Below are 107,851 nucleotides of genomic sequence, written 5' to 3' on the forward strand. Positions count from 1 at the left end.
TGCTGCGCAGCCGCACACTAGAAAAAGCCCTGGCCCCGGCTTTTCGCCTGGTGCAATCGACCGAAGGCTTCCGCTACAAGACCGGTTTTGACCTGACCGATTACGAAGACGGCACCGAAAACCCCCATGACGATGCCGCCGTGACAGCCGCCTTGACCGATAGCGGCGCCAGCTTCGCCGCGATCCAGCAATGGCAGCACGACCTCGACGGTTTCGCCGCATTGCCGGCCCAGGAGCGTGACCACATCATCGGCCGCCGCCATGGCGACAACGAAGAGCTGGATGACGCTCCCGAGTCCGCCCATACCAAGCGCACGGCCCAGGAAAGTTTCACCCCGGAGGCCTTCGTGGTCCGCCGTTCCATGCCCTGGGCCGAGAACGGCCAGGCGGGTTTGATGTTTCTTGCTTTCGGGCATTCCTTCGATGCGTTCGAGGCGCAGCTTCGACGTATGATCGGGTTGGAGGATGGGATTGTTGATGGTCTGTATCGCATCAGTAAGCCACTGACCGGTGGTTACTACTGGTGCCCGCCGGTCAGGGAAGGGCGCCTGGACCTGAGTTTGGTTTTTTAACGCTTCTGCACCTGCGTCCTTGAAAAACACATGGCGGCAACGCTAGTGTGGCGGTCTGAATATTTCTGAATGTTTCAGCTTTATGCCCAGCCTCACTCAACGCACTGCCGATAGCACCTCGCGCCGCGCCGCCTTGACCCTGGGGTTTTGCCTGCCCAGCGATGTGTTGCTCTATCTGTTGCTGCCAATGGAGTCCGAGGCGTTCGGCGTCACCCTGGCCCAGGCCGGCGTGCTGTTGGCCGCCAACCGCCTGGTACGGATCTTTGGCTACCGGCATGTACTGAATTTCTATGCGCGTAACGGCGACCGCCTGACCTGCATGATCGCCGCCGGTGCCGCAGCGCTGTGCGCGCTGGGCAATTCGGTGCTGTCCGGGTTCGCTGCGCTGCTGGGCCTGCGGTTGGTCTGGGGCCTGTGTTTTGCCGCGTTGAACCTGTCGACCCAAGTACTGGCGACTTCCGAGCCGGAGGGCGCGGCCCGCAGGGCAGGGCGTTCGCGGGCATTGATCGCCTTCGGGCCGATGCTGGCCTTGCCCCTGGGCGGGCTGTTGACGTTATGGGCAGGGCCGCGCCCGATCTTTCTGATGCTCGCCGGTTGCTGCCTGGTGGGGCTGTGGCTCGCCCGCGGCTTGCCCACCAGCGGTCATGATTTGCACAGCACTCCGGGGCGCCGCTTCAAGTGGCCGGACAGTGTGGCGCTGTGGTCGTTTATCGAAGGCGTGGCGCTGGACGGCTTGTTTATCTTTGGCCTGTCACTCCAGGCACAGAAAATCATGGGCGGTGATGCGGTGCTGATCGCCGGTGGCTTGATGGGCCTGCGCTACCTGTCGGAATTGCTGTTGAGCCCATTGGGCGGGCGTGCGGCCCAGCGCTTCGGGGCCACGTCGATGTTACTGCTGTTTTCGTTCTTGAGCGCCCTGGCCCTGGCCGCGTTCGGCAGTCATTGGGTGATCGTCGGCGCGGCGGCGGTGCTGGTGCTGCGTGCCCTGCAACTGCCACTGGTGACCACGCTGGTGGCCGAGCGCAACCCAGGTGCCATGCGCGTATCGGCATTAGCGTCCAACGCCGTATGGCGCGATATCGGCGCAGGCCTCGGGCCGCTGCTGGCGGGCCTGTTGCTGCCGGTGGCCGCTGCGCCTTGGGTGTTTGGCCTGGCTGGCGCAGCAATTGTCGTGAGCGCGCTGTTCTGCTGGCGGGCCAAGGTCGCCCACTGACGTTACGTTAAGCGCTTTTCAGGCTTTGCAGCCATGTGGGATCGAGCCGGGTTTGGTCGGTATCGATCCCCAGAGCCTCCATCTTTGTCTTATGAGCCTCGATCTCGCCGACCAGTTGCGCCTGGGCGCTGGAGTTGGCGTCCAGCTCATGCATCTGCGTCAGCCCCAAGTGATAGAAGCGCAATAACTTGATGGCCGCCGGGTCGTTGGCCTGGACCCGCTCGGTGACCTTGTGCATTACATTGGTCACACTCATCAGGCTGCGTTTGAGCTGCCAACCGTATACAGCCGGCGCCAGCCAGGGCTGGGTCCAGAACGGGCCACGCACCAGCGCGACAGTAATCAACACCCCGGCAAATACGCCGCCGACATTGAAGCGAAAGTTGTCGCCTCCGGGCTCGCCGAACAGCATCACCGCCAGGCTCGACAGCAGCATGGCCAGGGCCAGGAACAGCACGGCGACGATCAGCGTGCTGCGGCGGGTCTGTTGACGGTAGGTGACGGGGTCGCAGGGTTTGAGCTCGAACATCCGAGGAAGGTCTCCAGAAAGGGCTGCCATCTTCTCATGCTTGCAGCAATGAAGTTGAACGATAGCCACGGGCAGTTTCTCTAAATTTGTGAAGCCCCCATGAGGTAAGCCGTCATGTCCGAACACAAACAGCCACCACCTGGTACACCCGACCCGAACCGCACGCCCGGTGAAGAAGAGCGCGACAACGATGCGTTGCGCCCCAATGACCCGAAAGAGCGTGGCCCGGACGATGATGTCGAGCGCGTCGAAGAAGACCTGGAAAACCTCCACGACAAAGCTCGCCCGCTTTAACAGGAGAACCTGATGAACAAGCGTACCGATGGCCCCCACTCCAATGAACATGCCAGCGGCAAGGATGAGCTGGGCTTTGACCCGGACTCGCCGGATGTGGCAGACCCGCAGGTCGATCCGATAGGCCCGGCCATCGCGCCGTTGGACAAAGACAAAAAGGCTAAGGAAGAGGCGAAAAAAAAGCCGCCCTACGATCCGTTGGGCGACTTGAAAAAGTGAACCGAGCCCCGCCGTCGTGCGGGGCTTTGTTTATTTGGGCGGGGTCCAGCTGACGTCGGTGATGCCATACTTTTCCGCCCAGGGCCGGGTGGTTTTTTTCACCTGCTCGTGACCCACGCGGCCGATGCGGCTGACATGTGCAATGTCGGCATCAACGGCCGCCCAATGCCATGCCTCGGCGTTGTTCATCACTTCGGCGCGCACCACGAAAGACTTGGGTTTACCGTGTAGCTGATAGTGGATGGTGTAGATTTTTGCGGTACTCATGTTGCCTCCCTGTCTTGTTATAGATGGATAGGCCAGTGTTCAAAAAGGTTCATTCAAAATGACAACGTGTGCGGGGGCGCGGCATAGTGACGCTCCGCCTCGTGCCAAGGACCGCGCCATGCCTGAACTCACTCATAGTCATCTCTATTTGAAACGCCTGGGCTACGATTCGCCGCCACCCCCCACCTTGCAAACCCTGCAGGACTTGCAACTGCGCCATGTGTGCACCTTTGCCTTTGAAAATCTGTCGACGCTGATGTACGCGCCGGTGCCGATCGACCTGCCCAGCGTCGAGCACAAGGTGCTGCACCAGGGCCGCGGTGGTTATTGCTACGAGTTGAACCAGTTGTTCCTGGCCCTGCTGCAGGAACTGGGCTTCGAAGCCCGCGGCATCACCGGTCGCGTGGTAATTGGCGGGCCACCGGACGCCCACACCGGGCGCACCCACCGCCTGAGCCTGGTGACGCTTGAAGGGGTGCGCTACATCACCGACGTCGGCTTTGGCGGCATGGTACCCAGCAGCCCGTTGCAACTGGACACCGACGCACCCCAGGCCACTGCCCACGAGCCCTATCGCCTGACCTTCAATCAGGGCAGCTACACGCTCTGGGCCCAGGTCGGCGAAGAGTGGCGCGGCCTGTATGTGTTCGATCTGCAAGTCCAGGCAGACATCGACTACGAAATCGGCAATTGGTACGTCTCCACGCACCCGGGGTCGCCGTTTGTGGGGCAGTTGAAGGCCGCACTGCTGGCACCCGGTAAACGTCATACCTTAGCCAACGCCCACTATGCGCTCCATTACCTGGATCGGCCCAGTGAAAAGCGCACGCTTCGGACTGCCGATGAATTGCTGGGGCTATTGCGCGACACCTTCGGCATTCGGCTGCCGGATCAGCCTCAACTTAGCGAAGCCGTGGAGCGCCTTATCTGTATGAATCCTGAAGAATATTGAGATAGAGCCTTCGCTGAACCGTTTTTTCTCCTTTTTGGTGCAAATCAGTTCGAACTTTTTGCAAACGCCAAGGTTCGAACCGATTCCTGAATACTTTGCCCACCTTAAAATGGAGATGTAAAACGATGTCCAAACTATTCGGAAAATTCCTCAAGAACACCTCGTTGCTGGCCCTGGTGGCTGCGCCTGGCGTGGTGTTCGCTGCACCTTCCACCGACCCGATTTCCACCTTCGGGATCCTCGGCAGCTACAACGACTTCAAACTCGAAGGCGGTAGCCAAAGCGACAAAGACCACATGCCTGAAGCCGGCCTGTTCTATAACTTCGGCAACAAGCTCACTGCCGAGTCCGGTTTTATCTACCAGGCCGGTATCGAAGCCAAGTACGGCGAAAAGAGCGATAACAAGCTCAAGGAAGGCCAGGCCGACCTCGACCTCGGCTGGCGTGCCGCGCTGGATGCGCGCAACTTTGTCGACGTGATCGTGGGCGGTGGCTACACCTGGACCCGCTATGAGCCGGACACCAATGGCTACGACATGAAACTGACCAACAAGTCGCCGTTTGCCAAGGCTGCGCTGGGCTACAACCACCAGTTCGATGACATGACCCTGCGCGTTGAAGCCGGCGCCCGTCACACCATCGATGGCCGTGCCAAACTCAAGGTAGACGGCGTTGGCAGCGACAGCGTGGACCTCAAGGACCGCACCAACCCCTATGCCGAAGTCAGCCTGCTGATGAACCAGAAGGGCGACCTGCCAGTGATGGCGGGCCTGTACTACACCCGCACCGAGTACAAGCTCGACGACGACTCCTATGTGGCCGACAACACCAAGCTCAAGCGTGACGAATACGGCTTCAAGGTCGGTATTGCATTCTGACGCTGTTGTACTGCAAAAAACGCCTCGATAATCGGGGCGTTTTTTTTGGCTTTCGCAGGTCAGCCCAATGCGGCAAGTTGCGCCACGGTTTCAGGAAAACGCGCTACCAGACGGATCAGGGTGACGGCCTGGGCGTTGGGCTTGGCCCGGCCTTGTTCCCAGTTCTCCAGGGTGCGGGTGTTGGTACGCAGGTACATGGCGAATACCGACCGGGAAAGGTTGAGTTGCTGGCGCACGGCGATCACCTCATCAGCGGTGAGCGGCGCCAGCTTGTTGAGGTGGACCTTGTGGTTGCGCAGGGTGATTTTACCCTGGCGCTCATCGGCCAGGGCGTCGAAGCCTTCGACCAGTTCGGAAAAGATGTCACGTTTCATGATGTGTTCTCGCTTTGATTTCCCTGTCCAGCATGTGTTTAAGAGCTTTCTTGTGGTGGGGTGTCAGGTCGCTATGTTCGTGCTTGCCGTACAAGGTGAATAACCAGAATTGCGTGCCGCCTGACCACCAGTAGTAAATGACTCGCAGGCCACCACGCTTGCCTTTGTTTCGCCGTTCATCAACGAAGCGAACCTTTCTCAACCCGCCCGTTCCTTCGATCACATCTCCTGCTTCGGGGTTTTTCATTAACTCCTGTTGAAAACCCTGGAAAAGCTCCTCACTCAGATAGTCCTTGCGATGCCGCTCGAATGCCGGCAGTTCGATAAATAGAGCATCCATGTTCTGTACGTAGCCTGCGTAGAGTTTGGTGGCCCACCCGCGTTAGGTCAAGTGACCGCGCTGTGGGAACTTTCTTAAAACGCAAACACCATACGGCCGGCTTCATCGGGTAGATGCCGGATGAAGAGGCAGATCGAGGAGGAAAATTCAGCGAGCAGGGGAGGGGAAAAGCAGATCCTGGGAAACGCAAAACGGCGCCCAAAGGCGCCGTTCTGTTGACTGCATCAACCTAAGCGATCAAACCCCCAGCACCGCATGCTGCACCAAGGTGAGCAACGGTTGTGGGTACACGCCCAGGAAGAACGCGAGCAGGGCGATGGCCAGCAGCATCACGCCGCCTGCCTTCTGTTCCCAATGCAACTCGGCATCCACACGGCGCAGGTTGGGCTCGATCAGGTAGAGGGTGACCATCACGCGCAGGTAGTAGAACACGCCGATGGCGCTGCCCAATACCAGGGATGCTACCAGCCACCACTCGTGGGCTTCGACACCCGTGGCGACAATGTAGAACTTGCCGATAAAGCCCGCAGTCAGCGGGATACCGGCCAGGGACAGCATCATTACGGTCAGCACGGCAGTCAGGTACGGACGGCGCCAGAACAGGCCGCGGTATTCGTACAGGGCGTCGGCGTCACGGCCTTTGTAAGGCGAAGACATTAGCGTGATCACACCGAAGGCGCCGAGGCTGGTGATCACGTAGGTGACCAGGTACACGCCAATGGCTTCCACGGCCAGGCCCTTGCTCGCCACCAGGGCGATCAGCAGGTAGCCGAAGTGGGCGATGGACGAGTAACCCAGCAGACGCTTGAGGTTGTTTTGAGTCAGGGCCAGCAGGTTACCGAACAGGATCGACGCAATGGCGATTACGGTCAGCACGTTGCTCAGCACGCCGGTGTTGGCGGCAGGCGAGATCTGGAACAGACGCACCATCACCGCAAACACCGCCACCTTCGACGCAGTCGCCAGGAACGCGGCCACCGGCGCCGGGGCGCCTTCGTACACGTCCGGGGTCCACAGGTGGAAGGGTACCAGCGACAGCTTGAACGCCAGGCCAATCAGCATCATCGCCAGGCCCAGCTGGGCAATCGGCGCCGGGCTGTTGGTGGCGGCCAGGGCCTGGCCGATACCGGTGAAGCTCAGGCTGCCGGCTTCGGCGTAGAGCAGGGCCATGCCGAACAACAGGAACGCGGAACCAGCGGCCGACAGCACCATGTACTTGATGCCGGCTTCCAGGGAGCGCTTGTTGAAGAAGGCGTAGGCCACCAGGCCGTAGGTCGGGATCGACAGCAGTTCCAGGCCGATGAACAAGCCGGCCAGGTGCTGCGCGCTGACCAGCACGATACCACCGGCCGCAGCCAGCAGGATCAGCAGGTACAACTCTTCCTTGTTACCTGGGTAACCGGTGCCGCCTTCGCCGAGGTAGGCGTGGGCGAGGGTCACGCACGCCAGGGTCGCCACCAGGATCAGGGCGATATACAGCAGCGCGAAGTCATCGACCATCATCAAAGGCGTGACCGCCAATGGCGCGACCTTGAGGGCCGGGATGATCGACAGCAGGGCCAGGTTCAAACCGGCACAGGACAGCAGGAACGTTTGCGAGTGATTGCGGCGCCAGGCGATCGCCAGCATCACCACCACAATGGTGAGGCTGGTGATCAACAGCGGCGCAAGCGCGATAAAGTGTTGGATCGTGAATTCCATAGCGCTCTTACCGGGCCGAAGCGAGTTGGGAGAAGGCGGTGCCGAACCACTGCTGCACGCCATGCATCGTTGCGGCAGAAGTGTCCAGGAACGGTTGCGGGTACACGCCAATGAAGATCAGCAATACCGCAAGGCCGAGCACCATGATCAGTTCGCGGGCATCCATACCGTGCAAAACGGTGTCCGACTTGGCCGGGCCGAAGTACGCGCGGTGGATCATGATCAGCGAGTAGACCGAACCGAACACCAGGCCGGACGTGGCGATGGCGCTGATCCATGGCGTCTGCACGAAGGCCCCCATCAGGATCAGGAACTCGCCGATGAAGTTACCGGTACCCGGCAAGCCCAGAGACGCCGCGGCGAAGAACAGGCTGATCGCCGGCAGGTATGCGATGCGCGACCACACGCCACCCATCTCACGCATGTCACGGGTGTGCAGGCGTTCGTACAGCTGACCACTGAGGATAAACAGGGCAGCCGCCGAAACACCGTGGGCCAACATCTGGATCACCGCGCCTTGCAGCGCCAGCTGGCTGCCGGAGTAGATGCCGATCAGTACGAAACCCATGTGGGAAACGGACGAGAAGGCAATCAGGCGCTTGATGTCGGTTTGCGCGAAGGCCAGGAACGCACCGTAGAAGATCCCGATCAGACCCAGGGTCATGGCGATCGGCGCAAACTCGGCCGAGGCATTCGGGAACAGCGGCAGGGCGAAACGTAACAGGCCGTAGGCCGCCGTCTTCAGCAGGATACCAGCCAGGTCCACGGAACCGGCAGTCGGCGCCTGGGCGTGGGCGTCAGGCAACCAGGAGTGGAACGGCACCACCGGCAGCTTCACCGCGAAGGCGATGAAGAAGCCGAGCATCAGGATGTACTCGGTGGTCAGCGACATCTTGGTTTTCAACAGGTCGGCGTAGTTGAACGTAATCACGCCGGTGCTGTTGAAGTTGACCAGGACCAGGCCCAGGATCGCCACCAACATGATCAGGCCGGAAGCCTGGGTGAAGATGAAGAACTTGGTCGCCGCGTAGATCCGGGTTTTCTTGCCGTCCGAAGAACTGTGACCCCAGAGCGCGATGAGGAAGTACATCGGCACCAGCATCATTTCCCAGAAGAAGAAGAACATGAACAGGTCCAGCGCCAGGAACACGCCGACAACGCCGCCCAGGATCCACATCAGGTTCAGGTGGAAGAAGCCCACGTGACGCTGGATCTCTTTCCAGGAGCAGAGTACCGAGAGGATACCCAGCAGGCCGGTCAGCAGGATCATCAACAGCGACAAGCCGTCGAGAGCCAGGTGCACGTTGATGCCGAAGCGCTGGATCCACACGTGCTTGAATTCAAGCGCGAAGGTCGGATCGACACCCGGTGCCGGAGCAAATGAATAGTCGCCATGGGCCCACAGCCAGAGGCCGAGTGCGAGTTCCAGGGACATGGTCAGCAACGCAATCCAGCGGGGCAGGGTGGCGCCGAAGCGTTCACCCATCCAGCAGAGCAGGCCGCCGATAAAGGGGATCAGGATTAGCCAGGGCAGAATCATGACGGGCTCGTTTCCTTTCGCAAGTTCGCAAAGTACGCAGTGCACTTAAACATAGTCAGACCGCTACCACGACGATGGCGCCGATCACCAGCACGGCACCCGCCGCCATGGATGCTGCATACCAACGCAGTTGGCCAGTCTCGCTGCGGCTCAGGGCTGTGTGACCAGCCTTGGCGGCGCGCGGGATCAAACCGATGGTCTGGTCGAGCGGGTCTTTGCGCAGTACATGGCTGATGGCGAGGTATGGCTTGACGAACAGTTTGTCGTAGATCCAATCGAAGCCCCAGGCAGCGAACCACCAGGCCGACAGGAAGCGCCCGATGCCACTGTTGGCCACGGCGGTCACGAAGCGACGCTTGCCGAGGAACAGCAGGGCGGCCAGCAGGATACCAGCGATGGCGATGGCGCCCGAGGCGATTTCCAGGCTGTGCTTGTCTGCGCCGCCGGCATGGCCGACGCTTTCTGGCAATACACCGGCCAGTGGTGGAGTGATCATGGCGCCGATGAAGGTCGACAGGATGATCAGCACCGACAGTGGCAGCCAGTGGGAGATGCCGTGGCCTGCGTGCGCTTCGGTCTTGGCTTCACCGTGGAAGGTGATGAAGATCAGGCGGAAGGTGTACAGCGAGGTCATGAATGCACCCACCAGGCCTGCGTACAGCAGGTTCTGGTTACCGCTGGCAAAGGCTTCCCAGAGGATTTCATCCTTGGAGTAGAAACCGGCGGTCACCAGCGGCAGGGCGGCCAGGGCTGCACCACCGACGATGAAGCTGGCGTAGGCTAGTGGCAGTTTCTTCCACAGGCCGCCCATCTTGAAGATGTTCTGCTCGTGGTGGCAGGCCACGATCACCGCACCGGAGGCAAGGAACAGCAGGGCCTTGAAGAACGCGTGGGTCATCAGGTGGAAGATCGCCGCGTCCCAGGCACCAACGCCCAGGGCCAGGAACATGTAGCCGATCTGGCTCATGGTCGAGTAGGCGAGGATACGCTTGATGTCGGTCTGCACCAGCGCGGCGAAGCCGGCCAGTACCAGGGTCACCCCGCCGACGATGCCGACAAGATGCAGGATATCCGGCGCCAGGGTGAACAGGCCGTGGGTACGGGCGATCAGGTAGACACCGGCGGTCACCATGGTTGCGGCGTGGATCAGTGCCGAAACCGGGGTCGGGCCGGCCATCGCATCCGCGAGCCAGGTTTGCAGCGGCAGTTGCGCGGATTTACCCACGGCGCCGCCCAGCAGCATCAGGGTCGCCAGGGTGATCCAGAAGTCGCCGACCTGGAATTTCTGCGGTGCCAGCACCAGCAGCTCCTGGATGTTCAGCGTGCCCACCTGTTGGAACAGGATGAACAGGCCGATGGCCATGAACACGTCGCCGATGCGGGTGACGATAAAGGCCTTGAGTGCCGCGTTACCGTTGTTGCGGTTGCTGTAGTAGAAACCGATCAGCAGGTACGAGCACAGGCCCACGCCTTCCCAGCCGAAGTACAGGAACAACAGGTTATCGCCCAGCACCAGGAACAGCATGCTGGCGATAAACAGGTTGGTGTACGAGAAGAAGCGCGAGTAACCGGCTTCACCGCGCATGTACCAGGACGCGAACAGGTGGATCAGGAAGCCTACACCCACCACCACGCCGAGCATGGTGATCGACAGTCCGTCGACGTAGAGGGCGAAGTTGGGCTTGAAGCCCTCCACCGACATCCACTGCCACAGTACCAGGGTGTAGTGACCGCCTTCGGGCGGTGCAACGTTGAATTGCCAGATGACGTAGGCAGCCACGATGGCCGACAGGCCAATGGAGCCCACGCCGATCAGGGCCGAGAGGTTTTCCGACCAGCGGCCGCGAGAGAACGACAGCAGCAGGAAACCGATCAGGGGGAATACGAAAGTCAGAAAGATCATGTTCATCCGCGCATCTCACTGGCAGCGTCGATATCAAGCGTGTGGAAGCGACGATACAGTTGCAGCAGGATCGCCAGGCCGATACTGGCCTCGGCGGCTGCCAGGCTGATCACCAAGATGAACATCACTTGTCCATCCGGCTGGCCCCAACGTGCACCGGCAACGATGAACGCCAGTGCCGCGGCGTTCATCATGATTTCCAGGCTCATCAACACGAACAGAATGTTACGGCGCACCATCAGGCCGACCAGGCCAAGGCAGAACAGGATGCCGGCGACCGCCAGACCATGCTCCAAAGGGATAGCAGGCATCGTCATTGCTCCTTGGCTTCGTTGCGGCCCAAGTGGAAGGCGGTGATGGCTGCGGCGAGCAGCAGCATCGAAGCCAGTTCGACCACCAGCAGGTACGGGCCGAACAGGCTGATGCCCACGGCTTTCGCGTCTACGGTGGTGTGGCCGATGGCCTGGCCGCTCTGGTGAGCGAACAGCACATACAGCAGTTCACCCAGCAGCAGCGCTGCGAGGACAACCGGGCCGAGCCAGATGCCGGGCTTGAGCCAGACGCGTTCCTGGGCGACCGAAGCCGGCCCGAGGTTGAGCATCATCACCACAAACACGAACAGCACCATGATGGCGCCGGCGTAGGCGATCACTTCCAGTACACCGGCGAACGGTGCGCCGAGGCTGAAAAAGGTCATGGCCACGGCGATCAGCGAAATGATCAGGTAGAGCAGGGCGTGCACGGGGTTGGTGTTGGTGATCACGCGAAGCGTGGACACCACTGCAATACCCGATGCGAAATAGAAAGCGAATTCCATCTTTCTTCCTTAAGGCAGCAAGCTCTTCACGTTGATCGGCTCGGCTTCGTTTTGTGCGGCGCCCTTCGGCTTACCGGCAACGGCCATACCTGCAACACGATAGAAGTTGTAATCAGGGTTTTTACCGGGACCAGAGATCAAAAGATCTTCTTTCTCGTACACCAGGTCCTGACGTTTGAACTCGGCCATCTCGAAATCCGGTGTGAGCTGGATCGCGGTGGTCGGGCAAGCTTCCTCGCAGAGGCCGCAGAAAATGCAGCGCGAGAAGTTGATACGGAAGAAGTCCGGGTACCAGCGACCGTCTTCGGTTTCAGCTTTCTGCAGGGAGATGCAACCCACCGGGCACGCCACGGCGCACAGGTTGCAGGCTACGCAACGCTCTTCGCCGTCGGGGTCGCGGGTCAGTACGATGCGGCCGCGATAGCGCGGCGGCAGGTACACCGCTTCTTCGGGGTATTGCAGGGTGTCGCGTTTGCGAAAGCCGTGACCGAACACCATCACCAGGCTTCGCAACTGGGTACCGGTACCCTTAACGATGTCGCCAATATATTTGAACATGGGTCAAATCCTCACTGAACCGCGGCAGCTGGCGTGTTCAACAACACGACGGCAGCCGTCACCAGCAAATTGATCAGGGTCAGCGGCAGGCAGAATCTCCAGCTGAAATCCATCACCTGGTCATAGCGCGGGCGCGGAATCGAGGCGCGCAGCAGGATGAACAGCATGATGAAGAACGCGGTCTTCAAGAAGAACCAGAAGAAGGCCAACTGCGGCAAGATGCCGAACGGACCGTGCCAGCCGCCAAAGAACAGCGTGACCAGCAGGGCCGAGATCAAGATGATGCCGATGTATTCGCCAACGAAGAACATGCCCCATTTCATACCGGCATATTCAATGTGGTAACCGTCGGCCAGTTCCTGTTCCGCTTCCGGCTGGTCGAACGGGTGACGGTGAGTCACGGCCACGCCAGCGATGAAGAAGGTACAGAAGCCAAAGAACTGCGGAATGATGAACCACAGGTTCTGTGCCTGGTACTCGACGATATCGCGCATGTTGAACGAGCCAACCTGCACCACGATGCCCATCAGCGCCAGGCCCATGAACACTTCGTAGGACACGGTCTGGGCCGAGGCACGCAAGCTGCCCAGCAGGGCGAACTTGTTGTTACTGGCCCAACCGGCGAACAGCACCGCATACACCGACAGACCGGCCATGGCGAAGAAGAACAGCAGGCCGATGTTCAGGTCCGCCACGCCCCAGGTCGGGGTGATCGGGATGATCGCGAAGGCGACCAGCAAGGCGCTCATGGCCACCACCGGTGCCAGGGTGAAGATCACCTTGTCGGCGAACGGCGGGGTCCAGTCTTCCTTGAAGAACATTTTCAGCATGTCGGCGGCGATCTGGAACATGCCGAACGGGCCAACGCGGTTCGGACCGTAGCGGTCCTGCCACCAGCCCAGCAGGCGACGCTCGACGAAGCTGAGCAGGGCGCCCGCCACGACCACGGCCAACAGGATCACGATGGCCTTGACCACCGAAATGATCACGTCAATTACTTCCGGCGTGAACCAGGTCATTGCGCTGCCTCCTGCAGACCGTCAACGGTTTGGCCAAAGATAGCGGGCGGAATGCCGGCAAGGCCTTTAGGCAGTGCAACCAGGCCAGCGCCCAACTCCTCGTTGATACGCAGCGGCAGGCGCAGGGTCTGGCCGGCCACGTTAAGGCTGAGCAGGGCACCGTCGTTGACGCCCAGGCGGTCGGCTTCGGACTTGGCCAGCGACACGTAGGCCGCAGGGATACGTTCCTGCACCGGCGCGGCCTTGGAAGAGGTCTCTTCGCTGCCGAACAGGTGGAAGAACGGCACGACCTGCCAGGTGCCCGGGGCCGGGTTGAACGGACGCGGTACCGCAGCGAACCAGTTCAGCGAGTCACCGGTGCTTTCGATCAGGCGAGTACCCGGGTCGCCAGCACGGATGTGACCACCGACTTCGTCCTGGAACTTGTTCCAGGCCTGCGGCGAGTTCCAGCCCGGCGACCAGGCAAACGGCACCTGCTGACGCGGCTCGGCCGACCCCGAATAACCTTCCATGGAGAAGGCGAACGCGGTGTCGATGTCTTGCGGGGTACGCGGTTCGTGCACGCTGATATCAGCACGCATGGCGGTACGCCCGGAGTAGCGCAGCGGTTCACGGGCCAGTTTCAAGCCCTTGATACGGAACGCGGCGGACGGTGCAGCGTCGACGATGCGGGCCAACTGCGGCGCGCTCGCAGCGGTGGCTGCGGTGACGTGGTCGAGCTGGGTCCAGTCAATCGGCTGGTTCAGCAGGGTGGCGCGCAGGGCATGCAGCCAGCGCCAGCCTTCGTGCACCAGGATGCTGGCATCCATGTACTTCGGATCGAACACCTGGAAGAAGCGCTGGGCGCGGCCTTCCTGGCTGACCAGGGTACCGTCGCCTTCGGCGAAGGTGGCGGCTGGCAGCACCAGGTCGGCACGCTCGCTGGTAGCGGTCTTCTGGTGGTCGGCGACGATCAGCACCTTGGCGGCGTTGAGTGCAGCGTCAACCTTGGCGGCGTCGGTGCGGGTGTACAGGTCGTTTTCCAGCACCACGATGGCGTCGGCGCTGCCGTCGGTCACCGCTTGCAGGGCGGCGTCCAGGGACTCGCCACCGAGCATGGCCAGGCCGAGGCTGTTGGCTTCCGGCACCACCAGGCTGATGGAGCCGTTCTTATCGCGCAGCTTCAGGGCTTTGGCGATGTTGGCAGCCGCTTCGATCAGCGCCTTGGAACCCAGGGAGGTGCCGGCGATGATCAATGGGCGCTTGGCCGCCAGCAGTGCGTCGGCGATGCGCTGGGCCAGTTCGACCGCTTCGGTGTCCAGGCCATCGACGGCAGGCGCGCTGGCGTCGAGGGCGTGGGCCACGGCGAAACCGATCCGGGCCAGGTCGTCCGGTGCGGCATGGACGCATTCTTCGGCGATGTCGTCGAGCTTGGTTTCAGCCAGGGAGGCGATAAACAGCGGGTTCAGCGCGTGCTGGCCGATGTTTTTCACCGCGGCGTCGAGCCACGGTTGCACGCGCATGGCATCGGCCATCTCTTCGGCCTTGCCCTTGACCGACTGGCGCAGCGACAGGGCGATGCGGGCAGCGGTCTGGGTCAGGTCTTCACCGAGCACAAAGATGGCATCGTGGTCTTCGATGTCGCGCATGTTCGGCACTGGCAGTGGGCTGTCATTCAGCACTTGCAGGACCAGGCGGATACGCTCCAGCTCACCAGCTTCGATACCGCAATAGAAGTGCTCGGCGCCGACCAGCTCGCGCAAGGCGAAGTTGCTTTCGAGGCTGGCACGCGGCGAACCGATACCGACGATGTTGCGCCCGCGCAGCAGGTCGGCGGCTTTATCCAGCGCCGCGTCCAGGCTCAGCTTGGCGCCATCGGCCAGCAGTGGCTGGCGTGGGCGGTCTTCGCGGTTGACGTAGCCATAGCCGAAACGGCCACGGTCGCACAGGAAGTACTGGTTGACCGAACCGTTGAAGCGGTTTTCGATGCGACGCAATTCACCGTAGCGCTCGCCCGGGGAGATGTTGCACCCGCTGGAGCAGCCATGGCAGATGCTCGGTGCGAACTGCATGTCCCACTTACGGTTGTAGCGCTCGGAGTGGGTCTTGTCGGTGAACACGCCGGTCGGGCAGACCTCGGTGAGGTTGCCGGAGAATTCGCTCTCGAGCACGCCGTCTTCAACGCGACCGAAGTACACGTTGTCGTGGGCGCCGAATACACCAAGGTCGGTGCCGCCGGCGTAGTCTTTATAGAAGCGCACGCAGCGGTAGCAGGCGATGCAGCGGTTCATCTCGTGGGAAATGAACGGGCCGAGGTCCTGGTTCTGGTGGGTACGCTTGGTGAAGCGATAACGGCGCTCGTTGTGGCCGGTCATCACCGTCATGTCTTGCAGGTGGCAGTGACCGCCTTCCTCACAGACCGGGCAGTCGTGGGGGTGGTTGGTCATCAGCCATTCGACAACGCTGGCGCGGAACGCCTTGGATTCTTCATCGTCGATGGAGATCCAGGTGTTGTCGGTGGCTGGGGTCATACAGGACATGACGATACGACCACGGGTGTCGTTCTCGTCGGTGTATTGCTTGACCGCGCACTGGCGACAGGCACCGACGCTACCGAGCGCGGGGTGCCAGCAGAAATACGGGATATCAAGGCCGAGTGACAGACACGCCTGTAACAGGTTGTCCGCCCCATCGACTTCGAGCGCTTTGCCGTCTACGTGGATAGTGGCCATGGTTCAAAGTTCTTCGTTGGCCCGTTGTCAGCGGGCGTGGCTAATGGAATCTTGTTATTCATGTGCATCTACACAGCCTTTACGGCGTCAGCACATGAGCAGGCGAAGGGCACGGACCCTTCGCCTGTTTAAGCGTTACGCGCCGACTACGATCGGCTTCGCCAGAGGCGGGACGGCGGCGCTGGTGGGCGCGATACCGGCTTCGAACTCCGAGCGGAAGTATTTGATTGCGCTGCCCAATGGCTCTACGGCGCCCGGTGCGTGAGCACAGAAGGTCTTGCCTGGGCCGAGGAAGCCGACCAGGCCCAGCAGGGTTTCGATATCACCCTCGCGACCTTCGCCATTTTCCAGGGCCATCAGCAGCTTGACGCTCCACGGCAGGCCGTCACGGCATGGGGTGCAGAAGCCGCACGATTCACGGGCAAAGAACTGCTCCATGTTGCGCAGCAGCGACACCATGTTCACCGTGTTGTCCACCGCCATCGCCAGGCCGGTGCCCATGCGGGTGCCGACCTTGCCGATGCCGCCGGCATACATCTGGGCGTCCAGGTGTTCGGGCAACAGGAAACCGGTACCGGCACCGCCTGGCTGCCAGGCTTTCAAGGTGTAGCCGTCGCGCATGCCGCCGGCGTAGTCCTCGAACAGCTCGCGGGCGGTCACGCCGAACGGCAGCTCCCACAGGCCAGGGTTCTTGACCTTGCCGGAGAAACCCATGAGCTTGGTGCCCATGTCTTCGCTGCCTTCACGGGCCAGGGATTTGTACCAGTCCACGCCGTCGGCGATGATCGCCGGCACGTTGCACAGGGTCTCGACGTTGTTCACGCAGGTCGGCTTGCCCCACACGCCGACGGCGGCAGGGAAGGGCGGCTTGGAGCGCGGATTGGCGCGGCGACCTTCGAGGGAGTTGATCAGTGCGGTTTCTTCACCACAGATATAACGCCCGGCGCCGGTGTGCACGAACAGTTCGAAGTCGAAGCCGGAACCGAGGATGTTCTTGCCCAGCAGGCCCGCAGCCTTGGCTTCTGCCACTGCACGGTTGAGGTGCTTGGCGGCGGTGGTGTACTCGCCACGCAGGAAGATGTAGCCACGGTAGGTCTTGAGCGCACGGGCGCTGATCAGCATGCCTTCGATCAGCAGATGGGGCAGTTGCTCCATCAGCATGCGGTCTTTCCAGGTGTTGGGCTCCATCTCATCCGCGTTGCACAGCAGGTAGCGGATATTGATGGATTCGTCTTTGGGCATCAGCCCCCATTTCACGCCCGTGGGGAAGCCAGCACCGCCGCGGCCCTTGAGGCCCGCGTCTTTCACGGTCTGGACGATATCTTCCTGGGCCATGTCGGCGAAGGCTTTGCGCGCAGCGGCGTAACCGTTCTTGGCCTGGTATTCGTCGAGCCATACCGGCTCGCCATCGTCACGCAGGCGCCAGGTCAGCGGGTGGGTCTCGGCCGAACGCTTGATCAGGTTGGCCGGGCCGAAAGAGGTCAGGGTCATGGGTAGCCCTCGAGCAATTGGGTCACGCCAGCAGGCTGTACGTCACCGAATGTGTCGTCGTCGATCATCAACGCCGGCGCCTTGTCGCAGTTGCCCAGGCAGCACACCGGCAGCAGCGTGAAGCGGCCGTCGGCGGTGGTCTGGCCGAGGCCGATGCCGAGCTTGGCCTGGATTTCGCTGACCACGGACTCATGGCCGCCGATGTAGCAGACCATGCTGTCGCACACGCGAATGATGTGACGGCCGACTGGCTGACGGAAGATCTGGCTGTAGAACGTCGCCACCCCTTCAACATCGCTGGCCGGGATGCCGAGGATCTCGCCAATGGCGTAGAGAGCGCCGTCGGGCACCCAGCCACGTTCCTTCTGGACGATCTTCAAGGCTTCGATCGACGCCGCGCGCGGGTCTTCATAGTGATGCAACTCGTGCTCGATGGCCGAGCGCTCGGTTTCACTCAAGGTGAAACGGTCTGTCTGGATAAGCGTGCTGTTCATGCTTAGCGGTCCACGTCGGCCATAACGAAATCGATACTACCCAGGTACGCAATCAAGTCCGCGACCATCTCGCCTTTGATCACCGAAGGGATCTGCTGCAAGTGGGCAAAACTTGGGGTACGAATCCGGGTGCGGTAGCTCATGGTGCCGCCATCGCTCGTCAGGTAATAACTGTTGATACCCTTGGTCGCTTCGATCATCTGGAAGGATTCGTTGGCCGGCATGACCGGGCCCCACGAAACCTGCAGGAAGTGCGTGATCAGGGTTTCGATGTGTTGCAGCGTGCGCTCTTTGGGCGGCGGCGTGGTCAGCGGGTGATCCGCCTTGTACGGACCTGCCGGCATGTTGCGCATGCACTGCTCGATGATCTTCAGGCTCTGGCGCATTTCTTCGACACGCACGATGCAACGGTCGTAGGCATCACCATTGGCCGCCAGCGGTACTTCGAACTCGAAGTTCTCGTAGCCGGAGTACGGGCGGGCTTTACGCAGGTCGAAGTCGCAACCGGTGGAACGCAGGCCGGCACCAGTGACGCCCCATTCCAGGGCTTCCTTGGTGTTGTACTGCGCAACGCCGATGGTGCGGCCCTTGAGGATGCTGTTGTCCAGCGCGGCTTTCTGGTACTCGTCCAGACGCTTGGGCATCCAGTCGATGAATTCCTTGACCAGGCGCTCCCAGCCGTTGGGCAGGTCGTGGGCCACGCCGCCGATGCGGTACCAGGCCGGGTGCAGGCGGAAACCGGTGATGGCTTCGATAACCTTATAGGCGCGTTGACGGTCGGTGAAGGTGAAGAACACCGGGGTCATGGCGCCGACGTCCTGGATATAGGTACCCAGGAACAGCAGGTGGCTGGTAATGCGGAAGAACTCGGCCATCATGATGCGGATGGTATCGACGCGGTCCGGCACCTTGATACCGGCCAGCTTCTCCACCGAGAGCACGTACGGCAGGTTGTTCATCACGCCGCCGAGGTAGTCGATACGGTCGGTGTAGGGGATGAAGCTGTGCCAGGACTGACGCTCGGCCATCTTCTCGGCGCCACGGTGGTGGTAGCCGATGTCCGGCACGCAGTCGACGATTTCTTCGCCGTCCAGTTGCAGGATGATACGGAACGCACCGTGGGCCGAAGGGTGGTTCGGGCCCAGGTTGAGGAACATGTAGTCCTCGTTGGTGCCGGAACGCTTCATGCCCCAGTCTTCCGGACGGAAGCGCGCAGCCTCTTCTTCAAGCTGCTGCTTGGCCAGGGTCAGGCTGAACGGGTCGAATTCGGTTGCGCGGGCAGGGTAGTCCTTGCGCAGCGGGTGACCTTCCCAGGTCGGCGGCATCATGATGCGCGTCAGGTGCGGGTGGCCGGGGAAGTCGATGCCGAACATGTCCCAGACTTCGCGCTCGTACCAGCTGGCGTTGGGCCAGATACCGGTCACGGTCGGAACGCTGAGATCGTTTTCGCTCAGGGCGACCTTGATCATCACGTCACTGTTACGTTCCAGCGACATCAAGTGGTAGAACACGGTGAAATCGGCGCCGCTCGGCAGCCCCTGGCGCTTGGTGCGCAGACGCTCGTCCACGCCATGCAGGTCATAGAGCATGACGTACGGCTTGGGCAGGTTGCGCAGGAAGGTCAGGACTTCGACAAGCCTGGCACGTGCCACCCACAGCACCGGCATGCCGGTGCGTGTGGCCTGGGCGGTGAAGGCGTCAGGGCCAAAACGGTTATTGAGTTCGACAACCACGTCCTGGTCGTCTGCCTTATAAGGCGGGATGTACAGAGCACTGCCTGTAGTCATGGTTTTTTATCGCTTTCGGTCAACGTAAAGAATGAAGCCAGGTTTTCGTTCTATAAAAGAAGCGGGTCTGGATCAGACTTCGTCGGGGCTGCGCAGGTTAGTGACTGCGATTCGCTGTTCGCGGCGCTGTTCTTTTTGGGACGGCATCTCGGCGCGGTACACGCCTTGATCGCCGACGACCCAGGACAGCGGGCGACGCTCCTTGCCAATCGATTCCTGCAACAGCATCAAGCCTTGAAGGAATGCTTCGGGGCGGGGCGGGCAGCCAGGCACGTAGACGTCCACGGGTAGGAACTTGTCCACCCCTTGAACGACGGAGTAGATGTCGTACATGCCACCGGAGTTGGCGCACGAACCCATGGAGATTACCCATTTCGGCTCGAGCATTTGCTCATAGAGACGCTGGATGATCGGCGCCATCTTGATAAAGCAGGTACCGGCGATAACCATGAAATCCGCCTGGCGCGGTGATGCCCGGATCACTTCGGCGCCAAAACGCGCGATGTCGTGGGGCGCCGTGAAGGCGGTGGTCATTTCCACGTAGCAGCACGAAAGGCCGAAGTTGTACGGCCACAGGGAGTTTTTACGCCCCCAGTTGACCGCGCCACTCAGCACGTCTTCCAGCTTGCCCATGTAGATGTTCTTGTGGACTTGGTCTTCTAACGGGTCGGAAACGGTTTCCCGTTCGCCGATGGGGTACTGCTCGTTAGGAGCATCCGGGTCGATCCTGGTGAGATTGTATTGCATTGCCAAAGCCTCATTGTTTCAGCTTCGCCTGCCGCTTGCGACGAGCTTCCGGAGCCCAGTCAAGGGCGCCCACTCGGAACAGGTAGACAAGACCTGCCAACAGAATTGCTATGAAAACGAGAGCTTCGACGAATCCGGTCCAGCCGCTTTCGCGGACGGACACAGACCAGGCAAAGAGAAAGAGGGCTTCGATATCGAAGATCACGAACAGCATCGCGACCAGATAGAATTTGGCTGAGAGCCGCAAGCGGGCGCCACCTGTAGGTAGCATGCCGGACTCGAACGGTTCGTTTTTGCTGCGGCCCCAGGCTTTTGACCCAAGGAGGCTGGAGACGCCGAGCATGAAGGCGCAAAGGCCGACAACACCGAGGAGGAAAATGGCAAAGCCCCAGTTGTGGGCCATGAGTCCTGTCGCTTCGGTCATGCTGGAAATCCTTAACAGAGAGCAAAGGTCTCTGAGCTCGAAAAAGTAACGATGCAGTGACGATATGTCGCACTGCAATCAATCGCGGTGATTTTATGGCTAAACACCGGGCAAGTAAAATTCCTGGGGTGAAATTATTCGGTGGAATAAGCACATAGTGCACCTTCTTGGGGCTGTAGCCCTTGTGGTGTGGGCATTAGCGAGCTTTTCATCAATTATGTTTTGTTTAAGCTGTAACGAATTTTTTAAGCGCTAAATGATAATGAATATTGTTTGCGTGGGGTTTAAGCGATTGTTTCTCATGTGGCGGGGGAAGTTGCCGTTACTTGGTTGAGTGCCGCTTAGTTGCCGCGACGGTTCTTTTAACCGATTTGATGTGCGCGAGTACCGCTCTGGATCAATGTTTTGCGCAAAATTACTTGTGGGAGGGGGCTTGCTCCCGATAGCTGAGTATCAGCCAACCCAGCTGTTGCTGATCCACCGCTATCGGGAGCAAGCCCCCTCCCACATTTGGTCCGCAGTGCATCGGTAGGTTTTGTGCAGGCAAAAAAACGCCCCGAACCAGTCGGGGCGTGATTGTTGTGCGGCACTGCGGTTAGGTCTTCCGTGGGGCCGCGGTGGCCGGGTACTCAGTTGATCAGTGGAACTGATCTTCTTCGGTCGAACCGGTCAGCGCGGTAACCGACGAAGTGCCGCCCTGGATCACGGTGGTCATGTCGTCGAAGTAACCGGTGCCCACTTCCTGCTGGTGCGCCACGAAGGTGTAGCCTTTGGCGGCGTCCGCGAACTCCTGCTCTTGCAGCTTCACGTAGGCAGTCATGTCGTTACGGGCGTAGTCGTGCGCCAGGTTGAACATGCTGTGCCACATGTTGTGAATGCCGGCCAGGGTAATGAACTGGTGCTTGTAGCCCATTGCCGACAGTTCACGCTGGAACTTGGCGATGGTCGCGTCGTCCAGGTTCTTCTTCCAGTTGAAAGAAGGCGAGCAGTTGTAGGACAGCAGTTGGTCCGGGTATTCCTTCTTGATCGCTTCGGCGAAGCGACGAGCTTCGTCCAGGTCCGGCTTGGCGGTCTCGCACCAGATCAGGTCGGCGTACGGCGCGTAGGCCAGGCCGCGGGCAATGGCCTGGTCGAGGCCGGCGCGGACTTTATAGAAGCCTTCCTGAGTACGCTCGCCAGTCACGAACGGCTGGTCGTATGGGTCGCAGTCCGAAGTCAGCAGGTCAGCGGCGTTGGCATCGGTACGGGCCAGGATGATGGTCGGTGTACCGGCAACGTCAGCGGCCAAACGCGCAGCGGTCAGCTTCTGTACGGCTTCCTGGGTCGGTACCAGTACCTTGCCGCCCATGTGGCCGCATTTCTTCACTGACGCAAGCTGGTCTTCGAAGTGCACGCCGGCAGCGCCAGCCTCGATCATGCTCTTCATCAGTTCGTAAGCGTTCAGTACGCCGCCGAAGCCGGCTTCGGCGTCAGCCACGATGGGGGCAAAGTAGTCGATGTAGCCTTCATCGCCTGGGTTCTTGCCGGCTTTCCACTGGATCTGGTCGGCACGACGGAACGAGTTGTTGATGCGCTTGACCACGGTCGGTACGGAGTCCACCGGGTACAGCGATTGGTCGGGGTACATGGATTCAGCGGAGTTGTTGTCCGCTGCCACTTGCCAGCCGGACAGGTAGATCGCCTGGATACCGGCTTTTACCTGTTGTACTGCCTGGCCGCCAGTGAGGGCGCCCATGCAGTTGACGAAATCTTTGTCGGGACGGAAGGACGGCTTGGCACCTTGGGTGACCAGGTTCCACAGCTTCTCGGCGCCGAGTTTTGCAAAGGTGTGCTCAGGTTGGACCGAGCCACGCAGGCGGACGACGTCAGCAGCGGAATAAGCGCGGGTCACGCCTTTCCAGCGTGGGTTTTCAGCCCAGTCTTTTTCAAGGGCTGCAATTTGCTGTTCGCGTGTCAGTGCCATGGGGAAAAACCTCGTCGCATAGGTCTAGGTGGAAAATTCCATTTGCCAGCCACGGATTGAATGCGTGGTGATGGCTGCTCGCTGACCAGAAGCTCAGGTGGTCAAGCCGGGCTTGGCGGGGAAGGCGACGGGATGAACGAGTGGCTCAAGGCGGAGTTGAGCAGGTAAAGGCGAACTGCGAACGGTCTTCGGGCGTCGTGGGCCTTTGTACGATCCATCAGTGCGTAGCCGGGTTACCTGGTTAGCTTCCGTCCCTCGGGACAACTTCGTTCCAGTCGCAACCTCGTCAAACACGCCTTATGGGCGGTACAGACACGAATCGGCTCGGGTGGGTAGCTTGGAGCGGCGATCCGAAGGCCCTTACCAGGGCCCCTGATTAGCGGGAGCGAGGCCATCATGCCCATGCTTTTTTGGATCGTCAAATGTTTTGTAGTGCTTTTTTTCAGGCACTACATCTTTAGTCTTATACGACTCGTCAGTCAGTTTTCGGTGCTTCAGTTCAGGGTATCGACCTTGACCCGCAAAGTCAGGTCATCGCGGCCTTGAGTAGAGTAGCTGCGGGTTGTAGAGGATTTATCGGCCTGGGTCTCGCGATTTATCCCTGCTAGGGTGATCCATTCGCCCAGGCGCCCGCTGACGGTTGTGTCGGTACTCTGCACATTCACTACATCGGGACGTTCCTGGCTCATGCGGTCACGGTTGGTACTGATAGCCAGGTGTACGGTCTCGCCGGTGACGCTGGCGGTGACGTAAAAGCCCTGGGTGACGTTGCGATACTGGGTCTGGTTCTGCAGGCGGCCATAGCCATCCTGGTGCGTGGTGGTCAGCGGTACGCTCTGGCCGACCTGAATCAGCGCAGGCACGCCTTCGCTGGCCTGGATCTGCTGGATGCCGCCATCGCGGCTGACGGTGCCATAGCTGATGATGCGGGTCTGGCTGTCGCCGCTGTTCTGCTGGTTGGTTTCGTTGGTGTCGACGGTGATCAGCAGGCGCTTGGCCGGCGTGTCCAGTTGGGAGAGCAGGGTACGCAAGCCCTCTATCTTCGCAGGGTCGGCGTTAACGATAAGCTGGTTGCCGTAGGCGCTGACGGTGCCGTCCTTGCCGATGAAGTTCTGCGCCACGGGCAGCAGGTCGGCGCTGGTGCGGTTGCTCAGGTTGACGACCTCGGTGGCAGCCATGGCCGAAACACTGGCGGTCAGGAGTAGGGCGGTGAGCAAGGTGCGTAGCGACATGTCCGTTATCTCTGCGAGTCATTTTGCTTGATAGTGCCAGTTTGTCGGCCTGGCGGGGCGCAAGTTGAATCGTAGACGGCAAAATGCCCTGGCAAGCAGGGCATTTTGTGGTGTTGCTGATAGGGCTTGCTCCCGATATAGGCGACGCGGTCGTGAGTCAGCCCTCGCGCACCATATCCACATGCGGAATCCCGACTTCAAGAAACTCATCACTGACGATCTTGAAACCCAGTCGTTCATAAAACGGCGCCGCATACACCTGCGCACTGAGGAACTGCCGGGTCTGGCCGCGCTGTTCAGCCACCCCAATCACCGCTTCCATCAGCTTGTCGCCTACCTTCAGCCCGCGCCAGTCCTTGAGCACCGACACGCGACCAATCTCGCCGCTGGGCAGCAGGCGTGCGGTACCAATCGGAAAGTCGCCTTCGAATGCGAGGAAATGCATGGCGCCAGCGTCGTCCGCATCCCACTCGAGCTCGGCTGGAACCGATTGTTCGGCGATAAATACCGCTTCACGAATGCGCCGAATCTCGTCGATATCCTTTCGCCAGTCCGCGACACTTACGTGAATCTTATTCATCCGCGAACCCCAGGCTGCCTTGCTTGACCAGTTCGCACAGCAGGTCGCGGCCGTCTTCGTCGGCCAGCCATACGCTGAGGTTTTCGCTGTGCAGTGCGTCGGCCGAGCACACCAGCTTCAACAGTTCACGCAGTTTGCCCGGCAGGTAACGGCTCTGGCCGCTGGCGAACAGCAGCACGTCGTCGTCCACTTCGGACCAGGCCAGGCGCGCGCTTGGGTTGCGCACCAGGATCGCGCCGTCTTGCAGGCTGCTGATGAAGTCTTCTTCGCCCAGCTCTTCGCCGGCTACCAGTTCGGGGTAGCGCGGTTCGGTCATGAACTGGCCGAACCAGGTCAGCAGCATGCGCTCGTCGCTCATGTGCTCGGCCAAAAGGCTCTTGAGTCGATCGAGGGCGTCGCCCTGGATCTGGTGCGGGTCGCTGACCGGTTGGGCATCGGCGTCGGTGTAGCGCTCTTCGTCGGTCAGGTACTGGCTGAGGAAGTCGGTGAAGTGGGTCAGCACTTCGGCGGCGCTCGGGGCACGGAAACCCACCGAGTAGGTCATACAATCGTCTTCGGCGATGCCGAAGTGCGCCAGGCGCGGTGGCAGGTAGAGCATGTCGCCTGGTTCCAGCACCCATTCGGCGCTTTCTTCGAATTCGGCGAGGATGCGCAGGTCGGCGTGTTGCAGCAGCGGGCTTTCGGAGCTGCACATCTGGCCGATCTTCCAGTTGCGCTTGCCTTGGGCTTGCAGCAGGAACACGTCATAGTTGTCGAAGTGCGGGCCGACGCTGCCGCCGGGCGCGGCGAAGCTGATCATCACATCGTCGATGCGCCAGCTTGGCAGGAAACGGAAGTGCTCCAGCAGTTCGGCGACTTCCGGCACGAACTGGTCGACCGCCTGCACCAGCAGGGTCCACTCACGCTCTGGCAGGGCGCTGAAGGCATCTTCGGCGAATGGGCCGCGACGCAGTTCCCACGGGCGCTCGCCGTGTTCGATCACCAGGCGCGATTCGACTTCTTCTTCCAGAGCCAGGCCTGCCAGTTCGTCGGCGTCGATCGGGCTTTCGAAGTCAGGGATGGCCTGACGGATCAGCAGGGGTTTCTTCTGCCAGTAGTCGCGCAGGAATTCCCGTGCCGTGATGCCGCCCAGAAGTTGAAGAGGAATATCAGGATTCATGTGTAACCTATTGAAAAAAAGCACTTTTCAGACTGGAATAAAAACGCCCGGCGCGGCCGGGCGTCTCAAGGGGGCTTGCTTGAATCAGATGCGCTTGGCTTGCTCTACAGCGTTGCCGATGTAATTGGCCGGGGTGAGCAGTTTCAGCTCAGCCTTGGCCGCGGCTGGCATGTCCAGGCCGTCAATGAAAGTTTGCAGCGCTTCGGGGCTGATGCCCTTGCCGCGTGTCAACTCTTTGAGTTTCTCGTAGGGGTTTTCGATGTTGTAGCGGCGCATCACGGTCTGGATCGGCTCGGCCAAAACTTCCCAGCAGGCGTCCAGGTCAGCGGCGATCTTCTGCTCGTTGAGTTCAAGCTTGCTGATGCCCTTGAGGCTGGCTTCGTAGGCGATCACGCTATGAGCGAAGCCCACGCCGAGGTTGCGCAATACGGTGGAGTCGGTCAGGTCGCGCTGCCAGCGGGAGATCGGCAACTTGCTGGCCAGGTGCTGGAACAGGGCGTTGGCGATGCCGAGGTTGCCTTCGGAGTTTTCGAAGTCGATCGGGTTGACCTTGTGCGGCATGGTCGACGATCCGATTTCACCGGCAATGGTGCGCTGCTTGAAATAGCCCAGGGAAATGTAGCCCCAGATATCGCGATCGAAGTCGATCAGGATGGTGTTAAAGCGCGCAATGGCGTCGAACAGCTCGGCGATGTAGTCGTGGGGTTCGATCTGCGTGGTGTACGGGTTGAAGCCCAGGCCCAGCTCGTCTTCGATGAAGGCGCGGGCGTTGGCTTCCCAGTCGATCTCAGGGTAGGCCGATAGGTGAGCGTTGTAGTTGCCCACGGCGCCGTTGATCTTGCCCAGCAATGGCACGGCGGCGACCTGGGCGATCTGGCGCTCCAGGCGGTACACCACGTTAGCCAGTTCCTTGCCCAGGGTGGTCGGCGACGCTGGCTGGCCATGGGTGCGCGACAGCATCGGCACGGCGGCGAAACGGATCGCCAGCTCACGGATGGCTTCGGCAGTCTGGCGCATCAGGGGCAGCATGACGTCATCGCGGCCTTCGCGCAGCATCAGGGCGTGGGACAGGTTATTGATGTCTTCGCTGGTGCAGGCAAAGTGGATGAACTCGCTGACCTGGGCCAGTTCCGGCAGTTTGGCCGCTTGCTCCTTGAGCAGGTATTCGATGGCCTTGACGTCGTGGTTGGTGGTGCGCTCGATCTCTTTCACACGCTCGGCGTGCTCCAGAGAGAAGTTTTCCGCCAGGGTGTTGAGCACAGCGTTGGCTTCGGCAGAGAACGCCGGCACTTCGCTGATGGCGGGGTGAGCGGCCAGGCGCTGGAGCCAGCGCACTTCAACCAGAACGCGGGCACGGATCAGGCCGTATTCGCTGAAAATAGGGCGCAGGGCCTGGGTTTTGCCGGCGTAGCGGCCGTCAACAGGGGAAACCGCAGTGAGCGAAGAGAGCTGCATGGGGTGTTCTCGGACAGTCGGGCAACGAAATGGGGCGCGTATCATACATGAAAAAATCCGCCGGTCCGTTGCCAACTGACCGGCGTATTACGCGTAACGGCTTGAAAAGGGCCTGTCGCTGCGACTTATTCGTTGCGCATCAACGGGTAAAGCTCCTTGAGCAATTTGCGTCGGCTGATCACCAGCTGCCAACGATGACCGCCCAACTGCCGCCACAACCGCGCCGAGCGAATACCGGCCAGGAGCAGCGCACGGATTTTCGAGGCATTGTTGGGTTGTTGCAGGTTGCGCATGTCGCCGTGCACTTGAATACGTTGGCGCAAGGTGCTCAGGGTGTCCTGGTATAGCGCGCCACAGGCAGCGATCACGTTTTCGTGGGCCGGGCCGAAGTGTTCCACCTGGGACTGGATCTGCGGCAGGCGCTTGCCGATGGTTTCCAGCATGTCGTCACGCTTGGCCAGTTGGCGCTCAAGGCCGAGCATCGACAAGGCATAGCGCAATGGCTCGCGCTGCAAGGTGCTGGGGTCGCGCTCCAAGGCGCCGATCAGTGCACGATAACCTTCGCGCAGGGCCAGGTCGTCACCGCCGTAGACCTCCAGGGTGTCCTTGGGGTCGCGGATCAACAGGCTGCCGAGCATGCAGGTCAGGCCGGCTTCGGTGACCTGGCCGGTCTTGGCGATCTTGTCCACCAGTACGGCGGCAAGAAATACACCGCCAAGGGCCGTCAATTGCTCCTGGGTCGGGCTCATGCCGGGCTGCTCCAGGCTTGCGCAACTTCTATCACGCCGCCGCCCAGGCAGATTTCGCCGTCATAGAACACCACGGATTGGCCTGGGGTGACCGCGCGTTGCGGGTCATCGAAGGTGGCGCGGTAGCCCGTGGCGGTTTTTTCCAGTGTGCAGGGCTGGTCGCTCTGGCGATAGCGTACCTTGGCGGTCAGGCGACGCGGCGTGCTCAAGTCGATCGGGTTGACCCAATAGATCTCGGAAGCGAGCAGGGCGCCGGAGAATAGCAGTGGGTGCTCGTTGCCCTGGCCGACGATCAGCACATTGTTTTCCAGGTCCTTGACCAGCACATACCACGGCTCTTCGCCGGCGTCTTTCAGGCCCCCGATGCCCAGGCCCTGGCGCTGGCCGATGGTGTGGTACATCAGGCCGTGGTGGCGGCCGATCACTTCACCTTCGGTGGTCTTGATTTCACCCGGCTGTGCCGGCAGGTACTGCTTGAGGAAGTCGCTGAAGCGGCGCTCGCCGATAAAGCAGATCCCGGTGGAGTCTTTCTTCTTGGCTGTGGCCAGGCCGTGTTTCTCGGCAATCTTGCGTACTTCGGGCTTTTCCAGCTCGCCCACCGGGAACAGGGTCTTGGCGATCTGTTCGCCGCCGACGGCGTGCAGGAAGTAGCTCTGGTCCTTGTTCGGGTCCAGGCCCTTGAGCAGTTCGGTGCGCCCATCGATATCGCGACGGCGCACGTAGTGACCAGTGGCAATCAGGTCGGCGCCAAGCATCATGGCGTAGTCGAGGAACGCCTTGAACTTGATCTCGCGGTTACACAGGATGTCCGGGTTCGGTGTGCGCCCGGCCTTGTATTCAGCCAGGAAGTGCTCGAACACGTTGTCCCAGTACTCGGCGGCGAAGTTGGCGGTGTGCAGCTTGATGCCGATCTTGTCGCACACCGCCTGGGCGTCCGCCAGGTCGTCCATGGCGGTGCAATATTCCGTTCCATCGTCTTCTTCCCAGTTCTTCATGAACAGGCCTTCCACCTCATAACCCTGCTCCATGAGCAGAACGGCGGAAACGGAAGAATCCACGCCGCCGGACATGCCGACGATGACGCGCTTCTTTTGTGTGTCAGAAGGGGCTGGATCACGCATAGGGTTTCAACGGGTGTCTTGAAAAAGGACGCGATTCTAACAGGCTCACGCCCGCAAGGCTAAAGAGAAGGGCGGATCAATTCGAGGCTGTGCCTGTAGCCGGCCAGATAATCATCGATGCAGCGGATGATCAGCTCGCTGCGCCAGTCATCGCGCATGGCCATCAGCTCGTCACGGGTCAGCCAGCGGGCGCGCAGGATGCCTTCGTCGAGTTGATAGTCCGGGTGGTGTTTCAGGGCCTTGGCGATGAAGCAAACCCGTTGATAGGTCACGCCGTTGCTGGGGGCAGTGTAGAGGTAGATGCCGACGATGCCGGTGGCTTCGACATCCCAGCCGGTTTCCTCGAGGGTCTCGCGCACGGCGGCTTCGGTCAGGGTTTCGTTCGGGTCCAGGTGGCCGGCGGGCTGATTGAGCACGGCGCGGCCGCCCTTGAGTTCTTCGACCATCAGGAAGCGGCCGTTGTCTTCAACGATGGTGGCGACGGTGATGTGGGGGAGCCAGGTCATGGTTGCCTCGATTCAGGACGCAGTGCGTCTTACAGCAGGATTACAGTCAGTGTGGGAGGGGGCTTGCTCCCGATGAGGGAGGGTCAGTAAATACATCTGGGGCTGACCCACTGCCATCGGGAGCAAGCTCCCTCCCACATTTTTATCCGGTTTCTACAGTTGAACGGTAGAAACAGAAACCCCGGCACTCGGCCGGGGCTTCTTTGCAGCTTTACAACCTTACTTCAACTTGGCAATCGCCGCATTCAAGGTGTTGCTTGGACGCATGGCCTTGCTGGTCAACTCCGGGTTCGGCGCGTAGTAGCCGCCGATGTCCACTGGCTTGCCCTGTACTGCGTTGAGCTCGGCAACGATGGTTGCTTCGTTCGCGGCCAGGGTCTGGGCCAATTCGCCGAACTGCGCTTGCAGTGCAGTGTCTTCGGACTGTGCCGCCAGGGCCTGGGCCCAGTACAGCGCCAGGTAGAAGTGGCTGCCGCGGTTGTCGATGTTGCCGACTTTGCGCGATGGCGACTTGTTGTTGTCGAGGAACTGGCCGGTGGCCTGGTCCAGGGTCTTGGACAGTACCAGGGCTTTCGGGTTGTTGTACGTGACACCCAGGTGCTCAAGGGACGCGGCCAGGGCCAGGAACTCGCCCAGGGAATCCCAGCGCAGGAAGTTTTCTTCCAGCAGTTGCTGCACGTGTTTCGGTGCCGAACCGCCAGCGCCGGTTTCGAACAGGCCGCCGCCGTTCATCAGCGGCACGATCGACAGCATCTTGGCGCTGGTGCCCAGCTCCATGATCGGGAACAGGTCGGTCAGGTAGTCGCGCAGTACGTTGCCGGTCACCGAGATGGTGTCCAGGCCCTTGCGGGTGCGCTCCAGGGTGAACTTCATCGCGTCCACCGGGGCCATGATGCGGATGTCCAGGCCTTCGGTGTTGTGGTCTTTCAGGTACGCCTGGACTTTCTCGACTACGACGCCATCGTGGGCACGCTGAGGGTCCAGCCAGAAGATGGCCGGGGTGCTGCTGGCGCGGGCACGGTTTACGGCGAGCTTGACCCAGTCCTGGATCGGCGCGTCTTTGGTCTGGCACATGCGGAAGATGTCGCCGGCCTCGACTTTCTGTTCCATCAGCAGGTTGCCCTGGCTGTCGGTGACGCGAACAACGCCGTCAGCCTTGATCTGGAAGGTCTTGTCGTGGGAGCCGTACTCTTCGGCTTTCTTGGCCATCAGGCCTACGTTTGGCACGCTGCCCATGGTGGTCGGGTCGAAGGCACCATTGGCCTTGCAGTCTTCGATGACCGCCTGGTAGATGGTGGCGTAGCAGCGATCCGGGATTACAGCCTTGGTGTCGTGCAGTTGGCCGTCGGTGCCCCACATTTTGCCGGAGTCACGGATCATGGCAGGCATCGAGGCGTCGACGATGACGTCGCTTGGCACGTGCAGGTTGGTGATGCCTTTGTCGGAGTTGACCATCGCCAGGGCAGGGCGAGCGGCGTACACCGCCTGGATGTCAGCTTCGATCTGCGCTTGCTGGTCAGCCGGCAGCGCCTTGATGCGGGCGTACAGGTCGCCGATGCCGTTGTTCAGGTTGAAGCCGATCTGCTCCAGCACCGCAGCGTGCTTGCTCAGGGCGTCTTTGTAGAACTCGGCAACGATCTGGCCGAACATGATCGGGTCGGAGACCTTCATCATGGTGGCTTTCAAGTGAACCGACAGCAGAACGCCTTGTTGCTTGGCGTCTTCGATTTCAGCGGCGATGAAGCTGCGCAGGGCTTTCTTGCTCAGCACGGCGGTATCGATGATTTCGCCGGCCTGGACGCTGGTCTTTTCCTTCAGCACGGTGGTGGTGCCGTCCTGGGCAATCAGCGCAATTTTGACAGCATCAGCGGCTTCGATCTGTACGGCTTTTTCGCTGCCGTAGAAGTCGCCATTGCTCATGTGGGCAATGTGCGACTTGGAGTCGGCAGCCCAGGCGCCCATCTTGTGCGGGTGCTTGCGTGCGTAGTTCTTGACCGACAGCGGTGCACGGCGGTCGGAGTTGCCTTCGCGCAGGACCGGGTTCACGGCGCTGCCCTTGACCTTGTCGTAACGTGCACGGGTTTCTTTTTCCGCGTCGGTGGTTACGGTTTCAGGGTAGTCCGGCAGGGCATAGCCCTGGGCCTGCAGTTCCTTGATCGCGGCTTGCAGCTGCGGGGTCGAGGCGCTGATGTTTGGCAGCTTGATGATGTTGGCTTCAGGTGTAACGGCCAGGTCGCCCAGTTCGGCGAGGTGGTCCGGGATAGCCTTGTCGCCCAGTTGCTCGGGGAAGCTTGCGAGGATGCGCCCTGCGAGGGAAATGTCGCGGGTTTCCACGGCAATATCAGCGGAAGCGGTGAAGGCCTCTACGATAGGCAGCAGTGAATAGGTGGCGAGGGCTGGGGCTTCGTCGGTGAAGGTGTAGATGATCTTCGAGCGGGTGGGCATATTCGGATTAACTCTCTTCTTTGCTGAAAGCGTGCGCAGAAACTCGAGATGCGCCGGGTGGAGCGCGTTCGTTCAAGTCATCCATGAGCGAAAGGTCGAGGTTTCTTCGCGGTGATGTTGGGTTGCATCAGTCGAGCGTCAAGCGGGTGGACTATTGTATTAGTCCTGCTTTGCAGCGGAGGGCCATGTTCTAGAGCGGTCCGCTGTCATGACTCTTTGGTCAGCGGCGGCATTATACATAGGTCGCTATGCTTACGCCGAGCCTTCATACAAAAGGCGGGTCGTCCATTGGTCTAAAGGTCGCAGGTGCCGGTTTACTCCTAAAGTCGCACGTTGTGCTCAGGATTGGCACTTTTCCCTTTGATTTCAGGCTTGTAGGCGACAATTTATGCTGTTTTCGATGCAAATGAGCATGGCGCGAGGTTTCAGTCGCCATTTATCTGGAGTAGGCTCGAACGCAGCCAGATGTTCAATCCATAGATGGAGTTCAGCATGGGATACAAGAAGATTCAGGTTCCGGCAGTCGGCGACAAAATCACCGTCAATGCAGACCATTCTCTCAATGTTCCTGACCAACCGATCATTCCCTACATCGAAGGTGACGGTATCGGTGTCGACATCAGCCCGGTGATGATCAAGGTGGTCGACGCAGCTGTTGAAAAGGCTTACGGCGGCAAGCGCAAGATCTCGTGGATGGAGGTTTACGCCGGCGAAAAGGCTACACAGGTCTACGACCAGGATACCTGGCTGCCCCAGGAAACCCTGGATGCGGTCAAGGATTACGTGGTGTCCATCAAGGGGCCGCTGACCACACCGGTCGGTGGTGGTATCCGCTCGCTGAACGTGGCGCTGCGCCAGCAGCTCGACCTGTATGTGTGCCTGCGCCCGGTGCGCTGGTTCGAAGGCGTGCCCAGCCCGGTCAAGAAACCTGGCGACGTGGACATGACCATCTTTCGCGAGAACTCCGAAGATATTTACGCCGGCATCGAGTGGAAAGCTGGTTCGCCTGAGGCGATCAAGGTAATCAAGTTTCTCAAGGAGGAAATGGGCGTTACCAAGATCCGTTTCGACCAGGACTGCGGGATCGGCGTCAAGCCGGTGTCGAAAGAAGGCACCAAGCGCCTGGCGCGCAAGGCCCTGCAATATGTCGTGGATAACGACCGCGATTCGCTGACCATCGTGCACAAAGGCAACATCATGAAGTTCACCGAAGGTGCCTTCAAGGAATGGGCCTACGAAGTGGCGGCCGAAGAGTTCGGTGCGACCCTGCTGGACGGCGGCCCGTGGATGCAGTTCAAGAACCCCAAGACCGGCAAGAACGTAGTCGTCAAGGATGCCATCGCCGACGCCATGCTTCAGCAGATACTGTTGCGCCCGGCTGAATATGACGTTATCGCGACGCTTAACCTGAACGGCGACTATTTGTCTGACGCTTTGGCGGCGGAAGTGGGCGGTATCGGCATCGCGCCGGGGGCCAACTTGTCCGACACCGTGGCGATGTTCGAAGCGACCCACGGTACCGCGCCTAAATATGCGGGCAAAGACCAGGTCAACCCGGGCTCATTGATCCTGTCGGCAGAAATGATGCTGCGCCATATGGGGTGGGTCGAAGCGGCTGACTTGATTATCAAGGGCACCAACGGCGCTATTTCGGCCAAGACCGTGACCTATGACTTCGAGCGCCTGATGGATGGCGCTACGCTGGTGTCGTCGTCGGGCTTCGGTGATGCGCTGATCAAGCATATGTAAACAGGCAGAGAAAACCGGCCGCCCTGATGAATCGGGCGGCCGGTTTGCTTTCAGTGCTTTGTTCAGTGGCTGATCAGGCCTGTTTCTTTTTTTGAATTTTGATCGGGCGCTGCAACTTTTTCTGCGGCAGACGGTGGGGTGACTAACTTGATATTCACCGCATTCAAGCCCTTTGGGCCCTGTTTGAGATCAAAGGACACCGGTTGACCCGCCTTCAGCGTTTTGTACCCATCCATATCGATCACGGAGAAATGCGCAAAAAGGTCTTCATCCTTGCCGTCCTCGACAATGAAGCCGTAACCCTTGGCATTGTTGAACCACTTGACCTTACCCCTAGCCATTCCCATATCCCTCTGCACCAGACTCCATCACTGGAGTATCATCCTGTCTATCCGTCCTAACCCGAATAAATAAGGTTGACTGCGCGGACCTTTTTTACCCACTGTGGGCTCTATTGGTTGTAACACCGATTCGCCGATAGTCAAGGCGACCAGCCGGTCAGAGTTGAAATTCTGACAGGTCGCCCCCACCACTGTAATCGAACCACTGACGAACCTTTCTTTCCATGCATGCAAACAGCCAGATTCGACTAACATTCAATCAGGATCGCCCGGATCAGGAACATGATGACGACGGTTCTGCAGGCATTGCTGTCCAGGAGGCCAAGCCTGCTCTACAGGCGCCGCCGATGTACAAGGTGGTTTTGTTCAATGATGACTACACACCGATGGATTTCGTCGTCGAAGTGCTCGAGGTGTTTTTTAACCTGAACCGCGAGTTGGCGACCAAGGTAATGCTGGCCGTTCACACAGAAGGACGGGCAGTATGTGGAGTGTTTACCCGCGACATCGCCGAGACAAAGGCCATGCAGGTCAACCAGTACGCCAGGGAAAGCCAGCATCCGCTACTCTGTGAAATCGAGAAGGACGGTTAACGCCGACCACTTGGGTATGAGGTGAAGCTATGTTAAACCGCGAGCTCGAAGTCACCCTTAATCTTGCCTTCAAGGAGGCTCGTTCGAAGCGTCATGAATTCATGACCGTCGAACACCTGCTGCTGGCACTTTTGGATAACGAAGCTGCCGCCACCGTTCTGCGTGCGTGCGGCGCCAACCTCGACAAGCTCAAGCATGATCTGCAGGAGTTCATCGACTCCACCACGCCACTGATCCCCGTGCATGACGAGGACCGTGAAACCCAGCCAACCCTGGGCTTCCAGCGGGTATTGCAGCGTGCTGTTTTCCACGTACAGAGCTCCGGTAAGCGTGAGGTCACGGGCGCGAACGTGCTTGTGGCGATTTTCAGCGAACAGGAAAGCCAGGCCGTGTTCCTGCTCAAGCAGCAGAGCGTTGCCCGTATTGATGTAGTCAATTACATCGCCCACGGTATCTCCAAAGTGCCTGGGCACGGCGATCATTCCGAGGGTGAGCAGGAAATGCAGGATGACGAGGGCGGTGAGTCTTCTTCTTCGGGCAATCCACTGGATGCCTATGCCAGCAATCTCAACGAATTGGCGCGCCAGGGGCGGATCGATCCGCTGGTGGGGCGTGAGCTTGAGGTTGAGCGTGTGGCGCAGATCCTTGCTCGTCGGCGCAAGAACAATCCGTTGCTGGTTGGGGAGGCGGGCGTGGGTAAAACCGCGATCGCCGAAGGCCTGGCCAAGCGCATTGTCGACAATCAGGTCCCAGACCTGTTGGCCAACAGCGTTGTCTACTCCCTTGACCTGGGCGCCTTGCTCGCCGGGACCAAGTACCGGGGCGATTTCGAGAAGCGCTTCAAGGCGCTGCTCGGCGAGCTGAAAAAACGCCCGCAGGCGATTCTGTTTATCGACGAGATCCATACCATTATCGGGGCCGGTGCGGCATCCGGTGGGGTGATGGACGCCTCCAACCTGCTCAAGCCGTTGCTGTCGTCGGGCGATATCCGCTGCATCGGTTCGACCACGTTCCAGGAATTCCGTGGCATCTTCGAGAAAGACCGTGCCCTGGCGCGCCGCTTCCAGAAAGTCGACGTGTCCGAGCCTTCGGTTGAAGACACCATCGGCATCCTGCGCGGGCTCAAGGGGCGCTTCGAGGCGCACCATGGCATCGAATACACCGATGAGGCCCTGCGTGCCGCGGCTGAGCTGGCGTCGCGCTACATCAATGACCGGCACATGCCAGACAAGGCCATCGACGTGATCGACGAGGCGGGGGCCTATCAGCGCCTGCAACCGGTCGAGAAGCGTGTGAAGCGCATTGACGTGCCTCAGGTCGAGGATATCGTGGCGAAGATCGCGCGGATTCCGCCAAAACACGTCACCAGTTCCGACAAGGAGCTGCTGCGTAACCTGGAGCGCGACCTCAAGCTCACCGTGTTTGGTCAGGATGCGGCAATCGATTCGCTGTCCACCGCGATCAAGCTGTCCCGTGCGGGCCTCAAGTCGCCGGACAAGCCGGTCGGGTCGTTCCTGTTCGCAGGCCCTACCGGGGTCGGCAAGACCGAAGCGGCGCGGCAATTGGCCAAGGCCATGGGAATCGAGCTGGTGCGTTTCGACATGTCCGAGTATATGGAGCGCCACACCGTTTCGCGCCTGATCGGTGCGCCTCCAGGCTATGTCGGCTTCGACCAGGGCGGTCTGTTGACCGAGGCGATCACCAAGCAGCCACATTGCGTACTGTTGCTCGATGAAATCGAGAAGGCTCACCCGGAAGTCTTCAACCTGCTGCTGCAGGTCATGGACCACGGGACCCTGACTGACAACAACGGGCGCAAGGCGGACTTCCGCAACGTGATCGTGATCATGACCACCAACGCCGGTGCTGAAACCGCTGCGCGGGCCTCTATTGGCTTTACGCATCAGGATCACTCCTCCGATGCCATGGAAGTGATCAAGAAGAGCTTCACGCCGGAGTTCCGTAACCGCCTGGACACCATTATCCAATTTGGTCGCCTCAGCCATGAGGTCATCAAAAGCGTGGTGGACAAGTTCCTCACCGAGCTTCAAGCGCAGCTGGAAGACAAGCGCGTGCAGCTGGATGTGACGGAGGCGGCGCGCAGCTGGATCGCAGAGGGCGGCTACGACGCGGCGATGGGCGCTCGCCCGATGGCGCGCCTGATCCAGGACAAGATCAAGCGGCCATTGGCCGAAGAGATCCTGTTCGGCGAGCTCTCCGACCATGGCGGCGTGGTGCATATCGACCTGAAGGATGGCGAGCTGACCTTCGAGTTCGAGACCACGGCGGAAATGGCCTGATCGTTCTGCAGCAACAAAAAAAGGCGCCGAAAGGCGCCTTTTTGCTGACTTGAAATGCAATTCTCAGAACAGTGGAGATCCACTGTGGGAGGGGGGCTTGCCTCCGATAGCGGTGGTCCAGCAACAAATTAGTTGCCTGACATACTGCTATCGGGGGCAAGCCCCCTCCCACAGGGCCCTCCATTGCTTGGTAAACCCCGCACACACAAAAACGCCCGGCATAACCGGGCGTCTTGTATTGACTTGCTTAACGAGCGCGGTAAGTGATGCGCCCTTTGCTCAAGTCATAGGGCGTCAGCTCGACGCGCACTTTGTCACCGGTAAGAATACGAATGTAGTTCTTGCGCATCTTGCCGGAGATATGCGCGGTTACGACGTGCCCATTTTCCAACTCCACACGAAACATGGTGTTGGGCAGGGTGTCGACGACAGTGCCTTCCATTTCGAAGCTGTCTTCTTTCGACATGCAGTAAAGCCCTCGGTATCCAGTGAATGGCCCGGTGCAACTGCGCCAGGCAAAAGCGGCGTGCATTGTGCCCGAAAAAGGGTGTTTAAGCCAAGGGGTTCTAGTTAAGCGTGACCCATCTTTGATTAATCAGCAGCTCAATGGGCCGATATTGGGTCTTGTAGTTCATCTTTTTGCAGTTCTTGATCCAGTATCCGAGGTATACCGCGTCCAATTCCTGGCGCAGTGCCTCGCCTATTTGCCAGAGGATGGCAAAGCGTCCGAGGCTGCGGCGTTCTTCGGCCGGTTCATAGAAGGTGTACACCGCCGACAGGCCGTTGGGCAGCAGGTCGGTGACGGCTACGGCCAGCAGGCGGCCGTCGAGGCGGAACTCGTAGAAGCGCGAGAACGGCAGGTCGCGTACCAGGAAGGTAGAAAATTGATCGCGGCTGGGCGGGAACATATCGCCATCGGCGTGGCGTTGTTCGATGTAGCGCTGGTAAAGATCGAAATATTCTTCACTGTACTGCGGCTTGGTGGCCGTTACCGTCAGGTCGGCGTTGCGCTTGAGGATGCGTTTCTGATTTCGATCCGGCAGAAACTGCGTGACAGGGATGCGCGCCGGCACGCAGGCATTGCAATTTTGGCAATGAGGTCGGTACAGATGATCACCGCTGCGCCGAAACCCCATCTCGGACAGGTCGGCGTACACATGCACGTCCATCGGCTGGCTGGGGTCGAGGAACAGCGTGGTGGCCTGCTCGTCGGGCAGGTAGCTGCAAGAGTGGGCTTGAGTGGCATAAAACTTCAAGCGCGCCAGCTCGGTCATGATCAACCCTCGGGTTAAAGCTTTGAAATAAGTGTAAGCCAGGTGGGCGAAAGTCGCCTAGGAAACCCATGGTCCAGAGCTGGGCTGGTCCAAGTGTTTACGCAGGAAGTCTGCGAAGTCGCTGCGCGGTATGGCGCGGGCACCCAGGCTATGCAGGTGATCGTTGGGCATCTGGCAGTCGATGAGCACAAAGCCCCAGGCCTGCAATTGGCGGGTGAGTGTGGCGAAACCAAATTTTGAGGCATTGTCGGCGCGGCTGAACATGGACTCGCCAAAGAACAGTTGGCCCATCGCCAGGCCATACAGGCCACCCACCAGTTCGCCCTGGTCCCACACCTCGACGGAATGGGCGTAGCCACGCTGGTGCAGCGCCAGATAGGCGCTCTGGATGCCTTCGGTGATCCAGGTGCCATCCGCATAGGCACGGGGCGCTGCGCAGGCTTGGATGACCGCTGCGAAGTCTTGGTCGAACGTCACTGTATAGCGTTGCTGGCGCAATAGCTTGGCGAGACTGCGTGAAACATGCAGCTCATCGGGAAAGATCACCGTACGCGGGTCGGGTGACCACCAGAGGATCGGCTGGCCTTCGGAGAACCACGGAAAGCAGCCATGACGATAGGCTTGGATCAGTCGCTCGGCCGACAGATCGCCGCCGGCGGCGAGCAGGCCATTGGGTTCGCGCATGGCCTTGGCCAAGGGTGGGAAAGTCAGGGTGTCGCGTTGTAACCAGGTCAGCATGGCATCCAGGCTTATGGCAGGGGAGGGGAGTGGCAGGCAACGCCTGCACCGCAAGCGTTGATTATTGTCGACCCGGCGCCAGGGGGCCAGCCCGAATAGGTTATCGGCCAGGATTAGCATGAGCGGGTGTTTCTGCAACTCCGTGCATCAAGCGTGGTCGTAATCGGGGCTGAGGCATGCCGGCCATCTGCCAAGCTTGCCTGGATTGCTAAATACAGCTCATAAGCCTTTGTCAGCAAAGACAATGCATGCTCAAATTGAACAGGCTGTGACAAGGCAATTGTCCAGTCGGCCGGGTGAAGGGCAAGTGTGTGGCATCGCGCACGCAAACCCGTACAATGCGGCCATTGTGGCGTTATCGCCATTTCACCTATCCATCACCCGGTGTTAAAAGTAGATTCAGCAACATTCGTTCATTTTTCAGCTGCTCGGGATAGAGCAGTCATGTGTAGTCATTCAACAGATGGACGCGCTAAAGGCGCAGGAAAAGACCCGTTTTGAAGAAATCCGCCGCAGCACCTAAAGCAGCAGTCGTACCGGCCTGGCGCCAGCACCTGCATTATCGACTCAAGGAAGGCGCACTGATTGCCATCGGTGCTCTGTGCCTGTTCCTGATGATGGCCTTGCTCACCTACGGCAAGGACGACCCTGGCTGGAGCCACAACAGCAAGATCGATGATGTGCAGAATTTCGGTGGCCCCGTAGGTTCCTACAGTGCCGATATCCTGTTCATGATCCTGGGTTACTTCGCCTACATTTTCCCGCTGCTGCTGGCGATTAAGACCTGGCAGATCTTCCGCCAGCGCCATGAGCCATGGCAGTGGAGCGGCTGGCTGTTCTCCTGGCGCCTGATCGGCCTGGTGTTCCTGGTGCTCTCCGGCGCGGCGCTGGCGCATATTCATTTCCATGCACCGACCGGGCTGCCGGCGGGCGCGGGCGGGGCCCTGGGCGAAAGCCTTGGCGATCTGGCCCGCAGGACCCTGAATATCCAGGGCAGCACGCTGATGTTTATCGCGCTGTTCCTGTTCGGCCTCACGGTCTTTACCGACCTGTCATGGTTCAAGGTGATGGACGTGACCGGCAAGATCACCCTTGATCTGTTCGAATTGTTCCAAGGCGCCGCCAACCGCTGGTGGGCTGCCCGTGTGGAGCGAAAGCAGATGGTTGCGCAGCTTCGCGAGGTGGACACACGTGTCAACGAGGTGGTGGCCCCAAGCACCCCGGACCGGCGCGAGCAGGCCAAGGTCAAGGAGCGCTTGATCGAGCGTGAGCAAGCCCTGAGCAAGCACATGTCGGACCGCGAGAAGCAGGTGCCGCCGGTGATCGCGCCGGCACCGCCCAAGGCGCCGGAACCCAGCCATCGTGTGCAGAAAGAGAAACAGGCTCCGTTGTTCATCGACAGCGCCGTGGAAGGCACCTTGCCGCCGATCTCGATTCTCGACCCGGCAGAAAAGAAACAGCTCAATTATTCCCCGGAATCCCTGGCGGCTGTCGGCCACCTGCTGGAAATCAAGCTCAAGGAGTTCGGCGTCGAAGTCTCGGTGGACTCGATCCACCCAGGCCCGGTGATTACCCGTTACGAAATCCAGCCGGCCGCGGGTGTAAAGGTCAGCCGTATTTCCAACCTGGCCAAAGACCTGGCGCGCTCCCTGGCCGTGACCAGCGTGCGGGTGGTGGAAGTGATCCCGGGCAAGACCACCGTGGGTATCGAGATTCCCAACGAAGACCGCCAGATCGTGCGTTTCTCCGAAGTACTGTCGACCCCGGAATATGACAACTTCAAGTCACCGGTCACCCTGGCCCTCGGCCATGACATCGGCGGCAAGCCGGTGATCACGGACCTGGCGAAAATGCCCCACCTGCTGGTGGCTGGTACCACCGGTTCCGGTAAGTCGGTGGGTGTGAACGCGATGATCCTGTCGATCCTGTTCAAGTCCGGGCCGGATGACGCCAAGCTGATCATGATCGACCCGAAAATGTTGGAACTGTCGATTTACGAAGGCATTCCGCACCTGCTGTGCCCGGTGGTCACCGACATGAAGGACGCCGCCAACGCCCTGCGCTGGAGCGTGGCCGAGATGGAGCGCCGCTACAAGCTGATGGCGAAGATGGGCGTACGCAACCTGTCGGGCTTCAACGCCAAGGTCAAGGAAGCGCAGGATGCCGGTACGCCGCTGACCGACCCGCTGTACAAGCGCGAGAGCATCCATGATGAAGCCCCGCTGCTGACCAAGCTGCCGACCATCGTGGTGGTGGTCGATGAATTTGCCGACATGATGATGATCGTCGGCAAGAAAGTCGAAGAGCTGATTGCCCGTATCGCCCAGAAGGCTCGTGCCGCCGGTATCCACTTGATCCTGGCGACCCAGCGTCCTTCGGTCGACGTGATCACCGGCCTGATCAAGGCCAACATCCCGACGCGCATGGCGTTCCAGGTGTCCAGTAAGATCGACTCGCGCACCATCATCGACCAGGGTGGCGCCGAGCAACTGCTGGGCCACGGTGACATGCTCTACATGCCGCCCGGCACCAGCCTGCCGATCCGCGTGCACGGGGCCTTCGTGTCCGATGACGAAGTCCATCGCGTGGTCGAAGCCTGGAAACTGCGCGGCGCGCCGGAATACAACGATGACATCCTCGCTGGCGTCGAAGAAGCCGGCAGCGGCTTCGACGGTGGCAGCGGCGGTGGCGACGATGATGCCGAAACCGACGCGCTGTACGACGAAGCGGTGGCCTTCGTGCTGGAAAGCCGTCGTGCCTCGATCTCTGCTGTACAACGCAAGTTGAAGATCGGCTACAACCGCGCCGCCCGCATGATCGAAGCCATGGAACACGCCGGCGTCGTGACAGCCATGAACACCAACGGCTCGCGTGAAATCATCGCCCCCGGGCAGATGCGCGACTGACCCCGTGGCGCGTGGCAACACGCGCCACGCCCTGACCATTCAATGAGGACTCCCATGCGCTTTATCCGCATGCTGTTGTTGCCGGCCCTGGCCCTGACCGCTGTCTCGGCCCATGCTGACCCGGCTTCCGTCGCCAGCCTGAAGAACCTGTTGGACAAATCCCAGACCTTGACCGCGCGTTTCTCGCAGTTGACCCTGGATGCCGGTGGCACCCAACTGCAGGAAACTGCCGGTGAAATGGCGGTGCAGCGTCCTGGTTTGTTCTACTGGCATACCGAAGGCAAGGCCGAGCAGACCATCGTTTCTGATGGCCAGAAAGTCACCCTCTGGGACCCGGACCTGGAACAGGCGACCATCAAGAAGCTCGACCCGCGCCTGAACCAAACCCCGGCGCTGCTGCTCTCAGGTGACGTGTCGAAAATCAACGACAGTTTCGACATCACTTCCAAGCAGACCAGCAACGTGATCGAGTTCACCCTCAAGCCAAAATCCAAGGACACGCTGTTTGACACGCTGTCCCTGTCGTTCGGCAACGGCGTGATCAATAACATGCGCCTGGTCGACAGCGTTGGCCAGCGCACCGATATCCTGTTTTCCGGGGTCAAGGCCAACCAGCCGGTGCCTGCCTCCAAGTTCAAGTTCGACATCCCCAAGGGTGCCGACGTGATCCAGGAATAAACTGCCCAGAGGTTTCAAGCGCTGCCCATGGATCTGTTTCGAAGTGACCCGATTGCCCAGCCCCTGGCCGCGCGCCTACGCTCGACCAACCTGGATGAGTACGTCGGTCAGGAACACCTGCTCGCTCGCGGCAAGCCTTTGCGCGAAGCCCTGGAGCAGGGCGCGCTGCACTCGATGATTTTCTGGGGCCCGCCAGGCGTGGGCAAGACCACCCTGGCGCGACTGCTGGCGAAAGTCTCGGATGCGCACTTTGAAACGGTCTCGGCGGTGCTGGCCGGGGTCAAGGAAATCCGCCAAGCGGTGGAGGTCGCCAAGCAGCAGGCCGGGCAATACGGCAAGCGCACCATCCTGTTCGTCGACGAAGTGCATCGCTTCAACAAGTCGCAGCAGGATGCGTTCCTGCCCTATGTCGAAGACGGCACCTTGATCTTTATCGGCGCCACCACTGAAAACCCTTCGTTTGAACTCAACAACGCCTTGTTGTCGCGAGCGCGTGTCTACGTGCTTAAGAGCCTGGACGAAGTGGCGATGCAAAAGCTGCTGCAGCGGGCCTTGAATGAAGACAAGGGCCTGGGCAAGCGCCAGCTGAGCGTCAGTGAAGAAGGCTTCAAGATCCTGCTCACCGCCGCAGATGGCGATGGCAGGCGCTTTCTCAATTTGCTGGAAAATGCCTCGGACCTGGCCGAAGACGGCGGCGAAATTGGCGTCGACTTGCTGCAAAGCCTGCTCGGCGATACCCGTCGGCGCTTCGACAAGGGCGGCGAAGCCTTCTACGACCAGATTTCCGCGCTGCACAAATCCGTACGCGGCTCCAACCCCGACGGTGCGCTGTACTGGTTCGCGCGCATGATCGACGGCGGTTGCGACCCGCTTTACCTCGCCCGTCGCGTGGTGCGCATGGCCAGTGAAGACATCGGCAATGCCGACCCGCGAGCGCTGAGCCTGTGCCTGGCGGCCTGGGAGGTGCAGGAGCGCCTTGGCAGCCCGGAAGGCGAGTTGGCGGTGGCCCAGGCCATCACCTACCTGGCCTGCGCACCCAAAAGCAACGCGGTTTACATGGGCTTTAAGTCGGCACTGCGGGCGGCGGCCGAACATGGCTCGCTGGAAGTGCCGATGCACTTGCGCAACGCGCCGACCAAACTGATGAAGCAGCTGGGTTACGGTGACGAATACCGCTACGCCCATGACGAACCGGATGCCTATGCGGCCGGCGAAGATTATTTCCCGGATGCGCTGGAACCGTTGCCGCTCTACCAGCCGGTGCCCCGTGGCCTGGAGCTGAAGATCGGCGAAAAGCTCAACCATCTGGCCCAACTCGACCGTCTCAGCCCCCGCCAGCGGAGAAAGTAGTGCTCAAGACGATTCTTGCCGTGTCCATAGCCGGCATCGCTGGTACATTATTGCGTTTCGCCACCAGCACCTGGGTCAGCGCCCAGTGGCCGAAGCATTTTTATGCGGCGACCTTGGCGGTCAACCTGGTGGGCTGTTTGATTATCGGGCTGTTGTACGGCTGGTTCCTGTTGCGCCCGGAAGTGCCAATTGAAATTCGCGCCGGCTTGATTGTCGGCTTTGTAGGCGGTCTGACGACCTTTTCATCCTTTTCACTGGATACGCTGCGCCTGCTGGAAAGCGGGCAGGCCCTGGTCGCCTTCGGGTACCTGGGCATCAGCGTGTTCGGCGGGCTGCTCGCCACCTGGGCCGGCCTGTCCTTGACCAAACTTTGATAACGAGAGACCGACATGCTCGATTCCAAACTGTTACGTAGCAACCTTCAGGACGTAGCGGACCGCCTGGCATCCCGTGGCTTTGCCTTGGATGTTGCGCGCATCGAAGCGCTGGAAGAACAGCGCAAGACCGTCCAGACCCGCACCGAAGCACTGCAGGCTGAGCGTAATGCGCGTTCCAAATCCATCGGCCAGGCCAAGCAGCGCGGCGAAGATATCGCGCCGTTGATGGCGGATGTGGAGCGCATGGGCACTGAGCTGTCCGAGGGCAAGATCGAGCTGGAAGGTATTCAGACCGAGCTGGATTCGATCCTGCTGGGCATCCCGAACCTGCCCCACGAATCCGTACCGGTAGGCGAAGACGAAGACGGCAACGTTGAAGTACGCCGCTGGGGCACGCCCAAAGCCTTCGATTTCGAGATCAAGGACCATGTGGCCCTGGGGGAACTGACCGGCGGCCTGGATTTCGAGACCGCGGCAAAAATGTCCGGCGCGCGCTTTGCCCTGCTGCGCGGCCCGATTGCGCGCATGCACCGTGCACTGGCGCAGTTCATGATCAACCTGCACACCGGTGAGCATGGTTACGAAGAGGCCTACACCCCGTATCTGGTCCAGGCGCCGGCGCTGATGGGCACCAGTCAGTTGCCGAAGTTCGAGGAAGACCTGTTCAAGATTACCCGTGATGGCGAAGCTGACCTGTACTTGATCCCGACTGCCGAAGTGTCGCTGACTAACATCGTGGCCGGCGAGATCCTCGATGCCAAGCAATTGCCATTGAAGCTGGTTGCCCACAGCCCATGCTTTCGCAGTGAAGCCGGCGCGTCGGGTCGCGATACGCGCGGCATGATTCGCCAGCACCAGTTCGACAAGGTCGAGATGGTGCAGGTGGTCGAGCCGTCGACTTCCATGGAAGCCCTGGAAGGCCTGACCGCCAATGCCGAACGCGTGCTGCAACTGCTGGAGCTGCCATACCGCGTCCTGGCCCTGTGCACCGGCGACATGGGCTTCAGCGCCGTGAAGACCTACGACCTCGAAGTGTGGGTGCCGAGCCAGGACAAGTACCGCGAAATCTCGTCGTGCTCCAACTGCGGTGATTTCCAGGCCCGTCGCATGCAGGCGCGTTTCCGTAACCCGGAAACCGGCAAGCCGGAGCTGGTGCATACCCTTAACGGTTCGGGCCTGGCCGTAGGTCGTACCCTGGTGGCCGTGCTGGAAAACTACCAGCAGGCTGACGGCTCGATCCGTGTACCTGAGGTGCTCAAGCCGTACATGGGCGGCGTTGAGGTCATCGGCTAAATGGAATTTCTGCCGCTGTTTCATAACCTGCGCGGCAGTCGTGTGTTGGTCGTCGGTGGCGGGGAGATTGCCTTGCGCAAATCCCGGCTGCTGGCTGACGCCGGTGCATTGCTGCGGGTGGTTGCTCCCCAGATCGAAGACCAGCTGCGCGAGCTGGTGCTGGGCAGTGGCGGGGAACTGATTTTGCGCGGTTATCAGGAGGCCGACCTTGACGGTTGCACCTTGATCATCGCGGCGACCGACGATGAACCACTGAACGCGCAGGTGTCCAGTGACGCCAAGCGTCGCTGCGTACCGGTCAACGTGGTGGACGCGCCGGCCTTGTGCAGCGTGATCTTCCCAGCGATTGTCGACCGTTCGCCCTTGGTGATTGCGGTCTCCAGTGGCGGCGATGCGCCGGTACTGGCGCGCTTGATCCGGGCCAAGCTGGAAACCTGGATTCCCTCTACCTACGGTCAGTTGGCCGGGTTGGCGGCGCGTTTTCGTGCCCAGGTCAAGGGTTTGTACCCGGATGTGCAGCAACGCCGGGCGTTCTGGGAAGAGGTATTCCAGGGGCCGATTGCCGACCGTCAATTGGCCGGGCAGGGCGACGAGGCCGAGCGCCTGTTGATCGCCAAGGTCAACGGCGCACCGCCGCACGCGCCCGGTGAGGTTTACCTGGTGGGCGCTGGCCCGGGCGATCCGGACCTGCTGACCTTCCGCGCCCTGCGCCTGATGCAGCAAGCCGACGTGGTGCTCTACGACCGCCTGGTGGCGCCGGCGATTCTCGAGCTGTGCCGTCGCGACGCCGAACGTGTGTACGTCGGCAAGCGCCGCGCTGACCACGCCGTACCGCAAGCCCAGATCAACCAGCAACTGGTCGACCTGGCCAAGCAAGGCAAGCGCGTGCTGCGCCTCAAGGGCGGCGATCCGTTCATTTTTGGGCGCGGTGGCGAAGAAATCGAGGAATTGGCGGCCCATGGCATTCCGTTCCAGGTGGTGCCAGGCATCACGGCGGCCAGTGGTTGTGCGGCGTATGCCGGGATTCCGCTGACGCACCGCGACTATGCGCAGTCGGTGCGCTTTATCACCGGACACCTTAAGAACGGTACGTCGGATCTGCCCTGGCAGGACTTGGTGGGGCCGTCGCAGACCCTGGTGTTCTATATGGGCTTGATTGGCTTGCCGATCATTTGCGAGCAGTTGATCCAGCACGGGCGCTCGGCGGACACGCCGGCCGCTTTGATCCAGCAGGGCACCACTTCCAACCAGCGCGTGTTCACCGGCACCCTGGCCGATTTGCCGCGCATGGTGGCGGAGCATGAAGTGCATGCGCCGACATTGGTGATCGTGGGTGAGGTAGTGGTACTGCGCGAGAAGCTCAAATGGTTCGAAGGGGCTCAGTCTCAGGTCTGAGCCTTAAAAGCATCGGGAGCAAGCCCCCTCCCACATTTTGATTTGTGAACACAGTCAAAATGTGGGAGGGGGCTTGCTCCCGATGAGGCCATCAAATACAACCGATGATCCCGATCAACTAAAGACACCTTTACCTGAAAGTCGCGCCCGATCATGGCTGTTGTCAAACCCCTGCAACGGCCCCTTCGGCACAATCCCGGTCGGATTGATCGTGCGATGGCTGGCATAGTAATGTCCCTTGATATGCTCGAAATCCACCGTCTCTGCCACGCCCGGCCACTGATACATCTCCCTTAGCCAGTTCGACAAATTCGCATAATCCGCAATCCGCCGTAGGTTGCACTTGAAGTGGCTGTAATACACCGCATCAAAGCGAATCAACGTGGTGAACAGCCGCACATCGGCCTCGGTCAGGTATTCGCCGGCCAGATAACGATGCTGGTCCAGGTGCTGTTCCAAATGATCCAGCTCGGCAAACACATCATCAAAGGCACTTTCATAAGCCTGTTGTGACGTGGCGAAGCCTGCGCGGTACACGCCGTTGTTCACGGCCGGATAGATGCGTTCGTTGAGTGCGTCAATGGTCGGGCGCAGGGTGTCGGGATAAAAATCCAGGGTGTTGCCAGTCAGCCCGTTGAATGCGCTGTTGAACATGCGGATGATCTCCGCCGACTCATTGCTGACGATGCGCTTGAGCTTCTTGTCCCATAGCACCGGCACGGTGACGCGCCCGGTGTAATCGGCGGTCTCGGCGGTGTAGCGCTGGTGCATTAAGTCCAGACCGTCCAGTTTGTCGCCGCTGGAGCCGTGGGCCTTGTCGAAGGTCCAACCGTTTTCCAGCATCAACCAGCTGACCACCGAGACGTCAATCAGGCTTTCAAGGCCCTTGAGCTTGCGCAGGATCAAGGTGCGGTGCGCCCAGGGGCAGGCGAGGGAAACATACAAGTGATAGCGACCTGCCTCGGCCTGGAAGCCACCTTCACCGCTGGGGCCAGGCTGGCCATCGGCGGTCACCCAGTTGCGGCGTTGTGCCTGTTCCCGTTGGAAAGCGCCGTCTTTGCTACTTTCGTACCACTGGTCTTTCCAGTGTCCTTCGATCAGTAAACCCATGACTGGCTCCTTGGCTGATAAACGTTGGAGCCCAGTCTAAAGGGATGAGTTCGAACTAAAAGCGCAAAGACCGGGGGTGAATGATCGACTAAATCGATTTATCCCGTGCATCCCAGTATTGCTGGGCCAATTCGAATGCCTGTTGCCGTGGGTGGCCCAGGCCGCGTAACGCCAGGGCCATGGTGGCGATCAGGGCCAATTGCGGGTAGCTGTCCTCGACGTCGCCGCGCCACAGCGCTTTCAGATGCTCGGGCTCCAGGGTCGCGGGCTTGACGTGACGCTGGGCGGAGAGGGCGGGCCACTCTTCGTCCCAACTCTGGCCGCCAGTGGTGCCATACAAGTGACTGAGGGTATCGGGGTTGATCTCGATCTCGCCACCGTCGCCCTTGACCACAATCACATTGTCACCGAGCAGGCCACTGGCATCGCGATGTACGCCCTGGTAACCCGGGTGGAAGATGCTTTGCAGGCCGCAACGCGCGTTCAGCGGGTTGAGCAACCGTGCTAGCGAGTGGATGGGCGAGCGCAGGCCGAGGGTGTTGCGCAGGTCGATCATGCGTTGCAATTGCGGCGCCCAGTCGCCTAGCGGGATAAACGCCAGGTTAGCGTGCTCAAAGGCGCCCTCGACCTGTTGCCAATTGCGGCACAGCGGGATCTGTAGAGTCTCCAGCAACTGCTCGGTGTACAACCGGCCCGCCGTGTGGGCACCACCGCCGTGCATCAGGATGCGCACACCGTTTTGTGCCAGGCACTTGGCCGCGAGCAGGAACCACGGCAGGTGGCGTTTCTTGCCGGCATAGGTCGGCCAGTCGATGTCCACATTCAGCGCTGGTGCGTTGAGCCGTTCACGTACCGCTTCGGTGAAGCCGGCAAGCTCTTCGGGGCTTTCTTCCTTGTGGCGCAGCAGCATCAGGAAGGCACCGAGCTGGGTATCCTCGACCTTTTCATCGAGCAGCATGCCCATGGCTTCCCGGGCTTCCTCGCGGGTGAGGTTGCGCGCGCCGCGCTTGCCTTTGCCGAGGATGCGCACGAACTGCGCAAAGGGGTGCTCTTCAGGCGTTGCGAGGGTCAGGGGGGCAAAGTCGGTCATAAGCAATTCGTCGGCCTGGGCAGGCCCGCCAGCTTGGCGGCGAGTTTGGCGGGAGTGCCATTGAACAGTTTGTTGAGGTGCAGGCTGTTGCCCTTTTCCGGGCCCAGCTTCAAGGCGGTGTACTTGATCAGCGGGCGCGTGGCCGGGGACAGCTGGAATTGGGCATAGAACTGGCGCAGCAGCCGGAGGATCTCCCAGTGATCCGGGGTCAGCTCCAGGGCTTCGGCGGCGGCCAGGGCCTGCGCCACCTCTTCGGACCAGTCATCCAGGTCGACGAGGTAGCCGTCCTTGTCCAGTTCCAGGGCGCGAGCGCCTACGGTCAAGGTGTTCATAGCCAGGTGTTGACCTTGTCGTAGTCGATCGACAGTTGTACGAAACCTGGGTAGTCCACGCTGTCGGCCCAGTCGGGCAGGGGCAAATTACGCGCCTGCATGTCTTCGGCCAGTACAAACACCTTCACGCCCTTGGTGCGCAACGCCGGGCTGTGCAAGCCGTAGGCGCCATCGCCGCAGAGCAGGATCGCGTCTTCGCGCCCACACAGGCGCAGGCAGCTGTCGAGGCGGCTATCGGTGAACGGAGAATGAGACAGCACATGTAAAGTCGACATCAGAGGGTTATCACCTGGTCGTAACGGTCAATCAGCCTGCAAATGTCTTCGTTGCCCAGGGGCTGGGCGCTGGCCGGCGGGGTGAGCCCGCGCTCCGCCAGGCTATGGCTGCAAGCGATTACGTCATCAATGCCAAACAGCCCCAATGCCTGCAGATTGGCACCGAGGTCCTTTTGCTGCACAGCCTTGGCGTCCTGGTGCGGTGCCAGCTGAAACACACCGTCGTCAAGAAACAGCAGGCCAATGGGCAGATCGAACGCGCCGCCGGCCAGCACGATATCCAGCGCTTCCCGCGCACTTGGCCCGGACCATGGGGCCTGGCGGCTGATTACCAACAAGGATTTGGACATGTCATGGCCCTCCAAAACAGATCAGGCGGTCGGCGCCCTGTATAGCGTCATGCAATTGCCCCAGGCCCGACAGCGCCCAGGGTGCCTCAAGGTTGACCGCGCTGCGTTGATAGCGCGTGGCTTCCTCGGCATTGAGCACGCCACGGCGCAAGGCCGCGGCGATGCATACCACGCCATCAAGCTGGTGCTGGCTGACAAACTCGCGCCATTGGTGGGCGATATCTTGCTCATCCTGGGGGGCAACGATGTTATTGGACGCGCTGTACACGCCATCTTGATAAAAAAACAGCCGCACAATCTCATGCCCGCCGGCCAGCGCCGCCTGGGCGAACAACAGGGCGCGGCGCGAGGAGGGCGTGTGGGCGGCGCTATACAGTGCAATCGCGAACTTCATGGAACACTCTGCCAACAAACGTGGGCCAATGATAAAGCCGCCGCCGCGAAAAAGCCCGCCGTGATCAAAACGGTCACTGCCGCTGATCGTTCTGACGATTGCCGGCAGGCGCAAGGCTGCCTAGTCTGTGGGGATTCGCAACCCGGATGGAGTCCTTATGTCAGGTCCCTTGGCGTCCCTTAAAGTACTGGATTTTTCCACCTTGCTGCCCGGCCCGTTTGCCTCCTTGCTGCTGGCGGACATGGGCGCCGAGGTGTTGCGTATCGAGTCGCCTACGCGTATGGACCTGCTGCGCGTGTTGCCGCCCCATGACCGCGGCACGTCGGCGAGCCATGCCTATCTCAATCGCAACAAGCGCAGCCTGGCCCTGGATCTCAAGCAGGCCGAGGCGGTGGAGATCGTGCGTGAGTTGGTCAAGGGTCATGACATTGTGCTTGAGCAGTTTCGTCCCGGGGTCATGGAGCGGCTGGGTTTGGGGTATGAAGCGCTCAAGGCGATCAACCCCCGGCTGATCTATGTATCGATTACTGGCTACGGCCAGACCGGCCCTTATAAGGACCGCGCCGGCCACGATATCAATTACCTGGCGTTGGCCGGCGTGGCCAGCCACACCGGGCGCCGGGACAGCGGGCCGCTGCCGCTGGGGGTGCAACTGGCCGATGTGGCAGGTGGGTCGCTGCATGCTGTCGTGGGCTTGCTGGCAGCGGTGATTGCCAGGCAGCAGAGCGGGGTGGGGCAGTACTTGGATGTGAGCATGACCGATTGCTCGTTCAGCTTGAACGCCATGGCCGGCGCCGGTTACCTGGCCTGTGGGGTGACGCCTGAGTGGGAGAACCATGTGCTCAATGGTGGGAGTTTCTACGACTACTACCGCAGTAGTGATGGACGCTGGATGTCTGTGGGGAGTTTGGAGCCAGCGTTTATGCAGCAATTATGCGAGGCACTGGGACAGCCGGAGCTGGCGGCCCACAGCGTGAAGCCTGAACAGCAGGCCGTTCTTAAGCAGGCCCTGCGGGTGGAGTTTGAGAAGCGCAGCTTTGAGGAACTTTGCGAGCTGTTCGCCGGGGTGGATGCGTGTGTGGAACCGGTGTTGAGCCTGGCGGAGGCTGTTGAACATCCGCAGTTGAAGGCTCGAGAACTGGTCAGCCAGGTGCCCAGAGGGGATGGCTCGACACAAGCGCAATTGGCCTGCCCGCTGAAGTTTTCCGAGGGTTTGCCGGCGCCACGGCATATTGGTGCGCCAGTGGGGGCGCACAGTGATGAAGTGTTGGCGCAGTTGGGGCTCAGTGCTCAGCGAATAGAGGAGTTGCGGCAGGCCAAGGTGGTTGGGTGAATGTACTGGCCTCATCGGGAGCAAGCCCCCTCCCACATTTAGAATGTATTCACAGATCCAAAGGTGGGAGGGGCGGTGCGACGATTCGACTTGCTCCCGATGAGGCCCTTATTCCACCCGAGTTTCGCCAGTAAACACCAGGGTCTGCCGACACCGCCGACACAAATACCGCCGCCCCTGGTTCACCAGGCCATGGCGCTGCGCCGAAAACGGAAAATCACTGTCCGCACATGGGCATCGGTAGATATAGCGCTTTACCTGGCGACGCTTGATCTCATAGGTATGGCAACGATCCGGCGGCAGTTCATAAACCCCGCGCATGATCAGCTGCCATTCCTCGCCATGGGGCTGGATACGTTCGCCGAACAACTGGTGGGCAATCAGGTGCGCCACTTCGTGGGCCACGGTTTGCTTGAGAAAGTGCTGGCTGTTTTCACGGTACAGCTGAGGGTTGAAGCGCAGCAGGTTCTCGTGCAAATGCGCGACACCGGCCTTCTGGCCCCGCAGCTTGAGGCTGACCTGGGGGCGTTTGAAGCTTCGTTTGAAAAAGGATTCGGCTTGCAGGAAACAATCTTCGACGCGGGTATTGAGTTGCTCGGGCATGCTGTACATATCTCCAGAGACACCCAGTATGCCGCAAAACCAGGTGTTTCCGAATCTGTCAGGCGCCGAATGGTCATGCATGACGCACAAAGCCACCTTGCGGTGGCCTTGCCTCAGGGTTCTGTTTGTTCAGCTGGTGTAGATCGGCCCGACGCCCAAGCCCCAGACGATGACAGTAAAGGCCATGATCGCCACCAGTACCACGAGGCCCACGGCCAATACCGAGCTGGAGAACAGGAAGCCTTCGTCCGGGTCGATGCTCATGAAAGTCGGCAACCCCACATACAGCAGGTACACCGTGTAGCAGATCGCCGCCGTGCCGACGACCATGCCTAGCCACATATGCGGGTAGAGCGCCGCCAGCCCACCGATAAACAGTGGGGTCGCGGTGTAGGTGGCAAAGGCCACGCAACGGGCCATGCTGGGGCTGGCGTCGTAGGTGCGCGCCATCCAGTGAATGAACGCCCCCATCACTGCTACACCGCCGAGCATGGCGGCGTAAGACATCAGGGTCATCCACAGCGCACTTTCCTGGGTCAACATGACCGGTGCGCGGTTGCCGATGACCCAGCCGACCTGGGTGGTGCCGATAAAGGCGGATACGGCGGGGATCGCCGCAAGAATCAGGGTATGAGTGAGGTACATGTGGCCAATGCTTTCTTCCTTATCGCCACGAATTTCCCGCCATTCCTGGTCGGGATGGGTAAACAGCCCCACGACGTGATGGATCATGCCAGTCACTCCTGTCGTTATTACCATCGCCCCCCATCGGAGCGCCCACCGGCCAGATGGCCTGAAAGGTCTGGATAGTTTGTGTGCGACCTCAAGTCGCAGTATAGGAAGGGATGACCGGAATAACTGTAGGGCCTTTAGAGCAAATTGCGCTGTAAACCTGAGGTTTAATCGCGGCGGGATCTGTCAAATGTGGGAGGGGGCTTGCTCCCGATAGCGGTGTATCAGCCAGCACTTGTAGTGCCTGGCACACCGCTATCGGGAGCAAGCCCCCTCCCACATTGGAACTTGGTCGTTCATATCGCTAAAATACCCGGCTTTTCGTCACACCTTCAGCGGATCCAAGCGCCATGGGCACTCTTACGGTCAACCAGAACAAACTGCAAAAACGCCTGCGTCGCCTGGCCGGTGAAGCGGTCGCCGATTTCAACATGATCGAGGATGGCGACAAGGTCATGGTCTGCCTCTCCGGCGGCAAAGACAGCTACACCATGCTCGACGTGTTGCTGCACCTGCAAAAGGTCGCGCCGATCCAGTTCGAGATCGTCGCCGTCAACATGGACCAGAAACAGCCTGGCTTCCCCGAGCATGTGCTGCCGGCCTACCTGAAAGAACTGGGCGTCGAGTACCACATCGTCGAGAAAGACACCTACTCGGTGGTCAAGGAGCTGATCCCGGAAGGCAAGACCACCTGCTCGCTGTGCTCGCGCCTGCGCCGTGGCACGCTCTACACCTTTGCCGACGAGATCGGCGCGACCAAGATGGCCCTGGGTCATCACCGCGATGACATCGTCGAGACCTTCTTCCTGAATATGTTCTTCAATGGCTCGCTCAAGGCCATGCCGCCCAAGCTGCGCGCCGATGACGGGCGCAACGTGGTGATCCGCCCGCTGGCGTATTGCAACGAGAAGGACATCCAGGCCTACTCCGACTTCAAGCAATTCCCGATCATCCCCTGCAACCTGTGCGGCTCCCAGGAAAACCTGCAGCGCCAGGTGGTCAAGGACATGCTGCTGGACTGGGAGCGCAAGACCCCCGGGCGTACCGAGAGCATCTTCCGCAGCCTGCAAAATGTGATCCCGTCTCAACTGGCTGATCGCAACCTGTTCGATTTCACCAGCTTGAAAATCGATGAGACGGCTGCTTCGCGTTTCGTCAATGTAGTGAACCTCTAAGCCTCGTCGAGGCTCTAGTAAACGGCGCTTGCGGGCGCCGTTTTCAATTCAACTGCCAGGAGAGGGCATGCGCGATTACAAGTGGCTGCACGAATATTGTCTGAACCGCTTCGGTTCGACGGCCGAGCTGGAAGCCCACCTGCCTGTGCCCAAGACCCCGGCGCAATTGCGCAAGATCACCGATGACCGTTACCTGTCGACTTTGGCGCTACGGGTGTTTCGTGCGGGCTTGAAGCACAGTGTGGTCGATGCCAAGTGGCCGGCGTTTGAGCAGGTTTTTTTCGGCTTCGATCCGGAAAAAGTCGTGCTGATGGGCGCCGAGCACTTGGAACGCCTGATGCAGGACACCCGCATCATCCGCCACCTGGGCAAACTCAAGAGTGTGCCGCGCAATGCGCAGATGATCCTCGATATCGAGCAGGAGAAGGGCAGCTTCGGTGCGTTTGTCGCCGATTGGCCGGTGACCGATATCGTCGGGTTATGGAAATACCTGAGCAAGCATGGCCACCAACTGGGTGGGCTGTCGGCACCGCGGTTTCTGCGGATGGTGGGCAAGGATACGTTTGTGCCGAGCTATGACGTGGTGGCGGCGTTGAACGCGCAGAAGATCGTCGACAAGGCGCCGACCAGCCTGCGGGATCTGGCCACGGTGCAGGGCGCCTTCAACCAGTGGCATGCCGAGAGTGGGCGTCCGATGTCCCAGTTGTCGATGATGCTGGCGTATACCGTCAACCATTGATCATTGTAGGAGCGTGTCAATCGGCCAGTCGACGGTTCAGTTGATGCCGCCAACGCACATACAACAGCGCCGTGCAAAACACCGCCAGGCTCGCCAGCATCTCTAACACCCCGAACCACTGGCGGTTCGGGTCGTACGCCGCCAGCGCGCCCTTGATGAAATACAGGTTCACCACAAAGCACACCCACGAATGCCCGCGGGCGCTGCCTATGATCATCCCGGGCGCGAGTACCAGCAGCGGCACCAGTTCGATCAGCAGGATCACCCATGGACGCGCCCCGTGCAGGTCGGCGATGAACAGGTAGTACACGCACAACAAACCCACCAGCCCAAAAAACGCCAGCAGGCTCAGTGCCCGTGCAACCTTGACCCGCGGTTCCAGCCATGCCTGGGGCGGCAGGATTTTAGGCTTCCTGGCCACGGCCGTTCTCCAGCAGCGTGGCGGTCTTGGCCAGGCGCAAGCCCAGGGCTCGGCACAGGGTGATTTCATGGGGGTCGAGCATGCGCTTGCCGTCGGGCCCGGAATGGTGACTGGCGCCGTAAGGCGTGCCGCCGCCCTGGGTATCGAGCAGCGCCTGCTCGCTGTAGGGCAGGCCGGTGATGAGCATGCCGTGGTGCAACAGCGGCAGCAGCATCGACATCAGCGTGGTCTCCTGGCCGCCATGCAGGCTGGCGGTGGAGGTGAACACGCCGGCAGGCTTGCCCACCAGCGCGCCGGTGAGCCACAGGTTGCTGGTGCCGTCGAGGAAGTACTTGAGCGGCGCGGCCATGTTGCCGAAACGGGTCGGACTGCCCAGGGCCAGGCCCGAGCAGTGTTTCAGGTCATCCAGGCTGGCATACAGCGCGCCTTCATCGGGAATGCTCGGCGCCACGGTTTCGCACTCGGTGGAAATCGCCGGCACCGTGCGCAGCCGCGCTTCCATGCCGCCTTGTTCGATACCGCGGGCAATCTGTCGGGCCATCTCGCTCACCGAGCCATTGCGGCTGTAATACAACACCAGCACATAGGGCGCGCTCACGGCAGGATCTCCAGTACGTTCTCGGGTGGGCGGCCAATGATGGCTTTATCGGCGGTTTCCAGGATCGGGCGCTCCATCAGCTTGGGGTGGGCGGCGATGGCGGCGATCAATTGCGCTTCGCTGAGGTTGGCGTCGGCCAGGTTGAGGGTCTTGTATTCGTCTTCGCCGGTGCGCAGCAGCTGACGGGCGTTGATCCCCAGTTTTTCCAGCAGGGCCTTGATTTGCGCCGCATCCAGTGGGGTTTCCAGGTAGCGCACCACGTTTGGGGTGAGGCCACGGGCCTCCAGCAGTTCGAGCGCACCGCGGGATTTCGAGCAGCGCGGGTTGTGATAAAGCGTCAGATCGGTCATGTGCGGGTCGCATCTTGCGTAAGGTGGCGGGTATTCTACCTGCGCTGGCGCCTGTCCTTAAACCGTAAGAGGCGATAGGCCGCAGCCCATGTTCATTTTTGCGAAGGAATACCCCATGACAAGGCGACTGATCGGTGCATTGGCGATCATCACAACCCTGCTGCTCAGCGGCTGCGGTAACGATTACGGCGTTGACCAATACGGCCAGAAAGTGGCGGCCGAACGCCTGGACAAGCAGTGGCTGGTGGTCAATTACTGGGCCGAATGGTGTGGACCGTGCCGCACGGAAATCCCCGAACTCAACGCCTTGGCCGAGCAATTGAAGGGGCAGGGTGTGGGGGTGTTCGGAGTCAACTTCGACAATGTTCAGGGTGAGGAGTTGAAAGCCGCCAGCGACAAACTGGGAATCAAGTTCACGGTCCTGGCCCAGAACCCGGATGGGATCTTCGAGATTCCGCGCAGCGAGGCCTTGCCGGTGACCTATATCATCGATGACAAGGGCAAGGTGCGGGAGCAATTGATGGGGGAACAGACCGCAGAAGGGGTGCTGGGCAAGCTCAAGGCCCTGCGCGGTTAAAGCAACACCTCAGAGAAAGTGTGGGAGGGGGCTTGCTCCCGATAGCGGTGTAACAGTCAATTGATGTATTGACTGACACACTGCTATCGGGACCAAGCCCCCTCCCACATTGAGATCCCATCAATCCGAAGATTGGGGATATCAGCCTTCTTCAAGCCACAAGCGAATCGGCTTGCCCTCGGCCGGCCAGAACCGCGTCTGTTCGATCGGCGAGATGTCCCAGCGCTGCACGCCTTGCAGGGCCTGGAAAAAGCGCTGCTCCTGCTCCATCAGTGCCTCGGCGCAGAGTTTGCGGGTGCTGCCGATCTGGCCGAAGCTGAGCTTGTCGCCCTCGACGGTGTACGGCGCGAACCAGTGGTTGCAGCCGCCATTGCCATAGGCACGACCATCGGCGCCGAGGGTGACGGTCAGGTGCGCATAGTCCATCAGCGGCCGTTCACCGATCCATTCCACCACATAGCTGTGGTCGCGCTCCAGCTTCGCGCCATCCGCGGCGCAGCCGGCCAGGCCCATACCGATTGCACCGAGCAACAACGCGCCTTTCATTGCGCAGCCTGCTGGCATTTCGGGCAGCGGTGCTTGTCGCCTTCGCTGGCCCAGCCGAGTTCTTTGATGCGTGCGTTGGCAGCCGGCTGCAGTGGCTCCTTGGTCAGCTTGGTTTCCACCGCAAATTCAAACTCCAGCACGGTGTCGCAGCTGTCGCAATTGACCTTCCAGGTATGAATCTCCAGCTCACCGAACTTCGGCCCCTGGGCCATGGCGACCCATTGGCCGGCTGGGCGGATGGAGTAGCGTGCGTCACCTTCGACGGTCAGGCGCATCGACAGGGTTTTACTGCCGCGCAAGGTGACGATCAGCACGTCGCCATGCTTGATCGAACCACCGTTGCCGGTGACTTGGTAACGGCCCGGCACCAGGGCGCGGCATTCGATCAGGGTGTGTTGCGGGCTCAGCAAGCTGAAGCGGAAATCGTGTTCGGCCATGGATCCTCCAAATAGGCGCGGCATCCTATCACGGGTGCCGGCCTATCATGAGCCTGGTATGTGACCGCTGATCATCCCTCGACCCGGTTCTGCGCCCGGCCCTCGGCCCAGGCCGCGATGTTGGCCAGTGTTGTGCCGGCAATCGCCGCCAGGGCCTCGCGGGTGAGGAATGCCTGGTGCGCGGTAATGATCACATTGGGGAAGGTCAGCAGGCGGGCGAGCACGTCGTCTTGCAGGGGCAGGTCCGAGCGATCCTCGAAAAACAGCTGGGCTTCTTCCTCGTATACATCCAGCCCCAAATAGCCCAACTGGCCCTCCTTGAGCGCTTCGATCAGCGCCGGGGTATCGACCAGGCCACCGCGCCCAGTATTGATCAGCATCGCGCCGGGCTGCATCTGCGCCAGGGAGCGGGCGTTGATCAGGTGCTGGCTGTCGACGGTCAACGGGCAGTGCAGGCTGATGATCTGCGCCTCGGCCAGCAATTCGGGCAGGCTCACGTAACGGGCGCCGAGGGCCTGGACCTGCGGATTCGGGAAGGGATCGCAGGCCAGCAGCTGGCAGCCGAAGCCGGCCATGATCTTGGCGAACGTGGCGCCGATTTGCCCGGTGCCGACCACGCCGACGGTCTTGCCGACCAGATCGAAACCGGTGAGCCCGTGCAGGCTGAAATCGCCATCGCGGGTGCGGTTGTAGGCCCGGTGCAGCCGCCGATTGAGCGCCAGGATCAGCGCCACGGCATGCTCGGCCACGGCGTGGGGCGAATACGCGGGCACGCGCACGATGGTCAGGCCCAGGCGCTTGGCAGCCGGCAAGTCGACGTGGTTGTAACCGGCCGAACGCAGGGCAATCAGGCGCGTGCCGCCTTTGGCCAGTTGCTCCAATACCGGTGCGCTGAGGTCGTCGTTGATAAAGGCGCAGACCACCTCGTGGTGTTCGGCCAGGGCCACGGTGTCGAGGTTGAGGCGGGCGGGTTGGAATTGCAGCTCGATGCCCTGGGGGCGCGGCTCTCCGAGAAAGCTGTCACGGTCGTAGGCTTGGCTGCTGAACAGAATGACGCGCATCAAGAAGGCTCCCTGCAGTTTACACGTTGGAAATGCTGACTAAATGTGGGAGGGGGCTTGCCCCCGATGGCAGTGTGTCAGTCGAAATATCTGTAACTGATACACCGCCATCGGGAGCAAGCCCCCTCCCACATTGTTGATTCGTTGCCCATGAAAACAGGATCAGGCGCTGACCCTGGCTTCACTGGCCAATCGCGCAATGGCCATGTCCAGTTCATCCAGCGCGGCCATGGCCTTGGCATCATCCTGCTTGAGCAGGGTTTCGGCGCGTTGGCAGGCTGCGCGCAGTTGCGGCACGCCGCAGTAGCGCGTGGCGCCGTGCAGACGGTGGACGCGTTCGATCAGGGCATGGTTGTCATTGGCTTCGCGGGCGAGGGTGATTGCCAGGCGATCAGCTTCCAGGGAAGCCAGCAGCATGGCGAGCATGTCAGCGGCGAGGTCTGCCTTGTTGGCGGCCAGGCGCAGGCCTTCCTCGTGGTCGAGCACCAGCAGTTGTACGCCCTGGGCCAGGCCGTCGTTGGCGCGCTCCTGGCCTTGGTTGCGCAGGGCCAGCCCGGTCCATTTCAACACCACCTGGGCCAATTGGCGCTCACTGATGGGCTTGGTCAGGTAGTCGTCCATGCCGCTTTGCAGCAGGGCGCGTTTTTCGTTGGCCATGGCGTGGGCCGTGAGGGCGACCACCGGCAGCGGCGTGCCGTGGCGTTCGCTTTCCCATTGACGGATGGCCTCGGTGCTCTGGCGCCCGTCCATGCCGGGCATTTGCACGTCCATCAACACCAGGTCGAAGGTTTCTTGCTTGACGGCATCGATGGCTGCATAGCCACTTTCCACCGCCTGCACCTTGGCCCCCATGTCTTCCAGCAGGGTTTGCACCAGTAGCAGGTTGGCCGGATTGTCGTCCACGCACAGCACCCGTGGCGCACGGCTGGACAGCGGCTCTCCCGGTTCGCTGCGCGAGGGGCGCGGGCTGATCAGGTCGGCCAGGGAGCGGCGCAGCTTGCGTGTACAAGCGGGCTTGGCCTGCAACTGGCTGTTGGGGTTGGGCACCGATTGGTTGAACAGCATCTGCTCGGTAGTCGGGCACAGTACCAGCACCTTGCAGCCCAGGTGTTCGAGGTCCCACAAGTGTTGGTTGAGACGCTCGGGTGGAATGTCATTGGCGGTGACGCCGAGCACCGCCAGGCTGATCGCCTGTTCGGTCTGGTGCGCACTGGTGATGCCATTGGTCAGGCTTTCCAGGGTGTTGAACGGTGTGACTTCCAGGCCGCAGTCTTCCAGTTGATGTTGCAGGGCCTGGCGCGCCAGTTCGTGGTTTTCCAGCACGGCCACGCGGCGACCCAGCAGCGGCGGGCCGGGCAGGTCTTCAACGTCGTCACGGGTTTTGGGCAGGTTCAGGCTGATCCAGAACTCGGAGCCTTCACCTGGCGTGCTGTCGACGCCGATTTCGCCGCCCATCTGCTCGATCAAACGCTTGGAAATTACCAACCCCAGGCCAGTACCGCCGGGCTGGCGCGACAGCGAGTTGTCGGCCTGGCTGAACGCCTGGAACAGTGCCCGGACATCCTGGTTGGACAGACCAATGCCGGTGTCTTGCACGCTGATGCGCAACTGCACGCTGTCTTCCTGCTCATCCTCGATCATCGCCCGGGCAACGATGGTGCCTTCGCGGGTGAACTTGATCGCGTTGCTGATCAGGTTGGTCAGGATCTGCTTGAGGCGCAGCGGGTCACCCACCAACGCCAGCGGCGTGTCGCGGTACACCAGGCTGACCAGTTCGAGCTGCTTGGCATGGGCGGCGGGGGCGAGGATGGTCAGGGTGTCTTGCAGCAGGTCCCGCAGGTTGAACGGCACGCTGTCGAGTACCAGCTTGCCGGCCTCGATCTTCGAGAAGTCGAGGATCTCGTTGATGATACCCAGCAGGTTGTCGGCGGATTTTTCGATGGTGCCCAGGTAATCCAGCTGGCGCGGTGACAGCTCGCTTTTTTGCAGCAGGTGGGTAAAGCCGAGGATGCCGTTGAGTGGCGTGCGGATCTCATGGCTCATGTTGGCCAGGAATTCCGACTTGATGCGGCTGGCTTCCAGGGCTTCCTTGCGCGCCAGGTCCAGCTCGATGTTCTGGATCTCGATGGTCTCCAGGTTCTGGCGCACGTCTTCGGTGGCCTGGTCGATGCTGTGTTGCAATTCTTCCTGGGCATTCTGCAGTGTTTCGGCCATGCGGTTGATGCCCGACGCGAGCTGGTCCAGCTCCTGGCTGCCCAACAGTGGCAAACGTGTTTCCAGGTTGCCGTCCTTGAGCTGGGCCACGGCTTGCTTGATCTGGCCAATCGGCGAATTGATGGTGCGGCTGATTCGCAGGGCGAGGGCAGCGGTACACATCAGACCGATGGCGATCAGCAACAGGCTGGCGAACAGGCTGCGGTAGCCACGCAGCAGCATGCCGTTGTGGGACAGCTCCACTTCGACCCACCCCAGCAGGCGGTCAGACTCATCGGGGATGAGTTCGCCCGCCAGGTTGCGATGCCGGCCGAATACCGGCAGCAAATAACGGGTGGCATCGTTGCCGGTGCGCTGCAGTAGGTGCGAGCTGTTACCGGTAGGCGGCGGGTTGAGCATGGTCGGGCCGGCGTGGGCCAAGGGCGAACGGTCTGGGGCGAGGAACGACACCGCGCGCACGTCTGACTGCTCCAAGGATTGAGTGGCGATGCGCTCCAGCAGTTCAGTGTTCTTGTGGCCCAGGGCAGGCGCCACCAGCGGCGCCAATTGTTCGGCGATCATTTCGCCGCGTTGCAGCAACTGGCTCTGCAATTCCGACAGTTGCATCCAGGTGAAATAGCCTCCCAACACCAAGGCCATCAGGCTGGTCGGTAATAAGGTCAGCAACAGTACGCGGCCTTTTATCCCCATTCTTCTAAGCACGCCACTCTCCTGCTACCACGTTGTTATCAATTATCCACGCTGGCATCCGGCCCGCGCCACCTGCGCAGTGTAGCCATTTGCACGGTCTGGAATCTTGCAAATTAATGACATGCGGCAATCTTCGGGCCATTCGGCGCCGGGTGGCGATTGCCTGTAGCCATTTAATCTTGAATAATCAGTGATTGAGAATGACTTGCAGACGCTAATGACTCCCGCAACAGTTGGCCTACCTACTATCCTGACCATCGAAGATGACCCTGTGTTGGGGGCCTACGTGCATGAGCAGCTTGGCCGCAGTGGTTTTCAGGTGACGTGGTGTCGCAACGGCCAGCAAGGCCTGCAAATGGCCCGAGACCAGGCATTTGACCTGGTGTTGATGGACATCCTGTTGCCGGGGCTGGACGGGCTGTCGATCCTCACGCATTTGCGTCAGAGCCACGCCATGCCGGTGATTCTGATGTCGGCCCTGGGCGCCGAAGCCGACCGCATCAGCGGCTTTCGCCTGGGCGCGGATGACTATCTGCCCAAGCCGTTCAGCATGGCTGAATTGCGCGTGCGCATTGAAGCCATCCTGCGCCGGGTGGCCCTGGATCGCCGGCCTGAGCCGCCGCGCGCAGTGATGCGGGAGAATGTCCCGGTGCTGCATTTTGATGATGAGCGCTGTGATGTGTGCTGCCAGGCACAGTGGGCCGGACTGACGCGCAGCGAGTACCGGCTGCTGGAAACCCTGCACCGCAACGCTGAAGAAGTCCTCAGCAAAGCCTTCCTGTATCAGCAAGTGCTGCAGCGTGGGTATGCGCCCCATGACCGCAGCCTCGACATGCACGTCAGCCAGATTCGCCGCAAACTCAAGGCCATCGGCTATGCCGAGCGTGAAGTGCGCACGGTGTGGGGCAAGGGCTACGTGCTGAGTGGTGTTGATGAAGGGCTTTGAGCGGCTGCCGGGCAAGCACTCGCTGTTCTGGAAACTGGCCTGCCTGTTGATCGCGTTCTGTTTGCTGATGATCTGGCTCAGTTGGTCGTGGGGCCGCTATATGGAGCAGCAGAGCGCGTACCTGTCGGACAAGTCGCGGGAGATTCTCAGTGGCTATGCGGCAGGCGCCGAGCTGGCCTGGAGCACACAAGGTCGCGCCGGGGTGGATGCCTGGTTGCAACTGATGGCCAAGCGTGAAACCACCTGGGTTGGCGTGATCGGCAACGATTTGCAATCCCTCAGCAACACGCCCCTGAGTGACAAGGAAAGCCAGCGCCTGACCTTTTTGCGCGGGCTGGATTGGCCGGTCAGCCGGCATGTCACAGGGCTGCCCTGGATGAAGGTGCCGTTTCCGGTCGATCCTGGCCTGGGGTCGCTGGTGATCGAGTTGCCGCAACGTTTTATGCCGGGGCGCTATCAACTGTTCTGGCGGATAGTCACCAATGGTGTGATTCCGGGCCTGTTCACCCTGTTGCTGTGCATCGGCCTCTATCGGCTGCTGATCATGCCCCTTAATCAATTGCGCGAGCAGGCCAATGCCTGGCGTGCGGACCAGTTGCATACGCGGCTGTCCCGGGATGCGACCAGCCGCCAGGATGAATTGGGAGAGTTGGGGCGCGCCTTTGACCATATGTCCGAACGCCTGCAAGGCACGGTGCGCTTGCAGCAGCAGTTGCTGCGCGACATGTCCCATGAACTGCGTACGCCCTTGAGCCGCCTGCGGGTGGCCTGCGACAGCGAGCAAGACCCGGCCCGCCTGCGTGAGCGCCTGGGGCGGGAAATCGACGCCATGCAACGCCTGGTGGAAGACAGCCTGCAACTGGCCTGGCTCGACAGCGAAACAGCGCCGCTGCCCCAGGAAGACATTCAACTCCAGGCTTTGTGGGACATGTTGCGCGAAAACGCCTGTTTCGAAAGCCACTGGCCGGCGTCGCGCTTGCCGTGCCTGTTGCCGGCGGACAGTTGGGTGCGTGGCAACCTGAACGCACTGGCCCAGGCCCTGGAAAATATCCTGCGCAACGCCATACGCCATTCTCCCGACGATGGCTGCGTGCAACTTGACGGGTGTCGCGAGGGGGATTATTGGCATATCTGGCTGCAGGATCAGGGCGGCGGTATTGATGAGCGGGATTTGGAACGCATCTTCGCGCCTTTCACCCGTTTGGACGGCTCGCGGCCCGGCGATGGTGGGTTCGGCCTGGGCCTGAGCATCGCCCGCAACGCGGTGCAGCGCCAGGGCGGGCGCTTATGGGCGGAAAATACCGGGCAGGGCCTGCGGGTGCATCTGCGCTTGCTGGCTCGTTAGCTTTTCAGCGCCGACGCAATTTACGTTTTTTCCACTGGTGCGCCACCCACCAGCGCCAGTACGCCATCGTCAAGCAATAGGCCAGAGCCCCCAATACCAGGCCCAGCACCACCGAACCCAGCAGGAACGGCTGCCAGAGCGTGCTCAGCTGGCCGCTGATCCATTCCCATGTGAGGTTATCGGGCAGGCTGCGCGGCGGTACGTTCATCAGCCAGGCGCCCGTCATGTAGGTACACACAAACACCACCGGCATGGTGATCGGATTGGTCAGCCACACCAGGCTGACGGCGATCGGCATATTGCCGCGCACGACGATCGCCAGGATTGCCGCAAGCAGCATCTGCAACGGAATCGGAATAAACGCCGCAAATAAACCCACCGCCATGGCACGAGCCACTGAATGCCGGTTCAGGTGCCAGAGGTTCGGATCATGCAGCAGGGTGCCAAGAAACTGTAATGACTTATGTTCCCTGATACTGCTGGGATCGGGCATGTACCGTTTGAATAAGCGCCGGGGCATAAGGGGTCCAGGTCAATTTGAGGGGCAAGTATGCCCGGATTCTATAAACAGAAAATTCAGACTTTGTGACAAAACATCATAGGCGCTGCCGGTCAGCCAGCTAAAACTGAGTGGATCAGTGGAAAAGGATGATCCATGAAAACAGCGATGTTGGCCTTGGCGCTGGGGCTACTGGCGTTGCGTTGGTTACCTGCGTTGCCGTCTGGCGCAGGGGTGTTGGGCATGTTGGTGCTGGTGTTGATGCTGCTGCCTTTTCGCACCTATCCCGTGGCGTTCTTCCTGTTGGGTTTGAGTTGGGCCTGTATCAGTGCGCAGTGGGCGCTGGATGACCGCTTGCGGCCGGTGCTGGATGGGCAGACGCGCTGGGTCGAAGGGCGTGTCATCGGCCTGCCGCAACAGACGGGCACAAGCGTGCGCTTCGAACTGGCCGACAGCCGGTCGCGCACTGCGCGGCTGCCCAAGCGCATCCGCGTGTCCTGGCATGGCGGGCCGACGGTTAACAGTGGGGAGCGCTGGCGCCTGGCATTGACGCTAAAGCGGCCTGCCGGCCTGCTTAATTTCCACGGGTTTGACCATGAGGCCTGGTTGCTGGCCCAGCGTATCGGCGCCACCGCGACGGTAAAGGACGGCGAGCGCCTGGCGCCGGCCCGCAATGCCTGGCGCGATGCTGTCCGCCAGCGCCTGCTGGCCGTGGATGCCCAGGGCCGCGAGGCGGGCTTGGCTGCATTGGTACTGGGCGACGGTTCCGGGCTGGCGCCTGAGGATTGGCAGGTGTTGCAGGACACCGGCACGGTGCATCTGCTGGTGATTTCCGGGCAGCACATTGGCTTGCTGGCGGGGTTGATCTACGGCTTGATCGCTTTGTTGGCGCGCCATGGGTGCTGGCCCCGAACCTGGCCGTGGCTGCCGTGGGCGTGCGGCTTGGCATTTTCCGGGGCGTTGGCTTATGGCCTGCTGGCGGGGTTCGGCGTGCCGGTGCAGCGGGCTTGCGTCATGGTGGGCCTGGTATTGCTGTGGCGTTTGCGCTTTCGTCACTTGGGTGTTTGGTGGCCGTTGTTGCTGGCGCTGAACGCTGTGCTGGCGCTTGAGCCCCTGGCCAGCCTGCAACCGGGGTTCTGGCTGTCGTTTGCGGCGGTCGCAGCGCTGGTCCTGGCGTTCAGCGTGCGCCTGGGGCCGTGGAGCGCCTGGCAGGTCTGGACGCGTCCCCAGTGGTTGATCGCCATTGGCTTGTTCCCGTTGTTGCTGGTATTGGGTTTGCCCATCAGCCTCAGTGCACCCGTGGCCAACCTGGTTGCGGTGCCGTGGATCAGCCTGGTGGTGCTGCCCTTGGCGCTGCTGGGCACGGCGCTGCTGTGGGTGCCGTTGGCCGGTGACGCTTTGCTGTGGTTGGCGGGTGGCGCGCTGGACGGCTTGTTCAAGGGCCTGGCGCTGCTTGCTGTGCGACTGCCTGCCTGGATACCGGCCGAAGTACCTTTGGGCTATTGGCTGGTGAGTCTGGCCGGCGCAGTAATTTTGCTATTGCCCAAGGGGCTGCCGTTTCGGTTATTGGGCTGGCCCATGCTGTTGTTGGCGGTTTTTCCACCCAGGGAGTCGATACCCCATGGGCAGGTGGACGTGGTGCAGCTGGATGTCGGCCAGGGGCAGGCCCTGATCCTGCGCACTCGCCATCACTCCTTGCTTTATGACGCCGGGCCCCGGTCTGGGCCTGTCGACCAGGGGGCGCGGGTCGTCTTGCCGTCGTTGAAAAAGCTGGGGGTAGGGCAGTTGGACATGATGCTGCTCAGCCATGCTGATGCCGATCATGCCGGCGGTGCGGAGGCAGTGGCCCGGGGGCTGCCCGTCAAGCGCGTGGTGGGCGGCGAAACCGAAGGCCTGCCGGGGTTTCTCGGTACCCAGGCCTGTACCCGTGGCGAGCGTTGGGAATGGGATGGCGTGGCCTTTGAGCTGTGGCAATGGGCCGGTGCGATTGATGGCAATCCGAGGTCCTGCGTACTGCAGGTCGAGGCCAATGGCGAACGCCTGCTGCTCACCGGCGATATTGATCGCGCCGCCGAACAGGCATTCCTTGCCTCGCCGCTGGCGGTGCCGACCGATTGGCTGCAGGCCCCGCACCATGGCAGCCGCAGCTCTTCGTCCTGGCCCTTCCTGCAGCGGCTGGCGCCGGCATCGGTGCTGATCTCCCGTGGGCGCAGCAATGCATTCGGCCATCCTCATCCACAAGTAATGGAGCGCTATCAGGCCCTGGGCAGTCGGGTATATGACAGCGCTGAACAAGGCGCAGTGCGCCTGCGCCTGGGAACGTTCCTTCCACCGACTGTTGCGCGCAGTCAACGCAGGTTCTGGCGCGAACCGTTACCGTAATCCGGCGTTACCAAAGACTCTGGGCCGCGACGGGCGGGCCTGTAGCCGACGAACCCCGCTGCCGAACCTATATGGTAAAGTGGCGCACTTTTTCGAGGGGACATTCACTGTGTGGGAATTGGTCAAATCCGGCGGCTGGATGATGTTGCCGATCATTCTGAGCTCCATCGCCGCACTCGGCATCGTTGCCGAACGCCTGTGGACCCTGCGCGCCAGTCGCGTCACCCCCGAGCACCTGCTGGGGCAAGTCTGGGGCTGGATCAAGAACAAGCAGCTCGACAAGCAAAAACTCAAGGAACTGCGCGCCAATTCGCCGCTGGGTGAAATCCTCGCCGCCGGTCTGGCCAACTCCAAGCACGGTCGCGAGATCATGAAAGAGTGCATTGAAGAAGCGGCTGCGCGGGTAATCCATGAGCTGGAGCGTTACATCAACGCTCTCGGTACCATCGCCGCCATGGCACCGCTGCTCGGCCTGCTCGGCACGGTGCTGGGCATGATCGACATTTTCAGCTCATTCATGGGCGCGGGCATGGCGACCAATGCGGCGGTACTTGCCGGCGGTATTTCCAAGGCCTTGATCACCACGGCTGCGGGCCTGATGGTGGGGATTCCCGCGGTGTTCTTTCACCGCTTCCTGCAACGGCGCATCGATGAGCTGGTGGTCGGCATGGAACAGGAAGCTATCAAACTGGTGGAAGTGGTGCAGGGCGACCGTGACGTGGACTTGGTCGAGGGTAAAGCGTGAAATTTCGCCGCAAGCAACGGGAAAATGTCGATATCAACCTCGCGTCATTGATCGACGTGGTGTTTATCCTGCTGCTGTTCTTTGTCGTGACCACCACCTTCACCCGGGAAACCCAGCTGCGTGTCGATTTGCCTGAAGCAGTGAGCGGTTCGCCTGCCGAAGACCAGCAGGTCAAGCAACTGGACATCGCCATCAGCGCCGATGGCGTGTTTTCGGTGAATAATCAGTTGCTGGAGAAAAACGACCTCGCCAGCCTGATGGAAGCCTTGCAGAAGGAATCTGGTGGTGACACCCAGTTACCGCTGTCCATCAGCGCTGACGGCAAGACCCAGCACCAAGCCGTGATCACCGCCATGGACGCTGCCGGCAAGCTCGGTTTCAGTCATTTGCGCATGACCACCGTCGAGGCGGCGAGCCCACCCTGATGGCCATGTCCGATCGTTTGCTCAAGGCCTGGTACGAGGGCCATCCGGCACTGGTGTTGTTGCGCCCGCTGGAGTCACTGTATCGCCGGGTAGTGCAACGCAAGCGTGCGCGCTTTGTGGCGGGCGAGGGCGAGATCTATCAATCGCCGGTGCCGGTAGTGGTGGTCGGCAACATCACCGTAGGAGGCACCGGCAAGACGCCGTTGATCCTGTGGCTGATCGAACACTGCCGGCGCAGCGGTTTGCGCGTGGGCGTGGTCAGCCGTGGCTATGGTGCCAAGCCACCGCAACTGCCGTGGCGGGTCGAGGCCGGCCACAGCGCCGACGTGGCCGGCGACGAGCCCTTGCTGATCGTGCAGCGCAGCGGCGTAGCGCTGATGATCGACCCCGACCGCAGTCGCGCGGTAAAGGCCCTGCTGGCCAGTGAACCCCTGGACCTGATCCTTTCCGACGACGGCTTGCAGCATTACCGCCTGGCCCGCGATCTCGAACTGGTGCTGATCGATGCCGCCCGCGGGCTTGGCAATCGACGCTGCCTGCCTGCCGGGCCGTTGCGCGAGCCGGTGGAGCGCCTGCAGAGTGTCGATGCGCTGCTGTATAACGGTGCCGCGACGGACCGTGAAGATGGCTTTGCCTTTCGCCTGCAACCCACTGCGCTGATCAACCTGCACAGTGGCGAGCGCAAGCCGGTAGCCTACTTTCCCGAGGGCCAGCAGGTGCATGCGGTCGCTGGCATCGGCAATCCGCAACGTTTCTTCAATACCCTTGAAACGCTACACTGGCAGCCGATACCCCATGCTTTTGCCGACCACGCGCCCTACAGCGCCGAGGTCTTGAGTTTTAACCCGTCATTGCCGCTGGTCATGACCGAAAAGGACGCGGTGAAGTGCCGCGCCTTTGCCCAGCCCGACTGGTGGTACCTTGCGGTGGATGCGGTGCCGTCACCGGCGTTCGTCGCCTGGTTCGACACGCAGCTGATGCGTCTGCTGCCCGACCGTCTCTTGCCTTAAAACGCTTCTTTCCAGGAAACACTCATGGACACCAAACTGCTCGATATCCTCGCTTGCCCGATCTGCAAAGGCCCGCTCAAGCTCAGCGCCGACAAGACCGAGCTGATCAGCAAGGGCGCCGGCCTGGCTTACCCCATCCGTGACGGCATCCCGGTCATGCTCGAAAGCGAAGCCCGTACCTTGACTACCGATGAGCGCCTGGATAAATGACCACCGCCTTTACCGTTGTCATTCCCTCCCGCTATGCCTCGACGCGCCTGCCGGGCAAGCCGCTGCAAATGATCGGCGACAAGCCGATGATCCAACTGGTATGGGAACAAGCCTGCAAAAGCAGCGCCGAGCGCGTGGTGGTCGCCACCGATGACCCGCGTATTATCGAGGCGTGCAAAGGCTTTGGTGCTGAAGCGGTACTGACCCGTGAAGACCACAACTCCGGTACTGATCGCCTGGCCGAAGTGGCCACCCAGCTCGGTTTGGCGCCAGACGCCATCGTGGTGAACGTACAAGGCGACGAGCCGTTGATCCCGCCGAGCGTCATCGACCAGGTTGCCGCCAACCTGGCGGCCCATGGCGAAGCCCGCATGGCGACCCTGGCCGAACCGATCGAAGATATTGAAACGCTGTTCAATCCGAACGTGGTGAAAGTGGTCAGCGACATCAATGGCCTGGCACTGACGTTCAGTCGCTCGACCCTGCCTTGGGCGCGGGATGCCTTCGCCAGCAATCGCGACATATTGCCGGAAGGCGTGCCGTATCGCCGCCACATCGGCATATACGCCTATCGTGCCGGTTTCCTGCATGATTTCGTCAATTGGGGCCCCTGCTGGCTGGAAAACACCGAATCCCTGGAGCAACTGCGTGCCCTGTGGCACGGCGTGCGCATCCATGTCAGCGATGCGTTGGAGGCGCCGCCAGCAGGTGTCGATACCCAGGAAGACCTGGAACGCGTCCGTCGCCTGTTGGGCGCCTGATGGAAGTCCTGTTTGTATGCCTGGGCAATATCTGCCGCTCGCCGACCGCTGAAGGCGTGCTACGCCATAAATTGCGCGACGCAGGCTTGTCCGGCCAGGTTGAAGTGGCGTCTGCCGGCACCGGCGAATGGCATATCGGCAACTCGCCGGACCAGCGCAGCCAACGTGCGGCGCTGGCGCGGGGTTATGACCTGTCGTCCCAGCGTGCCCAACAGGTCAGCCGCGCCGACTTCGCGCGCTATGACCTGATCCTGGCCATGGACCACAGCAACCTGCGCAACCTCAAGGCCATGCAGCCGGGGCAGGGCAAGGCGGAACTGGACTTGTTTTTGCGCCGCTTTGACGGCGAAGTGGACGAAGTGCCAGACCCTTACTACGAAGGTGAACAAGGTTTCGAGCGGGTCCTGGACCTGATCGAGCGCGCCTGCGATTTATTGGTGATCGAATTGAAGGGCCGCTTATGACCTTGCAAGTGCTTGCGCAGGTATCGCTCAAGCCATTCAACAGCTTCGGCATTGATGTGCGTGCGCAATTGTTTGCCGAGGCCCACAGTGATGCGGATGTCCGCGAGGCTCTGGCCTACGCGGCTGCACAATCGCTGCCACTGTTGGTGATCGGTGGTGGCAGCAACCTGTTGCTGACCCAGGATGTGCCTGCGCTGGTATTGCGCATGGCCACCCAAGGCATTCGCGTGGTGCACGACGATGGCGTGCACGTGGTCGTCGAGGCCGAAGCAGGCGAAGCCTGGCATCCGTTTGTGTTGTGGACCCTTGAGCACGGCTTTTGCGGTCTGGAAAACCTCAGCCTGATCCCCGGCACCGTCGGTGCGGCGCCGATGCAGAACATCGGTGCCTACGGCGTGGAGATCAAGGATGTGTTCGCCGGCCTCACCGCCCTGGATCGCCAGACCGGCGAGCTGCGGGATTTCAGCCTGGACGAATGCAGGTTTGCTTACCGTGACAGCCTGTTCAAGCATGAGGTCGGGCGCTGGTTGATCCTGCGGGTACGCTTTGCCCTCAGCCGCGCCAGCCAGCTGAAACTTGACTACGGCCCGGTACAACAACGCCTGGCCGCCCAGGGTATTACCGACGCCACGCCAAGCGATGTCAGCCGGGCGATCTGCAGCATTCGCCGGGAAAAACTGCCGGACCCGGCAGAGTTGGGCAATGCCGGCAGCTTCTTCAAAAACCCACTGGTGTCCCAGGCTCTCGCTGCCGAACTGCAAAGCCAACACCCGGACTTGGTCGCATACCCTCAGGCCGACGGGCAAATGAAACTCGCCGCCGGCTGGCTGATCGACAAGGCAGGGTGGAAGGGCTTTCGAGACGGCGATGCGGGGGTACACAAGATGCAGGCGCTGGTGCTGGTCAACTACGGCACCGCCACAGGCCGCGAGATTGCCAACCTGGCGTTGCGTATCCAGCAGGATATCTTCAAGCGCTTCAAGGTCGAGCTGGAAATGGAACCCAACCAGTACTGACCATTCGTGCAGGCCTGGAAATAAAAATGCCCCGTATCTCGCGATACGGGGCATTTTTTATTGTGACTGACTGATCAGTCGTCGCGGCTCATGATGCCGAAGATCTGCAACAGGCTGATAAACAGGTTGTAGATCGAAACATACAGGCTCACGGTCGCCATAATGTAGTTACGCTCACCGCCGTGGATGATGGCGCTGGTCTGGAACAGGATGCACACCGAGGAAAACAGCACAAAACCCGCGCTGATCGCCAGTTGCAAGCCGCTGATCTGGAAGAACATGCTGGCCACTACTGCCGCCAGCAACACGAAGAAACCCGCGGTAATGAAGCCACCCAGGAAGCTCATGTCCTTACGGCTGATCAGCACGTAGGCCGACAGGCCACCAAACACCAGGGCAGTCATGGCAAACGCCGAACTGACCACTTCCGCACCGCCGGCCATGCCGAGGTAACGGTTGAGGATCGGGCCGAGGATGAAGCCCATGAAACCGGTCAAGGCAAACGCCGACACCAGGCCCCAGGCCGAATCGCGCAACTTGTTGGTCAGGAAGAACAGACCATAGAAGCCGATCAGCACGACAAAGATATTCGGATAACCAACGCGCATCTGCTGGGCCACGTAGGCCATCACGCCGCTGAATGCGAGGGTAAGGGCGAGCAGTCCGTACGTGTTGCGCAAGACGCGGCTGACTTCAAGCTGCTCAGCCTGCGCGTTACCATTCACTGCGTAATTCTGTTCGCGCATGGCGACACTCCTTCAGTTTTGAAACGTTCAGTCGCAAAGATCATAACAGACGCCCTGTAACAAGCGATGCAGAGAGTTTGACAGTGTGTTTCATTCGGGTATTATGGCGCCCGCTGAGACGGGATGAGCTACTATAATCCTGTGATGCACAAGGGAAATTGGCAGAGTGGTTGAATGCACCGGTCTTGAAAACCGGCGAACGTTAATAGCGTTCCCAGGGTTCGAATCCCTGGTTTCCCGCCAAGATTCATACAAAAGCCCCGCGATTGTGGGGCTTTTGCGTTTCTGTGGTTTGAGAATGTTTTTTCTGCTTTTGGGGAGAGTTCCGAAACTTTCGGGTAGGAGTTCCGAAACTTTGCCTATTTGGACGGTTTCGCGGTGGCGCCAATCCTCCTGTAAACCCGCTTTGTGATCTCCTGTTTGCTGTGTCCCAGCAGCAGACTTGCGTCCCCGATATCGATTATTTCCGACGCGGCCTTCGGCCGGATGTCGCGGAACTGAAACCCTCCAATCTTGGCCGCGAGCAGCGGGTCGCCTTGTTCGATGGCGTTCTGCTGGGCTTTTTCCCGAGCCTTGTCCCAGCGCAAGCGCAACATCCCCTTCGTCATTCGCTTTCCATGCCTGTTGATCAACAGGTACTTGGATGAATGACCGACATTCCTTTCGGCAATCTCCCTGACTAATCTCCCCAAGCTGTTTTCCCCGGCTTCTGTACGCATCAGGATTCGAAGCTTCTGGCCGGTCTTGCCCTGCGTTACCAGGAAGTAGTCACCCTCGATATCGTCGCTGCGCATGATCAGCACGTCAGCAGGCCGCTGTCCGGTCAAATAGCCCAGGTCCATAGCTTCCTTGAGTTCTTGTTCGGCAACTGCGTAGACGGCATCCCAAACAGCCGCGTTGGCGTAGTAATCGCGCGGCGCCTCCTTGTTCTTCCTGATGCCCTGGCAAGGGTTCTCCCGCTCCGTCAGCCCCCACTCCCTGGCCATGTTGAAAACGTGGGACAGAAGCGCGATCTCGCGGTTGGCACGAACCTTTGCTGAGCGGGCATCACGGTAGCCGGCGATGTTGAACGGCGTAATTGAATCGATGGGCGCCTCATCAAACGTAGGACGAAGCTGTTTCAGTTCGGCCATGTTGTCCTTCTGGGTTCGCTCCCCCTTTTTTGGGATGACGTCGCGCACGTACCGGTCGAAGATGCCCTTCATCGTTGTCAGGTCGGCAGGCTTTTCTTTGGCCTCCAGTTCGGCCCACTTCAGCCGGGCTTTGCTCAGGTCTGTACCAAGCGGAATCTCTTTTCCCGCTGAGTCACGGTAGTAGTAGCCGATCCAGACCTTGCCATTCTTCCTTGGGCGCTTACGGCGCACCATTCCTGGCGGCAAGTCCCTGTTTTCCGTGTTTCGGGGGCGCATATCAGTTCACTCTGGAGAAATCAGGCGTCCAAGCTGGACGCGCCGGCGGCGGGTTTGGATCTGCGATTGCGGCGTTAACCATGCCAAGCTTCGCGCGCGCGTACATCCGACCCACCAGAGGGCGGCCGCCACGGCTCTCGATGAACACCCAGTTTCGGTCTTTCAGCCATTTGCGCTGGTGAGCGCGCTGCTTGTAGCCGGTTAGGTCGGCGAGCTCGTCGTCCGACAGGATCTCTGCTTGCATACCTACCTCCGGCCGGCCGCCGTGGGCCGTGCTGTCTTGATGATTTGGATGGCCAGGCCGAAGGTGATCAGCAGCCAGCCACAAGTGCCGACGAAGGCGTAGAGGATGTCGGCCGTTTCGCCGTCGGCCAGAAGGCGGGGGGCGATCCAGAAGAACCAGCATCCGCTGCCGACCAGGTACAGCAAAGCGCCCAGCAGTGTCAGGGTGAGTTTCATAGCAAGCATGGGGTATGTCCTAGCCGCGCGGGGCGGCATATAGGGGATTGGAGTGATAGCTTTCTGCCTATCTTTCAAACAGGACCGAAGCGGTGTACAAAAGGGTTCAACCAAGTTCGTGACGAGGCATGGACGTGTCACACAACTTCGATGCTCCGATAGCGCACGCTTACCGGGGCCACGTGATGTTTCTCAAGTTCGATTGGCGCCGCCCGAACGACGAGAGCCCTGTTGCCGCAAAGATCATTGAGCCAGCGCCGATCAATGGCTTGGGCGAGGTTGCAGCAGAGTTGGAAGGCCCTTGGCCTGACTATCCGGCAGCGCTTGATGACGCGATGGCGGCAGCTGAACGATGGATCGATAGTCAGTTGCCGTGACTTCGCCCGCTGGCAGGCATGTAGGGGGATTGGGGTTAGGCTGCTGGGTGTTGCGCGGTGTCGCGGAAAACATCCATCTGCGCCGCGCCGTCGAGCCAGGCAGACGCAATCCGGCGCTCAGCCATTGCGGCATATTCCGGGTTCAGTTCGCACAGGATCGATTTGCGCCCTTCCTGCATTGCGACCACCGCCGTAGTGCCGGCACCGCCGAAAGGGTCAAGCACGACGCCACCGAGTGGCGCGCCGGCCAGGATGCAAGGTCTGATCAGGTCCGGCGGAAAGGTAGCGAAATGCGCACCCTTGAAGCCTTGCGTTGGCACCGTCCACACACTGCGCTTGTTACGAGTGTCCAAAGGCCAGGCACTTTCCTCTCGATCTGGCCGGTGTGTTCCCAGTGACTGCCCAGGGATAGGTTGCTCTCGCTTTGAATCATCGCGCTTGAAACTATCCCGCTTGCTGCGCACAGCTTTCATTGGGCCGTTTGACTTTCCGGGTACTCGATCACTGCCGCGCTGTTGCTCGAGATCCTGAGCCATTCGTGTGATCGAGTTGAGCGCCACAGGCTCCTTGATCGCATCCTGGTCATAGTAATAGCGTGGTGACTTGCTCAAGAGAAATAGGTACTCGTGCGACTTTGTACACCTGTCCCTGGTGGATTCAGGCATGGGATTCGGCTTGTGCCAAATGATGTCCTGGCGCAGGTACCAGCCATCATCTTGAAGGGCGAAGGCGAGGCGCCAGGGGATGCCCATCAAGTCTTTCTGTTTAAGCCCTATCGGCGGTGATCGTCGCATGCCACGCAGTACCGCTCCGCGTGTAGCCTGAGAAACCATGTCGTGCTTACCTGCTGAACCACCAGATGCGTATCCGCCTGCGATTGATGCGTAGGTGTCGCCCATGTTCACCCAAACAGTACCGTCATTACGCAGCACCCGGCGCACCTCGCGGAACACATCTACCAAGAGCGCGATAAATTCAGCGGGCGTTTCCTCCAGGCCAATCTGGCCAGCCATGCCGTAGTCCCGCAGCCCGTAGTATGGCGGTGACGTAACACAGGTGTTTACCGATTGGTCCTGCAGCGTCCGCATCGACTCAATGCAGTCGCCGCTCAAAACGCGATGCTGTTTCATGGCCTGGGCCCCTTGTTGTTGAAGACGTAGGCGAACCAGAGGGTGGCGATCATGGCGTCACCTCGCGGCGTGCCCACCAGCAGACAGGACCGTCGTCGGTGTCGTGAATGGCCAGGCAGAACCAGCCTTCGCCATCAGGCCGATCCGGCTCCCAGTAGCTGCAGTCCGGATCGCCCGCATCGAAATACCGATCAGAGATCGCTTCGTCGCTGTGGTATTCGAGTGACACCATCTTCACCTGCAAGCCTTGTTCAGCGATCCAGGCCTTGCACTTATCACCGTCGCCCTCGTCGAAGTCGGGCATATCGGGGTGAGCGAACATGCCGTATTCATCGCGCACGACTGGGGCTGGCTGGATCAAAACGATTTCTTCAGGCATGACTTCGTCCTTGCCGCTATAGCGGCTGACTTTGAAGGGGGAGGGATTAAAAATGTGATTAAGCTAGCGAATAGCGAGGTCTGGCAGCTATCGTTAACTGTCGGGGTAAATTTGTTGAACGCTGGGGTTGATCATTATGACGGTTGCGGTGGTCTGGTTTCACGAGGTGCAGAGGCAAATCTGGTGCGCGGCAGACTCTAGACTGTCAAAAGGCTCTGGTGTGCTAATGGATGGCGGCGTGAAGGTATTTGAGGTTCCAGTTGTTTGCCGCAAGGAAGTTGGTGAATTTAAATGGGTGGTTACGGGTGATTATAGTTTCGGATTTGTTTTTTCCGGATCGTCCATTTCTGCTTTGAGTACGCATGCTATAGTCGTCGCAATGTCAAAAAATTTGGTAGAACGTCAAGGCGATGTGCCAAGTATTTGTTTGGAGGATATAGCGAAGCTATTTCAGTTTGTCGGTGAGCGGCAAATTAAACAAATCGGTGAGCGTCTTGGCGCTGCTGAGCATCCTGGTAGCTGTCTTTTTGACTGCGTGATCTTTGGCATTTGCCCCCAAAAAAAGGATCTGCTGGCTTTTGAAATCAAGACAAGTATAGCTGCGGGTATAATTTCGGACATCGTTATTCACGAAGTAGGGCCCGGATTTTGTCTAGCAATTGGAAGCGGAGCGGAAACCTTTATTTCTTTGATGAAGGCTGGAGCCAAGCGAGTACCGCCTTTAACTGTTTTAAATAAAATGCTCGCAGAAGAGATTCGCTCAGATGTTGGCGGTTATTTGCAAGCGGGTTTTGTAGGTGATGATAGGTTTATGGTTTGCCCTATCATAGATAAAAACAGCGAAAACACTCTCGTGGCGAGCTTTCTAGGAATAGAGACAGAATCGGTTCCAATCAAGGGGTATAACATTGGTTACATGGCGGTAGGACTGTAAATTTAATCTGAAGCTTCGGGGCAAATACATCCGGTTTCCAGTTTTCTGTGGGCATGACGTACCTATGCCGGGGCATGCCCGGGTGGTGGAGTTATGGTTGGATTTCGAGTATTAGGAGAGGCCGGCATAAGCCGACTCAAGGAGAATGTCGTGGACAATAACTACTGGTTTGGATTTCGGGTAAAGGATGGGGGATCTACTGTTCTCATAGGACCATACACTTACGAAAAAACAATGAAGGAAAGGGAGCGAATGAAGACTCCGGATGCAGAGGTTTCAGTCTGGGTCGTTGCGGACTCAAGAGAGGAAGCCCAAGAAAAAGTCAGTGCTCGTTGGTGAAATTAGGCCGCTAGCCTCTGATATAGATCGATGATATCGGCGGCGTTTGCTGCGACAAGCGCCTCGGCCTCATCTGGGCATACGCTGTTGCCGATGAGCCTGACCTGATTTGTTTTGTTGATCGGCAGCCACTGCTCGGCGCCGGTCACATGGTCAACGAACAGGCCACGGTCAATGATGTAGTCCTTGTCGAAGCCCTGGGCGGCCTTGAGTTCCGGCGGCTGAAGCATGCGTAAAGTGATGTCCACCAGCACGTATCCGCCGATCATGATCATCTCAGCCGGCTCTTTGAAACGCTCAGGCAGATGCTCATGCATGAAGGCGGCGCAGCGGCGGGCCCCTTGCATTTGCTCCGGCGTGAGCGTGTCAGGCACCTGCACCACCTCAACCAGGGCAACCCGGTCCTTTGTCGGCAGGGTATGCATTGGCTCTGTCAGCGAAACGCCGCCCTTGTCGCACCCGTAGTACTTCACCATGTACGCAGTGGCCAGGCGCTGGTTGGCGCCTGACTGGCAGATCGTGGAGGTGGGCTGGTATGCGGATCGGCCGTCACCTTTGTAGTAGCCGTCATTCGCCTGTTCGAAGAACGCCGCCGTCACCGCATGGTGGCCGGTACTGGTGGCGACCACGCCCAGAGGCCCTTCAACGTCAGCTCCTACCGACCCTTTTCTCAGCGTGACCATGTTTGCCGCGACGATCCCGTGACGCACCGCACCGGCCATCACAGTCTGCGCCGGATCATCTGGCGAGCTTCCCACGGCGTTCTGCCCGAACGCTGTCATGTGCCCGCAAACAATGGCTTGCTCGCCGCGATTGGCACCGGTGACCGTGCGGGTCGAATCGTATGGCGAGTATCCGCTGCGCTCCCCGTGGTGTGTGAGGTGGGTCAGGTGACACGCCGCCATCGCGAAGTGACCACCTTTCACCTGTGCAACCTGAGTCCTGAGAGCTTCCTGCACGTCGAAGTTACGCTGCGATGACCCATTGGCGCACTCGGTCAGGAACGGTGCGGCCACGGGCTGCACCAACGCGTGATGGGTGCCGCCGTCGCTGATGGTCGAAACCGACTCATCCACGCTGTGCGTGCTGGTGTGTGCGTCCGAAGTCCTGCTCATCGGCACAATGAATGGCTTCTCACTGGTGATGACGTGACGCCACATGCCCTTAGCCACACGTCGGCGGGTGTTGAGTGCCATCGGCTTGTCCCGGAAGATCGTCTTGCCCGGGTTGTTCCAGTCAATGCACTCGGCGGCCGTGCGCCATGGCTGCTGTTTCGCTGTTGGCTTCTTGTGTCGTACCGGCTCCGGCCAAACAATCGGCAGGCCGTCGCTGCGAGCCACCAAGTACAGGCGCTTGCGGATGGTTGGAGCGCCGGCGTTTGCTGCGATCCGCTCCCGCCACTCGGCGTTGTAGCCGAGACCTTTCACTAGGGCCTCCATCGGGACGAACTCGCCGATGGCCTGCATGATCTCCGGCATATCCGGATGTTCCGCTGGCAGGCCGGTGCTGATCGCCGAGATAAACGCTTTAAAGGTCCGTCCGCGCTCTGCTTTGATCGGTTGGCCATGGTCATCGATTGGGCCCCAGTCACAAAACTCTTCGACGTTTTCCAGAAAGAGCAATCGGGACCGCGTAACGAACAGCCAGCGGATCACCACCCATGCCAGTCCACGCACCCCGCGATCACGCGGTGCCCCACCTTTGGCCTTGCTGTGGTGGCGACAATCAGGCGAGGCCCAGATGATCGCGACAGGCTGCCCGCCAGTGGCTTTCCGTGGGTCAACCTCGTACACGTCGGCGACGTAATGCGCTGTGTTTGGGTGGTTGGCGCGGTGTACAGCCAAGGCTATTGGATTGTGGTTCACCGCTACGTCCGGCTCCCGGTATGCCCTGGCGATACCGGTGCTGGCGCCGCCACCGCCAGCGAACAGGTCGACCACCAGTACCTTTTCGAACGGCAAGCCCATGCTCGGCTGGCCATGGATGAATTTGGGTTTCTTCTGTTGTGCGGACATAGATGGTCCTCGCCAGCTGGCGCTATATGCTGAAGTGAGTTATTTCTATTCCCTCATAGGAAATGAGGTTCAAAAAATGCGGGATGATCAGGAAGTTGTGCGAGCTGCAGCGGAAAACATAGCTCGGCGTGCCGGAGCTATTAAAGAGTGCGAATTCCACGGTGAAATTCTCACCAACGACTGTGATGGTGAAGCTTTCGCATTGGGAAACAGTCTCTACGATAGCGAGTTTCGCGGTGTATTCAGCTCAAGAGATGAAATGAATGCCGCCATCCAATCTGTGCTCAGCGATGCGGCATGGGATTGCGGGTTATGTGACAAAAATAGGGATGACTGATTAACGTCTTCTGAGCTGTAAGGCAGTCTGGACGCCGGCATCGTTAGTCGGCGATTCAGGCCGCCTCCTGCTTCGGCGGCCACTCCGAAAACCCAACCTTCGGCGCCTTCGTTTTCGGGTTGATGATCGGCTTGCCCTTGGCGCCCACCAGTACGGCCTTGGCCCGGATGTGCATATCGCGGCACCTAAGCGTTTTGCGGGCCAGCTCAATGAACTGTTCGGCGTACTGTGGTGCGTCGAATAGCGGTGAGAGCTGGCGGACCGTACCCCCCCCCATAATCTTCTCGGTGCGCTTGGCGACCAGTTCCAGCCATTCAACTTCCGGGATTGGCTCGACGCCGCCAGGCGCCTTGGCGTTCTTCCTGGTGCCAGCCGTCTTCTTGCAGGCCTCGGTCTTGGCGACATCGAGGGTCATTCCAAACACTGCAAAGGTGCTCATGGGTTATCTCCAAGCGTGCGCCTGCCTCGCCGGCTGGCGTGATTCGTTGATATGAGGTATTAGGTAGGACTATTTTGAAAGCTATTTAGGGACAAGTCATGCAGGCGCCTACGGATAATTTATATAAGTTTCTCTCGATTATAGGAATGATATGTTTCGTGTTCTTCTTTTTTGATTTAAACAAGCGATCAGATGATCTTGAATCGAAAATTGATACTTTGACTGTGCAGCAAGTTGAGTTCTTAGCTACTCTAGATGCGATTAAGACAGATTCGCAGCGTCTTTCAAAGTTTATTTCAGATCTGAACTCTGGAACACCAACAATCAAAGAGCTGACGCAAGCTATGCCGCTTTTGTTGGCCGCTAGAGATAAGATACAGTCAAGATTTGATGAGTCAAAACTAGTAAATGCTAAGCTCAATGCTAATCTGGAATTGGTCAAAGGGTATTTTGACAAGCTTAAAAGATTATCTTGGCTATACGGCTGGTTACAGCTTATATCGATAGCGGTCTCATTTGCTGGTACTGTTTTGTGGTATTGCAGAACACAAAAGTATCTCGATATAAAAGACAAGCTGTCCGCTGGGTGAATGTTTGTCCCCGTGGAGAAAGTGATTAGTTTTTTATATAAATTTATTGCGAGTGACCGGCATGGGAGCCGGATCAAGGGGCCGTGAAATGCATATAAAACAGCAAATTGATGATGCGATTTTCTTGTTTGAGAATAAGAGATATCAGGGGTGCCTCTCTTTAGTCATGCTCGCGATTGGCGCATCGTCTAAGAAAGTTTTTCCATACCCCCCGCATCGCGACAACTATGCTTTTGAGCAGTTTCTAGGGAGCAGAATTGCCAGCGTCCTTTGGGGACACAGACTAGGGGACGGGGTCGGTAATTCCCGTGTAATGTTTACGTTTCGTGGCGAGGATCACCTTATTGAGCACATCCTTTATAAGTATTACCGCTGCGCCCTGGTCCATGAAGGAGAGCTTCCCAACGATGTAATTTTTTCCCCTTCCGTCGGCATGCCTGAATCGCCTGGATCTCAAGGCGTGCTAGTCGCCTCGGGAAGCAATATGGTCCTTGATTACAATTGGCTGGAAGTGCTTATCCGATGCGTGACACATGCAGAGTGCAACGGCGATGAATTTGGAATTGAGCATTTCCGTGACGTGCCTGTGGACGGTAAGACTGCCGAACAGGTTATTGACGAAGTCGCTAGGAGGCATGATACATCCCCAGGCAGAGTGGAGATTATGAGGGATGCGGCATACCACCTTAGGCGTCTGGAAATCAAAAATTTAAGCGTCGATGAACTCCAAGCAGCTTTCAAGGAATGCGTTCGTAGCGGGCTATTAAATGCGGGATGCGTGACAGGCTTAGGTAGGAAAAGTACATACCGATATCCCGAAGATCAGCGCACTTTCTTAGAGCGATTTGAAGTTTCGAAAACGGCATTCTGTTTGACGGACGGTTCCCTTACTGAAATCGGTGACGCCTTATTAAGAGATGTCGCTTCGAATTTCGTCATACAGAAAGTTGGTAGCTAACACAGGGCATGGCGGCGGTGCTTTTATGCGTCATCACCTAGCTGCAAATTATCAGAATTATGTGTCGGCAAACTTGAAGCCGTTCTCCTGGGCGATCAGCGCCACACGCTTGATGTGAGTGCCCAGGTTCTTTGCTGCCATGCTTGTTGTAATGCCTTCGACTGCGTCTGCTCGTACATTAGCTGCCAGAATGGTCGTGTCCTCGTTTGTGTTGGGCAACAACCGCCGAGGGGAACGGCTCGATCTCGGCGAACCAGGCGGTGCGCACGCCCAGCGGGTGCACGCTTGTGTCGCAGCCTTGATGCCGCTGCACACAGAACCGTATGTGATATCGGACATATGGGAACCTCGTCGGCTGGCTTGATGTTGATTTTAGGAGTATTGGTATTTGAATAACTCATCCAGGCAGGAGGCCTATATGAGACTGCAAAGCGATATTGATGCACTCGCAGCAATCGAAGAGGACGCGCGTGCGATGCTGAGGCGGATAGGGATTCCAGACGACATGCAAAAGCTTGAAGTCCTGATCTGCTTGCGGGAAATAATTGATCTTGCCAGCTATAACCAGGAGGTGGACGAGTACTCGTGGCTACCGGCTTGATAGTTATCGAACGGCACAGCTGGTTGGTATGAAGTATTACGTGTTACCGGCATGGAGCCAAATCAAGGAGGTATGTATGCGTGATGACAACTACGAAGCAGGCCTTCTCGAGCTTCAAATCGCAAAGGACGAAGCTGAGGCAGCAGCGGAAGATTTCTACGAGAAATACTGGCCGTTCCAGACTGACGAGATAGCCGCTCAGTACGGGGAGTTGCAGTTCACGGCGGTTATCATGTTCGCCGAGTTTGAACAATTCGCGCAGCAGGGCAGCGCCAAGCGTTCACGTTGATGCTCCTCAAGGCGTGTTGCTTGTTCCGCAGTTCCGGCAGTCTTCCCGGTAGCGCTGCGCGTCGCTTATGAACCGACCGCAACCATCGCAGTTAAACATCATCATTCGCGGCTTTTGCGGCTTGGCCAGTTTTATGCCAGTGCCACGCAAGGCCTCCTTGATGTTCACGTCGTCTCGCTCAACCAGCCTTCGGGCGAACTTATCGATGTATGGCTTGGGCCACACTATGGCGCCTGTTGAGCCAAGCTTGCCTATCCAGGTGATGGTGTGAGCCCTCGGCACTGCGACTGCCTTAGACAGATCGCTGGTGAATACGCCGTCCTCACAAAGCCAAATCAGGTTGTTGCCGTTCCAGGTCTGCGGCTTCTGGATGTAGTACTCGGCTGCTTCTGGGTGCTGGTCCATTGCTTCGCTCAACGTCAAATACTGGCAGTCGACACCAACACGCGATCGAGCATCGACGTAGGCCTTGGGCCACGGTATGTCTGTGTCACGGTGATCGCAAGCGCCTTAACGGGTGAACACCTGGGCCTTTGCCAAGTCGGTGACATATCCGGAGCCGCCAAAGCCCCAGAACTACAACCCATCGCCGACGTAGGCGTGGCTGCGGCTGTCTTGCAGGTAGAACTGGTCGTCCATGGATTATCTCCAGTCAGGCGCCGCCCTCCGTTGGCCGGTGGTGGCAATTTGGTTTGGGTTGGGGTATTACGGGTGACCGGCATGGAGCCGGAGGAAAAAGGAGCCTTCCATTGTTTAAAAAAAATCAACCAATGCCTGTGGTTTACATTGGGCTAGCAGTCGTTCTAATAGTTATTGCAGCTCTCGCGCCCAACTATTACGAAAAGTTCCTTTGGCTCAAGCCAGATAGCGACTCATTATCACAATGGTTTGAGAGGTCAGGCGCAATTACCACGATCTTTGGACTTTTAGCCATCAACCTTTTGGATGAAGGCGTGCAACGGTTGTTACCAGCAGGAAAGGTCGCAGATCTCGCAAATGTTCACATGTTTAGTATGTTTGAATTCAGTTTCAAGGTCTTAAAAGTGGTCGCTTTTCTGCTTACACTGGCAGGAACGTTGATTTGGGGGTACGGGACCGTTCTTAAAACTCATTTCGGCTGATCTAAAAAACAATTTCTGCTTCAAGCTTCTCTGTTTTAGAGCATAACTTCGTTATGAAAGGCTCGCGCCACGTTTTCGCTAATCACGATTTCGTGGCGCGGGCAACTCTAATCAGGCAACTGCACGTATTAGTTGATCGGTGAGCTGCGTCGGCAGGTTGCGCAGCTTCAACGTTCCACCGGCTTCGTCGAACTCGATCTTGTCGCCCAGCAGGTGCGCCTCGAAGCTGATCGACATGCCCGCAGCGCGCCCGGTGAATCGCCGGAATTTGTTCAGTGTCTTCTTGTCCGGCGGCAGGGCCTCAGAAAGGCCGTAGTCTTTCGCCTTGATGAAGTCATAGAAGTTTTTCGGCCGGTCTTCGTCGATCAGGCCCGACAGCTCGTCGAGCTTGATCGGCTCCCCGATTTTGGCCTGGGCCATTGAATAGTTGACCAGTGTGGCCGTCTTCTCACGGGCCGCCTCATCGACCATGTCCTCGCTCTCAACAAAGTCGCTGAAGGCCTTCAACAGCGTGCGGGTTTCGCCCGGGCCGTCGATTCCTTCCTGGCAGCCGATGAAATCGCGAAAGTACTCGTTGAACTTGCGGCCCTGCTTGCCCTTGAGGTGGGAGATGTATTGCAGGGAACGTGGGTTATTCTGCCATTCGCTTATATTGATCCGGGCAGCCAGGCGGATGTGGTCCAGGTCCAGGCGCTTCACTGTCATCAGGTGGAGTTCTTCGGTCATGGTCACCGCTTCTGTTTCCTGCACCAGTGCTATGACCAGGTAATCGGTCATACCTTGCTGGTAATGGCAGAAGAGCGCGTGCCCACCGGTGGAAAGGTTCGATTCTTCCATCAGCTTGGTCAGGTGTTCCACCGCGGTGGTGCTGAACTCCAAGAAGGTGGAGCCGCCGGCCAGGTATTCGCTTAGCCAGCTGCTCAGCGGATAGGCGCCCGACTCGGCGTGAAAGAACCCCCAGGCCTTGCCGGCGGTGGCGTTGTAGTTTTCGTTGAATTGATGCATCAGTCCATCCCGGGCCTGGCTTTCAACCTGCTCAGTTGAGGCCAGATACAACATTGCCGGGTTGCCGTCGGGCTTCTTGTCGATTTTGTGGATTGCACTGTGGCGTACGGGCATTTAGTGAACCTCGGGTAGGCGCCGCTATCCGTTCATGTTCAGGAAGTAGCGGCAGTGGTGGTGGCGTTTTGATTGTGCCCCTCAGCTTTGACTGCTAATGTCGAGTTCACACCAGTTAAAAATCAAGGAGGGTTGTTTTGGACATCTGGCAAGCTGACAAGCTTATTCTGTTTATCGCTTTTGTTATTCCTGGATTTTTAAGTATCAAGTTTTATCAATTGATATTTCCGGGGACAATCAGAAATGCATCTGACCAACTTATAGATGCGGTCGCATATAGCTGTATAAATTATGCTTTGCTCTTCTGGGCGATAGTTTATGTAGAGGGTGCTGGCTTTAGGCAAATACACCCTTCGCTCTACTATGTGTTCTACGTTTTTGTTTTGTTTGTTTCCCCTTTTTTTCTGGTTCTGGCTTGGAAGTGGCTTCGCACGCACGAAAGGTTTAAAGGTACCGCGCCGCATCCGACGCCAAAGCCTTGGGATTTCGTTTTTAAGCAAGCGAAGCCCTTTTGGATTGTTGTCTATCTAAAAAATGGAAACAAAGTAGGAGGAAGATACTCAGGGAAATCTTTTGCTTCGAGTTTTCCAGCAGATGAGCAGATTTATTTGGAAGAGTCTTGGCTAGTATCTGATGCAGGACTGCTTGATAGAGCGGTAAAGCAAAGTGCAGGCGTGCTAATTATGGCGTCTGAAATTTCATATGTGGAATTCTTCCACTATTAATAAGGTGGCATCATGTCTGATAAAGAACTAACTAATAATGGATATCAACCTAAGCCAAGTGACAGAATTGACCGTGGGTATCAGCCAATTTTAGAAAAGCCGGATACAGCGCCTGCTACTGGAGGGTATCAACCTACTAGTACTGGCGACAGCCCTGCGAATGTTCCGTCCCCTCCGAAGGAGCGATAATCTCGTCACCCCGGTCTTTACGTAACTCGTTAACGCTCATGCAATAAAACTGCCGCGCCACGTTTTCACTAATCAGGATTTCGTGGCGCGGATAACGCAAGAACTCGATCAGTTCGTCATCGGCCATCAAGTCCATCTTCATGATGGCGATCTGCAGTACTTCGCTGATGATCGGCACCTTGCCACGCAGGCGGATACGCTCCATTGCTTGCTCAATGCCAGGTCGCACCTTGTGTCTCAATTCCTTCTCGGCGACCGCCAGACGCTTCTGCGCTGCCTTGGCCGACCGTTCCTGTACTGATTTGGCCATGGCCTACCTCATCTATTCCGCTGGCCGGCATTGCCAGCCAGGTTTGACGTTTCCGCTGCTGGGTCCGGGCTATGCGGCGCATGAATCGACATTCATCTGGCTCCAGGCGCCGACCGCTTCAAAAATCCGCGCGGCGTGCGCCTCGTCCAGCGATATAGCTTCGGGAATGGCGATCCAGCCCGAGGCCACCATCTGGCTCTGATTGGCCTCGTCGCGCAGTTTCTTGTAGCAATGCTCGATCACGTCTTCCAGGTGGTCGGAGAGGTAGTTGCCCTCGGGCGCAATCTCCACCGACTTGCTGTAGCGGTCGCCTCGGGCGTCGATGCAAAGCGCGCTGAGGTAGATCGTCCACCGGTGGGGAACGCCGCAGACGGCCTGGCCGATCTTCCCGGGAGGGATGTTCTTCAGCGATTTGTAATTGATCATGCCTTGGCGCCCGCTGGGGTCGATATTCACCACAGCGACGTGATTGGATGCCAGCAGCGAGCGGCACGACCGGGCGATGCGTGCCTGAAGGTTGTGGGGCTTACGCTTGCTCATAGCGCCTCCGCGAGTTTGCGCAGTGCGTTACGCTCCGCCCTGGTTATGAGCGGCTTGCGGCGCTTCAGGATGGTTGTCAGGTCGATGAATTCCGAACGCTTCGCCGGGTCTGGATTGATCGGCGGACTATCGCCGATGGTGAGTATCCCGCCGGCTGCCAGGTGCCGACGGACCTGACTGGAAAGCTCTAGCGCTTTCTCGCGCCGGAACTCGATATCTGATCTGAGGTTGCTGATCATGCTGCGACCTTGGCCAGCGTCACCCCGGCCATGCTGAAGGTTGATCCCTGTGCGGCGACCATCGCGTCGAGCGCTTCCCAGTTGACCAGGAGGACGGTGATCGGCGCCTGACCATACGCTACGGCTTTCACCAGGGCCTCAAAGTCCGTCACGTTGGCCTGCAGCGTTGCCTGCTCCGCCGCGCTGCTCGTTACTGGCTTTGCGGCCTGGGTGACTAGTTTTGCCGCCTGGACCGGTGCTGTGCGGAGGGGCTCTTGTGTTGCCACGTTCTCTACAACCGGCTCCGACTTGATAGCCGCCAGGCGCTCAGCCTCCTTCTCTTCAGCAAGACGCTTTTGCGTGGCTTTCTCTTCTTCGGCTTTCTGGTGCTCGGCGATCCGGAATTTGATCAGGGTCACCAGATCGTCATTTGCTTTTGTCACCAACTGCTGCACGTCGCTGAACAGAAAGGCATGATCAACGGCGAGCTCTGCCAGACTGGTCAGGTTCAAGCGGATGCCATCGGCGGCCTGACTTGCATCGATCTTCGCCCGTGCCAGCTCGGTATCTACTGCGTCCTGGAGGCTGGCGATGGTGCGCTTGTTCTTCATTGCGCCGGCGAAATCCGAAACGACATGAGGCAGCGTGACTTTGCCAAGCGTCTTGTTGATTGCCGCGATGTGACTCGCCAGGGCGAGCTCGGCTTTCTGCTTGATGCTGGTCTTCACCAGCAGCTCTTGAGCCTTCACCAGCTTGTCGACTTTCAGGCGAGTCTCGCGAGCATGGGCACTGATGCGATCCAGCGATGAAAACAGCTCGTCTATGCTTTGAGTTTGCGACAGGGCCTGTTTCTTGGCGACAGCGACAGCCTCCTCGACATCGCCACACCACTTGACCGCCTTCTTGGCGTCGGCGAAGTCCTGGTCGGTGGAGAGTGTGGTTTTCACCGAGTCGATGACCGCCAGGGCCGACTCTTCAAACACCTTCAGGTTGCTGGCGGTAACCATGCCGGTCAGCTCGATACGCAGGGCTGGCAATTCATCAGGTGTCTTGCCGACGACAATTGAAGGCGCGTCGGCCATCTCGAAGTTGGCCAGGTCTGCCTCGAACTGTTTCCAGCCTTCGATCAACTGGGCCGCGCGCCCGGCGACGGGTCGGTACTCCATGTGCACGAAGTTCTCCGGTGTGCCGTCCGAGCAAACAAAGATGACCCTCTCAGCGCCGCTCACCAGCAGTTGCTGCTCAAGCTGCCAGTAGTAGTGCGGAGCCAGGTCGCCAGCCTTCACCTGGGCCACGACTGACTCATTCCACAGCTTGTGCTCGAACAGTGTCTCGCCGAGCATTGTGGCGCCGTCCATGGAGGCCAGCAGGTTGCCCTCAGTGGCAACGATTGGATACAGCTCTTCGCCGATCAATGCTTCAGTCAGCGGGCGGGCCAGGGCTTCAGTCGCGTGGCCCTTGTCGAAGATAAACTGCTGAGAGGGGGTGACGTCCGTTGTGATGCCGGTCTTCTTGGCGATCAGCAGGTCGGTGCGGGATTGATACTTAGAGGCGCCCATCATTGCCGGAGCTTCGGAGGCGGTGCGGAACTTGGCGCGGAGGGCAAGCCACTCGGCAGAGCCTTGAGCTACGTTGTGAATTTTCATGCTGCGTCTCCATCGAGGGCTTTGAGGTTGGTGATGGTTTCGATCTGGTCATCGCGCAACGAGTACTTGCTGATGACGTTGGAAATAATGTGTTCTGGACTAGTGCGACCGGCGTCGATCAGTGGCTGCCACTTCTCGATGTTTTCAGCCAGCAGCTCGTCGGGATAGGCAGGCTTGGCGTCCGGTTCCGGTGGGGGCTGCCGCGCCGGCGAAACGTCTTTGGCGGCTTCCTCGAATGTCTTTCCTTCCATCTCGTCAGCCGTTGGCGCAGATCCGACTTCGGGGAATGCTTTGCGCAGAGCCTGGGCCTCGGCGCATTTGGCGAGCTGGGCAAATGCTCGACGCTTCCACATGGCGTTGGGCGCCGCGGTGTCCTTGCTTGATGTTGCGTAGTTTTCAAGCCAGCGCTCATTGGCCGTGTATTCGGCAACCAAGCCGTTGCTCATCTGCCGCTTGACGGTCACGCGGCACCATTCGGGATAAGTGACCTCTACGCCGCTCAGCTTCGCAGTTACTGGCGGGCCGTATTCCGGCTCGCTGATTCCGGCGTACTGGCCGGTGCGCGCCGCCTGGATGCGGTAAAGGCCGATGCCGGGCATCACCGTGTCCTGCATCTTTTTCGTCTTGGAGTTCCAGATCGGAACGATGTGCACCGGCTTCAACATCGGGTCCAGGTGTGCGGCCTGGCAGTAGGCCAGGACCATCACAACCGAGTTCTTTTCGGCACCGGGATAGAGGCTGCTGCTCAGCACTTCAACGAGCGCGGCCTCCGACATTGCAGGTGTGTTGTCGTCCTGCTTCATTACTGCGGACATGGGGAATCCTTGCCGCGATGCTCGCAGCGATAAAAGGGGAAGGGGAAATAAGAGTTGATAAACGTTCTTATTTGTATCTAAGATACGTAATAACATTTCAACTCAACGCAAGGAGCCTCACCTATGAAAGTGCTGTCATCGCTCAAAGAAGCTAAAAACCGTCACCGTGACTGCCAGATCGTTATGCGCCGCGGCCGGATCTACGTGATCTGTAAATCCAATCCAAAATTCAAAGCGCGGCAGGGCAGTGCGAAAAACAAGAACAAGGGCAAAGGCTGATCAGCACTGTTGTTGATCTTGCTGCTGAACACGGTATCGTAGGACCTGGAGCACTCGACCGCCATAGCCAGGTTCTGCGTATTGCTCAACCGGTGCGCCGAAGAAGCCGCGCCGTTCGGCAAGGCTGTAGGCCTCGCGCAGGTTGTGAGCGCTGATGTCTTCGAGCTGCTCGTCGATCAGGGATTTAACCGGTGCAGTACTCATTGAATCTCCTTACGCCGCCTGCTGACATCCAGTAGACGGGCGCTATACCAGTGGAATTCTTCTGCGTTGATGGCGCCCGAAGTAAAGTGTTTGACGATCAAACCCTCGGCTAGGATCTCTTCGAGCTCGGGCTTATCTGGATCTTCAAGCGCAAACAATGCTTTATCGATCTCAACGTAGGGGCTCACAGTTCGTTGTCCTCGGCCTGGGCGAAAAGAGCGTCATCAACCAAAGGCTGAAGTAGGCGTTCGGCAATCTCGCCGAGCTTCCCAAGTTGGTGGTCACTCCGGCCAAGCAGCTCCAGTGCTTCCGATTTCACCCTCGAACCCGCCATCCCTGCGATCAGTAAGTAGCCCAGGGCCGGAGTGTCGACGCCGCAGTCGGCAAGTAGGTTGTTGGCGTACTCATCGACAGCCAGTGCGAACTGGTAGGCCGTGACGCCTTGCTGGGGGTGCAAGTGGCGCTTGAACATCACGCTGCAACCTCTGGCCAGCTCTTCAGCTGCGTTATACAGCCATTCGCTGCGAGCCAATTGCTGAGAGGCTTCGCTCACCGGAGGCGGTAGTTGTTCGTCGTGCTCAAACTGAGTCTTGCGTAGTGCTGACATAGTCGCCTCCAAAGTGGCGGGTTGTTCACCTGTATTCGTCAACACTCATGCGTCCCGCTGGTTGCCGATGGGCGCGGGGGAGGAGTGCTGACGTAATAAAGGTGCGGAAAGGGGGCCCAGGCCCGCTACTGGCGACGGCCCGGGTTTGTTGCGTCAGCGGTGTTGGCTAGTTGCCCGCTGCTGATTGCAGGGCTGGCCGGTCGTCTTCGGTGTGGGCTTCGAGCTTCCTACTCACAGCGTCAAACAGCATCTGTTCGCCGTGGATCACAGGTCCTTACAACATGCACGCTACAGCTCTGAATGCCCTGATTGAGTGGGGCAGGGTGCATGAGGTCCGGCGTTCCCAGCCGAGGCTATCGGGACCGCTAATTTAAATCGTGTGGTGCTGGCCGTGGCCCGCTACTGGCGTCGGTCACTGGCCCATTCCAAATTGTTCTTCCAGCCGCGGGCCTTTCGGCTTGTTCTCCCGCTGGATAACTGTTCTTGGCGCTTTACGCTGCGCGCCCGGGTCAGTTGCCTACCCTCTGAACCGTTTAGGCCGGTTCATCGCTGCCTTTGAATCTGGGCCGGTGGTGATCCGGCAAGGGTGAAGCTGAGCGACTAAAGAGCGGCGGGCTGTGAGGCCCTTCGCAGTGGCTGTGTGTCGCTGCGATGGGTTAAATATGAACTAACGGTTCATATTTGGTCAAGTACCAAAAGTACATATTTCGTATGGTTCACTTTTGAGGGTGGGAAAAGCGCTGGAAGAAATAGGATTTACGACGAACCAACGGTTCGTTATGCTGGCACTTCAACTGTATGGATATACAGCTTTTAACTGGGAGGAAATTTCGTGGCTAATGAGCAGGCGGTACCGGCAGCACGACAGGAAATGAGCGGCATTGAGCGGCTGGGGTTGCGCGTCTCATCGATGATCAGTCACCCCGTCGCGCAGGCGCAGCGCTGGGTGACTATTCATCGACTGGACACGGACGGGGATCGGGAGTGGAAAGAGGTTCTGAGCGTCATCGCTGAAACAGACGAGCTTGAGTTGTCGCACAATGACGACGGCAGCGTGACGGTGAGGTGGGAGCAGCAAGAAGCGGAGGTGACGGGCAGGGGAGAGGCTGAATTCGAGCAGGAAGAGGAGCTAGCGCCTTTCTGACAGGCAATAAAAAGCCCGGCACCTGGCCGGGCTATAAAATCTCTAGCTTCTACTTATAGACATAATGACGCGGTAGAATCCAAGACCGGTTGTCGCTAGATTTACTGCACACAGGCTGCCGACAAAAACGACCGCGAGTATTATTGTCTTTTTATCGCCAGACCAAGGAAGTAATAAACTCAAGGCTATGGAAAGAAGCAAGAGATGCAAGGCTGCGCAAACGAAACTGCCACTAATAAGCTTTTTATATCCGCCTGTAGCTCGAAGGTTTTTTAATAGGTCACGATCCATAACAGATGCCATAAGAGCTATAGCAGTTATCACAAACCCGAGTATTGTCCCGGCACTACCTGCGACAGCAGTGCCAAATGTTGTGAGGTCGCTAGCGGTAAATGTGAAATTATAATGCCTGAAAAGCAATGTAATAGTCAGCGCGATAGCTAGTTTAAATAATTCTTGCAGTTTTGCCGAAATAGTCATCAAGTGGCTCTCTCTGCTCATTTTTCGCTTTGTCTGCAAGCTTATACATACTTTCGCTAGGTGGGAAGTATGAGTTCGTATTTGCATGTTGAATTGAGTATATTCTATTTGCGATTAAATCTATAGGATGAATCTTACCATTTTCGTCGGTATCCAACTTGGCCTTAGTAGCCCCCATTGATAGCAACTGACCTATAGCACTCTGAAGCGTGCCAGAAAGCTTTCCGGCGCTAGTCTCGATCTTCTGGTCGATCGTGAAAGTTATATCCAGGCTGTCGGCACCGGATTGATTGAGGAGCTCGATTGTTTTGGCGCTGAAGCTATCTTGAGGGTATAAACTTGGATTGGTGGGCCGTGGTATTTTTACCGAGAATTTCTTTATGGTTAATTTGTTGTTTAGAAGCCTTTCCACTTGATCGGCCTGAATTATCGGAGAAGAAAAAAACAATACTCCGGCCGATGACGATAGTAATTGGGCTAAATGGGCTCCAGTGTTACCGTCGTCATTCCTATGGAGGATAAGAAGAGAGTTTTTACAGTAATACACGAAGAAGTTCTTTTCTATCACACCTTCATCAAGCTCTAACTCAAGTTTCTTGCTGTCTCGCCCAGGAACGCCTACCTCGGGCAAATCAGCCTTCCGTATTTTTCTAATCTGCCCCGCATATGAGTCAGTTTCAGGCCTGTATTTTAGTCCGAAAACCTCTCTCGTGCATCCGTAGCTAGAGTAACTTGATAGAAACTCTCCGCCAGCGATCCGCTCAAAAGCCTCGCCAGCAGTCATGGTAAAGAGATCATTTTGCTCGCATCTTAGTGAGTAAAAGTCAAAATAGTAGTTTCGTCTCTTTTCCGGCTTCACTGCAAATTCCTTGTAAGCACAGAGGGTTGATATCGATTAATTCTAGTATTCGTAAGTGCAGGTCAATCGCTAAACCGGCTGTCCATTCCACACGTAAAGCACGCGAGCGAGGATGTGGGTGTCATCCACACGAATCTCTTCTATATCGTGATGCTTGTTGTCCGAGATCATCTTGAAACGATCCTTGCCTTTCTTCTGTAGGCGCTTCACGTAAAGCATGTCGTCGTGGGAGAAAAGGTAGATACCGTCTCCGGTGAATTCCCTGATCGTGATGTCCACCAGCAGCGGATCGCGGTCCTTGATCGTCGGCGCCATCGATTGGCCCCACCCGGTGATCATCTTGAGGTGGAAGTGTTCTTTGAACGTGACTCCCATCTCGCGCAGGTGTTTTGGGCTGACCCGTATGTCCTGGAGCATTTCCGGGTATTCGTGCGGGATCTGCCCACCGCCCATGGCTGCGCGCACGTCGTAGTGGGCAATCCATACCTCATCACCGACCTGTCCGGGGCGCGAGAAGTCGACGGTAATGACGTTGCTTGCTGGCTCATTCGCCGCTGACGCAATGCGCCGGCGTACGTCCTTAGGCAGACCCTTTCCGTGCTTTTCAAGCATGTCACGAACCAGATCGGCGGCAGATAGAGTATCTGCGCTCGCTGGGACGTTGGCCTTGCGTAAGCTGGAATGGCCCGGCTCTTCACCTGATCCATGCTGTAGCCACTCAATTTTTACATCGAGCGCCTCAGCGATTGCCTGCATTTTCGCTGGACCCGGCATTGCCTCGCCGTTCAGCCATTTGCTCGCTGCCTTAGGGGTGACCTTGGCTATTTCAGACAGCCGAGCGCCCGCACCCCATTGGTCGATGCCTTTTGCGGCTACCGATTGTTTGAGGCGAAAGGCGAACGCTGCGCGTATCTCTTCGATTTGAACCATAGGTTCAATATCGCACGGCCTTGCATGTACTTTCAGTTCCGACATAATATGTACTGCAAGTTCATATATCGCCTGGAGGCCACATGAGCCCGCTTAAGAAATCAATTGATGATGCCGGCGGCGTTCCGGTGGTTGCCCTGGCATGCGGCAAGACCCCGCGGGCCGTTTACAAGTGGCTTTCCGCCGATTGCCTGCCCCGCACCGAGTACACCGGAGAGACGCGGTACGCAGAAAGGATCGCGGCTTTGGCTTCTGCTAATGGCAAGCCATTCAAGCCTGCTTGGCTTCTTTCCGAGGCCCATCCGAAGAAGGCAGTCGCCTGACATTCCTGTCCGCCGTTCCATTTACCAGATGATCGCCTCTGCACGTGCGGGGCGCTACGTAAAGAATTTCGAGGTGTTACATGCAGGAATTGATGAAGGCGATCTATGACGTGGTTGACGACCATGGGGCAGGGCGGATTGCAGAGGGTGCGGACTTCACCAGTCGCACGCTGGTTTCCCAAAAGGCGAACCCGCACTACGAGACCCACCGCATGAATGTGGAGGAGCTGCACCGGATTATGAAGTTCACGCAGGACTTCCGGCCATTAAAGGCCTGGGCCGAGGTGTTTGGCTTTGACCTGGTGTCGAAGGACATGCCCGAGGGTATCAACCTCAACTCCGCGCTTCTGCGTTTGCACGCCGACCTCGCTGACGTGACCCGCCTTGCGTTCGACGCCCAGGCCGATGGTCGCGTCTGTTCACGCGAGAAATCGGAACTGCTCAAGGAGGCTGAGGAGGTGATCGTCAGCCTTGAAGTCTTCAAGCAATCGGTGAAAGCCGCCTAACCATAATTTCCGCGCATGCGCGGATTAGTGCCCTTTGGCTTCGCACTATCAATTGAGCGGACCAGAAACCCAGGCACAAAAAAGCCGACGTACGAGGTCGGCTTCTTCTACAGCTGTAAGCGAGAGAAATCATGCCAAACATTGTTCCGATACACAACCCTCGGGGGTTCACCCGAATGGACAACCAGATGATGGATGGCTTGATGGCCATCGATTTGTCGGCGCGCGAGATGAAGATCGTTTTGTACGTGGCCAAAGCCACCTTGAACTTTAGCACGGGTGCCCATCGCATCCCGGCGGTCGATATCGCCAAGGCAACACACATTCATCCCGACACGGTCTCGAAGGCGATTTCCGGCCTGCTGCGCCGTCGCGTGCTGTACCGAGAGGGTGGTGCACGCGGTGACATCGGCGTTTGCGACCCAAAAGAGTGGATATTCGTCGTAGAGCCGAAACAGACCATATCGTCTGATTCGGCTCAAGTGGTCCGAATCGGCTCAGCCGCGAAACAGACCAAAACCGACGACTCCCTTCTTTATACAAAGAAAGAACCCCTATTAACTCTTTCTACGAAAGAGATTAATCCGCCCCAGGAACCAGCCGAACATCCAGAGCCTGATCGCAAAGCTCCGTTCGGCATGGCTCAACTGCTGGCCGACAACCCGCACAACGTTCCGGAGCAACTGCTGGCCGACTGGCTGACCCAGCGCAAGACCAAGCGCGCAGCGGTGACCGCCACCGTCTGGTCAACCGTGAACACCGAGTTGGCCAAGTGCGCCGAGGCTGGTATCACCGCAGACGTTGCAATCACTGAAGCGCTCAATTCTGGCTGGCAGGGCTTCAAGGCGTCTTGGGTGATTAAGCGTTTGGCAGAGTCCGCACCGGTGCCGGTCCCTCAGTCGCGCCACACCGGATTTGCTGAACGCAACTACACCGATGGGCTGATCCAGCGTGAGGATGGTTCCTATGCGATCTGAGCCAATTCCTCCAGCGCCTGAACTACCGCCGGGCACCCGCATCCAGCCCGCTGAGTGCGAGACCCACGGCCAGTACGAACAGAAGGTCTTCCCAGTACTTGGCAAAGAGCTGAGAAGTGGTTGCCCTGAGTGCAGCCGGATCATTCGGGAGAAGGCTGAAGCTGCTGAGCTGGCCAACAAGGCGATGGAGCTACGCATGGCCATGGAGCGAAAGCTCGGCGCCGCGCTGATCCCAAAACGCTTCGCCAGCAAGACCCTGGACGGGTATGTTGCTACCAGCACCGAACAGCGGAAAGCGCTGAACACCTGCCGCCGGTATGCCGCTGAGTTCGCGCAGATCGCCGAATCGGGCCGCTGCCTGCTCCTGCTGGGTAAGCCCGGTACCGGCAAGACACACCTGTCTGTCGCCATCGCCAACGAGATCATGGCCAAGTCCAGCGCAACTGCGGTGTACCGAACCATCGGCGCCGTCCTTCAGACCATTCGTGCCACCTACGACCACTCCAGTGACCAGAGCGAAAGCCAGATCCTGTCCAGCCTGATTAGCCCCTCGCTGCTCATCTTGGACGAGATCGGCGTCAGCAAGGAGAAGCCCAGCGACTTCGAGCTGACCACGCTTTTCGCAATCATCAACGGTCGGTACGAGCAAATGCGCCCGACTGTGATCGTCTCCAACCTTGATGCGAAGGCGCTGCCAGATGCACTCGGTGAGCGCTGCATTGATCGGTTGCGGGAGGGTGGGGTAATCGTCATCCCGTTCGAGTGGGAATCGCAGCGTGGCAAGGAGGGGGGCTGACATGACCAAGCCGGCAAAGCCTCGCCCAATGCCCGTGTATTTGGTGCTGCGCCGCCTGGTAGATCCTGCTACCGGCAAGGAGGTTGCCGCGTTCGTGCCGTCCTCCGACGCCGACCGATCGATCCTGCGCGAGCGTGAATTCAAGATGAACGCGAAGATCCGTGCCGACCTCAAGCAGCCACGTAATCCACGGTTCAATGGCCTGGTCCATGGCCTGGGCCGAGTGTTGAGCCAGAACATCGATCGGTTCTCCGGCAAGCAGTCACACGACGCCATCAAGGCGTTGCAACTGGAGTCTGGCGTGTACTGCGACGAGGAAGCGTTCGACATTCCTGGGTTGGGCCAGCTCACCCGAAAGACGCCCCGCAGCCTCTCATACGACTCGATGGGGGAAGAGGTCTTCCAAGACTTCTGGCGTCAGTGCTGCGCGTACCTGGTGCTGCACGACTGGCCGACGCTCACAGAAGAGCGCCTGACCGAGATGGCCGAGTTCGAAGCGTTTAAGGAGGTTGCATGACCATCGAACGGAAGCTGGCCAAGCCGAAGAAGTGCCGCGTTGCTGCGTGCGGTGCCTTATTCGTCCCTTCACGCATGGGCCAGGCGGTTTGCAGCCCGGCCTGCGCAATGATCGACGCGCCCAGGCATGAGCCGAAGGCGCGCAAGGCGCTGGCACAAATCGAGCGGAAGGACATCAAGGTCCGTAAGGAGGCCCTGAAGAGTCGCGCCGAACACATGAAGGATGCCGAGAAGGCTGTGCGGGACTGCCGGCGCACCTACGAGCTGAGTATTGGCAGTGGCTGCATGAGCTGTGGTGAGTCGCAGGAATCGATTCTTGCGGCCCAGGGTTGGAAGACTGGCGGGGCATTCGATGCGGGCCACTTCCTCGGCAAGGGAGCTCGCCCAGAGCTGCGCCTGGAGCCAACCAACATATGGCTTCAGTGCAAAGCGTGTAACTCGGGCTCCTACATGCACGCTCGCAAGGGCTACACCGTTTCCCAGGGCTTCCGCGCCGGCCTCATCGCTCGAATCGGCCTTGAGGCTGTCGAGGCGCTGGAAGCCGACCACACGCCACGCAAAGAAACCGTAGAGCAACTGAAAGCCATCACAGCCGAATACCGGGCAAAGACCAGAGAACTGAAGAGGGGGAATGCAGCGTGAACGAGCCAATCAAGATGAGTCCATGCGCGTTCTGCGGTGGCCCTCCAGTAACGATCCTTACTACCGCCTTCTTCCCGCGCCAGCACGTTGAGCGGGTAGCGAACTACGGCGAGGACGGTCTGAGTGTTGAGGCTGGGGTTTATTGCCATGAGTGCGGGGCCAGCGGCGAGACCGCCGAGGATGAGATATACGACGCCGAGAGTTACGACGACGTGATGCTTGATGCCATAGGGAAGTGGAATGTCCGGGACAAGCGGCATGCCGGCCTGTACGAGTCCAGCGATCATGCTGGCCGAAACCTATACCCGAGGGCTGACGCATGACCTATCGCAACGTTGTTTCAGCAGTAGTTCGAGCCCTCGCGGCCGAGACCATCAGTTTCGCCGGCGGCTGCGACTTTGAGCCGAAGGTGCAGTGCGCCAAGCAGAAGGGGGAGATCGTTGGCAAGGAGGCTGCCTTCCTGACTGACTGCTGGGTTTTCGGTCGTCTGCACAAGTCGCTATCTGCCGAGCACTGGCGCACCCTGGTGGCGAAGTTCTCCACGCATACTGAGCGCAAGCACGCGGCGATCATAGAGCTGACAAAGGTTGTGCGCTCACCGGCCCCGGAGCGGTTTATGCATTGCGCTGTCGTAACTTGGGCACTACCAAAACTTGCTGGTGTAGACGGAAAACGTTCCACCAACGTACTGCCGGCCGGCTGGTACGAGATGGACAACTGGTCGAACGAGCCGCACCCGACCAAGACGCAGGAGCGGTGGAGGCGTGATATTCGTAAGGTGCTGGAGAGTGAAGTGAATGAGGCTTTGGTGTCTGCACAAACGTTGCTGGATGCTGAAGGACTCATCGATACAAAAGTTGCTTGACCACGATTGCTCCAGTGAGCCATTATAAACGCATCCTGTCATTCCTGCGCGTGTTGAGGAGTGATCCAAAAGCCCAACCGCCTAAGTTGGGCTTTTTTATGAGCGCTAAAAAATTCGAGTTATCAGTATTCACCACTTTAGTCTCACTGGTTGCAGTGTTGGGCCCATTCTCCTATGGGGTCCTTGCGCTCTATGAAATTGGAAGACTGGGATATTTTAACGCGCCAGTCGACTTTCTACAGTTGGGGTCTTTTGGCTTCGCCGATGTGATACTCAAAGCGTACCCATCGGTGATTCCGATGGCTGCAGTGGTGGCTCTTTCCGTGAGATTTCTATGGCTGAAAGGCGTTCATCGTGCATATGCGGTTTTGCACATCGTTGGGCTTTTCGCTCTACTGCTTATTAATTTGGTTAACGGCGCAGGATGGAAGACATTTTGGATTTGCGTAGCTGCCGTCTCAATACTCTTTTTGTTAATCAAAAATCCACCAGCGCTGCCGGAGACGGGAAACGAGTCCCAAGAAGGTTCGAGGCAAGTAGAAACCAGAGACCAGAAGTTTTGGCGAATTGCTCGATGGTGTCCTGCACTGGCGTTCATCGTATTTATTTTAGGTTGGATGGTATCTGCTTATGGTGCAAAAAATGCCGAGCTTGAGACTTATTACTGGTGCACAAAGGATGAAGTCGTCCTCGGGTTTTACGGAGATAAGGTGCTTACGTCGAAATTGCAGAATGGGGATGTCGGTCATACTTTCTCTATTCGCGACGTTAAGACGTTGACTGAAATAAGTTATCAAAAGATTGGACCACTCAAGGTCATTCCACTTTGGAAGCCAGCTCTAGGCAGATAATTCATAAGATTGTAGGTTACAGCAGGTGCCCTGCTTAAAAAAGAACAACACAGCCCGCCACTGAGCGGGCATTTTTTTCTCATGCCCCACGGAGTCGAGCGCATGGAGTATCTACAGCGCCTGCTCGACAAGATCGACAGGTTCGAATTGTTGATTGCGGGCCTGATTGGGGCTGTTGTTGCAAGCTGGTGGCACAAAGACGACTTGTCCGACTGGCGAGCCTGGATGGTGTTCTTGATTACGGGGGTTGCCTGCTCGCTGTATCTGACGAGCATGGTCAGCGCCTACCTGAATGTCACTGAGCCGAAGATCGTCGCCGGGATTGGCTTCTTGCTGGGCACGTTCGGCGGTTCGCTCCTGGCAGCAATCAACCGAGCCATCAAAGCCGCTGACCTCTGGGCGCTCATCCGCCAGCGGTTCGGGGGAGGCAATCCACCATGAATCTTGAACTGATCAACTCCATCGCCTGCGGCCTTATCGCGCTGTGGGCCACCTGGTGCGTACTGAGCGGGAAGGTGAGGGACGGCGTTCTTGGGAAGCTGATCTACACCACGATCGCCATCACAGGTTTCGTTGTGTCGGTGCGCAGCCAGAACATCTTCTTTGGCCCGACGACTGCTGGCCTGACGCTGCATGTCGCCCTGGCCCTGGCAGGTGCCCGCCACATCTTCATGGTCACGTACTGGCAGCGGGTGAAGGTCTGGCTGTGCCGGACGCTGAACTGCGAGCACTGTCTGCACTGTGAAAAGGCGCCGGGCGGCATCGAGCGCCGGGGCAAGTAATTCAATCCAAGATAGAGGCATCAATGACGACCATCGCCTACAAAGACGGTGTGATCGCCTATGACTCCCAGATCACCTGTGGCACCTCCATCACCTACGACGATTATCAGAAGTGCCATGAAGTGAAAGGCGTCAAGTTCGTGATGTGCGGCAAGACCTGTGACTACACCGCTCTACAAGATGCGTACTTTGGCGCAACTGTCACCAAGGAAGTGGACGCCTCGGCCATTGTCGCTGATGGGAGTTCCCTGTGGTGTATTGGTGCCAGTGTCCAAGACGGATCTTGGAAGAGCCCGATCTTGCCGGGTGCAACCTATGCAATCGGCTCTGGTGCAGACCACGCGATCACTGCCATGGATATGGGGGCCACTGCGTACCAGGCGGTCGAGATGGCTGCCAGGCGCGATACCGGCACCGGCGGCACGATCCGCACTGTGATCATCAACGAGGGGATGGCTGATGCAAAGACCAATGCCCCCGGCGTCTCTGCTTGAGCTGGCCGACTTATCCGACTTCGGTACCCGCCTGACCCCAGCTCCTGAGGTATGGGAATGGCTCCAATCCGAGATCCTCGCCGACACCGGCACCATTCACAACGAAGACCACGCCCATCTACTCGATGCAGACATCCGGATCATGTGGGCGTCGTCGAGCTTCGCCAAGCAGGGCCGCACAGTCCTGGGTCAGGCCGAACAGGTAGCGTTCCGCGCCGGCGGTTGGCAGAAAGCCCGAATGGAGCAACAGATGCGTGATTGGTTTGGCGACGTGCCGGCCTTCATCATCACCCTGGCGGCTGACTACTGCGCCCAGTGCACCGACCTTGAGTTCTGCGCCCTGATTGAGCACGAGCTGTATCACCTGGCTCAGGCTACCGACAAGTACGGTCAGCCGGCATTCACCCAAGACGGCGCACCGAAGATCAAGCTGCAGGGGCACGACGTCGAAGAGTTCGTCGGTGTGGTCCGCCGCTATGGGGCGAGCCCTGACGTTCAAACGTTGGTGGATGCAGCAAACAGTCCCGCTGAGGTGGGGAAATTGAACATTGCGAGGGCCTGCGGAACCTGTCTGCTCAGATCGGCCTGAAATTTGACAGGCATTAGACGGAATCCAATTTATGGCAAACCTGAATAGTGAGGTGAAAGGCTTCATCGTTCAGGCCTTAGCGTGCTTTGACACCCCCTCTCAGGTGGTGGAGGCCGTCAAACAAGAATTCGGCATTGAGATATCGCGTCAGCTTTGTGAATCGCATGATGCAACCAAGCGGGCGAGCAAGACTCTCGCTGCCAAATGGGTGACGCTGTTTCACGATACCCGCAAGCGATTCAGGGAGGAGACGGCAGAGATACCGATAGCCAACCGTGCCCATCGACTGCGCACCCTTGGCCGCATGGCCGAGAAAGCCGAAAGCATGAAGAACATTGCGCTGACTGCCCAGCTACTGGAGCAGGCAGCCAAAGAGTGTGGCGACATCTACGTCAACCGGGCCAGGAAGGAAGAAGCTGGCGACGAGCCAGTGATCCCGACCCGCATTCAGGTCGACGTGGTGGATGCGAGGAAGCCGAATGCCGAGCCTTAACGTTCCGCAGGCTCAGTTCCTCACGCTGCCCCACAAGTTTCGTGCGTTCGTTGCCGGGTTCGGCTCTGGCAAAACCTGGGTGGGATGCTCGGCACTGAGCAAACACTTCATGGAATGGCCTGGGGTCAACGCTGGGTACTTCGCACCGACTTACCCGCAGATCCGTGACATCTTCTATCCGACCATGGATGAGGTGGCCTACGACTGGGGGCTGAAGACCAAGATCAACCAGGCGAACCATGAGGTTCACATCTACAGCGGCCGGCAGTACCGCGGCACTGTGATTTGCCGATCGATGGAGAAGCCGCAGACGATTGTTGGTTTCAAGATCGGCCAAGCCCTGGTGGATGAGCTGGACGTGCTGACAGCCCTCAAGGCACAGCAAGCCTGGCGCAAGATCATTGCCCGGATGCGTTACAACCTGCCCGGGCTGAAGAACGGGGTGGACGTCACCACGACGCCGGAAGGCTTCAAGTTCGTCTTCCTGCAGTTCGTGAAGCAGCTGCGCGACAAGCCGTCGCTCAAGGAGATGTACGGCCTGGTGCAGGCCAGCACCTTCGACAACGAGCTGAACTTGCCGGAGGACTACATCGCCTCCCTGATGGAGTCGTATCCGCCGCAGCTGATCATGGCGTACCTCAAAGGCCAGTTCGTCAACCTGACGTCCGGCACGATCTACACGGCCTACGATCGCAAGCTCAACGGGTGCTTCGACACCGTGCAGCCTGGTGAGCCCTTGTTCATCGGGATGGACTTCAACGTCGGCAAGATGGCGGCGATCACACACGTCAAGCGCGACCAGGGACTGCCCAGGGCGGTGGATGAGCTGATCGACGGCTACGACACGCCCGACATGATCCGCCGCATCAAGGAGCGCTATTGGCAGCACGACGGCAACGACTACAAGAAGACGTGCGAGATCAGGATCTACCCGGATGCCTCGGGCGATTCACGCAAGTCTGTGAACGCCAGCATCACCGACCTTGCCATGCTCAAGCAGGCCGGGTTCGCGGTCATCGCTCCAGCGGCAAACCCGCCGGTGAAGGACCGAATCAACGCAATGAACGCCGTCTTCTGCAATGCGCAGGGCGAGCGCCGCTACCTGGTCAATTCGCTCACCTGTCCGACCTATGCCGATGGCCTAGAGCAGCAGGTGTGGGGCGCAAACGGGGAGCCAGACAAAACCGCCGGCATCGATCACGCGAACGACGCCGGCGGCTACTTCATCCACCGCGAGTACCCGATCATCAAACCGGTCACCGCTATCAAAATGGGATACGCCCGATGAGCAACGACGTCTCCTTTAAGCGGGCGGAATACACGGCAGTGCTGGAACGCTGGGCGACCGTTCGCGACGTCTGCGCCGGCCAGCACCGGGTTGTTGACCGACTGCCCTACATCAACGCACACGACAAGTCGCCAGAGAACGTGGATCGCAACCGGGCTTACCGTGAGCGGGCGGTGTTCAAGAACGCCACCGGGCATACCCGAAACGGTTTGCTCGGCCTGGCCTTCCACAAAGACCCAACGCTGACGGTGCCCAAGAAGCTGGAATACCTGCAGGACAACGCCAACGGCTCAGGGGTGAGCATCTACCAGCACTCCCAGGGCACGCTTGAAAAGGTGCTTGAAGCTGGTCGCCACGGTCTGTACGTCGACTATCACCAGGATGACGGCATTGGTGGGCACTCGGTAATCCTCTCCTACTGCGCTGAAGACATCATCAACTGGCGCACGGGCATGGTGAACGGTCACAGCGTGTTGACGCTGGTGGTGCTGCACGAATCTCCGGAGATTCCTGACGGATTTGGCTACAAGACGGCTGAACAGTACCGGGAATTGGCGCTGGAGGATGACGGCTTTGTTTGCCGCGTCTGGCGCCGGTCCGGTCCGAAAGGTGGCGGGCCACTGACGGTTATCGAAGAATTCAGACCGGAAGGCGTCACGGGTCGTCTCAAGGAGATCCCATTCACCTTCGTCGGCGCGCAGAACAACGATCCGAGCATCGACGAGTCACCGCTCTACGACATCGCAATGATCAACCTTGGCCATTTCCGGAACAGCGCTGACTATGAAGACAGCGTGTTCTGGTGCGGGCAGGCTCAGCCGTCGATCACAGGCCTGGATGAGCATTGGCGCGACTGGATGGAGAAGAATGGCATCTACGTCGGTTCAAGGGCGCCGATGCTTCTGCCGGTGGGTAGCCGCTTCGAATACTCGCAACCGCTGCCGAACACTCTGGTCAGGGAGGCAATGAACGACAAGAACCAGATGATGATCGAGCTGGGCGCCCGGATGGTGGTTGCGTCACTTGCTACCAAGACCGCTACCGAGTCCCGCGGCGATCAGTCGGCTTCGACTTCGGTGCTGGCTGGCTGCGTGGCCAACGTCAGCGAGGCCTACACCCGGGCAATCATGTGGTGCTGCGCTTACATGGGCGTCGCCGACAAGAAGGTCGCCTACCAAGTTAATCAGGAGTTCGTCGAGCTCACTGCTGATCCGCAGATGATCACGGCCTTGGTTGGCTTGTGGCAGAACGGCGGATTCGCCAAGGCCGACTTGCGGGCTTACCTGCGTAAGCTTGGACTGATCGCACCGGAGCGCACCGACCAACAAATCGACGGCGAGCTGGAAGAGCAGGGCGATGGCCTGGGCCTGGACGACGAGGACACAATAGATGGCGGCGAACCAAGCAATACTTGACGCAACCATCCGGCACGCTGTCTTTCTTGAAAAGCTCAAGGCTGGGGAGGTGGGCAAGTTTGCTCCCTTCCTCAAGGAGATTGACCGGTCGATCCGTGATCGGCTGACCCAGTCGGACCTGACGGAATACAACACGAAGCGTCTGGAGGCACTGCTGAAGGAAGTCGACAGCCTGCTGCTGGGCATCTTCGACCGCTACAGCGCGCAACTGAACCTCGACCTGGTGGACATTGCCAACTACGAGGCCGAGTTTGAAGCGACCAGCCTTGCCAGATCGGCGCCGGTTGGTGTGTCGCTGGATGTGGTTGCGCCGACGGCTGCTGCAATCCGTACCGCAGTGCTGACGAACCCGCTCAGTGTGCGTGGCACCGGTGGCGGAAAGCTGCTTAAGGCGTTCATTAAGGGGTGGACCGGCGCCGAGCGTGAGCGCGTCACTGGCACGATCCGGCAAGGCTTCTTCGAGGGGCAAACCAACTTCCAGATCATTCGCAACATTCGCGGTACCAAGGCGGCGGGGTACAAAGACGGCATCCTGGCTATCACCAACCGCAACGCCAGTACGGTCGTGCATACCGCGATTCAGCATGTGTCGTCACAGGCGCGAATGGAAGTGGCCAAGGCGAACACGGACATCGTGTCCGAGATCCAAATCGTTGCAACGCTGGACAGCAAGACCAGCCAGCAATGCCGCTCACTGGATGGCCGCAGGTTCCCTGTTGAGTCTGGCCCAAGGCCGCCATTTCACCCGAATTGCCGAACCACGTTCATCATGCTGACCAGGCTCAGCGAGCTTTTCGCCAAGGACGCCACACGGGCATCTGTAGGCGCTGACGGAGGTAGGCAGGTAAATGCCAGTCTCGACTACTACCACTGGCTACAGCAGCAGCCAGCAGCGTTTCAGGATTCCGCAATCGGTCCTGTTCGAGCAAAGCTGTTCCGGGAGGGTGGATTAACCGTCGAGCGATTCACCGAACTGCAGCTTGATCGCAACTTTGCGCCGTTAACACTCGCCCAGATGAAGGTTTTGGAGCCTCTGGCATTTGAGCAGGCGGGCGTGTGAAAAGCATGCAAACCCCTGCAAAAATGATGCTTTTTGTGATGTTAGCCTTTCGTAAACCCAAAACGAGAGGTGGCAACCATGCATTCACAGTCCCAACAGGATTTTGATCACACCGTTGACTTTGTGCTCAACACTCTGCGCCTTGCGCGAGATCCCCGGTGGTTAACCAGTAGTGTCCCTGTAATCGGTGATGCTGCAAAAGATCCTGAAAAGCTGCTCAAGAGAGTTAGGGAGGTAGCCGAAGCTAACGGATTCGGTTACGTGGGGTTAGCGATTCTAGGGGGAGATCGCATCGCGTTTAACGGATCAAAAGACTGACAGGGATAGCTCTATACCGACATTCGATTCAATCACAGCCTCGGCATATGTCGGGGCTTTTTGTTGCCTGCAAAGCGGGCGAAACATACCCGAGGGGTGCATCAACGTGGCAGAAGAAAACGAAATCGACCTGGAAAACCCGGCAATCAAGGCCGCTATCGCGACTGCCGTTGAAGCATCCGTTTCTGGTTTGAAAACCAAGAATACAGAGCTGCTGGGAAAGCTGAAGGACACCTCCACCAAGCTGACCCAGTTCGAAACCCAGTTTGAAGGCATCGACATCGACGCCGTCAAAGGCCTGCTCAGTCGTGCCGGCCAGGACGAAGAAACCAAGCTGCTGACCGAGGGCAAGGTGGACGAGGTCTTCAACCGCCGCACTGAGCGCCTGCGCGGTGACTACGACAAGCAGTTGAAGGCCATCAGCGAGCGCGCCGAGAAGGCCGAATCCTTCGCCGCCAAGTTCCAGGGCAAAGTCCTGGGCGACTCGGTACGTGGTGCCGCACTGAAAGCCGGCGCGCTGCCGGAAGCAACCGACGATATCATCCTGCGCGCCAAAGGCGTGTTCACCCTTAACGAAGATGGCGATGCAGTCGCCGTTGATGAATCCGGCCAGGTCATCCTCGGCAAAGACGGCAAGACCCCTCTGACTCCGCTCGAATGGGCGGAATCTCTGCGCGAAAGCGCACCTCATCTGTGGCCAAGGGCTTCAGGGACATTTGCCCCGGGCGGGGGTGGCGGCAAGGCTGCATTCAAGCGCTCCGAAATGACCTCCGAGCAGAAGCGCGACTTTCAGCGCAAGCACGGCCAAACCGCATATCTCGCATTGCCCAAGTAAGGGGATTGACCCATGGCGACAACCGTTAACAGCGACCTGATCATCTACAACGATGAGGCGCAAACCGCATACCTCGAGCGTGTCCAGGACAACCTGGATGTGTTCAACGCATCGTCCAACGGCGCGATGGTGCTGGACAATGAACTGATCGAAGGCGACTTCCGCAAGCGCGCTCTCTACAAGCTGAACGGCTCTCTTGAGCACCGCGACGTCAACTCTGACGGCAAGGTAACTGCCAAGAAGATTTCCGCCGGCGAAGCTGTTGGCGTCAAAGCTCCATGGAAGTACGGCCCGTACCAGACCACCGAAGAGGCGTTCAAGCGCCGCGGTCGTCCGGTCGAGGAATTCTCCCAGATCGTCGGTGCCGACGTTGCTGACGCAACCCTGGAAGGCTTCATCCAGTACGCAACTGCTGGTCTGCGTGCCGCCATCGGCTCCAACGCCGACATGGTGGTTTCGGCCAACATCGAAACCGACGGCAAGAAGACGCTGACCCGTGGCATGCGCAAGTTTGGTGACAAGTTCGGCCGGATTGCGCTGTGGGTCATGCACTCGTCCGCCTACTTCGACATCGTCGACGAAGCCATCACCAACAAGATCTACGAAGAAGCTGGCGTCGTGATCTATGGCGGTTTGCCTGGCACCCTGGGCAAGCCAGTATTGGTGACGGACACCGCGCCGGCGGACGTGATCTTTGGATTGCTGCCAAACGCGGTAACCATCACCGAGTCTCAGGCCCCGGGCTTCCGTTCCTACGAAGTGAACGACGAAGAAAACCTGAGCATCGGCTACCGCGCTGAAGGCACCGTGAACATCGATGTGCTGGGTTACAGCTGGAAAGCCACTACTGGCGGTTCCAACCCAACCCTGGCTGCGGTCGGTTCTGCTGCCAACTGGGTCAAGCACGCAGGCAGCAACAAGGTGACCGCTGGCGTGATGATCACGCTCACTGCAACGCCTCCTGCCACTGGCGGCTAAGCCTCGAACTCAACGAGCGGTCAACTATGGCCGCCCTGGAGAAACACATGGAATTGACTTACAGCAACCAG

At 59.2% G+C, this 107,851-nt stretch carries 127 protein-coding genes and 1 tRNA gene (2 of these 128 only partly in view); 61 read left to right on the top strand and 67 right to left on the bottom strand.

What is annotated here, in order from left to right; genetic code table 11:
• On the top strand, positions 1–572 hold the 3' portion of the coding sequence (locus tag QZR30_RS13905; protein WP_311903442.1) for a Dyp-type peroxidase. The gene continues 289 nt to the left of window position 1, outside the view; 572 of the gene's 861 nt are visible here — the last part of the coding sequence; the start codon falls outside the window, past its left edge; the stop codon is at positions 570–572.
• Positions 573–654: 82 nt separating this feature from the next.
• Positions 655–1,785: an MFS transporter gene (locus tag QZR30_RS13910; protein WP_046068650.1), complete on the top strand. Its 1,131-nt coding sequence runs from the start codon at positions 655–657 to the stop codon at positions 1,783–1,785.
• A 7-nt stretch (positions 1,786–1,792) separates the two neighbouring features.
• On the opposite strand, the gene QZR30_RS13915 is transcribed toward QZR30_RS13910, so the two are convergent.
• Positions 1,793–2,314, bottom strand: a complete 522-nt coding sequence (locus QZR30_RS13915; RefSeq protein WP_046068649.1) for a DUF3087 family protein — start codon at positions 2,312–2,314, stop codon at positions 1,793–1,795.
• Between the two features lie 114 nt (positions 2,315–2,428).
• Here QZR30_RS13915 and QZR30_RS13920 point away from each other — a divergent pair, with 114 nt between their 5' ends.
• Together QZR30_RS13920 and QZR30_RS13925 are read left to right on the top strand one after the other, a co-directional pair.
• Positions 2,429–2,608 (top strand): hypothetical protein, encoded by a 180-nt coding sequence (locus tag QZR30_RS13920; protein ID WP_046068648.1) that lies wholly within the window; start codon positions 2,429–2,431, stop codon positions 2,606–2,608.
• Positions 2,609–2,620: 12 nt separating this feature from the next.
• Positions 2,621–2,827 (top strand): DUF6021 family protein, encoded by a 207-nt coding sequence (locus QZR30_RS13925; RefSeq protein WP_046068647.1) that lies wholly within the window; start codon positions 2,621–2,623, stop codon positions 2,825–2,827.
• A 30-nt stretch (positions 2,828–2,857) separates the two neighbouring features.
• On the opposite strand, the gene QZR30_RS13930 is transcribed toward QZR30_RS13925, so the two are convergent.
• A complete protein-coding gene (locus tag QZR30_RS13930) occupies positions 2,858–3,094 on the bottom strand; it encodes a DUF6555 family protein (RefSeq protein WP_005789137.1) in 237 nt (78 codons plus the stop codon).
• A gap of 118 nt (positions 3,095–3,212) precedes the next feature.
• On the opposite strand from QZR30_RS13930, the gene QZR30_RS13935 reads away from it, so the two are divergent.
• Positions 3,213–4,046 (top strand): arylamine N-acetyltransferase family protein, encoded by an 834-nt coding sequence (locus QZR30_RS13935; RefSeq protein WP_046068646.1) that lies wholly within the window; start codon positions 3,213–3,215, stop codon positions 4,044–4,046.
• Positions 4,047–4,171: 125 nt separating this feature from the next.
• Positions 4,172–4,924: an outer membrane beta-barrel protein gene (locus QZR30_RS13940; RefSeq protein ID WP_046068645.1), complete on the top strand. Its 753-nt coding sequence runs from the start codon at positions 4,172–4,174 to the stop codon at positions 4,922–4,924.
• A gap of 59 nt (positions 4,925–4,983) precedes the next feature.
• Here the strand turns inward: QZR30_RS13940 and QZR30_RS13945 are convergent, their stop codons facing one another.
• The 24 genes from QZR30_RS13945 to QZR30_RS14060 form a co-directional block, all read right to left on the bottom strand.
• Positions 4,984–5,298, bottom strand: a complete 315-nt coding sequence (locus QZR30_RS13945) for a helix-turn-helix domain-containing protein (protein WP_014718915.1) — start codon at positions 5,296–5,298, stop codon at positions 4,984–4,986.
• Positions 5,288–5,638 carry a toxin gene (locus QZR30_RS13950; protein WP_046068644.1) on the bottom strand — a complete coding sequence of 117 codons (351 nt, stop codon included), beginning with the start codon at positions 5,636–5,638 and terminating at the stop codon, positions 5,288–5,290. The genes QZR30_RS13945 and QZR30_RS13950 overlap by 11 nt, the downstream gene beginning before the upstream one ends.
• 237 nt (positions 5,639–5,875) lie before the next feature.
• Positions 5,876–7,339 (bottom strand): NADH-quinone oxidoreductase subunit NuoN, encoded by a 1,464-nt coding sequence (gene nuoN, locus QZR30_RS13955; RefSeq protein WP_043046579.1) that lies wholly within the window; start codon positions 7,337–7,339, stop codon positions 5,876–5,878.
• Positions 7,340–7,346: 7 nt separating this feature from the next.
• The gene (gene nuoM, locus QZR30_RS13960) at positions 7,347–8,879 is read right to left on the bottom strand and encodes an NADH-quinone oxidoreductase subunit M (RefSeq protein ID WP_034120261.1); all 1,533 of its coding nucleotides are present in this window, start codon (positions 8,877–8,879) and stop codon (positions 7,347–7,349) included.
• A gap of 55 nt (positions 8,880–8,934) precedes the next feature.
• Positions 8,935–10,788, bottom strand: a complete 1,854-nt coding sequence (gene nuoL / locus QZR30_RS13965) for an NADH-quinone oxidoreductase subunit L (RefSeq protein WP_056846559.1) — start codon at positions 10,786–10,788, stop codon at positions 8,935–8,937.
• The gene (gene nuoK / locus QZR30_RS13970) at positions 10,785–11,093 is read right to left on the bottom strand and encodes an NADH-quinone oxidoreductase subunit NuoK (protein ID WP_003174727.1); all 309 of its coding nucleotides are present in this window, start codon (positions 11,091–11,093) and stop codon (positions 10,785–10,787) included. The genes nuoL and nuoK overlap by 4 nt, the downstream gene beginning before the upstream one ends.
• A 2-nt stretch (positions 11,094–11,095) precedes the next feature.
• On the bottom strand, positions 11,096–11,599 hold the full coding sequence (nuoJ, locus tag QZR30_RS13975; protein ID WP_003174726.1) for an NADH-quinone oxidoreductase subunit J: 504 nt from the start codon (positions 11,597–11,599) through the stop codon (positions 11,096–11,098).
• 9 nt (positions 11,600–11,608) lie between these two features.
• Positions 11,609–12,157, bottom strand: a complete 549-nt coding sequence (nuoI, locus tag QZR30_RS13980; RefSeq protein WP_003174725.1) for an NADH-quinone oxidoreductase subunit NuoI — start codon at positions 12,155–12,157, stop codon at positions 11,609–11,611.
• 11 nt (positions 12,158–12,168) lie between these two features.
• The gene (gene nuoH / locus QZR30_RS13985; protein ID WP_043046584.1) at positions 12,169–13,176 is read right to left on the bottom strand and encodes an NADH-quinone oxidoreductase subunit NuoH; all 1,008 of its coding nucleotides are present in this window, start codon (positions 13,174–13,176) and stop codon (positions 12,169–12,171) included.
• On the bottom strand, positions 13,173–15,887 hold the full coding sequence (gene nuoG / locus QZR30_RS13990) for an NADH-quinone oxidoreductase subunit NuoG (protein ID WP_046068642.1): 2,715 nt from the start codon (positions 15,885–15,887) through the stop codon (positions 13,173–13,175). Before nuoG ends, nuoH begins: the two co-directional genes overlap by 4 nt.
• 135 nt (positions 15,888–16,022) lie before the next feature.
• The gene (gene nuoF, locus QZR30_RS13995; RefSeq protein ID WP_311903444.1) at positions 16,023–17,378 is read right to left on the bottom strand and encodes an NADH-quinone oxidoreductase subunit NuoF; all 1,356 of its coding nucleotides are present in this window, start codon (positions 17,376–17,378) and stop codon (positions 16,023–16,025) included.
• Complete coding sequence (gene nuoE, locus QZR30_RS14000; RefSeq protein ID WP_003232080.1) at positions 17,375–17,872, bottom strand: NADH-quinone oxidoreductase subunit NuoE; 498 nt, start codon at positions 17,870–17,872, stop codon at positions 17,375–17,377. The genes nuoF and nuoE overlap by 4 nt, the downstream gene beginning before the upstream one ends.
• Positions 17,873–17,874: 2 nt before the next feature.
• Entirely contained in the window at positions 17,875–19,659 is a 1,785-nt protein-coding gene (nuoC, locus tag QZR30_RS14005) for an NADH-quinone oxidoreductase subunit C/D (protein WP_046068641.1), read from the bottom strand.
• A gap of 72 nt (positions 19,660–19,731) precedes the next feature.
• Positions 19,732–20,406, bottom strand: coding sequence for a NuoB/complex I 20 kDa subunit family protein (locus QZR30_RS14010; protein ID WP_003174719.1), 675 nt, complete (start codon positions 20,404–20,406; stop codon positions 19,732–19,734).
• Between the two features lie 10 nt (positions 20,407–20,416).
• Positions 20,417–20,830 carry an NADH-quinone oxidoreductase subunit A gene (locus QZR30_RS14015; RefSeq protein ID WP_003219575.1) on the bottom strand — a complete coding sequence of 138 codons (414 nt, stop codon included), beginning with the start codon at positions 20,828–20,830 and terminating at the stop codon, positions 20,417–20,419.
• 637 nt (positions 20,831–21,467) lie between these two features.
• The gene (aceA, locus tag QZR30_RS14020; RefSeq protein WP_043046591.1) at positions 21,468–22,793 is read right to left on the bottom strand and encodes an isocitrate lyase; all 1,326 of its coding nucleotides are present in this window, start codon (positions 22,791–22,793) and stop codon (positions 21,468–21,470) included.
• Positions 22,794–23,287: 494 nt separating this feature from the next.
• Positions 23,288–24,025 (bottom strand): secretin N-terminal domain-containing protein, encoded by a 738-nt coding sequence (locus QZR30_RS14025; RefSeq protein ID WP_059397936.1) that lies wholly within the window; start codon positions 24,023–24,025, stop codon positions 23,288–23,290.
• Between the two features lie 157 nt (positions 24,026–24,182).
• Positions 24,183–24,605 carry a GNAT family N-acetyltransferase gene (locus tag QZR30_RS14030; RefSeq protein ID WP_046068639.1) on the bottom strand — a complete coding sequence of 141 codons (423 nt, stop codon included), beginning with the start codon at positions 24,603–24,605 and terminating at the stop codon, positions 24,183–24,185.
• Entirely contained in the window at positions 24,598–25,764 is a 1,167-nt protein-coding gene (locus QZR30_RS14035) for a ribosomal protein uL16 3-hydroxylase (protein WP_046068638.1), read from the bottom strand. The genes QZR30_RS14030 and QZR30_RS14035 overlap by 8 nt, the downstream gene beginning before the upstream one ends.
• 84 nt (positions 25,765–25,848) lie before the next feature.
• A complete protein-coding gene (gene purB, locus QZR30_RS14040) occupies positions 25,849–27,219 on the bottom strand; it encodes an adenylosuccinate lyase (RefSeq protein WP_034120246.1) in 1,371 nt (456 codons plus the stop codon).
• Positions 27,220–27,344: 125 nt separating this feature from the next.
• Positions 27,345–27,968: a high frequency lysogenization protein HflD gene (gene hflD / locus QZR30_RS14045; protein ID WP_046068637.1), complete on the bottom strand. Its 624-nt coding sequence runs from the start codon at positions 27,966–27,968 to the stop codon at positions 27,345–27,347.
• Positions 27,965–29,089 (bottom strand): tRNA 2-thiouridine(34) synthase MnmA, encoded by a 1,125-nt coding sequence (mnmA, locus tag QZR30_RS14050; RefSeq protein ID WP_046068636.1) that lies wholly within the window; start codon positions 29,087–29,089, stop codon positions 27,965–27,967. Before mnmA ends, hflD begins: the two co-directional genes overlap by 4 nt.
• Positions 29,090–29,148: 59 nt before the next feature.
• On the bottom strand, positions 29,149–29,595 hold the full coding sequence (locus QZR30_RS14055; RefSeq protein WP_059397939.1) for an NUDIX hydrolase: 447 nt from the start codon (positions 29,593–29,595) through the stop codon (positions 29,149–29,151).
• 219 nt (positions 29,596–29,814) lie between these two features.
• Complete coding sequence (locus QZR30_RS14060; protein WP_056846555.1) at positions 29,815–32,040, bottom strand: NADP-dependent isocitrate dehydrogenase; 2,226 nt, start codon at positions 32,038–32,040, stop codon at positions 29,815–29,817.
• Between the two features lie 492 nt (positions 32,041–32,532).
• On the opposite strand from QZR30_RS14060, the gene icd reads away from it, so the two are divergent.
• Complete coding sequence (icd, locus tag QZR30_RS14065) at positions 32,533–33,789, top strand: NADP-dependent isocitrate dehydrogenase (protein ID WP_005789095.1); 1,257 nt, start codon at positions 32,533–32,535, stop codon at positions 33,787–33,789.
• Between the two features lie 62 nt (positions 33,790–33,851).
• Here icd and cspD read toward each other — a convergent pair whose 3' ends face one another.
• A complete protein-coding gene (gene cspD, locus QZR30_RS14070) occupies positions 33,852–34,136 on the bottom strand; it encodes a cold shock domain-containing protein CspD (RefSeq protein WP_311903577.1) in 285 nt (94 codons plus the stop codon).
• A gap of 218 nt (positions 34,137–34,354) precedes the next feature.
• Here cspD and clpS point away from each other — a divergent pair, with 218 nt between their 5' ends.
• Positions 34,355–34,723: an ATP-dependent Clp protease adapter ClpS gene (clpS, locus tag QZR30_RS14075; RefSeq protein ID WP_005789091.1), complete on the top strand. Its 369-nt coding sequence runs from the start codon at positions 34,355–34,357 to the stop codon at positions 34,721–34,723.
• A gap of 29 nt (positions 34,724–34,752) precedes the next feature.
• Positions 34,753–37,023: an ATP-dependent Clp protease ATP-binding subunit ClpA gene (gene clpA, locus QZR30_RS14080; protein WP_043046605.1), complete on the top strand. Its 2,271-nt coding sequence runs from the start codon at positions 34,753–34,755 to the stop codon at positions 37,021–37,023.
• Between the two features lie 247 nt (positions 37,024–37,270).
• Here the strand turns inward: clpA and infA are convergent, their stop codons facing one another.
• The 3 genes from infA to aat all read right to left on the bottom strand — a co-directional run bounded on the left by infA (position 37,271) and on the right by aat (position 39,035).
• A complete protein-coding gene (infA, locus tag QZR30_RS14085; protein WP_002553999.1) occupies positions 37,271–37,489 on the bottom strand; it encodes a translation initiation factor IF-1 in 219 nt (72 codons plus the stop codon).
• A gap of 100 nt (positions 37,490–37,589) precedes the next feature.
• Positions 37,590–38,297 (bottom strand): arginyltransferase, encoded by a 708-nt coding sequence (locus QZR30_RS14090; RefSeq protein WP_046068633.1) that lies wholly within the window; start codon positions 38,295–38,297, stop codon positions 37,590–37,592.
• Positions 38,298–38,354: 57 nt separating this feature from the next.
• A complete protein-coding gene (aat, locus tag QZR30_RS14095; protein WP_046068632.1) occupies positions 38,355–39,035 on the bottom strand; it encodes a leucyl/phenylalanyl-tRNA--protein transferase in 681 nt (226 codons plus the stop codon).
• Between the two features lie 497 nt (positions 39,036–39,532).
• Between aat and ftsK the strand changes: the two genes are divergently transcribed.
• The 6 genes from ftsK to cysG are packed head-to-tail and all read left to right on the top strand — an operon-like array spanning position 39,533 to position 47,034.
• The gene (ftsK, locus tag QZR30_RS14100) at positions 39,533–41,941 is read left to right on the top strand and encodes a DNA translocase FtsK (RefSeq protein WP_034120236.1); all 2,409 of its coding nucleotides are present in this window, start codon (positions 39,533–39,535) and stop codon (positions 41,939–41,941) included.
• A gap of 54 nt (positions 41,942–41,995) precedes the next feature.
• Entirely contained in the window at positions 41,996–42,619 is a 624-nt protein-coding gene (gene lolA, locus QZR30_RS14105) for an outer membrane lipoprotein chaperone LolA (protein ID WP_003174700.1), read from the top strand.
• Positions 42,620–42,646: 27 nt separating this feature from the next.
• A complete protein-coding gene (locus QZR30_RS14110) occupies positions 42,647–43,969 on the top strand; it encodes a replication-associated recombination protein A (RefSeq protein ID WP_059397942.1) in 1,323 nt (440 codons plus the stop codon).
• A complete protein-coding gene (gene crcB, locus QZR30_RS14115; RefSeq protein WP_043046609.1) occupies positions 43,969–44,343 on the top strand; it encodes a fluoride efflux transporter CrcB in 375 nt (124 codons plus the stop codon). Before QZR30_RS14110 ends, crcB begins: the two co-directional genes overlap by 1 nt.
• A gap of 15 nt (positions 44,344–44,358) precedes the next feature.
• Positions 44,359–45,639, top strand: a complete 1,281-nt coding sequence (gene serS / locus QZR30_RS14120; RefSeq protein WP_046068630.1) for a serine--tRNA ligase — start codon at positions 44,359–44,361, stop codon at positions 45,637–45,639.
• A complete protein-coding gene (cysG, locus tag QZR30_RS14125; protein ID WP_311903445.1) occupies positions 45,640–47,034 on the top strand; it encodes a siroheme synthase CysG in 1,395 nt (464 codons plus the stop codon). It begins immediately after the preceding gene.
• Between the two features lie 114 nt (positions 47,035–47,148).
• On the opposite strand, the gene QZR30_RS14130 is transcribed toward cysG, so the two are convergent.
• The 6 genes from QZR30_RS14130 to tusD form a co-directional block, all read right to left on the bottom strand.
• Positions 47,149–48,144, bottom strand: a complete 996-nt coding sequence (locus tag QZR30_RS14130; RefSeq protein WP_311903446.1) for a glutathione S-transferase family protein — start codon at positions 48,142–48,144, stop codon at positions 47,149–47,151.
• An 88-nt stretch (positions 48,145–48,232) separates the two neighbouring features.
• On the bottom strand, positions 48,233–49,234 hold the full coding sequence (locus tag QZR30_RS14135; RefSeq protein ID WP_056846552.1) for a glycosyl transferase family protein: 1,002 nt from the start codon (positions 49,232–49,234) through the stop codon (positions 48,233–48,235).
• Positions 49,231–49,566, bottom strand: coding sequence for a TusE/DsrC/DsvC family sulfur relay protein (locus QZR30_RS14140; RefSeq protein ID WP_046068626.1), 336 nt, complete (start codon positions 49,564–49,566; stop codon positions 49,231–49,233). The genes QZR30_RS14135 and QZR30_RS14140 overlap by 4 nt, the downstream gene beginning before the upstream one ends.
• Complete coding sequence (gene tusB / locus QZR30_RS14145) at positions 49,563–49,841, bottom strand: sulfurtransferase complex subunit TusB (protein WP_046068625.1); 279 nt, start codon at positions 49,839–49,841, stop codon at positions 49,563–49,565. The genes QZR30_RS14140 and tusB overlap by 4 nt, the downstream gene beginning before the upstream one ends.
• Positions 49,841–50,191: a sulfurtransferase complex subunit TusC gene (gene tusC, locus QZR30_RS14150; RefSeq protein ID WP_311903448.1), complete on the bottom strand. Its 351-nt coding sequence runs from the start codon at positions 50,189–50,191 to the stop codon at positions 49,841–49,843. The genes tusB and tusC overlap by 1 nt, the downstream gene beginning before the upstream one ends.
• A 1-nt stretch (position 50,192) precedes the next feature.
• A complete protein-coding gene (gene tusD, locus QZR30_RS14155) occupies positions 50,193–50,585 on the bottom strand; it encodes a sulfurtransferase complex subunit TusD (RefSeq protein ID WP_046072495.1) in 393 nt (130 codons plus the stop codon).
• Between the two features lie 157 nt (positions 50,586–50,742).
• Between tusD and QZR30_RS14160 the strand changes: the two genes are divergently transcribed.
• Positions 50,743–51,918 carry a CaiB/BaiF CoA transferase family protein gene (locus tag QZR30_RS14160; protein WP_311903449.1) on the top strand — a complete coding sequence of 392 codons (1,176 nt, stop codon included), beginning with the start codon at positions 50,743–50,745 and terminating at the stop codon, positions 51,916–51,918.
• A gap of 108 nt (positions 51,919–52,026) precedes the next feature.
• On the opposite strand, the gene QZR30_RS14165 is transcribed toward QZR30_RS14160, so the two are convergent.
• Together QZR30_RS14165 and QZR30_RS14170 are read right to left on the bottom strand one after the other, a co-directional pair.
• Positions 52,027–52,521: a SprT family zinc-dependent metalloprotease gene (locus QZR30_RS14165; RefSeq protein WP_046072494.1), complete on the bottom strand. Its 495-nt coding sequence runs from the start codon at positions 52,519–52,521 to the stop codon at positions 52,027–52,029.
• 129 nt (positions 52,522–52,650) lie between these two features.
• The gene (locus QZR30_RS14170) at positions 52,651–53,253 is read right to left on the bottom strand and encodes a Yip1 family protein (RefSeq protein WP_043046623.1); all 603 of its coding nucleotides are present in this window, start codon (positions 53,251–53,253) and stop codon (positions 52,651–52,653) included.
• A 350-nt stretch (positions 53,254–53,603) separates the two neighbouring features.
• Between QZR30_RS14170 and ttcA the strand changes: the two genes are divergently transcribed.
• Positions 53,604–54,428: a tRNA 2-thiocytidine(32) synthetase TtcA gene (gene ttcA / locus QZR30_RS14175; protein ID WP_043046624.1), complete on the top strand. Its 825-nt coding sequence runs from the start codon at positions 53,604–53,606 to the stop codon at positions 54,426–54,428.
• A 67-nt stretch (positions 54,429–54,495) separates the two neighbouring features.
• Complete coding sequence (locus tag QZR30_RS14180; protein ID WP_311903450.1) at positions 54,496–55,167, top strand: DNA-3-methyladenine glycosylase I; 672 nt, start codon at positions 54,496–54,498, stop codon at positions 55,165–55,167.
• A gap of 16 nt (positions 55,168–55,183) precedes the next feature.
• Here the strand turns inward: QZR30_RS14180 and QZR30_RS14185 are convergent, their stop codons facing one another.
• The 3 genes from QZR30_RS14185 to arsC are packed head-to-tail and all read right to left on the bottom strand — an operon-like array spanning position 55,184 to position 56,536.
• Positions 55,184–55,588 carry a DUF2069 domain-containing protein gene (locus tag QZR30_RS14185; RefSeq protein ID WP_056846551.1) on the bottom strand — a complete coding sequence of 135 codons (405 nt, stop codon included), beginning with the start codon at positions 55,586–55,588 and terminating at the stop codon, positions 55,184–55,186.
• Complete coding sequence (wrbA, locus tag QZR30_RS14190; RefSeq protein WP_046068621.1) at positions 55,572–56,186, bottom strand: NAD(P)H:quinone oxidoreductase; 615 nt, start codon at positions 56,184–56,186, stop codon at positions 55,572–55,574. Before wrbA ends, QZR30_RS14185 begins: the two co-directional genes overlap by 17 nt.
• Positions 56,183–56,536, bottom strand: a complete 354-nt coding sequence (gene arsC, locus QZR30_RS14195; RefSeq protein WP_046068620.1) for an arsenate reductase (glutaredoxin) — start codon at positions 56,534–56,536, stop codon at positions 56,183–56,185. The genes wrbA and arsC overlap by 4 nt, the downstream gene beginning before the upstream one ends.
• Before the next feature lie 115 nt (positions 56,537–56,651).
• On the opposite strand from arsC, the gene QZR30_RS14200 reads away from it, so the two are divergent.
• Entirely contained in the window at positions 56,652–57,113 is a 462-nt protein-coding gene (locus tag QZR30_RS14200; protein ID WP_043046629.1) for a TlpA disulfide reductase family protein, read from the top strand.
• Between the two features lie 141 nt (positions 57,114–57,254).
• Here QZR30_RS14200 and QZR30_RS14205 read toward each other — a convergent pair whose 3' ends face one another.
• The 4 genes from QZR30_RS14205 to QZR30_RS14220 form a co-directional block, all read right to left on the bottom strand.
• Positions 57,255–57,659, bottom strand: a complete 405-nt coding sequence (locus QZR30_RS14205; RefSeq protein ID WP_043046631.1) for an META domain-containing protein — start codon at positions 57,657–57,659, stop codon at positions 57,255–57,257.
• The gene (locus QZR30_RS14210; RefSeq protein ID WP_043046633.1) at positions 57,656–58,096 is read right to left on the bottom strand and encodes a hypothetical protein; all 441 of its coding nucleotides are present in this window, start codon (positions 58,094–58,096) and stop codon (positions 57,656–57,658) included. Before QZR30_RS14210 ends, QZR30_RS14205 begins: the two co-directional genes overlap by 4 nt.
• Positions 58,097–58,167: 71 nt before the next feature.
• A complete protein-coding gene (locus tag QZR30_RS14215; protein WP_046068619.1) occupies positions 58,168–59,157 on the bottom strand; it encodes a 2-hydroxyacid dehydrogenase in 990 nt (329 codons plus the stop codon).
• 162 nt (positions 59,158–59,319) lie between these two features.
• Positions 59,320–62,073, bottom strand: a complete 2,754-nt coding sequence (locus tag QZR30_RS14220; RefSeq protein ID WP_046068618.1) for a response regulator — start codon at positions 62,071–62,073, stop codon at positions 59,320–59,322.
• A gap of 205 nt (positions 62,074–62,278) precedes the next feature.
• Between QZR30_RS14220 and QZR30_RS14225 the strand changes: the two genes are divergently transcribed.
• Both QZR30_RS14225 and QZR30_RS14230 read left to right on the top strand, forming a co-directional pair.
• Positions 62,279–63,007, top strand: coding sequence for a response regulator transcription factor (locus QZR30_RS14225; RefSeq protein WP_046068617.1), 729 nt, complete (start codon positions 62,279–62,281; stop codon positions 63,005–63,007).
• The gene (locus tag QZR30_RS14230; RefSeq protein WP_046068616.1) at positions 62,994–64,352 is read left to right on the top strand and encodes a sensor histidine kinase; all 1,359 of its coding nucleotides are present in this window, start codon (positions 62,994–62,996) and stop codon (positions 64,350–64,352) included. Before QZR30_RS14225 ends, QZR30_RS14230 begins: the two co-directional genes overlap by 14 nt.
• A 4-nt stretch (positions 64,353–64,356) precedes the next feature.
• Here QZR30_RS14230 and QZR30_RS14235 read toward each other — a convergent pair whose 3' ends face one another.
• Entirely contained in the window at positions 64,357–64,872 is a 516-nt protein-coding gene (locus QZR30_RS14235) for a DUF2062 domain-containing protein (protein WP_056846549.1), read from the bottom strand.
• Positions 64,873–65,007: 135 nt separating this feature from the next.
• Between QZR30_RS14235 and QZR30_RS14240 the strand changes: the two genes are divergently transcribed.
• From QZR30_RS14240 to murB, 8 genes are all read left to right on the top strand, one after another.
• The gene (locus QZR30_RS14240) at positions 65,008–67,233 is read left to right on the top strand and encodes a DNA internalization-related competence protein ComEC/Rec2 (protein WP_311903456.1); all 2,226 of its coding nucleotides are present in this window, start codon (positions 65,008–65,010) and stop codon (positions 67,231–67,233) included.
• 109 nt (positions 67,234–67,342) lie between these two features.
• Complete coding sequence (locus QZR30_RS14245; RefSeq protein WP_046068614.1) at positions 67,343–67,978, top strand: MotA/TolQ/ExbB proton channel family protein; 636 nt, start codon at positions 67,343–67,345, stop codon at positions 67,976–67,978.
• The gene (locus QZR30_RS14250) at positions 67,975–68,403 is read left to right on the top strand and encodes an ExbD/TolR family protein (RefSeq protein ID WP_043046643.1); all 429 of its coding nucleotides are present in this window, start codon (positions 67,975–67,977) and stop codon (positions 68,401–68,403) included. The genes QZR30_RS14245 and QZR30_RS14250 overlap by 4 nt, the downstream gene beginning before the upstream one ends.
• A complete protein-coding gene (gene lpxK / locus QZR30_RS14255) occupies positions 68,403–69,413 on the top strand; it encodes a tetraacyldisaccharide 4'-kinase (protein WP_046068613.1) in 1,011 nt (336 codons plus the stop codon). Before QZR30_RS14250 ends, lpxK begins: the two co-directional genes overlap by 1 nt.
• 24 nt (positions 69,414–69,437) lie before the next feature.
• The gene (locus QZR30_RS14260) at positions 69,438–69,623 is read left to right on the top strand and encodes a Trm112 family protein (RefSeq protein WP_003174668.1); all 186 of its coding nucleotides are present in this window, start codon (positions 69,438–69,440) and stop codon (positions 69,621–69,623) included.
• Positions 69,620–70,384: a 3-deoxy-manno-octulosonate cytidylyltransferase gene (gene kdsB / locus QZR30_RS14265; RefSeq protein ID WP_046068612.1), complete on the top strand. Its 765-nt coding sequence runs from the start codon at positions 69,620–69,622 to the stop codon at positions 70,382–70,384. Before QZR30_RS14260 ends, kdsB begins: the two co-directional genes overlap by 4 nt.
• Positions 70,384–70,848 (top strand): low molecular weight protein-tyrosine-phosphatase, encoded by a 465-nt coding sequence (locus QZR30_RS14270; RefSeq protein WP_311903457.1) that lies wholly within the window; start codon positions 70,384–70,386, stop codon positions 70,846–70,848. The genes kdsB and QZR30_RS14270 overlap by 1 nt, the downstream gene beginning before the upstream one ends.
• Positions 70,845–71,864, top strand: coding sequence for a UDP-N-acetylmuramate dehydrogenase (gene murB / locus QZR30_RS14275; RefSeq protein WP_311903458.1), 1,020 nt, complete (start codon positions 70,845–70,847; stop codon positions 71,862–71,864). The genes QZR30_RS14270 and murB overlap by 4 nt, the downstream gene beginning before the upstream one ends.
• A gap of 74 nt (positions 71,865–71,938) precedes the next feature.
• On the opposite strand, the gene QZR30_RS14280 is transcribed toward murB, so the two are convergent.
• A complete protein-coding gene (locus QZR30_RS14280; RefSeq protein WP_046068609.1) occupies positions 71,939–72,610 on the bottom strand; it encodes a Bax inhibitor-1/YccA family protein in 672 nt (223 codons plus the stop codon).
• Positions 72,611–72,762: 152 nt separating this feature from the next.
• Here QZR30_RS14280 and QZR30_RS14285 point away from each other — a divergent pair.
• A tRNA-Ser gene (locus tag QZR30_RS14285) sits at positions 72,763–72,853 on the top strand.
• 116 nt (positions 72,854–72,969) lie between these two features.
• Here QZR30_RS14285 and QZR30_RS14290 read toward each other — a convergent pair.
• From QZR30_RS14290 to QZR30_RS14300, 3 genes are read right to left on the bottom strand one after another with little or no spacing between them, the layout of a single operon-like run.
• Positions 72,970–74,019: a tyrosine-type recombinase/integrase gene (locus QZR30_RS14290; RefSeq protein WP_311903459.1), complete on the bottom strand. Its 1,050-nt coding sequence runs from the start codon at positions 74,017–74,019 to the stop codon at positions 72,970–72,972.
• A gap of 1 nt (position 74,020) precedes the next feature.
• The gene (locus tag QZR30_RS14295; protein ID WP_311903460.1) at positions 74,021–74,263 is read right to left on the bottom strand and encodes a DUF4224 domain-containing protein; all 243 of its coding nucleotides are present in this window, start codon (positions 74,261–74,263) and stop codon (positions 74,021–74,023) included.
• Between the two features lie 2 nt (positions 74,264–74,265).
• Positions 74,266–74,487: a hypothetical protein gene (locus QZR30_RS14300; RefSeq protein ID WP_311903461.1), complete on the bottom strand. Its 222-nt coding sequence runs from the start codon at positions 74,485–74,487 to the stop codon at positions 74,266–74,268.
• Between the two features lie 176 nt (positions 74,488–74,663).
• Here QZR30_RS14300 and QZR30_RS14305 point away from each other — a divergent pair, with 176 nt between their 5' ends.
• A complete protein-coding gene (locus tag QZR30_RS14305; RefSeq protein ID WP_232458774.1) occupies positions 74,664–74,855 on the top strand; it encodes a hypothetical protein in 192 nt (63 codons plus the stop codon).
• Positions 74,856–74,890: 35 nt separating this feature from the next.
• Here the strand turns inward: QZR30_RS14305 and QZR30_RS14310 are convergent, their stop codons facing one another.
• Entirely contained in the window at positions 74,891–75,985 is a 1,095-nt protein-coding gene (locus QZR30_RS14310; protein WP_311903462.1) for a DNA-methyltransferase, read from the bottom strand.
• A gap of 49 nt (positions 75,986–76,034) precedes the next feature.
• Positions 76,035–76,364, bottom strand: coding sequence for a hypothetical protein (locus tag QZR30_RS14315; RefSeq protein ID WP_311903463.1), 330 nt, complete (start codon positions 76,362–76,364; stop codon positions 76,035–76,037).
• 226 nt (positions 76,365–76,590) lie between these two features.
• Here QZR30_RS14315 and QZR30_RS14320 point away from each other — a divergent pair, with 226 nt between their 5' ends.
• Positions 76,591–77,298 carry a hypothetical protein gene (locus QZR30_RS14320; RefSeq protein WP_311903464.1) on the top strand — a complete coding sequence of 236 codons (708 nt, stop codon included), beginning with the start codon at positions 76,591–76,593 and terminating at the stop codon, positions 77,296–77,298.
• Positions 77,299–77,639: 341 nt separating this feature from the next.
• On the opposite strand, the gene QZR30_RS14325 is transcribed toward QZR30_RS14320, so the two are convergent.
• Positions 77,640–79,652 (bottom strand): DNA cytosine methyltransferase, encoded by a 2,013-nt coding sequence (locus QZR30_RS14325; RefSeq protein ID WP_311903465.1) that lies wholly within the window; start codon positions 79,650–79,652, stop codon positions 77,640–77,642.
• 34 nt (positions 79,653–79,686) lie between these two features.
• Between QZR30_RS14325 and QZR30_RS14330 the strand changes: the two genes are divergently transcribed.
• A complete protein-coding gene (locus QZR30_RS14330) occupies positions 79,687–79,989 on the top strand; it encodes a hypothetical protein (RefSeq protein WP_311903466.1) in 303 nt (100 codons plus the stop codon).
• Positions 79,990–80,044: 55 nt separating this feature from the next.
• Here the strand turns inward: QZR30_RS14330 and QZR30_RS14335 are convergent, their stop codons facing one another.
• Complete coding sequence (locus tag QZR30_RS14335; protein WP_311903467.1) at positions 80,045–80,428, bottom strand: hypothetical protein; 384 nt, start codon at positions 80,426–80,428, stop codon at positions 80,045–80,047.
• A gap of 158 nt (positions 80,429–80,586) precedes the next feature.
• On the opposite strand from QZR30_RS14335, the gene QZR30_RS14340 reads away from it, so the two are divergent.
• From QZR30_RS14340 to QZR30_RS14355, 4 genes are all read left to right on the top strand, one after another.
• The gene (locus QZR30_RS14340; RefSeq protein ID WP_311903468.1) at positions 80,587–81,018 is read left to right on the top strand and encodes a hypothetical protein; all 432 of its coding nucleotides are present in this window, start codon (positions 80,587–80,589) and stop codon (positions 81,016–81,018) included.
• A gap of 88 nt (positions 81,019–81,106) precedes the next feature.
• The gene (locus QZR30_RS14345) at positions 81,107–81,976 is read left to right on the top strand and encodes a hypothetical protein (RefSeq protein ID WP_311903469.1); all 870 of its coding nucleotides are present in this window, start codon (positions 81,107–81,109) and stop codon (positions 81,974–81,976) included.
• A gap of 418 nt (positions 81,977–82,394) precedes the next feature.
• Entirely contained in the window at positions 82,395–82,577 is a 183-nt protein-coding gene (locus QZR30_RS14350; protein WP_059397966.1) for a hypothetical protein, read from the top strand.
• 76 nt (positions 82,578–82,653) lie between these two features.
• Positions 82,654–82,866: a hypothetical protein gene (locus tag QZR30_RS14355; RefSeq protein ID WP_311903471.1), complete on the top strand. Its 213-nt coding sequence runs from the start codon at positions 82,654–82,656 to the stop codon at positions 82,864–82,866.
• A 6-nt stretch (positions 82,867–82,872) separates the two neighbouring features.
• Here QZR30_RS14355 and QZR30_RS14360 read toward each other — a convergent pair whose 3' ends face one another.
• Complete coding sequence (locus QZR30_RS14360) at positions 82,873–83,271, bottom strand: hypothetical protein (RefSeq protein ID WP_311903472.1); 399 nt, start codon at positions 83,269–83,271, stop codon at positions 82,873–82,875.
• A 344-nt stretch (positions 83,272–83,615) separates the two neighbouring features.
• Here QZR30_RS14360 and QZR30_RS14365 point away from each other — a divergent pair, with 344 nt between their 5' ends.
• Entirely contained in the window at positions 83,616–83,987 is a 372-nt protein-coding gene (locus tag QZR30_RS14365; RefSeq protein ID WP_311903473.1) for a hypothetical protein, read from the top strand.
• A gap of 111 nt (positions 83,988–84,098) precedes the next feature.
• On the opposite strand, the gene yejK is transcribed toward QZR30_RS14365, so the two are convergent.
• Entirely contained in the window at positions 84,099–85,106 is a 1,008-nt protein-coding gene (gene yejK / locus QZR30_RS14370) for a nucleoid-associated protein YejK (protein ID WP_311903474.1), read from the bottom strand.
• Positions 85,107–85,243: 137 nt separating this feature from the next.
• On the opposite strand from yejK, the gene QZR30_RS14375 reads away from it, so the two are divergent.
• Entirely contained in the window at positions 85,244–85,831 is a 588-nt protein-coding gene (locus QZR30_RS14375; RefSeq protein WP_311903475.1) for a DUF6338 family protein, read from the top strand.
• A gap of 136 nt (positions 85,832–85,967) precedes the next feature.
• Here QZR30_RS14375 and QZR30_RS14380 read toward each other — a convergent pair whose 3' ends face one another.
• The 5 genes from QZR30_RS14380 to bet form a co-directional block, all read right to left on the bottom strand.
• Positions 85,968–86,330 (bottom strand): hypothetical protein, encoded by a 363-nt coding sequence (locus QZR30_RS14380; protein ID WP_311903477.1) that lies wholly within the window; start codon positions 86,328–86,330, stop codon positions 85,968–85,970.
• Between the two features lie 69 nt (positions 86,331–86,399).
• Positions 86,400–86,870, bottom strand: coding sequence for a hypothetical protein (locus QZR30_RS14385; protein WP_311903478.1), 471 nt, complete (start codon positions 86,868–86,870; stop codon positions 86,400–86,402).
• Positions 86,867–87,109: a hypothetical protein gene (locus tag QZR30_RS14390; protein WP_311903479.1), complete on the bottom strand. Its 243-nt coding sequence runs from the start codon at positions 87,107–87,109 to the stop codon at positions 86,867–86,869. Before QZR30_RS14390 ends, QZR30_RS14385 begins: the two co-directional genes overlap by 4 nt.
• On the bottom strand, positions 87,106–88,734 hold the full coding sequence (locus QZR30_RS14395; protein WP_311903480.1) for a YqaJ viral recombinase family protein: 1,629 nt from the start codon (positions 88,732–88,734) through the stop codon (positions 87,106–87,108). Before QZR30_RS14395 ends, QZR30_RS14390 begins: the two co-directional genes overlap by 4 nt.
• Positions 88,731–89,537, bottom strand: coding sequence for a phage recombination protein Bet (gene bet, locus QZR30_RS14400; RefSeq protein WP_034136248.1), 807 nt, complete (start codon positions 89,535–89,537; stop codon positions 88,731–88,733). The genes QZR30_RS14395 and bet overlap by 4 nt, the downstream gene beginning before the upstream one ends.
• A 135-nt stretch (positions 89,538–89,672) precedes the next feature.
• Here bet and ykgO point away from each other — a divergent pair, with 135 nt between their 5' ends.
• Positions 89,673–89,828 (top strand): type B 50S ribosomal protein L36, encoded by a 156-nt coding sequence (gene ykgO, locus QZR30_RS14405; protein ID WP_019816741.1) that lies wholly within the window; start codon positions 89,673–89,675, stop codon positions 89,826–89,828.
• On the opposite strand, the gene QZR30_RS14410 is transcribed toward ykgO, so the two are convergent.
• Genes QZR30_RS14410 through QZR30_RS14420 form a run of 3 tightly spaced genes read right to left on the bottom strand, consistent with a single transcriptional unit; the run spans position 89,829 to position 90,639 of the window.
• Positions 89,829–90,032: a hypothetical protein gene (locus QZR30_RS14410; protein ID WP_128592145.1), complete on the bottom strand. Its 204-nt coding sequence runs from the start codon at positions 90,030–90,032 to the stop codon at positions 89,829–89,831.
• Positions 90,029–90,220 carry a hypothetical protein gene (locus QZR30_RS14415; RefSeq protein ID WP_311903481.1) on the bottom strand — a complete coding sequence of 64 codons (192 nt, stop codon included), beginning with the start codon at positions 90,218–90,220 and terminating at the stop codon, positions 90,029–90,031. Before QZR30_RS14415 ends, QZR30_RS14410 begins: the two co-directional genes overlap by 4 nt.
• Entirely contained in the window at positions 90,217–90,639 is a 423-nt protein-coding gene (locus tag QZR30_RS14420) for a hypothetical protein (RefSeq protein WP_311903483.1), read from the bottom strand. The genes QZR30_RS14415 and QZR30_RS14420 overlap by 4 nt, the downstream gene beginning before the upstream one ends.
• An 871-nt stretch (positions 90,640–91,510) precedes the next feature.
• Here QZR30_RS14420 and QZR30_RS14425 point away from each other — a divergent pair.
• Complete coding sequence (locus tag QZR30_RS14425; RefSeq protein ID WP_311903581.1) at positions 91,511–91,783, top strand: DUF1654 domain-containing protein; 273 nt, start codon at positions 91,511–91,513, stop codon at positions 91,781–91,783.
• Between the two features lie 42 nt (positions 91,784–91,825).
• Here the strand turns inward: QZR30_RS14425 and QZR30_RS14430 are convergent, their stop codons facing one another.
• The 3 genes from QZR30_RS14430 to QZR30_RS14440 form a co-directional block, all read right to left on the bottom strand.
• Entirely contained in the window at positions 91,826–92,263 is a 438-nt protein-coding gene (locus QZR30_RS14430; RefSeq protein WP_311903484.1) for a hypothetical protein, read from the bottom strand.
• Positions 92,229–93,122: a DUF6731 family protein gene (locus QZR30_RS14435; protein WP_311903485.1), complete on the bottom strand. Its 894-nt coding sequence runs from the start codon at positions 93,120–93,122 to the stop codon at positions 92,229–92,231. The genes QZR30_RS14430 and QZR30_RS14435 overlap by 35 nt, the downstream gene beginning before the upstream one ends.
• Before the next feature lie 69 nt (positions 93,123–93,191).
• A complete protein-coding gene (locus QZR30_RS14440) occupies positions 93,192–94,052 on the bottom strand; it encodes an XRE family transcriptional regulator (RefSeq protein WP_442967554.1) in 861 nt (286 codons plus the stop codon).
• 83 nt (positions 94,053–94,135) lie between these two features.
• Here QZR30_RS14440 and QZR30_RS14445 point away from each other — a divergent pair, with 83 nt between their 5' ends.
• From QZR30_RS14445 to QZR30_RS14540, 20 genes are all read left to right on the top strand, one after another.
• Entirely contained in the window at positions 94,136–94,375 is a 240-nt protein-coding gene (locus tag QZR30_RS14445) for a hypothetical protein (protein WP_311903487.1), read from the top strand.
• Positions 94,376–94,455: 80 nt separating this feature from the next.
• Positions 94,456–94,881, top strand: a complete 426-nt coding sequence (locus QZR30_RS14450; RefSeq protein ID WP_311903489.1) for a phage regulatory CII family protein — start codon at positions 94,456–94,458, stop codon at positions 94,879–94,881.
• 131 nt (positions 94,882–95,012) lie between these two features.
• The gene (locus QZR30_RS14455; protein ID WP_311903490.1) at positions 95,013–95,858 is read left to right on the top strand and encodes a replication protein; all 846 of its coding nucleotides are present in this window, start codon (positions 95,013–95,015) and stop codon (positions 95,856–95,858) included.
• Positions 95,848–96,654 carry an ATP-binding protein gene (locus tag QZR30_RS14460; RefSeq protein ID WP_311903491.1) on the top strand — a complete coding sequence of 269 codons (807 nt, stop codon included), beginning with the start codon at positions 95,848–95,850 and terminating at the stop codon, positions 96,652–96,654. Before QZR30_RS14455 ends, QZR30_RS14460 begins: the two co-directional genes overlap by 11 nt.
• A gap of 28 nt (positions 96,655–96,682) precedes the next feature.
• On the top strand, positions 96,683–97,171 hold the full coding sequence (locus tag QZR30_RS14465) for a hypothetical protein (RefSeq protein ID WP_200846300.1): 489 nt from the start codon (positions 96,683–96,685) through the stop codon (positions 97,169–97,171).
• A complete protein-coding gene (locus QZR30_RS14470) occupies positions 97,168–97,812 on the top strand; it encodes a recombination protein NinG (protein ID WP_311903492.1) in 645 nt (214 codons plus the stop codon). The genes QZR30_RS14465 and QZR30_RS14470 overlap by 4 nt, the downstream gene beginning before the upstream one ends.
• Positions 97,809–98,135, top strand: a complete 327-nt coding sequence (locus tag QZR30_RS14475) for a Lar family restriction alleviation protein (protein WP_311903493.1) — start codon at positions 97,809–97,811, stop codon at positions 98,133–98,135. Before QZR30_RS14470 ends, QZR30_RS14475 begins: the two co-directional genes overlap by 4 nt.
• A complete protein-coding gene (locus QZR30_RS14480) occupies positions 98,132–98,677 on the top strand; it encodes a hypothetical protein (protein WP_311903494.1) in 546 nt (181 codons plus the stop codon). Before QZR30_RS14475 ends, QZR30_RS14480 begins: the two co-directional genes overlap by 4 nt.
• Positions 98,678–98,691: 14 nt before the next feature.
• The gene (locus QZR30_RS14485) at positions 98,692–99,528 is read left to right on the top strand and encodes a hypothetical protein (protein WP_311903495.1); all 837 of its coding nucleotides are present in this window, start codon (positions 98,692–98,694) and stop codon (positions 99,526–99,528) included.
• Positions 99,529–99,630: 102 nt separating this feature from the next.
• Positions 99,631–99,969 carry a hypothetical protein gene (locus QZR30_RS14490; RefSeq protein WP_010211438.1) on the top strand — a complete coding sequence of 113 codons (339 nt, stop codon included), beginning with the start codon at positions 99,631–99,633 and terminating at the stop codon, positions 99,967–99,969.
• A complete protein-coding gene (locus tag QZR30_RS14495; RefSeq protein WP_311903496.1) occupies positions 99,966–100,310 on the top strand; it encodes a hypothetical protein in 345 nt (114 codons plus the stop codon). The genes QZR30_RS14490 and QZR30_RS14495 overlap by 4 nt, the downstream gene beginning before the upstream one ends.
• A gap of 23 nt (positions 100,311–100,333) precedes the next feature.
• Positions 100,334–100,804: a proteasome subunit beta gene (locus tag QZR30_RS14500; RefSeq protein ID WP_311903497.1), complete on the top strand. Its 471-nt coding sequence runs from the start codon at positions 100,334–100,336 to the stop codon at positions 100,802–100,804.
• Positions 100,770–101,393 (top strand): putative metallopeptidase, encoded by a 624-nt coding sequence (locus tag QZR30_RS14505; RefSeq protein ID WP_311903498.1) that lies wholly within the window; start codon positions 100,770–100,772, stop codon positions 101,391–101,393. Before QZR30_RS14500 ends, QZR30_RS14505 begins: the two co-directional genes overlap by 35 nt.
• 31 nt (positions 101,394–101,424) lie before the next feature.
• On the top strand, positions 101,425–101,886 hold the full coding sequence (locus QZR30_RS14510; protein ID WP_017528147.1) for a DUF2280 domain-containing protein: 462 nt from the start codon (positions 101,425–101,427) through the stop codon (positions 101,884–101,886).
• Positions 101,873–103,174, top strand: coding sequence for a terminase large subunit domain-containing protein (locus QZR30_RS14515; RefSeq protein WP_311903499.1), 1,302 nt, complete (start codon positions 101,873–101,875; stop codon positions 103,172–103,174). Before QZR30_RS14510 ends, QZR30_RS14515 begins: the two co-directional genes overlap by 14 nt.
• Positions 103,171–104,589: a DUF4055 domain-containing protein gene (locus QZR30_RS14520; RefSeq protein ID WP_311903500.1), complete on the top strand. Its 1,419-nt coding sequence runs from the start codon at positions 103,171–103,173 to the stop codon at positions 104,587–104,589. Before QZR30_RS14515 ends, QZR30_RS14520 begins: the two co-directional genes overlap by 4 nt.
• Positions 104,564–105,649 (top strand): minor capsid protein, encoded by a 1,086-nt coding sequence (locus QZR30_RS14525; RefSeq protein ID WP_311903501.1) that lies wholly within the window; start codon positions 104,564–104,566, stop codon positions 105,647–105,649. Before QZR30_RS14520 ends, QZR30_RS14525 begins: the two co-directional genes overlap by 26 nt.
• A 424-nt stretch (positions 105,650–106,073) precedes the next feature.
• On the top strand, positions 106,074–106,802 hold the full coding sequence (locus tag QZR30_RS14530; RefSeq protein WP_068967225.1) for a hypothetical protein: 729 nt from the start codon (positions 106,074–106,076) through the stop codon (positions 106,800–106,802).
• A 12-nt stretch (positions 106,803–106,814) separates the two neighbouring features.
• Positions 106,815–107,780, top strand: a complete 966-nt coding sequence (locus QZR30_RS14535) for a major capsid protein (RefSeq protein ID WP_311903502.1) — start codon at positions 106,815–106,817, stop codon at positions 107,778–107,780.
• Between the two features lie 47 nt (positions 107,781–107,827).
• Positions 107,828–107,851, top strand: partial view of a hypothetical protein gene (locus QZR30_RS14540; RefSeq protein ID WP_311903503.1) — the 5' end (the start) only. It continues 561 nt past the right edge of the window; only the first 24 of its 585 coding nucleotides appear in the window; its start codon is at positions 107,828–107,830; its stop codon lies off the right edge, out of view.

Source organism: Pseudomonas sp. rhizo25, assembly GCF_031931935.1.
GTDB classification, from domain to species: domain Bacteria; phylum Pseudomonadota; class Gammaproteobacteria; order Pseudomonadales; family Pseudomonadaceae; genus Aquipseudomonas; species Aquipseudomonas synxantha.

What these genes read in the sequence shown, in the direction of transcription:
- nuoG (WP_046068642.1), bottom strand. Translation starts at nt 15,887, where the DNA reads ATGGCCACTATCCACGTAGACGGCAAAGCGCTCGAAGTCGATGGGGCG.
- QZR30_RS14180 (WP_311903450.1), top strand. Translation starts at nt 54,496, where the DNA reads ATGCGCGATTACAAGTGGCTGCACGAATATTGTCTGAACCGCTTCGGT.
- nuoF (WP_311903444.1), bottom strand. Translation starts at nt 17,378, where the DNA reads ATGACCCTGACCTCTTTCGGCCCGGCCAACCTGATCAAGCGTTCGGCC.
- QZR30_RS14235 (WP_056846549.1), bottom strand. Translation starts at nt 64,872, where the DNA reads ATGCCCCGGCGCTTATTCAAACGGTACATGCCCGATCCCAGCAGTATC.
- QZR30_RS14215 (WP_046068619.1), bottom strand. Translation starts at nt 59,157, where the DNA reads ATGCGCGTCATTCTGTTCAGCAGCCAAGCCTACGACCGTGACAGCTTT.
- QZR30_RS14445 (WP_311903487.1), top strand. Translation starts at nt 94,136, where the DNA reads ATGAGCCCGCTTAAGAAATCAATTGATGATGCCGGCGGCGTTCCGGTG.
- QZR30_RS14325 (WP_311903465.1), bottom strand. Translation starts at nt 79,652, where the DNA reads ATGTCCGCACAACAGAAGAAACCCAAATTCATCCATGGCCAGCCGAGC.
- QZR30_RS14240 (WP_311903456.1), top strand. Translation starts at nt 65,008, where the DNA reads ATGAAAACAGCGATGTTGGCCTTGGCGCTGGGGCTACTGGCGTTGCGT.
- QZR30_RS14390 (WP_311903479.1), bottom strand. Translation starts at nt 87,109, where the DNA reads ATGATCAGCAACCTCAGATCAGATATCGAGTTCCGGCGCGAGAAAGCG.
- QZR30_RS14015 (WP_003219575.1), bottom strand. Translation starts at nt 20,830, where the DNA reads ATGACCGAAGCGACAGGACTCATGGCCCACAACTGGGGCTTTGCCATT.
- clpS (WP_005789091.1), top strand. Translation starts at nt 34,355, where the DNA reads ATGCATGCAAACAGCCAGATTCGACTAACATTCAATCAGGATCGCCCG.
- mnmA (WP_046068636.1), bottom strand. Translation starts at nt 29,089, where the DNA reads ATGCGTGATCCAGCCCCTTCTGACACACAAAAGAAGCGCGTCATCGTC.
- serS (WP_046068630.1), top strand. Translation starts at nt 44,359, where the DNA reads ATGCTCGATTCCAAACTGTTACGTAGCAACCTTCAGGACGTAGCGGAC.
- QZR30_RS14295 (WP_311903460.1), bottom strand. Translation starts at nt 74,263, where the DNA reads ATGCAAGCAGAGATCCTGTCGGACGACGAGCTCGCCGACCTAACCGGC.
- QZR30_RS13910 (WP_046068650.1), top strand. Translation starts at nt 655, where the DNA reads ATGCCCAGCCTCACTCAACGCACTGCCGATAGCACCTCGCGCCGCGCC.
- QZR30_RS14510 (WP_017528147.1), top strand. Translation starts at nt 101,425, where the DNA reads ATGGCAAACCTGAATAGTGAGGTGAAAGGCTTCATCGTTCAGGCCTTA.
- QZR30_RS14335 (WP_311903467.1), bottom strand. Translation starts at nt 80,428, where the DNA reads ATGAGCACCTTTGCAGTGTTTGGAATGACCCTCGATGTCGCCAAGACC.
- QZR30_RS14490 (WP_010211438.1), top strand. Translation starts at nt 99,631, where the DNA reads ATGGAGTATCTACAGCGCCTGCTCGACAAGATCGACAGGTTCGAATTG.
- QZR30_RS14110 (WP_059397942.1), top strand. Translation starts at nt 42,647, where the DNA reads ATGGATCTGTTTCGAAGTGACCCGATTGCCCAGCCCCTGGCCGCGCGC.
- QZR30_RS13930 (WP_005789137.1), bottom strand. Translation starts at nt 3,094, where the DNA reads ATGAGTACCGCAAAAATCTACACCATCCACTATCAGCTACACGGTAAA.
- QZR30_RS14060 (WP_056846555.1), bottom strand. Translation starts at nt 32,040, where the DNA reads ATGCCCACCCGCTCGAAGATCATCTACACCTTCACCGACGAAGCCCCA.
- QZR30_RS14355 (WP_311903471.1), top strand. Translation starts at nt 82,654, where the DNA reads ATGCGTGATGACAACTACGAAGCAGGCCTTCTCGAGCTTCAAATCGCA.
- aceA (WP_043046591.1), bottom strand. Translation starts at nt 22,793, where the DNA reads ATGGCACTGACACGCGAACAGCAAATTGCAGCCCTTGAAAAAGACTGG.
- QZR30_RS14515 (WP_311903499.1), top strand. Translation starts at nt 101,873, where the DNA reads ATGCCGAGCCTTAACGTTCCGCAGGCTCAGTTCCTCACGCTGCCCCAC.
- nuoM (WP_034120261.1), bottom strand. Translation starts at nt 8,879, where the DNA reads ATGATTCTGCCCTGGCTAATCCTGATCCCCTTTATCGGCGGCCTGCTC.
- QZR30_RS14310 (WP_311903462.1), bottom strand. Translation starts at nt 75,985, where the DNA reads ATGAAACAGCATCGCGTTTTGAGCGGCGACTGCATTGAGTCGATGCGG.
- QZR30_RS14160 (WP_311903449.1), top strand. Translation starts at nt 50,743, where the DNA reads ATGTCAGGTCCCTTGGCGTCCCTTAAAGTACTGGATTTTTCCACCTTG.
- ttcA (WP_043046624.1), top strand. Translation starts at nt 53,604, where the DNA reads ATGGGCACTCTTACGGTCAACCAGAACAAACTGCAAAAACGCCTGCGT.
- nuoI (WP_003174725.1), bottom strand. Translation starts at nt 12,157, where the DNA reads ATGTTCAAATATATTGGCGACATCGTTAAGGGTACCGGTACCCAGTTG.
- QZR30_RS14270 (WP_311903457.1), top strand. Translation starts at nt 70,384, where the DNA reads ATGGAAGTCCTGTTTGTATGCCTGGGCAATATCTGCCGCTCGCCGACC.
- QZR30_RS13950 (WP_046068644.1), bottom strand. Translation starts at nt 5,638, where the DNA reads ATGGATGCTCTATTTATCGAACTGCCGGCATTCGAGCGGCATCGCAAG.
- cspD (WP_311903577.1), bottom strand. Translation starts at nt 34,136, where the DNA reads ATGGGAATGGCTAGGGGTAAGGTCAAGTGGTTCAACAATGCCAAGGGT.
- QZR30_RS14135 (WP_056846552.1), bottom strand. Translation starts at nt 49,234, where the DNA reads ATGACCGACTTTGCCCCCCTGACCCTCGCAACGCCTGAAGAGCACCCC.
- QZR30_RS14495 (WP_311903496.1), top strand. Translation starts at nt 99,966, where the DNA reads ATGAATCTTGAACTGATCAACTCCATCGCCTGCGGCCTTATCGCGCTG.
- QZR30_RS13940 (WP_046068645.1), top strand. Translation starts at nt 4,172, where the DNA reads ATGTCCAAACTATTCGGAAAATTCCTCAAGAACACCTCGTTGCTGGCC.
- QZR30_RS14010 (WP_003174719.1), bottom strand. Translation starts at nt 20,406, where the DNA reads ATGCAATACAATCTCACCAGGATCGACCCGGATGCTCCTAACGAGCAG.
- purB (WP_034120246.1), bottom strand. Translation starts at nt 27,219, where the DNA reads ATGCAGCTCTCTTCGCTCACTGCGGTTTCCCCTGTTGACGGCCGCTAC.
- QZR30_RS14480 (WP_311903494.1), top strand. Translation starts at nt 98,132, where the DNA reads ATGACCTATCGCAACGTTGTTTCAGCAGTAGTTCGAGCCCTCGCGGCC.
- QZR30_RS14410 (WP_128592145.1), bottom strand. Translation starts at nt 90,032, where the DNA reads ATGAGTACTGCACCGGTTAAATCCCTGATCGACGAGCAGCTCGAAGAC.
- QZR30_RS14260 (WP_003174668.1), top strand. Translation starts at nt 69,438, where the DNA reads ATGGACACCAAACTGCTCGATATCCTCGCTTGCCCGATCTGCAAAGGC.
- hflD (WP_046068637.1), bottom strand. Translation starts at nt 27,968, where the DNA reads ATGAGCCCGACCCAGGAGCAATTGACGGCCCTTGGCGGTGTATTTCTT.
- QZR30_RS14290 (WP_311903459.1), bottom strand. Translation starts at nt 74,019, where the DNA reads ATGCGCCCCCGAAACACGGAAAACAGGGACTTGCCGCCAGGAATGGTG.
- murB (WP_311903458.1), top strand. Translation starts at nt 70,845, where the DNA reads ATGACCTTGCAAGTGCTTGCGCAGGTATCGCTCAAGCCATTCAACAGC.
- QZR30_RS14165 (WP_046072494.1), bottom strand. Translation starts at nt 52,521, where the DNA reads ATGCCCGAGCAACTCAATACCCGCGTCGAAGATTGTTTCCTGCAAGCC.
- nuoN (WP_043046579.1), bottom strand. Translation starts at nt 7,339, where the DNA reads ATGGAATTCACGATCCAACACTTTATCGCGCTTGCGCCGCTGTTGATC.
- QZR30_RS13925 (WP_046068647.1), top strand. Translation starts at nt 2,621, where the DNA reads ATGAACAAGCGTACCGATGGCCCCCACTCCAATGAACATGCCAGCGGC.
- QZR30_RS14225 (WP_046068617.1), top strand. Translation starts at nt 62,279, where the DNA reads ATGACTCCCGCAACAGTTGGCCTACCTACTATCCTGACCATCGAAGAT.
- nuoE (WP_003232080.1), bottom strand. Translation starts at nt 17,872, where the DNA reads ATGAACAGCACGCTTATCCAGACAGACCGTTTCACCTTGAGTGAAACC.
- nuoJ (WP_003174726.1), bottom strand. Translation starts at nt 11,599, where the DNA reads ATGGAATTCGCTTTCTATTTCGCATCGGGTATTGCAGTGGTGTCCACG.
- QZR30_RS14200 (WP_043046629.1), top strand. Translation starts at nt 56,652, where the DNA reads ATGACAAGGCGACTGATCGGTGCATTGGCGATCATCACAACCCTGCTG.
- QZR30_RS14520 (WP_311903500.1), top strand. Translation starts at nt 103,171, where the DNA reads ATGAGCAACGACGTCTCCTTTAAGCGGGCGGAATACACGGCAGTGCTG.
- QZR30_RS14280 (WP_046068609.1), bottom strand. Translation starts at nt 72,610, where the DNA reads ATGCGCGAACAGAATTACGCAGTGAATGGTAACGCGCAGGCTGAGCAG.
- QZR30_RS14385 (WP_311903478.1), bottom strand. Translation starts at nt 86,870, where the DNA reads ATGAGCAAGCGTAAGCCCCACAACCTTCAGGCACGCATCGCCCGGTCG.
- QZR30_RS14170 (WP_043046623.1), bottom strand. Translation starts at nt 53,253, where the DNA reads ATGATCCATCACGTCGTGGGGCTGTTTACCCATCCCGACCAGGAATGG.
- QZR30_RS13920 (WP_046068648.1), top strand. Translation starts at nt 2,429, where the DNA reads ATGTCCGAACACAAACAGCCACCACCTGGTACACCCGACCCGAACCGC.
- QZR30_RS14425 (WP_311903581.1), top strand. Translation starts at nt 91,511, where the DNA reads ATGAGCGGCATTGAGCGGCTGGGGTTGCGCGTCTCATCGATGATCAGT.
- QZR30_RS14470 (WP_311903492.1), top strand. Translation starts at nt 97,168, where the DNA reads ATGACCATCGAACGGAAGCTGGCCAAGCCGAAGAAGTGCCGCGTTGCT.
- nuoH (WP_043046584.1), bottom strand. Translation starts at nt 13,176, where the DNA reads ATGACCTGGTTCACGCCGGAAGTAATTGACGTGATCATTTCGGTGGTC.
- QZR30_RS14535 (WP_311903502.1), top strand. Translation starts at nt 106,815, where the DNA reads ATGGCGACAACCGTTAACAGCGACCTGATCATCTACAACGATGAGGCG.
- QZR30_RS14315 (WP_311903463.1), bottom strand. Translation starts at nt 76,364, where the DNA reads ATGCCTGAAGAAATCGTTTTGATCCAGCCAGCCCCAGTCGTGCGCGAT.
- QZR30_RS14395 (WP_311903480.1), bottom strand. Translation starts at nt 88,734, where the DNA reads ATGAAAATTCACAACGTAGCTCAAGGCTCTGCCGAGTGGCTTGCCCTC.
- lpxK (WP_046068613.1), top strand. Translation starts at nt 68,403, where the DNA reads ATGGCCATGTCCGATCGTTTGCTCAAGGCCTGGTACGAGGGCCATCCG.
- QZR30_RS14465 (WP_200846300.1), top strand. Translation starts at nt 96,683, where the DNA reads ATGCCCGTGTATTTGGTGCTGCGCCGCCTGGTAGATCCTGCTACCGGC.
- QZR30_RS14500 (WP_311903497.1), top strand. Translation starts at nt 100,334, where the DNA reads ATGACGACCATCGCCTACAAAGACGGTGTGATCGCCTATGACTCCCAG.
- aat (WP_046068632.1), bottom strand. Translation starts at nt 39,035, where the DNA reads ATGCTGACCTGGTTACAACGCGACACCCTGACTTTCCCACCCTTGGCC.
- infA (WP_002553999.1), bottom strand. Translation starts at nt 37,489, where the DNA reads ATGTCGAAAGAAGACAGCTTCGAAATGGAAGGCACTGTCGTCGACACC.
- QZR30_RS14230 (WP_046068616.1), top strand. Translation starts at nt 62,994, where the DNA reads ATGAAGGGCTTTGAGCGGCTGCCGGGCAAGCACTCGCTGTTCTGGAAA.
- tusC (WP_311903448.1), bottom strand. Translation starts at nt 50,191, where the DNA reads ATGTCCAAATCCTTGTTGGTAATCAGCCGCCAGGCCCCATGGTCCGGG.
- QZR30_RS14380 (WP_311903477.1), bottom strand. Translation starts at nt 86,330, where the DNA reads ATGGCCAAATCAGTACAGGAACGGTCGGCCAAGGCAGCGCAGAAGCGT.
- QZR30_RS14450 (WP_311903489.1), top strand. Translation starts at nt 94,456, where the DNA reads ATGCAGGAATTGATGAAGGCGATCTATGACGTGGTTGACGACCATGGG.
- QZR30_RS14430 (WP_311903484.1), bottom strand. Translation starts at nt 92,263, where the DNA reads ATGACTATTTCGGCAAAACTGCAAGAATTATTTAAACTAGCTATCGCG.
- QZR30_RS14130 (WP_311903446.1), bottom strand. Translation starts at nt 48,144, where the DNA reads ATGGGTTTACTGATCGAAGGACACTGGAAAGACCAGTGGTACGAAAGT.
- nuoK (WP_003174727.1), bottom strand. Translation starts at nt 11,093, where the DNA reads ATGCCTGCTATCCCTTTGGAGCATGGTCTGGCGGTCGCCGGCATCCTG.
- QZR30_RS14205 (WP_043046631.1), bottom strand. Translation starts at nt 57,659, where the DNA reads ATGAAAGGCGCGTTGTTGCTCGGTGCAATCGGTATGGGCCTGGCCGGC.
- tusB (WP_046068625.1), bottom strand. Translation starts at nt 49,841, where the DNA reads ATGTCGACTTTACATGTGCTGTCTCATTCTCCGTTCACCGATAGCCGC.
- lolA (WP_003174700.1), top strand. Translation starts at nt 41,996, where the DNA reads ATGCGCTTTATCCGCATGCTGTTGTTGCCGGCCCTGGCCCTGACCGCT.
- QZR30_RS14345 (WP_311903469.1), top strand. Translation starts at nt 81,107, where the DNA reads ATGCATATAAAACAGCAAATTGATGATGCGATTTTCTTGTTTGAGAAT.
- QZR30_RS14460 (WP_311903491.1), top strand. Translation starts at nt 95,848, where the DNA reads ATGCGATCTGAGCCAATTCCTCCAGCGCCTGAACTACCGCCGGGCACC.
- QZR30_RS13945 (WP_014718915.1), bottom strand. Translation starts at nt 5,298, where the DNA reads ATGAAACGTGACATCTTTTCCGAACTGGTCGAAGGCTTCGACGCCCTG.
- clpA (WP_043046605.1), top strand. Translation starts at nt 34,753, where the DNA reads ATGTTAAACCGCGAGCTCGAAGTCACCCTTAATCTTGCCTTCAAGGAG.
- QZR30_RS14210 (WP_043046633.1), bottom strand. Translation starts at nt 58,096, where the DNA reads ATGGCCGAACACGATTTCCGCTTCAGCTTGCTGAGCCCGCAACACACC.
- QZR30_RS14030 (WP_046068639.1), bottom strand. Translation starts at nt 24,605, where the DNA reads ATGAATAAGATTCACGTAAGTGTCGCGGACTGGCGAAAGGATATCGAC.
- QZR30_RS14055 (WP_059397939.1), bottom strand. Translation starts at nt 29,595, where the DNA reads ATGACCTGGCTCCCCCACATCACCGTCGCCACCATCGTTGAAGACAAC.
- QZR30_RS14525 (WP_311903501.1), top strand. Translation starts at nt 104,564, where the DNA reads ATGGCGGCGAACCAAGCAATACTTGACGCAACCATCCGGCACGCTGTC.
- QZR30_RS14035 (WP_046068638.1), bottom strand. Translation starts at nt 25,764, where the DNA reads ATGAATCCTGATATTCCTCTTCAACTTCTGGGCGGCATCACGGCACGG.
- QZR30_RS14455 (WP_311903490.1), top strand. Translation starts at nt 95,013, where the DNA reads ATGCCAAACATTGTTCCGATACACAACCCTCGGGGGTTCACCCGAATG.
- QZR30_RS14360 (WP_311903472.1), bottom strand. Translation starts at nt 83,271, where the DNA reads ATGGACCAGCACCCAGAAGCAGCCGAGTACTACATCCAGAAGCCGCAG.
- tusD (WP_046072495.1), bottom strand. Translation starts at nt 50,585, where the DNA reads ATGAAGTTCGCGATTGCACTGTATAGCGCCGCCCACACGCCCTCCTCG.
- yejK (WP_311903474.1), bottom strand. Translation starts at nt 85,106, where the DNA reads ATGCCCGTACGCCACAGTGCAATCCACAAAATCGACAAGAAGCCCGAC.
- arsC (WP_046068620.1), bottom strand. Translation starts at nt 56,536, where the DNA reads ATGACCGATCTGACGCTTTATCACAACCCGCGCTGCTCGAAATCCCGC.
- QZR30_RS14090 (WP_046068633.1), bottom strand. Translation starts at nt 38,297, where the DNA reads ATGACCGAGCTGGCGCGCTTGAAGTTTTATGCCACTCAAGCCCACTCT.
- bet (WP_034136248.1), bottom strand. Translation starts at nt 89,537, where the DNA reads ATGAAGCAGGACGACAACACACCTGCAATGTCGGAGGCCGCGCTCGTT.
- QZR30_RS14305 (WP_232458774.1), top strand. Translation starts at nt 74,664, where the DNA reads ATGTTTCTCAAGTTCGATTGGCGCCGCCCGAACGACGAGAGCCCTGTT.
- QZR30_RS14420 (WP_311903483.1), bottom strand. Translation starts at nt 90,639, where the DNA reads ATGTCAGCACTACGCAAGACTCAGTTTGAGCACGACGAACAACTACCG.
- ykgO (WP_019816741.1), top strand. Translation starts at nt 89,673, where the DNA reads ATGAAAGTGCTGTCATCGCTCAAAGAAGCTAAAAACCGTCACCGTGAC.
- icd (WP_005789095.1), top strand. Translation starts at nt 32,533, where the DNA reads ATGGGATACAAGAAGATTCAGGTTCCGGCAGTCGGCGACAAAATCACC.
- QZR30_RS14320 (WP_311903464.1), top strand. Translation starts at nt 76,591, where the DNA reads ATGGATGGCGGCGTGAAGGTATTTGAGGTTCCAGTTGTTTGCCGCAAG.
- QZR30_RS13915 (WP_046068649.1), bottom strand. Translation starts at nt 2,314, where the DNA reads ATGTTCGAGCTCAAACCCTGCGACCCCGTCACCTACCGTCAACAGACC.
- QZR30_RS14140 (WP_046068626.1), bottom strand. Translation starts at nt 49,566, where the DNA reads ATGAACACCTTGACCGTAGGCGCTCGCGCCCTGGAACTGGACAAGGAC.
- nuoL (WP_056846559.1), bottom strand. Translation starts at nt 10,788, where the DNA reads ATGAACATGATCTTTCTGACTTTCGTATTCCCCCTGATCGGTTTCCTG.
- QZR30_RS14300 (WP_311903461.1), bottom strand. Translation starts at nt 74,487, where the DNA reads ATGCTTGCTATGAAACTCACCCTGACACTGCTGGGCGCTTTGCTGTAC.
- QZR30_RS14025 (WP_059397936.1), bottom strand. Translation starts at nt 24,025, where the DNA reads ATGTCGCTACGCACCTTGCTCACCGCCCTACTCCTGACCGCCAGTGTT.
- QZR30_RS14440 (WP_442967554.1), bottom strand. Translation starts at nt 94,052, where the DNA reads ATGGTTCAAATCGAAGAGATACGCGCAGCGTTCGCCTTTCGCCTCAAA.
- kdsB (WP_046068612.1), top strand. Translation starts at nt 69,620, where the DNA reads ATGACCACCGCCTTTACCGTTGTCATTCCCTCCCGCTATGCCTCGACG.
- QZR30_RS14350 (WP_059397966.1), top strand. Translation starts at nt 82,395, where the DNA reads ATGAGACTGCAAAGCGATATTGATGCACTCGCAGCAATCGAAGAGGAC.
- cysG (WP_311903445.1), top strand. Translation starts at nt 45,640, where the DNA reads ATGGAATTTCTGCCGCTGTTTCATAACCTGCGCGGCAGTCGTGTGTTG.
- QZR30_RS13935 (WP_046068646.1), top strand. Translation starts at nt 3,213, where the DNA reads ATGCCTGAACTCACTCATAGTCATCTCTATTTGAAACGCCTGGGCTAC.
- nuoC (WP_046068641.1), bottom strand. Translation starts at nt 19,659, where the DNA reads ATGACTACAGGCAGTGCTCTGTACATCCCGCCTTATAAGGCAGACGAC.
- QZR30_RS14505 (WP_311903498.1), top strand. Translation starts at nt 100,770, where the DNA reads ATGCAAAGACCAATGCCCCCGGCGTCTCTGCTTGAGCTGGCCGACTTA.